This is a genomic window from Labrenzia sp. PHM005 (genome assembly GCF_006517275.1).
Classification (GTDB): Bacteria; Pseudomonadota; Alphaproteobacteria; order Rhizobiales; family Stappiaceae; genus Roseibium.
The window spans coordinates 1,315,604-1,428,304 of sequence record NZ_CP041191.1; the positions used below are offsets into that span (position 1 = coordinate 1,315,604).

At 55.6% G+C, this 112,701-nt stretch carries 114 protein-coding genes (2 of these 114 only partly in view); 67 read left to right on the top strand and 47 right to left on the bottom strand.

The genetic code is table 11. The features are described from left to right. A protein-coding gene (gene ppa / locus FJ695_RS05930; RefSeq protein ID WP_141184582.1) for an inorganic diphosphatase crosses the window boundary here: on the bottom strand, positions 1-92 show its 5' portion. The gene continues 448 nt to the left of window position 1, outside the view; only the first 92 of its 540 coding nucleotides appear in the window; it begins with the start codon at positions 90-92; its stop codon lies beyond the left edge, outside the window. A gap of 145 nt (positions 93-237) precedes the next feature. Here ppa and FJ695_RS05935 point away from each other — a divergent pair, with 145 nt between their 5' ends. Beyond that, positions 238-807, top strand: coding sequence for a hypothetical protein (locus tag FJ695_RS05935; protein ID WP_141184583.1), 570 nt, complete (start codon positions 238-240; stop codon positions 805-807). 16 nt (positions 808-823) lie between these two features. Here FJ695_RS05935 and FJ695_RS05940 read toward each other — a convergent pair whose 3' ends face one another. Then, positions 824-1,342, bottom strand: coding sequence for a GNAT family N-acetyltransferase (locus FJ695_RS05940; protein WP_141184584.1), 519 nt, complete (start codon positions 1,340-1,342; stop codon positions 824-826). 495 nt (positions 1,343-1,837) lie between these two features. Here FJ695_RS05940 and FJ695_RS05945 point away from each other — a divergent pair, with 495 nt between their 5' ends. Then, positions 1,838-2,227 (top strand): DUF2794 domain-containing protein, encoded by a 390-nt coding sequence (locus tag FJ695_RS05945; protein ID WP_141184585.1) that lies wholly within the window; start codon positions 1,838-1,840, stop codon positions 2,225-2,227. Between the two features lie 337 nt (positions 2,228-2,564). Here the strand turns inward: FJ695_RS05945 and FJ695_RS05950 are convergent, their stop codons facing one another. Then, positions 2,565-3,755 carry an MFS transporter gene (locus FJ695_RS05950; RefSeq protein ID WP_168206274.1) on the bottom strand — a complete coding sequence of 397 codons (1,191 nt, stop codon included), beginning with the start codon at positions 3,753-3,755 and terminating at the stop codon, positions 2,565-2,567. Beyond that, on the bottom strand, positions 3,715-4,458 hold the full coding sequence (locus tag FJ695_RS05955) for an L-histidine N(alpha)-methyltransferase (protein ID WP_141184587.1): 744 nt from the start codon (positions 4,456-4,458) through the stop codon (positions 3,715-3,717). Before FJ695_RS05955 ends, FJ695_RS05950 begins: the two co-directional genes overlap by 41 nt. Positions 4,459-4,910: 452 nt before the next feature. On the opposite strand from FJ695_RS05955, the gene FJ695_RS05960 reads away from it, so the two are divergent. After that, complete coding sequence (locus FJ695_RS05960; RefSeq protein WP_141184588.1) at positions 4,911-5,825, top strand: LysR family transcriptional regulator; 915 nt, start codon at positions 4,911-4,913, stop codon at positions 5,823-5,825. A gap of 72 nt (positions 5,826-5,897) precedes the next feature. Here FJ695_RS05960 and FJ695_RS05965 read toward each other — a convergent pair whose 3' ends face one another. The 4 genes from FJ695_RS05965 to FJ695_RS05980 all read right to left on the bottom strand — a co-directional run bounded on the left by FJ695_RS05965 (position 5,898) and on the right by FJ695_RS05980 (position 11,045). After that, positions 5,898-6,662: a Bax inhibitor-1/YccA family protein gene (locus FJ695_RS05965; RefSeq protein WP_141184589.1), complete on the bottom strand. Its 765-nt coding sequence runs from the start codon at positions 6,660-6,662 to the stop codon at positions 5,898-5,900. A 169-nt stretch (positions 6,663-6,831) separates the two neighbouring features. Beyond that, positions 6,832-7,605, bottom strand: a complete 774-nt coding sequence (locus tag FJ695_RS05970) for a hypothetical protein (protein WP_141184590.1) — start codon at positions 7,603-7,605, stop codon at positions 6,832-6,834. Positions 7,606-7,749: 144 nt separating this feature from the next. Continuing rightward, the gene (locus tag FJ695_RS05975; RefSeq protein WP_141184591.1) at positions 7,750-10,332 is read right to left on the bottom strand and encodes an ABC transporter permease; all 2,583 of its coding nucleotides are present in this window, start codon (positions 10,330-10,332) and stop codon (positions 7,750-7,752) included. Beyond that, positions 10,329-11,045: an ABC transporter ATP-binding protein gene (locus FJ695_RS05980; protein WP_141184592.1), complete on the bottom strand. Its 717-nt coding sequence runs from the start codon at positions 11,043-11,045 to the stop codon at positions 10,329-10,331. Before FJ695_RS05980 ends, FJ695_RS05975 begins: the two co-directional genes overlap by 4 nt. Positions 11,046-11,192: 147 nt before the next feature. Here FJ695_RS05980 and FJ695_RS05985 point away from each other — a divergent pair, with 147 nt between their 5' ends. The 4 genes from FJ695_RS05985 to FJ695_RS06000 all read left to right on the top strand — a co-directional run bounded on the left by FJ695_RS05985 (position 11,193) and on the right by FJ695_RS06000 (position 15,990). Continuing rightward, positions 11,193-11,798 (top strand): arylesterase, encoded by a 606-nt coding sequence (locus FJ695_RS05985; protein ID WP_247653847.1) that lies wholly within the window; start codon positions 11,193-11,195, stop codon positions 11,796-11,798. Between the two features lie 50 nt (positions 11,799-11,848). Then, entirely contained in the window at positions 11,849-12,901 is a 1,053-nt protein-coding gene (locus FJ695_RS05990) for an aldo/keto reductase (protein ID WP_141184594.1), read from the top strand. A gap of 186 nt (positions 12,902-13,087) precedes the next feature. Beyond that, a complete protein-coding gene (gene thpR / locus FJ695_RS05995) occupies positions 13,088-13,624 on the top strand; it encodes an RNA 2',3'-cyclic phosphodiesterase (protein WP_141184595.1) in 537 nt (178 codons plus the stop codon). Between the two features lie 401 nt (positions 13,625-14,025). Continuing rightward, complete coding sequence (locus FJ695_RS06000) at positions 14,026-15,990, top strand: methyl-accepting chemotaxis protein (RefSeq protein ID WP_141184596.1); 1,965 nt, start codon at positions 14,026-14,028, stop codon at positions 15,988-15,990. Between the two features lie 149 nt (positions 15,991-16,139). Here the strand turns inward: FJ695_RS06000 and FJ695_RS06005 are convergent, their stop codons facing one another. Continuing rightward, a complete protein-coding gene (locus tag FJ695_RS06005) occupies positions 16,140-16,601 on the bottom strand; it encodes an Lrp/AsnC family transcriptional regulator (RefSeq protein ID WP_141184597.1) in 462 nt (153 codons plus the stop codon). Positions 16,602-16,711: 110 nt separating this feature from the next. Between FJ695_RS06005 and FJ695_RS06010 the strand changes: the two genes are divergently transcribed. Next, positions 16,712-17,854, top strand: coding sequence for an amidohydrolase (locus FJ695_RS06010; protein ID WP_141184598.1), 1,143 nt, complete (start codon positions 16,712-16,714; stop codon positions 17,852-17,854). A gap of 13 nt (positions 17,855-17,867) precedes the next feature. Beyond that, entirely contained in the window at positions 17,868-19,037 is a 1,170-nt protein-coding gene (locus FJ695_RS06015; protein WP_141184599.1) for a diaminopropionate ammonia-lyase, read from the top strand. A gap of 86 nt (positions 19,038-19,123) precedes the next feature. Here FJ695_RS06015 and FJ695_RS06020 read toward each other — a convergent pair whose 3' ends face one another. After that, entirely contained in the window at positions 19,124-20,296 is a 1,173-nt protein-coding gene (locus FJ695_RS06020; protein ID WP_209010937.1) for a glycosyltransferase family 4 protein, read from the bottom strand. Positions 20,297-20,380: 84 nt separating this feature from the next. Between FJ695_RS06020 and FJ695_RS06025 the strand changes: the two genes are divergently transcribed. Continuing rightward, on the top strand, positions 20,381-21,154 hold the full coding sequence (locus FJ695_RS06025) for a carboxylesterase (protein WP_141184600.1): 774 nt from the start codon (positions 20,381-20,383) through the stop codon (positions 21,152-21,154). Between the two features lie 5 nt (positions 21,155-21,159). Here FJ695_RS06025 and FJ695_RS06030 read toward each other — a convergent pair whose 3' ends face one another. After that, the gene (locus FJ695_RS06030) at positions 21,160-21,801 is read right to left on the bottom strand and encodes a DNA-3-methyladenine glycosylase (RefSeq protein WP_141184601.1); all 642 of its coding nucleotides are present in this window, start codon (positions 21,799-21,801) and stop codon (positions 21,160-21,162) included. Between the two features lie 104 nt (positions 21,802-21,905). Between FJ695_RS06030 and gluQRS the strand changes: the two genes are divergently transcribed. Continuing rightward, positions 21,906-22,790, top strand: coding sequence for a tRNA glutamyl-Q(34) synthetase GluQRS (gene gluQRS, locus FJ695_RS06035; protein WP_141184602.1), 885 nt, complete (start codon positions 21,906-21,908; stop codon positions 22,788-22,790). A 33-nt stretch (positions 22,791-22,823) separates the two neighbouring features. Here the strand turns inward: gluQRS and FJ695_RS06040 are convergent, their stop codons facing one another. After that, positions 22,824-23,783, bottom strand: coding sequence for an AEC family transporter (locus FJ695_RS06040; RefSeq protein WP_141184603.1), 960 nt, complete (start codon positions 23,781-23,783; stop codon positions 22,824-22,826). Between the two features lie 133 nt (positions 23,784-23,916). On the opposite strand from FJ695_RS06040, the gene FJ695_RS06045 reads away from it, so the two are divergent. After that, a complete protein-coding gene (locus FJ695_RS06045) occupies positions 23,917-25,098 on the top strand; it encodes a hybrid sensor histidine kinase/response regulator (protein ID WP_141184604.1) in 1,182 nt (393 codons plus the stop codon). Between the two features lie 191 nt (positions 25,099-25,289). Here the strand turns inward: FJ695_RS06045 and FJ695_RS06050 are convergent, their stop codons facing one another. Next, entirely contained in the window at positions 25,290-25,949 is a 660-nt protein-coding gene (locus FJ695_RS06050; protein ID WP_141184605.1) for a 2-hydroxychromene-2-carboxylate isomerase, read from the bottom strand. 88 nt (positions 25,950-26,037) lie between these two features. Here FJ695_RS06050 and FJ695_RS06055 point away from each other — a divergent pair, with 88 nt between their 5' ends. After that, positions 26,038-26,895: a phosphatase PAP2 family protein gene (locus FJ695_RS06055; RefSeq protein ID WP_141184606.1), complete on the top strand. Its 858-nt coding sequence runs from the start codon at positions 26,038-26,040 to the stop codon at positions 26,893-26,895. A 16-nt stretch (positions 26,896-26,911) separates the two neighbouring features. Here FJ695_RS06055 and FJ695_RS06060 read toward each other — a convergent pair whose 3' ends face one another. Together FJ695_RS06060 and FJ695_RS06065 are read right to left on the bottom strand one after the other, a co-directional pair. Then, positions 26,912-27,172, bottom strand: a complete 261-nt coding sequence (locus FJ695_RS06060) for a hypothetical protein (protein WP_141184607.1) — start codon at positions 27,170-27,172, stop codon at positions 26,912-26,914. Between the two features lie 81 nt (positions 27,173-27,253). After that, on the bottom strand, positions 27,254-27,709 hold the full coding sequence (locus tag FJ695_RS06065) for a low molecular weight protein-tyrosine-phosphatase (protein ID WP_141184608.1): 456 nt from the start codon (positions 27,707-27,709) through the stop codon (positions 27,254-27,256). Between the two features lie 261 nt (positions 27,710-27,970). Between FJ695_RS06065 and FJ695_RS06070 the strand changes: the two genes are divergently transcribed. Further along, entirely contained in the window at positions 27,971-28,270 is a 300-nt protein-coding gene (locus FJ695_RS06070; protein ID WP_141184609.1) for a 4a-hydroxytetrahydrobiopterin dehydratase, read from the top strand. A gap of 140 nt (positions 28,271-28,410) precedes the next feature. Here the strand turns inward: FJ695_RS06070 and FJ695_RS06075 are convergent, their stop codons facing one another. Next, complete coding sequence (locus tag FJ695_RS06075) at positions 28,411-28,656, bottom strand: sulfurtransferase TusA family protein (protein WP_141184610.1); 246 nt, start codon at positions 28,654-28,656, stop codon at positions 28,411-28,413. A 188-nt stretch (positions 28,657-28,844) separates the two neighbouring features. Here FJ695_RS06075 and FJ695_RS06080 point away from each other — a divergent pair, with 188 nt between their 5' ends. The 4 genes from FJ695_RS06080 to FJ695_RS06095 all read left to right on the top strand — a co-directional run bounded on the left by FJ695_RS06080 (position 28,845) and on the right by FJ695_RS06095 (position 32,412). After that, the gene (locus tag FJ695_RS06080) at positions 28,845-29,687 is read left to right on the top strand and encodes an ABC transporter substrate-binding protein (protein WP_168206275.1); all 843 of its coding nucleotides are present in this window, start codon (positions 28,845-28,847) and stop codon (positions 29,685-29,687) included. Between the two features lie 81 nt (positions 29,688-29,768). Further along, a complete protein-coding gene (locus FJ695_RS06085) occupies positions 29,769-30,320 on the top strand; it encodes a DUF924 family protein (RefSeq protein WP_141184612.1) in 552 nt (183 codons plus the stop codon). 403 nt (positions 30,321-30,723) lie between these two features. After that, positions 30,724-31,062 carry a P-II family nitrogen regulator gene (locus FJ695_RS06090; protein ID WP_168206276.1) on the top strand — a complete coding sequence of 113 codons (339 nt, stop codon included), beginning with the start codon at positions 30,724-30,726 and terminating at the stop codon, positions 31,060-31,062. Between the two features lie 21 nt (positions 31,063-31,083). Continuing rightward, a complete protein-coding gene (locus FJ695_RS06095; RefSeq protein ID WP_141184613.1) occupies positions 31,084-32,412 on the top strand; it encodes an ammonium transporter in 1,329 nt (442 codons plus the stop codon). Positions 32,413-32,568: 156 nt separating this feature from the next. Here FJ695_RS06095 and FJ695_RS06100 read toward each other — a convergent pair whose 3' ends face one another. Beyond that, positions 32,569-33,429, bottom strand: a complete 861-nt coding sequence (locus tag FJ695_RS06100; protein ID WP_141184614.1) for a DMT family transporter — start codon at positions 33,427-33,429, stop codon at positions 32,569-32,571. A 120-nt stretch (positions 33,430-33,549) separates the two neighbouring features. Between FJ695_RS06100 and FJ695_RS06105 the strand changes: the two genes are divergently transcribed. Beyond that, the gene (locus FJ695_RS06105) at positions 33,550-34,935 is read left to right on the top strand and encodes a PLP-dependent aminotransferase family protein (protein ID WP_168206277.1); all 1,386 of its coding nucleotides are present in this window, start codon (positions 33,550-33,552) and stop codon (positions 34,933-34,935) included. 206 nt (positions 34,936-35,141) lie between these two features. Then, entirely contained in the window at positions 35,142-36,362 is a 1,221-nt protein-coding gene (locus tag FJ695_RS06110; RefSeq protein ID WP_141184615.1) for an ammonium transporter, read from the top strand. A gap of 69 nt (positions 36,363-36,431) precedes the next feature. On the opposite strand, the gene FJ695_RS06115 is transcribed toward FJ695_RS06110, so the two are convergent. Together FJ695_RS06115 and FJ695_RS06120 are read right to left on the bottom strand one after the other, a co-directional pair. Continuing rightward, positions 36,432-37,559 (bottom strand): GNAT family N-acetyltransferase, encoded by a 1,128-nt coding sequence (locus FJ695_RS06115; RefSeq protein ID WP_141184616.1) that lies wholly within the window; start codon positions 37,557-37,559, stop codon positions 36,432-36,434. Next, positions 37,556-38,974 (bottom strand): lipopolysaccharide biosynthesis protein, encoded by a 1,419-nt coding sequence (locus FJ695_RS06120; RefSeq protein WP_141184617.1) that lies wholly within the window; start codon positions 38,972-38,974, stop codon positions 37,556-37,558. The genes FJ695_RS06115 and FJ695_RS06120 overlap by 4 nt, the downstream gene beginning before the upstream one ends. A gap of 198 nt (positions 38,975-39,172) precedes the next feature. On the opposite strand from FJ695_RS06120, the gene ccmA reads away from it, so the two are divergent. The 9 genes from ccmA (at position 39,173) to FJ695_RS06165 (ending at position 45,729) form a co-directional block, all read left to right on the top strand. Next, entirely contained in the window at positions 39,173-39,835 is a 663-nt protein-coding gene (ccmA, locus tag FJ695_RS06125) for a heme ABC exporter ATP-binding protein CcmA (protein WP_141184618.1), read from the top strand. Next, positions 39,832-40,503, top strand: coding sequence for a heme exporter protein CcmB (ccmB, locus tag FJ695_RS06130; RefSeq protein ID WP_141184619.1), 672 nt, complete (start codon positions 39,832-39,834; stop codon positions 40,501-40,503). The genes ccmA and ccmB overlap by 4 nt, the downstream gene beginning before the upstream one ends. Positions 40,504-40,640: 137 nt before the next feature. Further along, complete coding sequence (locus FJ695_RS06135) at positions 40,641-41,405, top strand: heme ABC transporter permease (RefSeq protein ID WP_141184620.1); 765 nt, start codon at positions 40,641-40,643, stop codon at positions 41,403-41,405. Next, complete coding sequence (ccmD, locus tag FJ695_RS06140; protein WP_247653797.1) at positions 41,402-41,593, top strand: heme exporter protein CcmD; 192 nt, start codon at positions 41,402-41,404, stop codon at positions 41,591-41,593. The genes FJ695_RS06135 and ccmD overlap by 4 nt, the downstream gene beginning before the upstream one ends. Further along, entirely contained in the window at positions 41,590-42,195 is a 606-nt protein-coding gene (locus FJ695_RS06145; RefSeq protein ID WP_141184622.1) for a DsbE family thiol:disulfide interchange protein, read from the top strand. Before ccmD ends, FJ695_RS06145 begins: the two co-directional genes overlap by 4 nt. Before the next feature lie 144 nt (positions 42,196-42,339). Further along, on the top strand, positions 42,340-43,113 hold the full coding sequence (locus FJ695_RS06150; RefSeq protein WP_141184623.1) for a thioredoxin family protein: 774 nt from the start codon (positions 42,340-42,342) through the stop codon (positions 43,111-43,113). A 130-nt stretch (positions 43,114-43,243) separates the two neighbouring features. Beyond that, positions 43,244-44,137 (top strand): cation diffusion facilitator family transporter, encoded by an 894-nt coding sequence (locus FJ695_RS06155; protein WP_141184624.1) that lies wholly within the window; start codon positions 43,244-43,246, stop codon positions 44,135-44,137. 81 nt (positions 44,138-44,218) lie between these two features. After that, complete coding sequence (locus FJ695_RS06160; protein ID WP_141184625.1) at positions 44,219-45,046, top strand: ABC transporter permease subunit; 828 nt, start codon at positions 44,219-44,221, stop codon at positions 45,044-45,046. A 14-nt stretch (positions 45,047-45,060) separates the two neighbouring features. Continuing rightward, positions 45,061-45,729, top strand: coding sequence for an HAD family phosphatase (locus FJ695_RS06165; RefSeq protein ID WP_141184626.1), 669 nt, complete (start codon positions 45,061-45,063; stop codon positions 45,727-45,729). A 15-nt stretch (positions 45,730-45,744) separates the two neighbouring features. Here FJ695_RS06165 and FJ695_RS06170 read toward each other — a convergent pair whose 3' ends face one another. The 3 genes from FJ695_RS06170 to FJ695_RS27960 form a co-directional block, all read right to left on the bottom strand. Next, a complete protein-coding gene (locus FJ695_RS06170) occupies positions 45,745-47,376 on the bottom strand; it encodes an AMP-binding protein (protein ID WP_141184627.1) in 1,632 nt (543 codons plus the stop codon). A gap of 84 nt (positions 47,377-47,460) precedes the next feature. Further along, the gene (gene xerD / locus FJ695_RS06175; RefSeq protein ID WP_141184628.1) at positions 47,461-48,381 is read right to left on the bottom strand and encodes a site-specific tyrosine recombinase XerD; all 921 of its coding nucleotides are present in this window, start codon (positions 48,379-48,381) and stop codon (positions 47,461-47,463) included. Continuing rightward, entirely contained in the window at positions 48,381-48,524 is a 144-nt protein-coding gene (locus FJ695_RS27960) for a hypothetical protein (protein ID WP_168206278.1), read from the bottom strand. The genes xerD and FJ695_RS27960 overlap by 1 nt, the downstream gene beginning before the upstream one ends. A gap of 159 nt (positions 48,525-48,683) precedes the next feature. Here FJ695_RS27960 and FJ695_RS06180 point away from each other — a divergent pair, with 159 nt between their 5' ends. From FJ695_RS06180 to FJ695_RS06190, 3 genes are read left to right on the top strand one after another with little or no spacing between them, the layout of a single operon-like run. Then, on the top strand, positions 48,684-49,298 hold the full coding sequence (locus tag FJ695_RS06180) for a shikimate kinase (RefSeq protein ID WP_247653848.1): 615 nt from the start codon (positions 48,684-48,686) through the stop codon (positions 49,296-49,298). Between the two features lie 31 nt (positions 49,299-49,329). Beyond that, on the top strand, positions 49,330-50,475 hold the full coding sequence (gene aroB / locus FJ695_RS06185) for a 3-dehydroquinate synthase (RefSeq protein ID WP_141184630.1): 1,146 nt from the start codon (positions 49,330-49,332) through the stop codon (positions 50,473-50,475). After that, on the top strand, positions 50,475-51,767 hold the full coding sequence (locus tag FJ695_RS06190) for an HlyC/CorC family transporter (RefSeq protein WP_141184631.1): 1,293 nt from the start codon (positions 50,475-50,477) through the stop codon (positions 51,765-51,767). Before aroB ends, FJ695_RS06190 begins: the two co-directional genes overlap by 1 nt. Positions 51,768-51,824: 57 nt before the next feature. On the opposite strand, the gene FJ695_RS06195 is transcribed toward FJ695_RS06190, so the two are convergent. Next, positions 51,825-52,619 (bottom strand): ABC transporter substrate-binding protein, encoded by a 795-nt coding sequence (locus tag FJ695_RS06195; protein WP_168206279.1) that lies wholly within the window; start codon positions 52,617-52,619, stop codon positions 51,825-51,827. Between the two features lie 118 nt (positions 52,620-52,737). Beyond that, positions 52,738-52,998 (bottom strand): BolA family transcriptional regulator, encoded by a 261-nt coding sequence (locus FJ695_RS06200; protein WP_168206280.1) that lies wholly within the window; start codon positions 52,996-52,998, stop codon positions 52,738-52,740. Between the two features lie 180 nt (positions 52,999-53,178). Here FJ695_RS06200 and FJ695_RS06205 point away from each other — a divergent pair, with 180 nt between their 5' ends. The 5 genes from FJ695_RS06205 to FJ695_RS06225 all read left to right on the top strand — a co-directional run bounded on the left by FJ695_RS06205 (position 53,179) and on the right by FJ695_RS06225 (position 58,343). Further along, positions 53,179-53,778, top strand: coding sequence for a J domain-containing protein (locus tag FJ695_RS06205; RefSeq protein WP_141184634.1), 600 nt, complete (start codon positions 53,179-53,181; stop codon positions 53,776-53,778). A 65-nt stretch (positions 53,779-53,843) separates the two neighbouring features. After that, on the top strand, positions 53,844-54,830 hold the full coding sequence (cobS, locus tag FJ695_RS06210; protein WP_141184635.1) for a cobaltochelatase subunit CobS: 987 nt from the start codon (positions 53,844-53,846) through the stop codon (positions 54,828-54,830). A gap of 7 nt (positions 54,831-54,837) precedes the next feature. After that, entirely contained in the window at positions 54,838-56,754 is a 1,917-nt protein-coding gene (gene cobT / locus FJ695_RS06215) for a cobaltochelatase subunit CobT (protein WP_141184636.1), read from the top strand. Between the two features lie 17 nt (positions 56,755-56,771). Next, complete coding sequence (locus tag FJ695_RS06220; protein ID WP_141184637.1) at positions 56,772-57,800, top strand: esterase-like activity of phytase family protein; 1,029 nt, start codon at positions 56,772-56,774, stop codon at positions 57,798-57,800. A 72-nt stretch (positions 57,801-57,872) separates the two neighbouring features. Then, positions 57,873-58,343 (top strand): GNAT family N-acetyltransferase, encoded by a 471-nt coding sequence (locus tag FJ695_RS06225; RefSeq protein ID WP_141184638.1) that lies wholly within the window; start codon positions 57,873-57,875, stop codon positions 58,341-58,343. Between the two features lie 54 nt (positions 58,344-58,397). Here FJ695_RS06225 and FJ695_RS06230 read toward each other — a convergent pair whose 3' ends face one another. After that, the gene (locus tag FJ695_RS06230; protein ID WP_141184639.1) at positions 58,398-59,084 is read right to left on the bottom strand and encodes a queuosine precursor transporter; all 687 of its coding nucleotides are present in this window, start codon (positions 59,082-59,084) and stop codon (positions 58,398-58,400) included. 17 nt (positions 59,085-59,101) lie between these two features. Next, positions 59,102-59,398 carry a 50S ribosomal protein L28 gene (gene rpmB, locus FJ695_RS06235; protein WP_141188596.1) on the bottom strand — a complete coding sequence of 99 codons (297 nt, stop codon included), beginning with the start codon at positions 59,396-59,398 and terminating at the stop codon, positions 59,102-59,104. Between the two features lie 341 nt (positions 59,399-59,739). Between rpmB and FJ695_RS06240 the strand changes: the two genes are divergently transcribed. The 3 genes from FJ695_RS06240 to FJ695_RS06250 all read left to right on the top strand — a co-directional run bounded on the left by FJ695_RS06240 (position 59,740) and on the right by FJ695_RS06250 (position 63,266). Beyond that, entirely contained in the window at positions 59,740-60,570 is an 831-nt protein-coding gene (locus tag FJ695_RS06240; protein WP_209010938.1) for a DUF3108 domain-containing protein, read from the top strand. A gap of 240 nt (positions 60,571-60,810) precedes the next feature. Next, positions 60,811-61,770: an acetyl-CoA carboxylase carboxyltransferase subunit alpha gene (locus FJ695_RS06245; protein WP_141188597.1), complete on the top strand. Its 960-nt coding sequence runs from the start codon at positions 60,811-60,813 to the stop codon at positions 61,768-61,770. 272 nt (positions 61,771-62,042) lie between these two features. Continuing rightward, complete coding sequence (locus FJ695_RS06250; RefSeq protein ID WP_141184641.1) at positions 62,043-63,266, top strand: murein L,D-transpeptidase family protein; 1,224 nt, start codon at positions 62,043-62,045, stop codon at positions 63,264-63,266. Positions 63,267-63,379: 113 nt separating this feature from the next. Here FJ695_RS06250 and FJ695_RS06255 read toward each other — a convergent pair whose 3' ends face one another. From FJ695_RS06255 to FJ695_RS06275, 5 genes are all read right to left on the bottom strand, one after another. Further along, positions 63,380-63,985, bottom strand: coding sequence for an HD domain-containing protein (locus FJ695_RS06255; protein ID WP_209010939.1), 606 nt, complete (start codon positions 63,983-63,985; stop codon positions 63,380-63,382). Positions 63,986-64,111: 126 nt separating this feature from the next. Then, positions 64,112-65,590 carry an indoleacetamide hydrolase gene (gene iaaH, locus FJ695_RS06260; RefSeq protein ID WP_141184642.1) on the bottom strand — a complete coding sequence of 493 codons (1,479 nt, stop codon included), beginning with the start codon at positions 65,588-65,590 and terminating at the stop codon, positions 64,112-64,114. Positions 65,591-65,696: 106 nt separating this feature from the next. Continuing rightward, positions 65,697-66,470: a LuxR family transcriptional regulator gene (locus tag FJ695_RS06265; RefSeq protein ID WP_209010940.1), complete on the bottom strand. Its 774-nt coding sequence runs from the start codon at positions 66,468-66,470 to the stop codon at positions 65,697-65,699. Between the two features lie 76 nt (positions 66,471-66,546). Then, a complete protein-coding gene (locus FJ695_RS06270) occupies positions 66,547-67,599 on the bottom strand; it encodes a MaoC family dehydratase (RefSeq protein ID WP_141184643.1) in 1,053 nt (350 codons plus the stop codon). Between the two features lie 104 nt (positions 67,600-67,703). Next, a complete protein-coding gene (locus FJ695_RS06275) occupies positions 67,704-68,807 on the bottom strand; it encodes an AraC family transcriptional regulator (protein WP_247653798.1) in 1,104 nt (367 codons plus the stop codon). Positions 68,808-68,833: 26 nt separating this feature from the next. On the opposite strand from FJ695_RS06275, the gene FJ695_RS06280 reads away from it, so the two are divergent. Both FJ695_RS06280 and FJ695_RS06285 read left to right on the top strand, forming a co-directional pair. Continuing rightward, the gene (locus tag FJ695_RS06280; RefSeq protein ID WP_141184644.1) at positions 68,834-69,661 is read left to right on the top strand and encodes an NAD(P)H-binding protein; all 828 of its coding nucleotides are present in this window, start codon (positions 68,834-68,836) and stop codon (positions 69,659-69,661) included. A gap of 24 nt (positions 69,662-69,685) precedes the next feature. Continuing rightward, positions 69,686-70,111 carry a DUF4345 domain-containing protein gene (locus FJ695_RS06285; RefSeq protein WP_141184645.1) on the top strand — a complete coding sequence of 142 codons (426 nt, stop codon included), beginning with the start codon at positions 69,686-69,688 and terminating at the stop codon, positions 70,109-70,111. A 454-nt stretch (positions 70,112-70,565) separates the two neighbouring features. Here the strand turns inward: FJ695_RS06285 and FJ695_RS06290 are convergent, their stop codons facing one another. The 4 genes from FJ695_RS06290 to typA form a co-directional block, all read right to left on the bottom strand. Further along, on the bottom strand, positions 70,566-72,572 hold the full coding sequence (locus tag FJ695_RS06290; protein ID WP_141184646.1) for a hydantoinase/oxoprolinase N-terminal domain-containing protein: 2,007 nt from the start codon (positions 72,570-72,572) through the stop codon (positions 70,566-70,568). Positions 72,573-73,862: 1,290 nt separating this feature from the next. Next, positions 73,863-74,150, bottom strand: a complete 288-nt coding sequence (locus FJ695_RS06295; RefSeq protein WP_141184647.1) for a GIY-YIG nuclease family protein — start codon at positions 74,148-74,150, stop codon at positions 73,863-73,865. A gap of 211 nt (positions 74,151-74,361) precedes the next feature. Further along, positions 74,362-74,922, bottom strand: a complete 561-nt coding sequence (locus tag FJ695_RS06300; protein ID WP_141184648.1) for a hypothetical protein — start codon at positions 74,920-74,922, stop codon at positions 74,362-74,364. Positions 74,923-75,083: 161 nt separating this feature from the next. Next, complete coding sequence (gene typA, locus FJ695_RS06305; protein WP_141184649.1) at positions 75,084-76,907, bottom strand: translational GTPase TypA; 1,824 nt, start codon at positions 76,905-76,907, stop codon at positions 75,084-75,086. Positions 76,908-77,123: 216 nt separating this feature from the next. On the opposite strand from typA, the gene FJ695_RS06310 reads away from it, so the two are divergent. From FJ695_RS06310 to FJ695_RS06330, 5 genes are all read left to right on the top strand, one after another. Continuing rightward, complete coding sequence (locus FJ695_RS06310; RefSeq protein ID WP_141184650.1) at positions 77,124-77,585, top strand: MarR family winged helix-turn-helix transcriptional regulator; 462 nt, start codon at positions 77,124-77,126, stop codon at positions 77,583-77,585. Next, a complete protein-coding gene (locus FJ695_RS06315) occupies positions 77,582-78,793 on the top strand; it encodes a multidrug effflux MFS transporter (protein ID WP_141184651.1) in 1,212 nt (403 codons plus the stop codon). Before FJ695_RS06310 ends, FJ695_RS06315 begins: the two co-directional genes overlap by 4 nt. Positions 78,794-78,892: 99 nt before the next feature. Continuing rightward, a complete protein-coding gene (folP, locus tag FJ695_RS06320) occupies positions 78,893-79,711 on the top strand; it encodes a dihydropteroate synthase (protein WP_141184652.1) in 819 nt (272 codons plus the stop codon). Between the two features lies 1 nt (position 79,712). Next, positions 79,713-80,237, top strand: coding sequence for a 2-amino-4-hydroxy-6-hydroxymethyldihydropteridine diphosphokinase (gene folK, locus FJ695_RS06325; RefSeq protein WP_141184653.1), 525 nt, complete (start codon positions 79,713-79,715; stop codon positions 80,235-80,237). Positions 80,238-80,435: 198 nt separating this feature from the next. Continuing rightward, on the top strand, positions 80,436-80,996 hold the full coding sequence (locus tag FJ695_RS06330; RefSeq protein WP_247653799.1) for an acyloxyacyl hydrolase: 561 nt from the start codon (positions 80,436-80,438) through the stop codon (positions 80,994-80,996). A gap of 36 nt (positions 80,997-81,032) precedes the next feature. On the opposite strand, the gene FJ695_RS06335 is transcribed toward FJ695_RS06330, so the two are convergent. After that, complete coding sequence (locus FJ695_RS06335) at positions 81,033-81,719, bottom strand: hypothetical protein (protein ID WP_141184654.1); 687 nt, start codon at positions 81,717-81,719, stop codon at positions 81,033-81,035. 3 nt (positions 81,720-81,722) lie between these two features. Continuing rightward, a complete protein-coding gene (locus tag FJ695_RS06340; protein WP_141184655.1) occupies positions 81,723-82,943 on the bottom strand; it encodes an argininosuccinate synthase in 1,221 nt (406 codons plus the stop codon). Positions 82,944-83,189: 246 nt separating this feature from the next. Here FJ695_RS06340 and FJ695_RS06345 point away from each other — a divergent pair, with 246 nt between their 5' ends. Genes FJ695_RS06345 through FJ695_RS06355 form a run of 3 tightly spaced genes read left to right on the top strand, consistent with a single transcriptional unit; the run spans position 83,190 to position 86,296 of the window. Beyond that, the gene (locus tag FJ695_RS06345; protein ID WP_141184656.1) at positions 83,190-83,579 is read left to right on the top strand and encodes a DUF3302 domain-containing protein; all 390 of its coding nucleotides are present in this window, start codon (positions 83,190-83,192) and stop codon (positions 83,577-83,579) included. Beyond that, positions 83,576-84,727: an HlyD family secretion protein gene (locus FJ695_RS06350; RefSeq protein ID WP_141184657.1), complete on the top strand. Its 1,152-nt coding sequence runs from the start codon at positions 83,576-83,578 to the stop codon at positions 84,725-84,727. The genes FJ695_RS06345 and FJ695_RS06350 overlap by 4 nt, the downstream gene beginning before the upstream one ends. A 9-nt stretch (positions 84,728-84,736) precedes the next feature. Then, positions 84,737-86,296 carry an efflux transporter outer membrane subunit gene (locus FJ695_RS06355; RefSeq protein WP_168206281.1) on the top strand — a complete coding sequence of 520 codons (1,560 nt, stop codon included), beginning with the start codon at positions 84,737-84,739 and terminating at the stop codon, positions 86,294-86,296. Here FJ695_RS06355 and FJ695_RS06360 read toward each other — a convergent pair. After that, entirely contained in the window at positions 86,293-86,913 is a 621-nt protein-coding gene (locus FJ695_RS06360; RefSeq protein WP_141184659.1) for a TetR/AcrR family transcriptional regulator, read from the bottom strand. The genes FJ695_RS06355 and FJ695_RS06360 overlap by 4 nt on opposite strands. Positions 86,914-87,064: 151 nt before the next feature. Here FJ695_RS06360 and FJ695_RS06365 point away from each other — a divergent pair, with 151 nt between their 5' ends. From FJ695_RS06365 to FJ695_RS06380, 4 genes are all read left to right on the top strand, one after another. Beyond that, a complete protein-coding gene (locus FJ695_RS06365; protein WP_040451073.1) occupies positions 87,065-87,526 on the top strand; it encodes a (2Fe-2S)-binding protein in 462 nt (153 codons plus the stop codon). Between the two features lie 3 nt (positions 87,527-87,529). After that, positions 87,530-89,719 (top strand): xanthine dehydrogenase family protein molybdopterin-binding subunit, encoded by a 2,190-nt coding sequence (locus FJ695_RS06370; RefSeq protein ID WP_141184660.1) that lies wholly within the window; start codon positions 87,530-87,532, stop codon positions 89,717-89,719. Positions 89,720-89,833: 114 nt separating this feature from the next. Then, a complete protein-coding gene (locus tag FJ695_RS06375) occupies positions 89,834-90,322 on the top strand; it encodes a cupin domain-containing protein (RefSeq protein ID WP_141184661.1) in 489 nt (162 codons plus the stop codon). Between the two features lie 379 nt (positions 90,323-90,701). Then, positions 90,702-92,837: a methyl-accepting chemotaxis protein gene (locus tag FJ695_RS06380; protein ID WP_168206282.1), complete on the top strand. Its 2,136-nt coding sequence runs from the start codon at positions 90,702-90,704 to the stop codon at positions 92,835-92,837. An 88-nt stretch (positions 92,838-92,925) separates the two neighbouring features. On the opposite strand, the gene FJ695_RS06385 is transcribed toward FJ695_RS06380, so the two are convergent. Further along, a complete protein-coding gene (locus FJ695_RS06385) occupies positions 92,926-93,912 on the bottom strand; it encodes a GlxA family transcriptional regulator (protein ID WP_247653800.1) in 987 nt (328 codons plus the stop codon). 324 nt (positions 93,913-94,236) lie between these two features. Between FJ695_RS06385 and FJ695_RS06390 the strand changes: the two genes are divergently transcribed. After that, positions 94,237-95,199 (top strand): alpha/beta fold hydrolase, encoded by a 963-nt coding sequence (locus tag FJ695_RS06390; protein WP_247653801.1) that lies wholly within the window; start codon positions 94,237-94,239, stop codon positions 95,197-95,199. 111 nt (positions 95,200-95,310) lie between these two features. Here FJ695_RS06390 and rlmN read toward each other — a convergent pair whose 3' ends face one another. Continuing rightward, entirely contained in the window at positions 95,311-96,549 is a 1,239-nt protein-coding gene (gene rlmN / locus FJ695_RS06395; protein ID WP_141184663.1) for a 23S rRNA (adenine(2503)-C(2))-methyltransferase RlmN, read from the bottom strand. A gap of 187 nt (positions 96,550-96,736) precedes the next feature. Next, positions 96,737-97,252 carry an invasion associated locus B family protein gene (locus FJ695_RS06400; protein WP_141184664.1) on the bottom strand — a complete coding sequence of 172 codons (516 nt, stop codon included), beginning with the start codon at positions 97,250-97,252 and terminating at the stop codon, positions 96,737-96,739. Between the two features lie 244 nt (positions 97,253-97,496). Here FJ695_RS06400 and FJ695_RS06405 point away from each other — a divergent pair, with 244 nt between their 5' ends. Then, positions 97,497-98,063: a sigma-70 family RNA polymerase sigma factor gene (locus tag FJ695_RS06405; protein ID WP_141188604.1), complete on the top strand. Its 567-nt coding sequence runs from the start codon at positions 97,497-97,499 to the stop codon at positions 98,061-98,063. A 9-nt stretch (positions 98,064-98,072) separates the two neighbouring features. Here the strand turns inward: FJ695_RS06405 and FJ695_RS06410 are convergent, their stop codons facing one another. After that, on the bottom strand, positions 98,073-98,624 hold the full coding sequence (locus tag FJ695_RS06410; protein ID WP_141184665.1) for an RNA methyltransferase: 552 nt from the start codon (positions 98,622-98,624) through the stop codon (positions 98,073-98,075). Positions 98,625-98,818: 194 nt separating this feature from the next. Between FJ695_RS06410 and FJ695_RS06415 the strand changes: the two genes are divergently transcribed. The 3 genes from FJ695_RS06415 to FJ695_RS06425 all read left to right on the top strand — a co-directional run bounded on the left by FJ695_RS06415 (position 98,819) and on the right by FJ695_RS06425 (position 101,304). Further along, positions 98,819-99,793 (top strand): NADPH:quinone oxidoreductase family protein, encoded by a 975-nt coding sequence (locus tag FJ695_RS06415; protein WP_141184666.1) that lies wholly within the window; start codon positions 98,819-98,821, stop codon positions 99,791-99,793. 64 nt (positions 99,794-99,857) lie between these two features. Then, the gene (locus FJ695_RS06420) at positions 99,858-100,208 is read left to right on the top strand and encodes a 4-fold beta flower protein (protein WP_141184667.1); all 351 of its coding nucleotides are present in this window, start codon (positions 99,858-99,860) and stop codon (positions 100,206-100,208) included. Positions 100,209-100,353: 145 nt separating this feature from the next. Beyond that, positions 100,354-101,304, top strand: coding sequence for an aminotransferase class IV (locus tag FJ695_RS06425; protein WP_141184668.1), 951 nt, complete (start codon positions 100,354-100,356; stop codon positions 101,302-101,304). Between the two features lie 7 nt (positions 101,305-101,311). On the opposite strand, the gene FJ695_RS06430 is transcribed toward FJ695_RS06425, so the two are convergent. Further along, positions 101,312-102,124 carry an alpha/beta fold hydrolase gene (locus tag FJ695_RS06430; protein WP_141184669.1) on the bottom strand — a complete coding sequence of 271 codons (813 nt, stop codon included), beginning with the start codon at positions 102,122-102,124 and terminating at the stop codon, positions 101,312-101,314. 90 nt (positions 102,125-102,214) lie between these two features. On the opposite strand from FJ695_RS06430, the gene FJ695_RS06435 reads away from it, so the two are divergent. Continuing rightward, on the top strand, positions 102,215-102,793 hold the full coding sequence (locus FJ695_RS06435; RefSeq protein ID WP_141184670.1) for a CGNR zinc finger domain-containing protein: 579 nt from the start codon (positions 102,215-102,217) through the stop codon (positions 102,791-102,793). A gap of 14 nt (positions 102,794-102,807) precedes the next feature. Here the strand turns inward: FJ695_RS06435 and xth are convergent, their stop codons facing one another. Further along, positions 102,808-103,617 carry an exodeoxyribonuclease III gene (gene xth / locus FJ695_RS06440; protein ID WP_141184671.1) on the bottom strand — a complete coding sequence of 270 codons (810 nt, stop codon included), beginning with the start codon at positions 103,615-103,617 and terminating at the stop codon, positions 102,808-102,810. Between the two features lie 398 nt (positions 103,618-104,015). Here xth and FJ695_RS06445 point away from each other — a divergent pair, with 398 nt between their 5' ends. Beyond that, positions 104,016-104,705 (top strand): GH25 family lysozyme, encoded by a 690-nt coding sequence (locus FJ695_RS06445; protein ID WP_141188605.1) that lies wholly within the window; start codon positions 104,016-104,018, stop codon positions 104,703-104,705. A 61-nt stretch (positions 104,706-104,766) separates the two neighbouring features. On the opposite strand, the gene FJ695_RS06450 is transcribed toward FJ695_RS06445, so the two are convergent. Further along, a complete protein-coding gene (locus FJ695_RS06450; protein ID WP_209010943.1) occupies positions 104,767-105,285 on the bottom strand; it encodes a hypothetical protein in 519 nt (172 codons plus the stop codon). Between the two features lie 172 nt (positions 105,286-105,457). On the opposite strand from FJ695_RS06450, the gene FJ695_RS06455 reads away from it, so the two are divergent. Together FJ695_RS06455 and FJ695_RS06460 are read left to right on the top strand one after the other, a co-directional pair. Further along, on the top strand, positions 105,458-105,850 hold the full coding sequence (locus tag FJ695_RS06455) for an SH3 domain-containing protein (RefSeq protein ID WP_141184672.1): 393 nt from the start codon (positions 105,458-105,460) through the stop codon (positions 105,848-105,850). A gap of 86 nt (positions 105,851-105,936) precedes the next feature. After that, positions 105,937-106,353, top strand: a complete 417-nt coding sequence (locus tag FJ695_RS06460) for a nuclear transport factor 2 family protein (protein ID WP_141184673.1) — start codon at positions 105,937-105,939, stop codon at positions 106,351-106,353. Between the two features lie 79 nt (positions 106,354-106,432). Here FJ695_RS06460 and FJ695_RS06465 read toward each other — a convergent pair whose 3' ends face one another. Then, positions 106,433-106,891, bottom strand: coding sequence for a CAP domain-containing protein (locus tag FJ695_RS06465; protein ID WP_141188607.1), 459 nt, complete (start codon positions 106,889-106,891; stop codon positions 106,433-106,435). A gap of 315 nt (positions 106,892-107,206) precedes the next feature. Between FJ695_RS06465 and FJ695_RS06470 the strand changes: the two genes are divergently transcribed. Further along, positions 107,207-107,992, top strand: a complete 786-nt coding sequence (locus FJ695_RS06470) for a response regulator (RefSeq protein ID WP_141184674.1) — start codon at positions 107,207-107,209, stop codon at positions 107,990-107,992. A gap of 90 nt (positions 107,993-108,082) precedes the next feature. Here the strand turns inward: FJ695_RS06470 and ccrA are convergent, their stop codons facing one another. After that, entirely contained in the window at positions 108,083-109,378 is a 1,296-nt protein-coding gene (gene ccrA / locus FJ695_RS06475; RefSeq protein ID WP_141184675.1) for a crotonyl-CoA carboxylase/reductase, read from the bottom strand. Positions 109,379-109,660: 282 nt separating this feature from the next. On the opposite strand from ccrA, the gene FJ695_RS06480 reads away from it, so the two are divergent. The 3 genes from FJ695_RS06480 to FJ695_RS06490 form a co-directional block, all read left to right on the top strand. Then, a complete protein-coding gene (locus tag FJ695_RS06480; protein ID WP_141184676.1) occupies positions 109,661-111,658 on the top strand; it encodes a protein meaA in 1,998 nt (665 codons plus the stop codon). A gap of 140 nt (positions 111,659-111,798) precedes the next feature. Continuing rightward, positions 111,799-112,179, top strand: coding sequence for a hypothetical protein (locus FJ695_RS06485; protein WP_141184677.1), 381 nt, complete (start codon positions 111,799-111,801; stop codon positions 112,177-112,179). 142 nt (positions 112,180-112,321) lie between these two features. Continuing rightward, positions 112,322-112,701, top strand: the beginning of a protein-coding gene (locus FJ695_RS06490; RefSeq protein ID WP_141184678.1) for a sodium-dependent bicarbonate transport family permease. 616 nt of this gene lie beyond the right edge of the window; only the first 380 of its 996 coding nucleotides appear in the window; it begins with the start codon at positions 112,322-112,324; its stop codon lies off the right edge, out of view.

Here is a 112,701-nt window from a genome sequence, read left to right on the forward strand (position 1 = left end):
TATTTGATCGGTTCGCCACCGACCGGGACCTCAACGATAACGTTGATATCTTCCGGCGGGTTGTTGCCAATCGGCACGGCGTCTATACGCATCTCTCTACTCCTAAAGGATCGTCGCGCCGTCTATCGCAATCCGCTGGCAGAAGTTCAAGTCTTTAGTTTTGCATTGCACCTAATTGATGACCGTGGCTGAATGGCTCCAGTTTCAGGTTAATCGATTGCGATTGGGACTAAGTCTATGAAGCGTTCAGTTCTTTTACTTCTGGCATTGGGCCTAATCATAACCGCAGGCAGCAAGTCGGCGCACACGGCAGAAATCACCAGCGTCTACACCAAGATTGATCTTGAGGCTTGTCAGCTCCTCAGTGCGCCTTCTGATGAAGATGCTACGATCGGCGGCACCTGGATGTGTGCTGGTTATCAAGGCCAGCCGGTTATGGTTGCCGAAGGTGACTTGCGGATGTTTGTGTCATTTGGACCCGATGCGGGCAACGAGCCGGCTGCAGTCCAAACTTTGCCGCGGTTCAATACCATTAATGAGACATTGGAGTGGCGGCTGCGCGGCGGTGTGCCCTTTGCAACGATCTTGCGCTGGTTTCCGAGCAAGGACGATGGAAGCCAAGGCAGTGTCTTGATCGTCACGCAGTTACTGCCGGGGGGCGGCACATGTCAGATCGCTCGTATTGATGCCCAGGCCAACAAAAACGCCAATGTGATGGCCCGGCAAGCGGCCGACACTCTCGCTGGTCAGTTCAATTGCAGCGCCCCGCCAACCGTCTTGGGAAATCCTGGAAGCCTGGCGCAATAATCTCTGATGGATGACGTCAGGTGTTGCGGTTCGGCCAGACATAAATCGACAGCTCCAATCGCCGGCCTCCAACCCGGTGCCAAGATTTGCCAGACAACTGGCCGCCGATCGCTTGGTAAAACGCTTTTGCTGGATCATTGTCGCTTAGGACCTGAACAGCAATGCCGGAGGCTCTCCGGTCTGCGAAGATCTTCTGAACATGCTCAAAAAGCCGACGGCCAAAGCCGAGACCTTGATATTCCGGCTTTAGGTAAAGCTCGTAGATTTCACCGTCCATTTTGGTGTTACGCAACCGGCAAGGCCCATAGGTCGCATAGCCAGCTGGCACATCGGCAATCGCCAGGATTTTGACATTGACGCCCCGGGCAAGCGCACCGCGCCACCAACTTTCTCCGCGTCGTGAAATCATTCGTTGGAGTTCGAGGCCATGCAACACACCGCGATAGGCTCCGAGCCAGGCTTCATTGTGAATACCGGCCAGGGCTTTGCAATCCGCGGTTCTCGCCGCGCGCAGATCGATCAAATCGGTGGTCATCGTAGGAAAAAGGATACAACAAGCCATCCTAATAGGAAGGAAAAACCGAAGTTCAAAAGAACCAAGAATGGACTGAGCTGCTGATATGAAAAGGGCCGGCGTTTGGCCGGCCCTTCAGTTGCCTTGATGTTTGACTCAAAAAATCCGGCAGATCTGAGTTCGCCACGGGGGGCTGGGGGGCTATTGCATACCGCGGCGCCCGCAGATCGTACCCATCAAGGTATGATCTTAATATGGGTATGTATTTTGGCTGGCCAAGGGCTGGAATGCGGCGAAATCATGAAATTTTCTGTATTCTTTTTGGAAAAGTTACGCTACGGCAGAAATTGATTGATCTGACCTGAATTAAACTGAAATTCCGCTGAATTTGATCTTTCTGCAGCCTCGGACTTGCAAATCGGGGCAGACAGGCAGCATCATAACACTGAGATGACACACCCGCCGGGATCTTATCGGCCTTTTTACAGGGTGTCGTCCGGAGCAAAAGGAGGCGGAATGAGCGAAGCCGACGAAAGCGCGTCCCAGCGCAGCGGGAGCTTGAGCCCTCTGGTACATGGGCACAAAGCTCCTCCACCCAAACCGGTGGTGTCCTTCAACCGGCGCGAACTTGACACGATCTTGCGGCTCTACGGCCGGATGGTTGCTGATGGAGAATGGCGGGACTACGCCATCGACATATTGAAAGACCGGGCCGTATTTTCAGTTTTCCGGCGCTCGTCCGAGATGCCACTTTACCGCATCGAAAAAGATCCGAAACTGGCGCGCCGCCAAGGGGCTTACTCGATCATTGCAGCGGGCGGTATGATTTTAAAACGCGGGCATGACCTTGCTCAGGTGCTCCGCGTTCTGGAAAAGAAAAAACACCTGCGGGTCGTCGACGCCTGATCTGGCTAATCGTCAAGCCTGAGCTCTAATTAAGCCTTTGGCGCTCGGCTGGATAAAGTGCGTTCTGCAAATAGTGAGGAACGCAGAATTGGCGGTCGAGTGTTAACTGATTTGCCTCCAGCCATTTCGACACGAGTTCGATGAGCCGTTCCGGATCCTTTTGATAAAGGGCGCGGCAAAGTTCCATATCGAGCTGACTTTTGGGGCTGTTCTGCGGGACTTCATTCATCGGTCATTTCACCGTTACAGTTTGACAACAGCTAGTGCCCCATTTTTTCATGTGCGGTGCAGTGCTGACAGGAAATAATCAGTATAGAGCTGGCCCGGTTCATAATTCTCAGTTATGGCCATGAAATTTGCCCGCAGGACGGAAAAGTGCCAACACAAAACACAAAAGGCCTGCACTGACAAAGACGGCAGGCAAACCAAATTGCGGTGCCAGATAACCGCCTGCAACCGGGCCGATGCCTTGACCAAGCGAGATTAGAAAAAACGTCAGCCCAAATCCGATGGAAGGCGTGTTGCGGAAGATCCGCATGCTCCACATTCCAAATAATGCTGTCGTGATGATGAAGCCGGCCCCGAAACTGGCAGCAGAATAGTAGATTCCAGACGGAATACTCGCAGCTACAGGCAGGGTTGCGATCGCTCCGCCAATCAGGATCAGCAAAAGGCCGTAACTGGAACGCAAGCCCCACCGGTTAACCAGACCTCCGGCAAAACAACCGGTGATCCCTGCGGTGCCCAATACAATCCAAAATACCACAGCCGCCGCTGGGTTATCGGTTATCGCTAATAAGAGATCTACTGCGTAGGTCCAATAAATAGCTGTGACGACGCCGAACAACAAAGCGGCGGCAAAAAGAGGCCTCGCGGCGGGATTGAGCAGTTCTGATATCGGGACGCCTGACATTTTTCCGTGTTTAGGGCTGTTTCGCGGCAGGATCATCATGTTCCAGATCGTGAAAAGGCCGGCGAGACCAGCAAAAATCAACCAGGCCAGCCGCCAGTCTTCACTCGCAAGAAGTGCCAGGGGTCCGGCCAAAGCGACCCCAAACCCGGTTCCTGAATTTATCCAGGCGTAAATCGCGTTTTGCCGCCTGGTTTCGATGTGATGGACGATAACATCTGAAAAAGGCGGATAAGCAAGACCGGGACTCATACCGGCAACAAAAACTCCGATTGCTAGGATTTCAGGACTTTGTGAGAGCCCGATCAGGGTCATTCCCGCGGTTGCCGAAAGCCCGCCGAGAAAAATTGGCAGGCGCGGCCCAACCATTGTTGAAAGCCAGGACCCGGCAAAAGTGGCAATCAGATATCCTGCATAGGATAATCCGGCGATAAGGCCGATGGTTTCCGTTGAAAGCGCAAATTCTTGCCGGATTTCCGGCAAGAAAAGGCCGAAGCAATAGCGGGCGAGCCCGTAAGTGGCAGCGACGATTGCCAAACCAGCAGCAGTCAGACCCAGGAGATTCGGTGGCTGGGTTTTAGTTTCGGCGGGAAAGTTGGAAGTGAAGTGTTTCGTCACCGCTTGTCGCCTCGCAAAGGATTTTAAAATGGCCGTTTAGCGCCCGGTAGTGACGGTACTGTTCAGGTGTCAGCTTCAGGCAAAAGTTGGAAACGTGCAAGTTTCTTTGTCTGGTTGTGGTTGCGTATTCTTCCGCCAAAATAGCGGCTTGGGCTATTTGGCCATCATGAAATTGGACAGGCAATAAAAAGAAACGATTCAGACTTGGGGTTTTTGTGCAGATCGCTTTTTCAAATGCGATTCGGGAAAACCTCAACATGGCGGGATGACTGTAAAAACAGCTTATCCGGTCTTGATGTGACTGTATGAGTAGTTGGCTTTCGGCCAAGAGATAATCACCTGGCCGTGCGATTGTCCGGAGCCATTCATTCACGACTGATGGATCATCATTGCCTTCCTGAAATCCAAGCATGGTAATCAGCGCTGGGGTTTCAGACCCAACTTGAAGTTCTGGCATCTGGAACTCTTCAAAGGCACTGGTAACAAATGTCAGAGGCGTTCCATTAAGAACCTGCTCTAAGACCGGCCTCATATGCTCAGCGGATTTTGGATTGATATCGACCGCAATATACTGATCGATCTTAACGTTCATTTCTTGTAGCGTTTTCAGTATGTAAGCGGTCTTGATTGGTTCAGGTCCAAGTTCAACATAGGTGAATGGCCGGGCGCTTGCCGTTTGGGCGATTTGGGAACAAATCTCCAAAAGAGCCTGCCGGAATGAATTGCCGCTGTTCGTGGCCTTTCCAAGCGAGTTGGAGGCCAGACCTTGTTCATTCAGTTGCCGCATAAGATCGAACACTTCGAACAAGTGATCCGAAGATTCACTGCCGGAGGCTTTTTCAGCATATTTTTCCCGATTTTCCTGAGTGAGGATCCGATCCGTACTGAACTCTGTATGCAGGGAAATTGCGGCTCGAACTCTTTCGCAAAGCGGTGGCAAAACAATTGCCGGAGTTTCCAGATCGGACTGTGGCGCAGAATAAGCTAACGACATTTGGAACCTTTTGGGCTTTGGATTACATCCTCCCGTAATAGGGGATTATGCCCATGCAGCTAAATTTATAATTGCAACTTCGTATAATATAATTTTATATTCAACCATAGATAGTGTTGTTGATTTTTGTTTCCCTTTTGTAGGTGGGGTTGGTGGGGTAAATGACTGCCGGACGATTTGACATCGAGCTTCTAGAGGCTTTTGTGGCCGTCGCCGATACTGGGAGTGTTACGCGTGCAGGGGCGCTCATCAACCGAACACAGCCTTGCGTGAGTTCTCAGCTGCGCCGGCTGGAAGACCGAATAGGGCGCCAACTCATAGAGCGGACGTCGCGCATCATGGTTCTGACGCCACATGGCCGCATATTGTATGATCACGCCGCTCAAATTCTGAAATCCCACGAAGAAGCCCGCATGCGTCTGTCTGCGCCAGAGCTTACCGGAAAAGTGCATGTCGGTTTGCCTGAGTGGTTTGCAACAAGCAGATTGCAATCGTTGTTCTGCAGCTTCGTGAGGGTTCATTCAAACGTAAAGCTGGAATTGACGGTGGCAGACAGCGCGACGCTGCATGAGCGGCTGGCGGCCAATGAAATCAATTTGGCGATTGCCCTTGTGCAATCAGGTTCCGCGGAAGCAAATGCTTGTGTCGAGGAGCTGCTTTACTGGGTGGCCAGTGAGGATTGCGTTTTGTCCGACCCGTTGCCGTTGATCTTGTTTCCTGAGCCGTGCCCCTTCCGCCAATTCGTTTTTACATCATTGGAAGCCGCTGGGCGGCGCTGGTATGAGCAAATTACCACGACCAGCGTTGCGGCTGCACAAATGGCAATCCTCTCGGGAACCGGAGTTGGCTGTTTGCCGGCGGGAGCGGTTCTTGACAGTTTCAAAGTCTTAAAGGAGCAAGCAGGGTTTCCGCCATTGCCGGCGACCCGCTTGGCGATTTACACGCAAGCTCAGAATTCCTCACCCATTGTACATCACCTGAAGACTTATCTTGAGCAGTTTTTGGAGAGTTCTGTTTCCGGCCAGTCGGTCTTGAACTCCAGCACCCACCCCGATTTGCGGGTCGTGCAAGCTTAGCAACCGCCAAATGCAGAAAACAAAAAAGCCCGGCGCAGTGGCCGGGCTTTCGTGTTTCTCTATGCAGAGCGCTTATTCGCGGTTGCCGAACAGCTGCAGCAGCATTAGGAACAGGTTGATGAAGTCCAGGTAGAGGCGCAGGGCGCCCATGACAGACTTCTTGGTGGCAACTTCACCAGAGTCACCTTCGTAGTACATTTCCTTGATCTGCTGGGTGTCGTACGCCGTCAGGCCAGCAAACACCAGAACACCGATCACGGAGATGGCGAACTGCATCGCGGAGGAGGCCAGGAAGATGTTCACCAGGGACGCGATCACGATGCCGATCAGGCCCATGAATAGGAAAGAACCCCAAGCCGACAGGTCCTTTTTTGTGGTGTAGCCGAAGAGGCTCAGCGCACCGAAGGCAGCTGCGGAAATGAAGAACACGCGCGCGATCGAACCACCGGTGTAAATCATGAAGATCGAAGACAGCGAGATACCCATCATCGCGGAGTAGACCAGGAACATGGTCCGCGCGGCAGAGGCGCTCATGGACTGAATGCGGAAGGACAGCCACATCACCATTCCGAGCGGGGCCAGCATGACAACCCATTTCAACGGGCTGCCGAACAGGGCAGCGCCAAGCGGGGTCAGGCCGACAATGGCGCCAGCGTCGTTGGTGACAACTGACATCATGTAGGTGCCGATAGCAAAGAAGCCGGTCAGCGCTACGCCGAAGGTCATGTAGTTGTAAACGCCCAGCATATAGGCGCGCAGGCCCTGGTCTATGCCGGCCTCGGCACGTGCGCCGGCAACCGAGTAGGCGCCTTGAGATTGACGGTCAAAGGTCGACATGGTCGTGAGTTTCCCCTTTATTCATATTATGCGCATGATATTCCGCATGCAGCACAGCTCCCTCAACATATGGGAGAATACGGATCTTAGCACAAGATTGATTTCGTGAAAAAATCGTAATCTTTCTACGCCAGTCCGTATTTCCGCACCGTATGATTAAGAGAGTGCCTTATTTCATTTCTTTTAGGCGGGATTCGATCTGACGGTCACAAGTGCCCTGTTGCCAGCGGAAGATCTCTTCTGCCTTGAAATCCATCACTTCTTTTGTTGTGTCGCGCATGACTTCCGGTGTTACACCGTCCTGAAACCATTGCAGGACACCATAATCCCCACCAGCATCGGTGAAGAAGGCCAGTGGTTTGCCATTTTCCATAATGCCAACCCGGCCAACACGAACGTCCTCGACGGTCACGTCACGGGACTTGCCGTCGATTGTGAGTTTGGATTTCGAAACGCGCAGTTTTTTGCCAGCTGACTGCGGTGTGCCAACCCAGCCGCCGCCTTTCAAGCGGTTGCCCTTGTTTTCCACGGACAGACAGGAGTTTTTATAGTTCGGGATAGACAAGCGTTTTGCTGAGACTTCAATCGCGTCTTTGCCCTTTTCCGAGATGGTATATTTCATCTCGTGTTCGCCGGTCCGGTAGACACGGATTCCAACGGGTGTGAAACCGTTATCACCAATGCTACGGGTGAAAAAATCGAACTGGTTGGCATCATTGGTGCCAGCCCGGCGGTAAAGCCAGCGCTTTGGCAGACCATTTTCGAACACCAGCCAATCACTGACGACCAGGCCGCGGGCGCCCTCAGGCGTATTCAGCTGCCAGACACCGGTGTGAAACGGGCTCTCAGCCTGGGCAGCAGGTGCAGCCATTAGCAGAGATGCGGCAGCAAGCGCAGCGGCGGCAGTGGTCTTGAACAACGAACTCAAATGATTGACCGGCATATTGGTAAGCCCTCCCAGAAAAAAGACAGCTAATCGGATAGCCAAGATAGGCCGGACGCGCAAGGCTCATCGATCGTGAGCAAGCGCCTCCGTCTAGAGAATTTCATGAATTTTTTCTGACGGTTAACAATTATACCGCCAGTTCTAAAGATTCCTAAGGACAGGAGCTGGTTTCTCGCCAAGAACGCGCCATGTGCCGATCAGGCCAAATCCGACGGTCAAAACCAGCGCGATCAGGGCTGCGCTGAAGGCTGTGACCGGCAGCAGTGTGAACGAGCCGCCCATGATCCCGGTAATCACATACCAAGCAGCGACCCCGCCCGCCAGAACCGCAAAGACAGCCGTTACAAAGCCCAAAATTGCATATTCCAGTCCGTAAGCAACGATCAGCCGTGTCCGGGTCGCACCGATGGTTTTGAGGATCACAGCATCATAGATGCGGCTGCGGTGACCAGCTGCCAATGCGCCAGCAAGTACCAGGATGCTCGAGATCAATGTGATCGAAGAGGCACCGCGTATGGCCCAGGCGAGCTGCGCGACCAGATTGTTCACCTGAGTGATGGCATCCTTCACCCGGACGGTCGTGACAGTCGGGTAGGCATTGGACACGGTTTTCAAGAGCGCCAGCTCTGTTTCGGCCGGTACAGCGTCTTCCCAGCCCAGCGTCATCAGGTGAGAATGCGGCGCGCCGGCAAACGTATTCGGCGAGAACACCATGACGAAGTTGATGCCAAGCGATTGCCATTCGACATCCCGGAGATTGGCGATCGTGGCCGAGATCTCCCGTCCCAGAACGTTGACGGTAATGGTGTCTCCGATTTTCAGGCCGAGTTCCATGGCCGCTTCCGCATCAAAGGACAAGAGCGGCGGGCCTGCATAATCCTGTGGCCACCACTCGCCTTCGGCCAGCTTGGAATTGGCCGGCAGTTGGGCCTCGTACGTGATGCCGCGGTCGCCACGCAAAACCCAATCTGAGCCTTCTTGTGCGGGAACAAATTCACTGCTGGCAATGCCGTTCAAAGTGGTGATGCGGCCTCGCAGCATCGGAACACTTTGGATTTCAGCGCCTGTTGTTTCGGTTTGTAAAAGAGTGTCAAACGCGTCCCGTTCGTGGCTCTGAATGTCGACAAAAAAGAAGCTGGGTGCCTGACCGGCGATGGTTGCCGTGAGTTCCCGGCGCAGATTGCCGTCAATCAACGTTAGGGCGACGAGCAATGACAAGCCGAGGCCGAGAGACAGCACAACTGACGGCGTCAGGGCTCCGGGCCGGTGAATATTGGCAATCGCTAGGCGTAACTCTGTCGAGCGAACCTGTGGCAGCCGTTTGGCCAGCGCCATGATCGCTCGCGCAACGGCGACCAGCAGGATAAACGCACCGGCAGACGCGGCGATGTAGATCGTTGCAATCCGCTGGTCATGAGCCAGGAAAATGGCAATGGCGGCAAGCGTGAGCACGGTTACAGCGGTGGCCGACAAATAGCGTTTGCGCGGCCACTTGTTTCCGCCGGTGACAATGTCCCGGAAGAGGGCTGTCGGCGGGACATCATGTGCGCGTCCGAGCGGCCAGAGGGCAAAGGCCAGAGCTGTCAGAAGGCCGTAGATCAGCCCAAGCGCGAGTTCGCCGGGATAGATCGACACCGCCAATTTGACAGGCAGCACGTTCGCAAGAGCAGCCCCTGCTGCAAACGGGATGATGGCACCGACCACAAGGCCAATCCCAATTCCGATCAGGGCCAGGATCAGCATTTGGACCAGATAGACCTGGAAGACAAACCCGCCGGTGGCGCCAAGGCATTTGAAGCTGGCTATGACCTCCCGTTTGGTTTCCAGAAACGCCCGGACGGCATTTGCAACACCAACACCGCCGACGACAAGGGCGGTCAAGCCGACCAAGGTCAGAAATTGAGCGAACCGGTCGATGCTACGCTGAAGCCCGGGCGAGGCATTGGCCCGCGAGCGAACCCGCCAGCCGGCATCGGATTGAGTTTGTTCGGCGTCTTCGACAATCTGCCGAAGGGCATTGATGCTCGGGGCCGGATCCATGCGCACGCGGTAATGCCAGCGCACAAGGCTGCCGGGCTGGACCAGATCCGTCGCTTCAATTGCTGCGGTAGAGATCATCAGGCGTGGACCGAAGTCCATGCCGCCGGCAAGTTTGTCCGGTTCACTGTCGATGACATCGGTGATTGTGACCGTGGAACGGCCGAGTTCGAGTGTATCGCCAACCTCTAGGTCGAGCCGGGCCAGAAGCGCCAATTCCGCAACGGCGCCCCAAGTCCCACCCTTTTGCGACAAGGCATCTTGTAAGGATTGTCCGGATTGCAATTCGAGGGCGCCATAGAGCGGATAAACGTCATCAACTGCCTTTAACTCGACCAGAGTTTGATCGGCGTTATCCGGGCGCCGGGCCATGGCCCGTAAAGTTGCCACTTCCGAGATGGAGCCAAGGCTGTTGATGTAGGCGCGTTCGTCGTCATTTACTTGACGGTGCACCAGCCGGAAAGAGAGATCGCCACCGAGAATAGCCTGGCCTTCCTGGGAAATCCCTTCTGTCAAGGCCCGGGAGACGGAGGTAACGCCGGAAATTGCCGCAACACCAAGCGCTATACAGGCGATGAAGATGTAAAAGCCTTTTAGTCCGCCGCGCAATTCACGCAGGGCGAAACGAAGGGCCAGTGAAAAGGTCTGATTGCCGCGGCTGGCCGGTCCGGAAACAAACCCGCTCATGCGGACACCTGTTCTTGTGTGTGCGGAAGATCGGCTGAGTGTTCTTCGATTTCGCCGGACCGGACGCGGATCACCCGGTCGCACTTTTCAGCCAGCGCTTGATCGTGGGTCACCAGAACAAGGGTGGTATTGCGCTTGCGCTGGGCTTCAAACATCAATTCCACGATTTGGGTGCCCGTGGATTCATCCAGGTTGCCGGTCGGTTCGTCCGCGATCAAAATCTGCGGTTCGACGACAAGTGCCCTGGCAACAGCAACCCTCTGCTGTTCGCCACCGGACATTTGTGCCGGATAGTGATGCAGCCGATGGCCAAGTCCGACAGCGTCGAGTTCGGCCTTTGCCTTGGCGAATGCTTCTGAGTCTCCCGCCAGCTCTAATGGAACGGCAACATTTTCAAGTGCCGTCATGTTGGGAACCAAATGGAAAGACTGGAAAATAATGCCGACATTGCGGCCGCGGAACCTTGCCAGCTGGTCTTCCGACAATCCGCCCAGTTCCGAATTGGCGACTTGAACAGAGCCTTCGTCCGCACGCTCCAGCCCCGCCATTACCATCAACAGAGTTGATTTACCGGACCCGGATGGCCCCACCAGACCCACGGAGGTGCTTTGATCGATCTCCAGATCAATTCCTTTGAGAATATGGACCCGGCCAGCTCCTTCGCCGAGGGTCAGGTGGACATTTTTCAAAGCAATTGCTGGTGCAGTTGTCATGTTTGGGCCTTTATAACGGTCATATGCTGGCCGTTTTGGCCGTCACATGCCCTCGACAAGTGGTCACTTTGCGACCATATGGGCCTGATGTCGCACGTCTTCCAGTCAGGAAAGTGTAATAGAGTGTATCGATTCTTTCTGTATTTGATGATGCCCCTGGTTTTCGTTGCCGCAGGCCCGGCGAAAGCTGCTGATCTCAAGCTGGTGGTTCTGGGCGATAGCCTGTCGGCCGGATATCAACTCTCGGCAGGCGATGGCTTTCCGGAACAATTACAGCGTGCCCTTGATCAGCGCGGCCATTCCGTCGAAGTCGTCAATGCCGGCGTTTCTGGAGACACATCTTCCGGGGGACTTTCGCGCCTCGACTGGTCGGTCGGTAATGATACCGACGCGGTGATCGTTGAATTGGGCGCCAATGACGCGCTTCGGGGTATCCAGCCCGAGGTTACCCGAAAAAACATTCAAGACATCGTCACGCGTCTCAAAGACAAAAAGATTGCTGTGCTTCTGGCCGGAATGCTGGCGCCACGAAATCTTGGTGATGCTTATGCGCAAGCCTTTGATTCCATCTATCCAGATGTGTCAAAAGAGCAGGGAGCTCTGCTTTATCCCTTTTTTCTAGATGGGGTCGCGCTCAATCCAGACCTCAATTTAGCGGACGGTATGCACCCGAATGCAAAGGGTGTTGCGGTCATCGTTGAAAACATCTTGCCTATGGTCGAAGAGCTGCTCTTGGAGGCAGGAAAGTCCTAAAGCGCCTGCCGCTTTTCGCCCAACAGACGAAATACAAAAGGAAAACCTGCATGGAAATGCGCACGCTCGGCCGCACGGATATCAAAGTCAGTGCTTTGTGCCTTGGTACAATGACGTTCGGTGAACAAAACACCGAGGCCGAAGGGCACGCCCAAATGGATTATGCGCTGGAAAAGGGCGTCAACTTCTTTGATACGGCAGAGCTCTATGCGATCCCGCCGAAAAAGGAAACGCGCGGGCGAACTGAACGCATCATCGGAACCTGGTTCAAAAAGACCGGCAACCGCGACAAGGTTGTCCTGGCGACCAAAGTGGTTGGCCGGACTGGTATGGATTGGTTCCGGGGGCACGGCAAGGGCGCCAGTCTCATCCGCGAAGAAATCGAATTTGCCGTCGACCGCAGCCTCAAAAGCCTTCAGACCGACTACATCGATCTCTATCAGATCCACTGGCCGGACCGGAACATGAGCAATTTCGGCGCAAATCCGACCCGCTGGGCCGCTCCGGATCGGGTGGAAGGTGAAAACAGTATTGAAAGCACGCTGGAAGTCATGGCGGATCTGGTGAAGAGCGGCAAGGTGCGCCAGATCGGTATTTCCAATGAGAGTTCCTGGGGCACGATGCGTTATGTCGCGGCATCCGAACATCTCGGCCTGCCACGGGTCGCTTCCATCCAGAACACCTACAACCTGGTGAACCGGACGTTTGAGACCGGACTGGCGGAGATTGCAGACCGCGAGGACGTCGGCCTTCTGGGCTATTCTGCGTTGGCGCAAGGGTATCTGAGCGGAAAATACAGAGGGGGTGCGTTGCCGGCTGGCTCTCGCAAATGCCTGTTCGACCGCTTGCAGCGTTATGAGCATCCAAGGGCGCTGGCAGCTTATGATGCTTATTTCGACTTGGCCAAGGAGGCGGGTCTTGATCCGGCTCAGATGGCGATTGCATTTGCCAAGTCGCGGGACTTCATGACCTCGGTCATTCTGGGCGCAACCCGGATGGAGCAGCTGGAAACGGACATTGGTGCGGCCGATGTGACACTTAGCAGCGATGTTTTGGAAAAGATCGACGCCATTCACCAGGAATTTGGCAATCCGGCGCCATAGACGCGGCGGTTCTGATCCAGAGAATCAAAACGAAACCAGTTCAGGCCGGACAGACATCTCTGTCCGGCCTTTTTTGTCTCTCCACATAAATACCGGTTAAAATCCAATATCTTGGTTTTTTGTCTTGCGAATTTCATGAAGTTGATTCCTCATGGGAGACATCAGCGTTTGGCGGAGGGACCACCTATGCCGCGGCTTTTTACAGGCCTTGAGATTCCGTCTGAGACGGCCCTCATGTTGTCCATGCTCCGGGGAGGCCTTCGGGGCGCCCGCTGGATCGATCCGGAAAATTATCACATCACCTTGCGCTTTATTGGCGACATTGATGACCGCACGGCCGATGAGGTGGTGGACGCCCTTGACCGGATCCATCGGGAGCCCGTGGAAATCCGGCTTGATAGCCTTGGATCTTTCGGCAATGGCAAACCGCACGCGGTCTGGGCCGGGGTTCAATTGACCTCGGCACTGGCAGAACTGCAGGCGGAGCAGGAGAGGATCCTGCAACGGCTGAATTTGCCAGCTGAACGGCGCAAGTATGTGCCGCACGTCACCCTTGCCCGGTGCAAATCATCGACCAACGAGGATGTCGCAAAGTGGCTGTGTGAGCGTGGCAGTTTTCAGGCACCGCCATTTGTTGCCGGCCGGTTTGTCCTTTTTTCTGCCAAATCCAGCGTTGGTGGCGGGCCATATCTTGTCGAAGAAGCCTATCCACTGGCGGCGTGAGTTGGGAAGGCCCGGATTGAATTTCGTTCGCAGTGTCGCGAGTGAAGTCTATTTGGTGTTGATGTTGTGGATTGCAATCTGAAGTATTTATATTGGTACTTTGGCGAATTCCTTTCAGTCAATTTGAAAATTTAGTATCTGTGTTTATGCAGATGCGTCTATCTGTAACTTCGGATCAAATGTATGACGTCAATAACAATTCTGAGGGGGTTATAACATTATTTAGCCAGCTAAGGTTGTTGTTATTTTCTTTTTCAATTCTTGTTTCAGTCTTTGGAATATTGAAAATTGTTTCTTTTTTATTTTGGTGTCGTAAAGGAATATTAATTCAAATCAGGTGACCTGTGCCAACTGTGCGTGGATTGAATCCTTCAGTCTGCAATTTAAAAAATGGTGCACCTATGAAGTTCATCGCTAATCTGTCAATCGCGGCACGCGTAGGCAGCCTGTCGGTCATCACAATCATTGCTATTGTCGCGTTGTTCTTTATCGCCCGGCACAGCCATGTTTTGGTTGGGGCGGAAAACGACAAGCTCGCCGAATACTCCCAAATGGATTTCTACGTATCGCAAGTTCTGGCGAGAGCTCAGGATATGCGGCGTGCCGAGAAGGATTTTCTACTCAAAAAAGATCCGGCGCTTCAGGAAACTTACAACAAGAGTTTTGATGAAGCTGTTGAGTTCCTGAAGTCTATTGCGGAAAAACCGGAAGCTTCTGGTCAGATGGCGGCGATTGAGAACCTCGAAAAAACTCTCACAATGCACAAGGAAGAGTTCGACGTCCTTGTTGTTGATTTGACCGAAATGGGTCTGAACGAGAAGGTGGGCCTTAAAGGGGAGTTGCGCTCCGCCGTTCACAATGTCGAAGAAAAACTCAAAGCGGCCAATCTTGACGCTCTGACGGTCAAGATGCTGATGATGCGCCGCCATGAAAAAGACTTCATGCTGCGCGGTGCCACCAAATACATCGATCGGATCGATAAGCGTCGTGCTGAATTTGCAAAAATGCTTCCCGAAAGCGGATTGTCTGATGCCGAGCAGAAGGAAATCAGCAGCCTTCTGGATACGTACCAAGCAGCCTTCAAAAAATTTGCTGAAAAATCAGTCCGCATCCAAGAGGAAATTGCTCACGCGGATGAGACGTTTGAAAAGCTTACTCCAGATTGGGCAGCTCTGTCTGAGACGGCCTATCTTGGAAAAAAAGCGGCGAGCGAAGGTGTTGTCACGGCGCGTGATCTTTCCCGAAACGTTTTCCTTGTCGTTGGTGCAGTCGGACTGCTGCTTGCGATTGCTCTTGGCTGGGTAATCGGCCGCAGCATCACAGGTCCGATCAACTCGCTTACGACCGTCATGAGCGAACTGGCGGAAGGCAATAACAAAGTCGAAGTTGGGTTTGCAGACCGCCAAAACGAAATCGGCAGCATTGCCCGCGCCGTTGAGGTGTTCCGCGCCAATGCGATCCGGACAGAACAGCTTGAGGCAGAACAGAAGGACCAGGAAGCCCGCGCTGAGGAAGAAAAACGGGCGATGATGCAAAATCTGGCCAGCCAGTTCGAAGCCTCTGTCGGCGCGATCGTCGAGCGGGTTTCCAATACAGCATCCAATCTGGATCAAAGCGCGCAGACAATGGCACGCGTATCGGAAAACACCAGCGAACGGGCTGAAAACGCCGCTCTTGCCTCTGCCCAAACAACCGAAAACGTTTCGGTCGTGGCCTCCGCTGCAGAAGAAATGACGGCTTCGATCAGCGAGATCAATGAACAGATTATCCGTGCGTCTCACGCATCAAAGAGCGCTGCACAAGATGTCTCCAGCACGGCGAGCCAAATGGAAGCTTTGGCAAATATGGCTGACCGGATTGGTGAAGTCGTTTCCATGATCTCTGACATTGCCGAGCAGACCAATTTACTGGCGCTGAACGCAACCATTGAATCCGCCCGCGCCGGCGAAGCCGGTAAGGGCTTCGCGGTTGTGGCCAGCGAGGTAAAGGCTCTGGCGAATGAAACTGCCAAGGCAACGGAAAACATCTCCGAGCTGGTGACGGAAATCCAGGCAGAAACCAAAACAGCTGTTGGATCGATTGCGAAGATCGGCGATGTGATGCGCGATCTTGATCAATCCTCGACCGCCATTGCCTCTGCCATGGAAGAGCAGGGCGCGACCACTCAGAGCGTTGCGGAGAATGTCGCACAGGCCGCCAATGGCACGCGGGATGTATCCGACAGCATTCAGGTTGTGAAAGATGCGTCGGTCGACTCAAGTGAAGCGACCCACGAAGTGCAATCGAGCATCGATGAACTGACCGAGCAGTCCAACCTGCTGCGTGATGAGGTCAACCGGTTCCTCGGACAGATCCGGGCAGCTTGATGTCTCAGACACGCCCGGCTCTTTTTTGCCGGGCGTGTCTTGTTTCCTCGAACGGCATTCATCAACAGCGATCTTGGACAACGCCGGCATGGCGGACCAGCTCTATACTGGGTCTGTAGATCTGGTGCCTGACAGTTATGGATGGCGTTTCATATATTGAGTGATGACCCGGTTTTAATTGCATCCATCGAGACGAAAGTTCTGAACTTTTTGATATTGCCGTTTTCAAAGAACATCCGGCGTGTGAAATCCTCGTAAGCTGGCATGCTTTCGACAATGACAACCAGAACAAAATCGACCTCACCGGTCACGTAAAAACACTGCTGTACTTCAGGTGCTTCCCGAAAGGCATGTTTTGCCGCATCAATTTCCTTTGGAATTTCGCTTGCAAGCTCAACTTCCACGAAAATTGTCAAAGGAAGGCCGACAGCTGCCGGTTTAACAACGGCAACGTTGGCTGCGATGACACCATCCGCCTCCATGCGGCGGATGCGCCGCTGCACGGATGGTGCCGAAAGATTTACCTGCTCACCAATTTTATGCTGGGGTGTTTTGTTGTCTTTCTGCAAAACACCCAATATGGCCCGGTCATGGCTGTCCAGATTGGTCATGTGAAATAATCTTGCATCTTAGCACCGTAAATCCAGCGCAAATTTCATCAGGTGCAAGCTATTCTCTCATTCAGGTTCTGTAAATCGGGATGAAGAAGAGAGATCAAACGATGGCCCAGTTTGAAAACCGCTTGCGCGCTCTTCGGCACGAGCTTCACCAAAACCCTGAACTGGGGTTTCAGGAAGACTGGACCAAAGCTCGTATTGCGCAACATTTGCGCGGTCTCGGTATTGAAACGCACGAAGGCGTCGGTGTTGTTGGGGTTCTGCGCGCAGGTAAGGGAAATAAGGCGATCGGCCTTCGGGCAGATTTTGATGCTCTGCCTATCACAGAGGCAAACACTTTTGCGCACCGGTCGCTGAATGACGGTGTGATGCACGCTTGCGGCCACGACGGTCATACAGCCATGCTCCTGGGAGCCGCGGAACTGCTTGCAAAAGCCCAAGATTTTGACGGTACGGTCGTACTCCTTTTTCAGCCGAATGAAGAACATGGCCTCGGGGCCAAGGCGATGATTGACGAAGGCGTCCTGACCCGGTTTCCGATAGAGGAAGTTTATGGGGCTCACAATCTGCCAGGAGAACCGGTGGGCCGTATTTCAACCCGGCCCGGTTTTATCTGTGCCAGCGAGAGCCTTTTTGAGATCGAAATCAGGGGAACAGGCGGACACGCTTCCATGCCTCAGGCCGGCCGGGAGACCTTGACGCCGGGTGCGGAGTTGGTTCTTGCACTGCAAACCATTGTTTCGCGCAAACTGCCGCCATCATCGGGCGCTGTCGTGTCGGTGACAGAGTTTATCAGCGATGGGCAGCGCAATGTCCTGCCTGGACATACACGGATCAAAGGTGAGGTACGGGCACGGTCATCGGATGACCGCAGCCAGGCAGAATATCACCTGCGCCAGATAGCCGCCGGCATTGGGACAAGCCACGAAGTCGACATCTCTGTTGAATTTCGAACGGAGTTCATTGAAGCAGTCAATGACGATGATGTGGCCACCAGGGTTGCTGAAGTGGCCCGGTCATTGGGATTGGAAACGGACGGCAACCGGCCGCCAATGAGCTTTTCTGAGGACTTTGCTTATTTCGCTGATGCCGTGCCGGGATGTTTTCTTTTGATGGGCAACGGCACAGAAGGGGCGCATGGACGGCCGCTTCACTCAGCGGATTATGACTTTAATGATGACCTGCTCCCCATCGGAGCAAGTTTTTGGGCAGAACTGGTGCGCCGGCGCCTGCCACTCAACGGTTGACCGGAGATTATGGATGACCAACGTGATCTTACACCGTTCCGGAAAACCGTCCTTCGGTCCAGCTGCTGAAACCGTGCTCACCAGAGATGCCTATTCAGTCGCTTCTGAAGAAATTATTCGGTGGCAGGGATATCAGCCGACACCCCTCCATTCCTTGCCAGCATTGGCAAACGATCTTGGCCTGGAAGCCGTCTACTACAAGGACGAAGGACCCAGGTTCGGTTTGGGCAGTTTCAAGGCTCTTGGCGGTGCCTATGCTGCACTTCGGGTTTTGCAGCGGGAAGTGGCGCGCCGGACAGGAAAGGATGTTTCCCTGGTGGACATCCGGGAAGGACGCTGGTCAGAAGAAGTCGCTCACATCACATTGGCTTCCGCGACGGATGGGAACCATGGCCGATCACTCGCTTGGGGGTGCCAGAGGTTTGGCGCGCCTTGCCGTATCTATATCCACGCCGAGGTCAGCGAAGGCCGGGCTCAATCCATGCGTGAGTTGGGCGCCGAAGTGATCCGGATTGAAGGCGATTATGATGAGTCCGTGGAATTGTGCCGCAAAGAAGCTGACGAAAACGGCTGGTTCGTTGTCTCAGATACATCTTGGCCTGGCTATACGGATCCGCCAAACGATGTAATGTCCGGCTATGGTGTGATGGTCAATGAGATCGTCGAGGCGCTGAAAGACCCCCCAACCCATGTATTTTTGCAGGGCGGCGTTGGCGGTCTTGCGGGCTCGGTCGCCGCAAGATTGCGCCAGCACTATGGGTCAGAAACACCTCGTGTTTGTGTTGTCGAGCCTAATCTGGCGGCCTGCTTGTATGAAAGTGCCGGTCAAGGAAAGCCGACCTCGGTAGACCTTCATGAGGAGACTGTTATGGCCGGCCTGTCATGCGGTGTTCCATCGCCCATGGCGTGGGAAATTCTTTGGAGCGAAGCCTCCGATTTTGTGGTGATCGATGATGCCCTTGTGGCTCCGGCAATGCGCCGGTTGGCACGTCCGGCATCGGGAGACCCGGTCATTGAGGCAGGTGAGAGCGGTGTTGCCGGCCTGGCTGCGATACTGGCTGCGCGCGACGAAGTTGATGTCTGGCAGCGCCTTGGGTTGAATGCCCGGTCACGAGTGCTTCTCATTGGTTCAGAAGGTGTGACGGACGAGGAGATCTACACGAAGATCATGGCAGGCGCGTGATTGGTTGCAGCTAATGGCGCAAGAGGCTCTGGATGACGCCTTGTGAGCTACCCAAAACGCAGCGCTCCATCTCGGGGGGCATGACCTTAAGTTTTAAGAACCTCACGATAGACATCCAATGTCTTGGCGCACATGGTTTCGACCGTGAAGTTCTCACTGGCGTGGACAAGTCCCCGGCCGGTCAGCGCCAATCGGTCTTCCGGCGTTTGATCAAGGGTGGTTTGGATGGCAGCAGCCAGCGCGTCGCTATCCCCCGGCGGAACCCGCCAGCCGGTCCGTTCTTTTTCTGTGACATCTGGTGGTGCCAGAACCGTTTCCGGGACAGCGCCGAGGTCTGAGACGATCACCGGAACGCGTGCGGCTTGCGCTTCCACGGCCGCGCGGCCAAAAGCCTCCGGTTCTATCGAGGCAACCACAGATACATCAGCCAGCGCCATGGCAGCTGGCACATCGGCGCAATGCCCGACCAGCCGGACTTGATCCTGCAGGTTCCAATCGGCAATCAGCTTTTTGAGCTCTGCCACATAACTCTCCCGGCCCTGAGCATCGCCCGCCAAAATCGCAATTGGCGCGGAGTTGCCGCTCGCCTTAAGCGCGCCCATCGCTTCGATCAGCACCTTTTGGCCTTTCCAATAAGTCAATCGAGCCATGTTCAGGACAATTGGCCGTCCGGTCGGCACGCCCCAACTGTCTTTCAAGGCTTGGCGGCGCAGGGCGCTGACGTTTTCTGGCGCAAGGCCTTTCAAGTCAGAGCCCCTGTGGATCACCGTGATCCGGTCGCGGGCGAATGGGTGGCGTTCCGTGATCAGATTGGCGATGTAGTTGGAATTGGCAATCACCGCATCGCCACGGGCCATGATCGAATTGTAGAGACCCTTGACGATGTTCGTTTGATTGTAACTGCCGTGATACGTGGTCACAAAGGGGATGTGGGTGCGCCGCGCGGCAAACAGTGAAGACCAGGCTGGGGCCCGGCTGCGGGCATGAATGATGTCGACATTCTGCTCTTTGATCAGACCAGCGAGCAGCCCGGCGTTTTTCCAGAGGGTCACCGGGTTTTTCGATTTCACCGGAAGCGTGAAATGAACGGCGCCAACATCTTCCAGATCCCGCACCATTTGTCCGCCTTGACTGGCAACGAGAGCTTTGCCTCCAGCGTCCACAAGCGCGCGGGCAATGTCGACGGTTGTGCGTTCTGCGCCGCCCGAGTTGAGGTCAGGGATCACTTGCAGGACGGTTGGGGCGGCAGACGAGGACACCAGAGGGACTCCGGACAGGCTTTCAAATGACGGGAAGCTGTGTCAAAGGACAGCAGCAAGAGAAATCAGAACAAGAGCCATAATATGGGGACGCAGGAACCGCAATTCATTGAAGCGGGAAAAAAGGGCTGCACGCGGAAAATCGCCGTTTTGAAAGATGCTGGCCATCAGCCGGGCCTGATGTGGCTCTCTGGTTTCAAATCGGACATGACTGGGACCAAGGCCGAGGAGCTTTCGAAGTTTGCCAGAACCCGCGGGCAGGAAGCGGTGCGGTTCGATTACTCCGGGCATGGGCGATCAGACGGCCGTTTTGAAGACGTCTGTGTCTCTGACTGGTTGGAAGAAGCCGAAGCGGTCTTCGACACCTGCCTGGATGGAGACACAATACTGGTCGGCTCATCGATGGGCGGTTGGATCGCTCTATTGTTGGCGCTCGCCCGCAAAGACACAAACCGGATCAAGGGCCTGGTGCTGATCGCGCCAGCTGTCGATTTCACCGAAGAGCTGATGTGGAAACAAAGGTTCTCCGATGAGGTCCGGGATACGATCTTGAAAGAGGGGCGCTGGGAGCAACCGTCAGAGTACAGCGACGATCCCTATGTCATCACTGCCAAACTGATCGAAGATGGCCGAGAGCATTTGCTCTTTGGCCAATCTCTTCATATCGGTGCGCCCATCACGATCCTGCAAGGGGTGCTGGACCCGGATGTCCCGCTGTCCCATGCCGAACGGCTGGTCGAAGCTCTGCCGCAGGACGATGTCACATTTTCTGTTGTGCCAGATGGCGATCATCGCCTCTCCCGGCCACAGGATATCGATCTGCTGCTTCGATCCGTTGCCAATATGTTGGATCAATAGGGCTCTTAGACTGGCAGTGTTTCCTTGCCTTGTTTTTGAATCCGGTACCAAGCCCAAAAGAGGCGTGCGGCAACGGCCCGGTTTGGCGCCCAGTTTGAGGCGATCTTGTCGAGTGTTTTTGGATCCGGTTTTTCGCCCAACTCCAACGCACCGCTAACTGCGATTTGAAGGGCCAGGTCACCGCTCGGGAAAATGTCGGGGTGACCGGCGCAAAACAGCAAAAAGATATCGGCTGTCCAGCGCCCGATCCCTTTGATTTCGCAAAGTCTGCTGTGGGCCTCCTCGGGAGGTGCTGTGGCAAGGTTTTTTAAATCCAATCCGCTGGCACACGCGCTGCTGACAGCCCTCAAAGTCCGGATTTTGGGCCGTGACAGGCCTACGCCGGCAAGGTCTTCGTCCGAAAACTCAGACAGCTGATCAGCAGTCAGCGGGCTTACCAGGCTTTGGAGCCGGGCAAAGATTGCGCTGGCGCTGGCAACAGAGACCTGTTGCCCGGTGATGATCTGCGCCAGACCTTCAAAATCGGCGGCGCGGCGCCGGAGCGGCAACGGCCCCGCCAATTCCGCGATCGGTTGCAAGCGCGGATCGGTATCCAGAAGCTGTGCAAGTCCGCGGTTCAGGTCATCTTCTGTGTGAATTGGCATCATGTCGGAAAATCGTGACCGTCCAGTCTTGCGCGCAGATGCGGGAGTGATAGGAACGATTAGCCGTAAAAGACTAGCAGCCCCTAATCAACCGTCCTCAATCCTTCATGACCGAGCCCGTTTTCCGTTTCGCCCCCTCACCGAATGGGCATTTGCATCTCGGCCATGCTCTGTCGGCGCTGCTCAATGCCCGGGCTGCAGTGGCACTTCAAGGACGGTTTTTGGTGCGGGTAGAGGATATCGACCAGACCCGCTGCACGCCCGACCTTGAGCGCGACATGTTTGAGGATCTGGAATGGCTGGGTGTCCCGCTCGATGAGCCGGTTTTGCGGCAGTCCGGGTCCTTCCCATTGTACCGGAACGCTCTGGAGCGGCTTCAGGATCTAGGAGTTGTTTATCCCGCATATTTAACCCGCGCTGAGATCAAACGATTTGTCGCTGACTATGAGAAGGACGGCGCTGTCTGGCCGCGGGATCCGGATGGGGCTCCGCTGTATCCAGGAGAGGATGCGGTTCTAAGCCCCAAAGAGCAGCAGGATCGGGCGCAAAGCGATGGCGCCTTTGCCTTGCGGCTGAATATGAAAGCGGCCCTTGCGCGGATTGAAGTCCCTCTCACGTGGCAGGAGTACGGCGCAGAAGGGTCAGCGCTTTTTCGTTCGCCGAAGACGGTTCCAGTCGATGCACTTGCCTGGGGAGATGTTGTTCTCGCCCGCAAAGATACACCGACCAGTTATCACTTATCCGTTGTTGTCGACGATGCGCGGCAGGGAATTACTGATGTGCTTCGAGGCCAGGATCTATACGCGGCAACCAGCGTGCACCGGGTCCTGCAAAGCCTTTTGGGGCTGCCGGAGCCGCGTTACCGCCATCACAGGCTGATCCTTGGTGAGGATGGCCGAAAGCTCTCCAAATCCAATCAAGACACCAGCCTGCGCTCCTTGCGGGAAGCAGGTATCTCCCATGCAGAATTACGCCGCCGGATCGGGCTTTAGGGCTGCCGGACCTAATTCGATTCATGTGATGCTCTAAAGCATATACTCCAGGAACCAGATCCACAGACTGGTTGTCAGCACCGCCAGACCAGTTGTGACCGTAATTGCGTTGGCGGACATGGCATGACCTGTGCCGTATTTATTGGCAAAGACGTACGCGTTGATTCCGGTCGGGCAGGCTGCCGTCAATGTTGCGACCGCGACCCAGAGCGGCGGTAAGGCAAACACATATTGAGCCAATGTGAAAACAATGGCCGGCATGATGAAGATCTTGATCGCTGACAGCATCAATCCTGGCAGAATATTGCCGCGCATACCGTATTGAACCAGGCTCATGCCCAACGAGATCAGTGCTAGAGGCAGTGCCGTTGCGCCGATCCGGTTCAAAAGGTCGCTTGCAAGCCCCGGCAGCTCCAGGCCTGTCATCCGCCATAAGAACGCTGCGATAATTGTGATGACCAGCGGATTACGGATCAGACTTGCCGCCGCGCGCTTGATCAAGGTGCTGACGGGTGGGCTGTCACCGCCGCTGTCATGAGCTGCTGCCCGTTCCATGACGATCGCCATGGCGACCGTCATGACAGCCAGGTGAATGGAGACAATCAGAAGGAGCGGTACGAGGCCCTCATCGCCATAAACAGCGGCAATCAAGGGCATGCCAACCAGAATTGTGTTTGCAAAGGCTGACGAAATCGCGCCAATCGCTCCAGCCCGTGCGTCGCGGCCGAATCCCCTGCGGATCACCAGCGTTCCCAGGATCCAGACACCGGCCACACCCAAAAAATAACTCGCCCACAGGTCCAGTGGCAAACCGTCCGATAGATCCGCGGTTGTTAAGGTGCGGAATATCAATAATGGAATTGCAACAACATAAATAAATTCCCCCAGAGCAGTGCCAACGGTTTGGTTTAGAATCTTGGCTTTGGCCAAAACATATCCAAAACCAATCAGTAAGAAGACAGGGGCAACGATGGTCAGAGTCTGGAAAAACATGTCATTGTGAAGGCTGGAGGGCGTCAGGATGGACACCAGGTGGCGGGCAAGGTAAGCACACTTGTCATACTGGTGTGCTGAGGCTGGTCACGCAAGCCTCGAAAGCTGCCGTCTCAACATAAGGTCACGCAGAATGGCAGAGCACGATGAGGACAATGTCAATCTTGCCCTCTTGGCGCATGACTTGCGAACCCCACTCGGTGCGATGCGCTTGGCTGCAGAACTCATTGGGAATGGTCCCTTAAATGAGACGCAAAAGGACCAGCTCAATACTTTGCTGAAGGCGGTCGACGCTCTTGACCAAATGACCGGTGAGTTGATCGTTCAGGCAGAGCCTGATCAACACACCAAAGACAAAGCTGTCCCAATTTCATCTGTTGTCTGTGAATGCGCCGATCTTTTCCGAATGGCGGCGGCAAGCAAAGGTTTGAAACTAAAAATCAGGCTTCAGGAGCCAGCCGCGAACGCTTTGACTTTGCATAGCGGGCCACTGCGCCGCGCAATCTCTGCACTGTTGGACAATGCAATCAAGTATACGGACGCAGGCCGGGTGACTGTCGAACTGGTTTCGTGTCCGGAACCTGCAAACACAAAAAAGATCTCCGCAAAAAAGCAGAATGGGGGAGCGAGTTCCTTTTGGGTCAGTATTGCAATTGCCGATACCGGACCGGGAATTGATCCAAAGGAACGGGCGAACGTGTTTCAGCCCTTCGTTCGCGGAAAAGAAGTGTCCGGTCAAGCGTCTGGGTCGGGTCTAGGGCTTTGGGGAACAATGCAAACGGTCCGGGAAATGAACGGAGCACTTTCCTTGAGCACCCCGGCAAACGGCGGTTGCCGGTTCGATATTCAAATCCCTGTTGATTACCCGCCAGCTGCGATGGTTGACGGCGAAGACCTGGTTTCTTCTGCCGGGGACGAAGAAATTGTTTTGCCGGAACACGTCCTTATTGTGGACGATAATGACACGAATTGCCGTCTCTTGGCGGCGCTTTTGGAGTGTTATGGAGTGTCTTCTGACATTGCGAACTCAGGTGAGCAAGCAATCAGTTGCGTCGATGACACGGACTATGATGCGGTGCTGCTGGATCTTAACATGCCCGGCATGAGCGGTGTTGAAACGGCTCAAGCACTGCAGGCCATGCGGCCGGCGCAGGAATTACCTCTCATTGCGGTAACCGCAGCCATGGAAGCCTTTGGGGACAAGCGTTTGCGCGAGGCCGGTTTTCTAGAAGTTTTGGCCAAACCACTTTCTCCATCAGCCCTTCATGAAGCTTTGGTTCAGGCTCGGCGGAGCAAAAACGTCTTTTGGATCTGAGGCCTAACCTTTGGGGCACTAGTAGATCGAATTCGACATTTGAATCCCGTTTGCGGATGGGCTCTTTTTCAAATGTCAAATTCAAAAGATCCTCTAGAAACAAAGGCTTGGATAGTGGTTTTAAGACTCCGACATTTGCAAAATGAGTGTGCGTCACGGGGTGCAAATGTTGGAGCAAAACCACGAACGCATCAGTCTTCGGCAAAACTGGCCGCCAGCTCGAGTGCATCTTCCAAACGGTCATTGCCCCAAAAGAGTTCTCCATTTGGCAGAAAAAAACTTGGCGCGCCAAAAATACCTTTGTCTTCTGCTTCGCTGACGGCTGCCCGTAACTTGTCTTTGATCTCGGCCGAGTGCGCTGCTTCAAGGATCTGTTTTGCCGGTGCGCCGGCTTCCAGAAGGAGCCCGGCGAGAAATGCTACATCGGAAATGTCTTCGCCGGTTCCAAAACCGGCAATGAAAACGGCGCGGGTAAAATCCCCGATCCATGGCTGTGTCCGGCCTGCAAGGGCGATGCGGGCGGCTAGAAGTCCTGACTGCGGAAACGGTTCGGGCCTCACAAGGGGCAGGTGGTATCGCTCGCATTGGCGTTCCATATCCCGCCACATATAGCGGCCCTTGGCCGGGTTGAGGTTAAACGGCGAAGTGTCCCAACCCTGCTTCTTGAAGATCGGACCAAGCAGGAATGGTCGCCAGGACACGGTCACACCGCAGTCGCGTGCGAGTGTTTCGATCCGCATGGCCGAAAGATAGCTATAGGTGGATCCAAACTCGAACCAGAACTCCAGGACAGGCTGTTTGGCCGCTGGCAGTGGAATAACATTGGAGGGGGCGTCAGGTGTCTCTTGCATTGTGGCTGATCGGTTTCGATAGATGTGCCGGTTAAGAATCCGGCAGGAAGGGATTGGACGGGCAGCAGGGATGCGCTAAAGAGCGGCCATGAGCGATTTTTCTCCGCCAAACCATACTGTGAAGTCTGCCACACGCAAAGCGGCTGTCTGGTGCATTGCGCATCCGTTTGTTGCTGTTCTGGCGTACATCCTGATTGTCTCCCTGTTCTTTTTGACCTTTCCTAAAACCGATCTTTGGATCAGCGGTTTGTTTTTTAGCCAAACAGACGGGTTTTGGGCGCAGCACGATCCTTTCTTGCAAAAAGTCAGGCATCTGGGACCGTTTTTGGTTCGGGTAATCGCTATTTGCGCGGTTGCCGTTCTGGTCATCAAGTTGCTGCTTCCAGGTAGGGCACCGATTTTGCCGTTGCGCCAGCCGTTGTTCTTGATTTCAACGCTAATCCTCGGGCCGGGAATTCTGGTCAATTCTATCCTGAAGAACAATTGGGGGCGGCCACGGCCACGCTCGATTGAGGAGTTCGGCGGCGAATTGCCCTTTCAACCAGTCTGGAAAATTACTGACTACTGCGAGCGGAATTGCTCATTTGTATCCGGCGAAGGGTCTGCGGGCATCTGGCTCGTATCGATAGCGTTTCTTGTGCCCGCAAGCTGGCGAAAGGCCGTTTTGGCGTTTGTACTACCGCTGTGCTTGGTCCTATCCATCAATCGTGTGGCCTTTGGCGGGCACTTCTTTTCAGACACAATGCTGTCCTGGGGGCTGACGTTTTTGGTTGTGCTCAGCGTTTATTGGCTGCTTTACCTGAAAAAAACACCTCTGGTGTCTGACCGGGGGCTCGATGAGTGGTTTACGTTGACCGGCCGGCGGTTACACCGGATTTTCAGACGGCTTTTTGTACGCGCGCGTTTAAAAGTGCGATCTGCTATCCAGACTGCATCTGAGAAATAGGCGAAGCCTGCACCGCTTATTTATTCCGGGGCCGAGTGCGTTTGAGAATGCGCGCAAAGCGCAAAGGTGACCGGTCTTCGATCCACGTGAAGACCCCGTTTAAATGCGGCGTTGATTTTCTCCGCTTCCGCAACAGGCGGGCGGCAGTCCGGCTGCTGCCGATGATGACGACACCTCCAAGCGCCAAAAGCGGCACGCCGGTTGGAATCGGCAACCAGACGGTCGCCAACCCAAGCAAGATTAGAAGTGCGGCCAGAGACCACCACAAGAGTTTCATGAATGCGCCAAGTCCTGAAGCTATAGGCTCCTGATTAGCGCAGATAATGAGACGGATTTATGAAGCCGTCAGTGGCATGTTTCACATGTGTTTTGTAATCGTTGTGAGCAAGGCGTGGCTGCCCTGATCAATCAGCTGGTAAACCTGCTCAAACCCGTCCTCGCCGCCATAATAAGGATCGGGTACATTCTTCGCTGGATCATTCAAGAACAATCGAAGGCCCGGGTGGTCAAGTTGAGATCGGGAATAGAGGGTTTCCAGATTCTCTGTGTCCATCGCGAGGATCAGGTCAAACCTATTAAAGTCCTCTGCAATCACTTGGCGTGCTCTTTGGCGGGAGATGTCGATCCCGTATTTGGCGGCAACTTCAATTGATCTTGGGTCTGGCGGGTTGCCAGCGTGCCAAGCGCCGGTACCGGCAGAATCAATATGAATATGGTCTGTAAGGCCAGCTTTATGAACAGCATCCCGAAACACCCCTTCGGCGAGCGGGGAGCGGCAGATGTTACCAAGGCATACGAATAGCACTGAAGTCATGGGCTAGGGTTCGGACTCATAAATGAGATGGTATTGGCGATGTCATTGGCGATAGTTCGCGAGGAAGTGGCCGCTGGCCGAGTCTATGCCCTAGACAAAGCTGCCCCACGCCGCACTGTCAAGACGTTGTGAGCTTTGCGGAACTGGGTGCCGCGAGTGTTTCGGGATATAGTCTGTTTCGCATTCAGATTTTGCGAGTACCGTGAGATCGGTATCAAAGATGCCGGCAAACAGCGAGTAGGACTTTTGCGGGAGAGTGAGATGGCGGAGCGGTTGAAGCCGGAAGATCGTGCTGCAGGATTGCAGGAACTTCCAAATTGGCACTTAGTGCCGGGGCGGGAGGCGATCTCCCGATCTTTCAAGTTTAAGGACTTTCAGGAAGCCTTCGCTTTCATGACTCATGTGGCCTTTGCGGCGGAGAAAATGAACCATCATCCTGAGTGGTCAAACGTCTATCGGACAGTTGACATCGTGCTGGCGACCCATGACGTAGGCGGCCTCAGTCAGCTGGATATGGAATTGGCCCGAAAAATCGATGTCATCTCTGGCGGGTTCAATTGAAGTAATCCAGCGTCATAGTTTGCGAATGCTTTTTCGAGCGACCTCAATAGGCCTGTTTGATCTGATTGGTTCGTAAGCCGGTTGATACGAAAAGCTACCTCAGGAACATTGGGATGTTGTTCAATCGGTGCCAGTCGAATCTATTTCTCCGAAACTTTTTGCAAGTGGAACCGGTGACCGGTTTCTGTGCGGGCCGCTTCGATCAAAGTGTGCCCATGTTCCTGGCAGAAATGGGGGATGTCGATTTCGGCCATCGGATCTGTGGTCAAAATCGTCAGTTCTTCACCGGGGCTGAGTTTTGAGAGCGCTTTTTTGGTCTTGAGGACCGGAAGCGGGCATTTGAGGCCCATCAGATCGAGCAGATTACGTGTCACCTTAGTGTCCATTTTTCAAACAGGCATTTCTCTCAAACATAAACAGTCAACGACGACTGGAAAAATTGCAGGGATTCCTGAATTTCTAGTGTGCATGTTCCGTTTTCTAGACGCTCAGCGTTCGGGCGTTTCTCCACTTAAGCCTTCTTAAAGGCTTGGGCAATTTACTTATGGGCAAAATTACCAAAGGGAAGGCTCTCATGAGGAACCTTTGCATTGCTCTTTGTCTTTTGTGTGCTTTAGCGGTTCTGCCGGGCAAGGCTCATTCTGACCCCGTTGGTCTTACGCTCGTTACGCAGAGTTTCGCGCCACTGCAGTTTGCCAAGGATAATGAGCCGGCAGGCTATGTCGCCGATTTTTTGCTTGAGGCTCTTAAGCGGGTCAATAATGACGGCCGTCCTGTACACGTTGAGGCTTTTGAATTCCTGCCGTGGAAGCGGGCCATGCTCATGGCTGAAACGCAGCCCAATACCCTGTTTTTCTCCTTGTCCCGAACACCCGAGCGGGAAGACAAATTCATTTGGTTGGGTGAAGTCTCTCCCTACGGCCAGTATCTCTATCAATTGAAGAGGCAGCCACCCATTCAAACCGCAGGTTTGAAGGATCTTTTGAAACAAGACTACCGCATCGGGGTGCAAAGGGGCAGCAGCCAGCACAGCTATTTTCAGGAGTTGGGCGTGCGGGATGCCTCGACGCTGGTACATATGACCAGCTACCAGCAGGGCATTGATATGTTGTACCTCGGCCGGATTGATCTTTTGCCGTTGACCGGCTTCCTGTCAAAGGGAACGGTTTGCGCGCGCGGGCATGACGGCACTCAGTTGCAGCCGGTCGTTTACATCAAAGAGCTCGCCAAGCCGCTCTGGGCCGTATTCAGCAAAGGGACTGATCCAGAACTTGTTGCTGCAGTCCAAGAGGAAATGAAGAACCTGCGCGAGGAGGGGTTTTGGGAACAGCGCTTCAATCACCATGTTGGGCTTTGGCAAGAGATTGCCTGCGATGCAGTTGCAATCACTGAGCCGGAAATGGTTTCTGCTGACTAACAGGTTTTTCGATTGTAGGTTCTGCATCAAAGGCGCGTTTCCGCGTTGTCACTCCCTAATATGGTTTTGGAATGTTTGATCATGACTACTGAGCTGCCGTCTTCAATAGATGTTCTCGACTTCTGGTGGGAGGCGGGGGCGTCCAAATGGTTCGCCAAGGACGATAAATTCGATGCGCACTGCCGGGACATGTTTCTGCCGGCAATCGAGGCCGCACAGCGCGGCGACCTCGACAGCTGGACGGAAACGCCCGACGGTGCCCTTGCCGTAATCCTGCTGCTCGATCAGTGCACTCGCAATGTTTTCAGAGGGTCTGGACGGGCTTTCGAGGCTGATTCAAAAGCTGTCGAAATCGCCAGGGCTGCGGTTGAGAGAGGATTTGACCGGGCATTTCCCAAAGAAGCCAGGGTGTTTTTCTATCTGCCGTTTGAGCATTCGGAGGATATGGCAGACCAGGAGCTGTCCGTCGACCTTTGTAAAGCGCTGGGCGATATGAGCTATTATCATTATGCGCTCATTCATATGGATGTGATCCGCCGATTCGGTCGGTTTCCGCACCGCAACAAGGTTCTGGGCCGTCAATCGACCGAGGCGGAAATTGCGTTTCTGGAAAATGGCGGTTTTTCAGCCTAACAGGCAGCCCATCGGTCAGGTTTAGAGCGGCAGCACTTAGTGTGCTGCCGTTTTTTTATGCGTGTTTGCGGCGCACAAAATATTTGCATACTTTTTAATCACCTTAATGTTGGCTGGCTATTTTTTGGGCGAATTCCATGCCTGGAAATCGATCAGTCCAATTGTTCAGGCTGGACCAATAAACGGCGTTTCAGGTTTCGAACGCGCAGAATTCTGCCATTCCTCAGTAAAGAATCCGAAGTTGGCACGGTCCTTGAAAAGAAAGGGGCGACACTGGTTCGTGCGCCGGTCGCCTGGCGCAAGAAAGATCCGAACCCTTCCAGAGGGGATCAAGGACACGAACGAACCGGTAGCTGAGCTTCTTCGCCGGGAAGGGGCGCTACAGAGGGGAATGGAACGAGCAATGAAAATAGTGATGGCCATCATCAAGCCGTTCAAGCTCGACGAAGTGCGCGATGCCTTGACCGGCATCGGCATCCAGGGGCTGACGGTCACGGAAGTCAAAGGCTATGGCCGCCAAAAGGGCCACACCGAGATCTACCGCGGCACTGAATACGCGGTCAGCTTTTTGCCGAAACTGAAAATCGAAGTCGCTGTTGATGCCGGATCTGTCGACAAGGTTGTCGAAATGATCTCCGGGGCAGCCAAAACCGGTCAGATCGGCGACGGCAAGATCTTCGTCTATTCGATCGACCAGGTCGTTCGCATCCGCACCGGCGAAACCGACGCCGAAGCTCTGTGATTTAGGTAAGGAAACGTAACCATGAAAAAACTAGTCGCTAAGGGCGCGGCGTCCCTGGCTCTTCTGAGCCTCAGCGCTTTGCCGGTACTGGCCCAGGATGCAGAAGCTGCGCCGGCCGTCTCTCCGGAAGTCGCTTATATCTTCAACACTCTCCTGTTCCTGATGGGCGGGTTCCTGGTCATGTGGATGGCTGCCGGCTTTGCAATGCTGGAAGCAGGCCTTGTCCGCTCCAAGAACGTCTCCATGCAGTGTCTGAAGAACATCACTCTCTACTCCATCGCGGGTCTGATGTTCTGGATCACCGGATACAACCTGATGTACACCGGCGTTGACGGCGGTTTCATGGGGTCCTTCGGCCCGTATTCCTTCGACCCGGTCGGTGGCGATGCACTCGATACCGGGTACTCAACCGCGTCTGACTGGTTCTTCCAGATGGTGTTTGTGGCAACTGCGGCGTCGATCGTCTCCGGAACTCTCGCTGAGCGGATCAAGCTGTGGCCGTTCCTTGGCTTTACCGTTGTTCTGACAGGCTTCATTTACCCGATCGCAGGTTCCTGGCAGTGGGGTGCTGGCTGGCTCTCCGAAATGGGCTTCTCCGATTTCGCTGGCTCTACGCTCGTTCACTCCGTTGGCGGCTGGGCAGCTCTTGCTGGTGCGCTGATCCTGGGTGCCCGTAAAGGCAAATACGGTTCTGACGGTGTTGTGCACCCGATGCCGGGCTCTTCCATGCCGCTGGCAACGCTCGGTACCTTCATCCTGTGGCTCGGCTGGTTCGGCTTCAATGGTGCATCCCAGCTCGCAATGGGCACCATCAGCGACGTGACAGACATCTCCCGCATCTTCGCAAACACCAACATGGCAGCAGCTGCCGGTGTGGTCGCGGTCGTTGTCCTGACCCAGGTTCTCTACAAGAAGGTCGACGTGACCATGGCGCTCAACGGTGCGCTCGCAGGTCTTGTCTCCATCACTGCTGAGCCGCTGGCTCCAAGCATCTGGCAGGCCGTCTTCATCGGTGCCATCGGTGGCGTAATTGTGGTCTTCACAGTTCCGCTGCTCGACAAGCTGAAAATCGACGACGTTGTTGGCGCCATCCCGGTTCACCTGATTGCAGGTATCTGGGGCACGCTGATCGTACCGCTGTCCAACGGTGACACCTCTTACGTCACGCAGATCATCGGTATCGTCGCATACGGTGTCTTCACCTTCGTGATCTCCGGCATCGTCTGGTACGCCCTGAAAGCCGCTGTCGGCATCCGGGTATCCGACGAAGAAGAAGCTCTGGGTCTCGACAAGGTCGAAGTTGGCGTCGAAGCCTACCCGGAATTCGGAACCGGTTCCCAGCGCCTCTAAGGCAGGCGCCGGCCAAAGATATCTCCCAGGCGGTCTATTGGCTCGGACCGCAAACTTGGAACCCCGGGGTTTATTCCCCGGGGCTTTTTTATCCCCATTCCATCTGTGACGTACAATGTGCGGAGCCGCATTTGGTCGATGCCTGCGCCACGCGGCCTAGGCAAAACGCTTTGCCCCGGCAACGCAGAAGATAACGAGCGTTGTTACACCTATCATGGTGAGAGCCACCGGCTCATGCAGCAGCAGACTGGCCAGCAGCAATCCAAAAAACGGCTGTAAAAGTTGCAGCTGGCTAACGCCCGCAATTCCGCCGATTGCCAGTCCGCGGTACCAGAATACAAAACCTATCAGCATCGAAAATACAGTAACATAACCCAGGCTGGCCCATGCAGCCGCCGGAATGCCAACCCAGCTTTCCGGCAAAGACATGAGTGTGAGCGGGACCGTGACGGGCATTGAGAGAATGAGCGCCCAGGAAATGACTTGCCAGCCGCCAAGGTGCCGCGACAGGGTTGCGCCTTCTGCATACCCAAGACCGCACAAAACAATCGCGGCAACCATATATAAATCTCCCTTCAGCGAGATCCCGGTACTAAGTGATAGTGAATATGCCGCGACAGCCAGGCTGCCGGTGAACGAAAATAGCCAAAACAGAGACTTCGGCCGTTCGCCAGCCCGAACGGCTCCAAAAATGGCCGTCACAAACGGCAGTAAACCAATAAATACAATCGAATGGGCCGACGTAATATGTTGCAGGGCCATCGCTGTAAGTAACGGAAAGCCAACGACAACTCCCAACGCGACAAGGAACAGGGATTTGAGGTCCCGGCGTCCTGGAAGGGGCTGTTTTAAGATCAGCAACAGGCATAATCCGAGCAATGCTGCGCCTGCTGCACGTGCCGAAGTCAGAAACAGCGGATCAAAACTGGAGACGGCAACCCGTGTTGCTGGCAAAGATCCACTGAAGATGATGACGCCAAGCAGTCCGCTGCCCCACCCTGCCGCTGTCCGGTTCATGAAACATCCTTTCTTTAAACCATGTTTTCTAGATGGCGGACTTCGAAGGAACCAGATACAAATCAATACAGTTGTCGAGAACTGTATTGTTCATTGAAGCCGTACAATTGGGAGAGCAAAATGAGCGTTGGGGCGCGAACCGGCTCGGTAATGGAGGCAATTCGCAGTCAAATCGCGAGCCGGGCATTGGTTGCCGGAGAAAAATTGCCTTCGATCCGGGCGTTTGCGGGATCGATGCAGGTCTCGCCATCAACCGTTGTTGAGGCTTATGACCGGCTGGCGGCGGAAGGCGTGATTTTTGCCCGCCGGGGGGCCGGGTTCTATGTATCGGACGTTGCGCAGCCATTTTCGGTTTCAAAGGTAGAGCCGAAGTTGGATCGTAACGTCGACCCTTTTTGGGTTTCCCGCCAGTCACTCGATGCTGATTCAGCGTTTGCCAAGCCAGGTTGTGGTTGGTTGCCGGCCGATTGGATGCCGGTCGCACCGCTGCGCCGCGCTCTGCGCGGTCTGGCACGTGGCGATGATGCGCTATTGTCCGACTACGGTGACACGCGCGGGTTCTCAGATTTACGCAGGCTCTTGGCGCGGCAATTTGCAGACGAAGGTCTTCCTGCTGACACTGATCAGATACTGCTGACCTCTTGTGGCACACAGGCAATTGATCTCATTTGCCGTTTGTTGTTGAAGCCTGGGGATGCCGTTCTGGTTGACGATCCCTGTTATTTCAATTTTCAAGCTATTTTGCGGGCTCACCAGGTTGCAGCGGTTGGTGTGCCAATGACCCATTCAGGGCCGGACATGCCGCAATTTGAGCGAACCGTTGCTCAGGTGAAACCACGCCTCTATCTGACCAACTCCGCCCTGCACAATCCGACAGGTGCGGCCTTAACTCCGCAAATCGCACATAGAATTCTGAAAGTCGCGGCAACGCATGGGTTGATCATCGTTGAAGACGATATCTTCAGTGCGTTTGAGCCGGATCCGTCACCCCGGCTTGCAAGCCTGGATGGATTGAACCAGGTTATCCGGATTGGCAGTTTTTCCAAGACGCTTTCAGCGTCAGTCCGCTGCGGTTACATTGCTGCCCGCCCGGATTGGGTTGAGGTCCTGATTGATCTCCAGATCGCAACCAACTTTGGCGGACCCAGTCCCTTGGCCGCGCATATTGTGTTCGCGGCGCTCAGTGATGGCAGTTACCGCAAGCACTTGGAGGCCTTGCGCATCCGCCTGGCCCGAAGCCGTCTTCAGGTCTCGGAAAAGCTGGGTCTGCTCGGTATCGCACCTTGGCTGATGCCGCGCGGCGGTTTTTACCTCTGGTGTCTATTGCCAGAAGGGGTCAGCGCCGCTGGTTTCGCGCAAAGGGCGCTAACAAACAAAATCGTACTTGCGCCGGGAAATGTATTCAGCGTGTCTCAAGGGATGGACAGGTTTATGCGGTTCAACGTCAGTCAAATGAGTGACGACGCGATCTATGAGACTTTAAGAAGAACGATGCTCGAAGTCTAATGGCACTGATTGCATAAAAAACGTGCAAGTGCCTATGATTTTCGCTCGTAAAACAACGTTTAGAAAGTCCTGTTGACGCTAATTGCCCTGAAAAATGGCGAGAAGCTGATGTTTTTCTTGGCAATTGCTCAATTGGCATCCATTTTGAATGCAGTGGATCCCGAAAAGCACAAACAAAGGGCTGTTTGCCTAATTGGGGGTCATATATGGATACGCCATCCGTTGGCGGGGACGTCTTTTTTGTTCTCGTCGGAGCCATTCTCGTTTTCGCCATGCATGGCGGGTTTGCCTTCCTCGAAGTCGGAACTGTCCGGCACAAAAACCAGGTCAATGCCCTGGTGAAAATCCTGGTCGACTTTGCAATCTCGACCGTTACCTATTTCTTCGTCGGCTTCACCTTTGCCTATGGAACGAGCTTCTTTGTCGATGCTGCGACCTTGTCCGGCGGTGGCGAAGGTTTTGAGCTTCAGGGCCTTACACTGGTGAAGTTCTTCTTCCTGACCACATTTGCGGCGGCCATCCCGGCGATTATTTCCGGCGGCATTGCTGAGCGCATGAAGTTTCTGCCGCAATGTCTGGCAACGGCTGCTCTGGTCGGCATCGCCTATCCGCTGTTCGAAGGCATGATCTGGAACGGAAATTTCGGTTTCCAGGGGTGGCTTGAAGCGTCTTTCGGGGCCGGTTTCCACGACTTTGCCGGATCCGTGGTTGTTCACGGCGTTGGCGGCTGGGTCGCGCTTGCAGCCGTGCTTTTGCTCGGTGCGCGCCGGGGCCGGTATGACAAAAACGGTCGCCCAATTGGCATTCCGCCGTCGTCCATTCCCTGGCTCGCCATGGGCTCCTGGATGTTGTGTGTCGGCTGGTTCGGTTTCAACGTTATGACGGCCGCATCGCTTGAATCTGCTTCCGGTCTTGTGGCGATCAACTCGCTGATGGCCATGGTCGGCGGTATCTTGACGGCGCTGATTGCCGGGCGGAATGACCCTGGTTTTGTTCACAACGGAGCTTTGGCGGGGCTGGTCGCAGTCTGCGCTGGCTCTGACGTCATGCACCCGGTTGGCAGTTTGATCGTCGGCGGCGTGGCCGGTGTCATCTTCGTCCAGGGCTTCGAGTTCTGCCAGAACAAACTGAAGATTGATGACGTGCTCGGCGTCTGGCCGTTGCATGGCATCTGTGGTGCCTGGGGTGGGATCGCTGCCGGTATCTTCGGCTTGGAAGCCCTTGGCGGTATGGGTGGTGTCGCTCTGCCATCTCAGATCATTGGTACGATTGTCGGTCTGGCCTATGCGTTCGCAGTTGGTTTCGTTGTCTACGGGATCTTGAAGGCCGCGACCGGACTGCGCCTGTCTGCAGAAGAAGAACACATGGGGGCTGACCTTGCGATTCATCGCATCAGCGCCAACCCGGAGAGCGACCTCGGCCGCTGATTTCCGGTTTGAAAACAAGAACAGCCACCCTCAGTTACGTTGAGGGTGGCAAATGCTTTCTAAGCGAATTCAGTCGATCAATGCCTTCAGGGCTCTCGCTTTTTTCCGTAAGGATTGTTCAACCTTGAGGTCTGTCGCTGCGAGCCCTGCCAAAGCCGAGCCAACCGCGCCTTTGGCCAGCAAAAGCGTTCCCACTTGAACCCGGCCCCGCCACAAGGCGCCGATCATCGGATGTCCAGGAATTGCAAGGGAATCCGCTTTGATGAAGCCGGGTGTCTCTAGGTTTTTTCTGAGGGCAATGATTGCGATCTGAGATCCTGGAGAGGACCGGGCAAAGGTCTCGTCAAAAGCGATCTTCCAGGAAAATATCCGGCCGTTTTCCAAAAACAGAACAAGTGCCGCTACCAGTGTGTCACCTGCCCACAATTGATCGATGCGCACTCTGTTCCAGGCTGACAGGTTTTGGATAGCTTCCCGGGAAAACATAGCAGTTTCCGGAGTGTTGGCGAGCGCCGTGCCCGCCCGGCCTTTCCATCCTTTGGCTTCCAGCTCCAGAAATGCTTCAAAACCGGCAATCGTTTCCTTGCCCAAAAGATGCCGGACGCTAATCGAACCATGATCTTCCAAGCGGCGTAACTGACGCTGCATTTCCTTGCGCCGTTTGCCATGAAACGCAGCTTCATACTGAGTTGCCCCAAGGTCCCCGGAGCCATGTCCGGCCCTTTCCACCAATTGGCTCCATCCAGCGGTCCAGCCATCGGCCTTTAAGGCGAGTTGGGCAATTCGGCTTGTCTTAGGCAGAAACGGTAAGGCAAGTGTGTTTGAAGAGCCGGCCGCTGATTTCAGGAAGAGGGCGATTGCATCTGCTTGAGCGTCCGGATGGAGGAGCGGTGTCCCGAGCGGGGCATAATGTGATGTCCAGGCTGTATTGACCGGCATAGCCAAACCGGCTGGCCGCCGTCCGATCGGTGCTGTTAGCAGCCAATCTCCGCTTGACCTGTCCCGTACCACCATGAGTTGGACGCTTTTAGCGGGAAAAGCACGAAGATATGGCTGCAGAAAACTCGGTGTGAAAAAAGGATTGGGATCGCATGCCGTCCCGGCAAGATCCTGCCATTGGTCAAGCGGTAAGTTCGCCGCCAATGGATCCATCCAGACAGCTTCAAGCTGTTCCTGTTTTTCGGAAAGACCGGTCAAACGGCAGGGTTCCTAGGGTGAAACAACAAGGGGATAATAAAGGTCGTGATATTGAGCTTGTATTTTGCAGCCAATGCAAGCGCTGTGGTTTCAAATAAAATTGCGCAACTCGTTGCGATTGCAGCTCCAGCCAGGCCGAGCCACGGGATCATGATCAGATTGAGCACAACATTCAGGACAAATGTCGCTCCATAAATGCCGGCGCAGGTTTTTTGTAAGCCGGTCATGGTCAGCAGGGCATCGGCGGGGCCAATTGAGGCCCGGGCCAGAACACCAATCATCAGAAGGGCAATCAGCCAAAACCCGTCTTCAAAGCCGGCACCAAACAAACGCAGCAGCAAGGGGGCAATTAGAAGCAAGCCGGCGCCAGCAGCCAAAGAGGGCCAGAACGTCCAACCGACCGCTTGGCGGACATAAGTGGCAAGGCCGTCCATATCACCACTGTGCAGATAACGCGAAAAGCGGTGCGCAGAGGCCGCGCGCACAGCAAAATAGACAAAATGCACCAGCGCTAGGGTTTTGGAGGCTGCGAAATAAACTGCAACCTGATCCGGGTCCTCAAAGAAGCTGACCATAATCACATCTGCGCTTGTGATCAGCTGCAAAAAGCCATCAACCGCCAGCATCGGCAACGAGACCAGGAACCAGAGTTTCAGATCCGTGGTCTTGGCTTTGTCCGGCAAGGAAGGCTTCAAGCGGACATTAAGGTGCATATGCTGATAAAGCGCTACCAGAAGAGCGGATAAAACCGCAGCATAGGCGGCCGTCAACGCGGTCGCACCCAAGCCGAAGGCGATCACAATCACCAGAATGATCAAGAGTGCCGCTGGCCGCCAGATATAGGTCGGCAGCATGGCGAGGAATGGCCAATCGTGACTGCGTGCGATGCCATCCTGGGCCATGGCATATGCAAAAAAGGGCAGGGCGAGCAGCGTCACTGACAGCGGCGCGACATAGGACGCATCAATCATCGGACGCAATAGCGCGATCGCGGCGATCCCGATCGCGGCTATTCCTGTGCCGGTAATGAGAGCAGATAACCGGCTGGTGCGAATGAACCCGCGTAAGCTGGCAGGATCCTCGGCTTGCCGGTATTTGGGGATGAACTTGCTTGCAGAAGCCGAAAAACCGCCACAGGCCATCACGCCAAGGATTATGACGACGGTCCAGGCCACGGCAAATATTCCGTAATCATGCGCGCCAAGCAATCGGGCAAGAACAACCTGAGACAGATAGGCGAGCGCAGCTCCACCCACGCGGATAGCGAAGGTAAACAAGGCCATCAATTGGGCGGCCTGATTGTCCGATCCATTGGCGCCAAGAAGACCGGCAATCCGTTTTGCCACGTCTTCGAGGCGCGCTGCCAAGGGGAAATTTAGCAGGCGAGTAGGTGTCGGATTGTCCGGAGACTGCACGAAAAGTTCCTTTATGCGTATTCTTCCGTATTTATGACATGGGGACATTAACATTCCGTGGCTTCCTGCCGCTCTTGAGAGATCAAGCCGAGAGCAAATTTTGCCCGAAATGGCCCATGCGCGTCGTGCTGGCTTGCCATATCCCACAAGAAGGCACTAACAAGGCGGACAAACTGGACAAGCCGCCGGAGCCGTGCCCTGACCTTAATTGCTGAAAACCTGACCATCGACCGCGGCGGGCGCCGGGTGTTTGAAAATCTTTCATTTTCGCTAGATCAAGGAACCGCCCTTGTGGTGACCGGCGCCAACGGCATCGGCAAATCGTCTCTGCTGCGCACGCTTGCCGGGCTTGTTCCGTTGGCTAGTGGGGCGATCCGGTTGACTGGAGGCGACGATGACAAGCCCGCACACGAACACGCACATTATTTCGGCCACCAGGATGCAGTGAAACCCGCTCTGTCTGTTCTGGAGAACCTGGAATTCTGGCGGAGTTATACCGCGCCTGCGTTTGTCAGCGGGTTTGACGCAGATCTGAAAAAGCCCATTCAGGCGCTGGAGTTCCTTGGAATTGGTCACACGGCCCATCTGCCTGCTGCTTATTTGTCTGCCGGTCAAAAGCGGCGTTTGTCTCTGTCCCGGCTGTTGGTCACCCCCCGGCCGATCTGGTTGATGGATGAACCCACATCCGCACTCGACAACAAGTCGGAACAACAGCTTCTGGATCTTATGAACGGGCATCTGGCCTCAGGCGGACAGATCGTGACTGCTACTCATACCAAATTGGCCCTTGCCAAAACTCAGGTGCTGCATCTGGAAGCCGCCAAGCTGACCGAGCAGACCTTTGAGGAGACCCTGACATGAGCGGATGGGCAACGGAACTGTTTCAGCGGGACTTGCGTCTTTCCGTCCGGGTTGGCGGCAGCGCCCTTGTCGGGGTTTTGTTTTTCCTCGCAGTAGTGACCGTGATTCCCTTTGGTGTTGGCCCAGATCTCAACCTGCTGGCCAGGATCGGGCCGGCCATTCTCTGGATCGGTGCTCTTTTGGCGACGCTACTCGGGCTGGACCGGCTGTTTCAGGCGGATCGGGATGACGGTACCCTTGATCTGATGCTAATGGCCGGGCGCCCTCTCGAGATGGTTGTCCTGATCAAATGTCTGGCCCACTGGGTGGCCACTGGCCTGCCGCTGGTTGTTGCAGCGCCTTTACTCGGCATCTTTTTGAACCTGGATCCGGTTTCCATGGCGGCGGTGACCGCAACGCTTCTGGTCGGAACGCCGGCCTTGACGCTGATCGGTGCTATTGGGGCTTCGCTGACGGTCTCGATGCGCCGCGGCGGATTGCTTCTGGCTGTGCTGGTGGTGCCGCTCGCCATTCCGGTGCTCATCTTTGGGGTCAGCTCCGCTGATGCAGCGATTCACGACCCGGTGCCGTTTTTGACACCGTTCTTGATTCTGTGCGCCCTATCTCTGATCGCGGCAGTGATTGGGCCGATTGCATCGGCGACGGCTCTGCGATTCGCTTCCGATTGAGGGCCGCCTCATAGAAACGAAACCAGCGTCTCCCATATTTGTGATGGCGTGGTCTTTCTGCGACTTGACCAAACGCAATGCGTTTTGTGACGCGCTTGTGCATTGAAGCAGGCACGTCACTAGATTAGAACGGTTCCATGGCTTTCTGGGATTACGCAAACCCGACGCGCTTTTTGAGACTGGTGCAGATCGTACTGCCCTGGCTCATCGGTCTGTGCGTCCTGTTCTTCGCCGCTGGGCTCTACATGAGTTTCTACATGGCGCCCGAGGACTATCAGCAAGGTGACACCGTACGGATCATGTACATTCATGTTCCGGCCGCTTGGCTGTGCATGATGTGTTATACGGTGATGTCGATTTCATCGATTGGCACTTTGGTCTGGAAACATCCGCTGGCCGATGTGTCGGCCAAAAGCGCTGCTCCGATCGGTGCGGCTTTCACCTTCATGGCTCTGGTGACAGGGTCTCTTTGGGGCAAACCCATGTGGGGGACCTATTGGGTCTGGGACGCCCGGCTGACGTCGGTGCTGGTTCTGCTCATCATGTATCTGGGTCTGATGACCCTTTGGCGGACCATGGATGACCCGATCAAGGCCGGAAAGGCAGCTGCGGTTCTCACCCTGGTGGGCGCGTTGAACCTGCCGGTGATCAAATTCTCCGTTGATTGGTGGAACACACTTCATCAGCCGGCGAGTGTCGTTCGCATGGATGGTCCGACCATTCACCCTGACATTCTATGGCCTCTTTTGGTCATGGCCACCGCATTCACCCTGCTGTTCTTCGTCATTCACTTCATGGCGATGCGCAACGAAATCCTGCGCCGGCGTGTGCGTGCCATGCGCATGCGCGCGGCGAGTGCCACACATCAGGGCCCTGCCGGGGCCGCCCAACCTGCGGAGTGACGATTTTGGATCTTGGACCACACGCCGGATTTATCATCGCCTCCTACGGTCTATGTCTGTTGACGGTAGTGGCACTGATTGCTTGGGTGCGTATCGATAAAACCGCCCAGGAAAAGGCGCTCAAGGATCTTGCAGATCAAGGCATTACCCGGGCACGTCCGGAACACGGGAGCACCCTGTCCTCATGAGTTCCATGGAAAATGAAACAAGCACGACTCCGAAAAAACGCGGATTTCCGGTTCTTGTGCTCTTGCCGCTGATCGTTTTTGTCAGCCTGGCATTCCTGTTTCTGTTTCAGCTTCTGATGGGCGGGGACCCGAGCAAGATCCCGTCTGCCTTGATCAACAAACCGGCGCCGGAATTCGCGCTGCCGCACTTGGAAGACCTGTCAAAGGACGGTGTTCAGATGCCGGGGTTCTCCCGGGGTGATCTGATCGGCCAGGTGTCTGTGGTCAATATCTTTTCCTCCTGGTGCGGTCCGTGCCGCCAGGAACATCCGCTGCTTGAAGATCTGGCCAAATTGGACGGCTTTCAGATGATCGGCATCAATTATAAGGACAAGCCGGAAAATGCCCGCCGGTTCCTCGGCAGCCTAGGCAATCCGTATGACCGGATCGGTGTCGACAACACCGGACGTGCGGCCATTGACTGGGGCGTTTACGGCGTGCCGGAAACCTTCATCGTCGATAAGACCGGCACCATCCGTTACAAGTTCATCGGTCCGCTGGATCCGACAAACTACGAGACAGGATTTTTGCCTGAGCTTCGGAAGATTATCGCTGAGGGCTAATCTTCTGAAGAATAATCACCGGAATACGGGCTTTATTCACAAACACGCGAAAACAGCGGAAATCTGCCAGTATCACTGGCACGTGACTCGCGATTTACAAGGCTCCCGACTATTTTGATTGAAACAGTTACGGGACATCAGTCAATGGCGGGCAGCTACACCCGGGTGGCAACACAGGCTATCCGAGCGGGTTTTTTTGTAATCTGCGGGATAATTTCTACTGGCGCATTTGTTGATGATGCGATTGCAGAGCCGCGGAAGGTGATTGAACTCTTTACCAGTCAGGGCTGCTCCTCCTGCCCACCTGCAGATCGGCTCGCTGAACAGCTCGTTAAAGAAGACGACAGCGTGCTCACATTGTTGATGCCGGTGGACTACTGGGACTATCTCGGCTGGAAGGATACACTTGCAAGTCCGGTTCATTCCCAGCGGCAGCGGGCCTATGCGCAAAGGCGCGGAGACCGGTCTGTTTATACGCCGCAGATGGTCATCAACGGTGAAGAGCATGTGGTTGGCAGCCGGGAAAATCATGTGCGCGCAGCACTTGACCGGGCCTCCCCGCTGTCCACAAACGTTTCTCTAAAAATATCCGATATGGCCGTGGAAGCGCAGGTTGGTGGCGCGCTGCCTAAAGGGGCCAAAATGGCAACGGTCTATTTCTTGCGGGTTCAGGATGAAGCGACGGTCGAGATTGGCCGCGGTGAAAACGCTGGCCGTGAGATCAAATACGTCAACGTGGTTCGCGACCTCGTCCCGATGGGCATGTGGTCCGGTGGAGACGAAACCTTCCGCATGGCAAAGTCGAAACTGAACCTGTCAGGCGATGCCAGGTGCATCATTCTTGTTCAAGTGGAAGACAATGATGGTCCAGGCCGGATCATCGGTGCGGCTGCCATGGATTGGAAAAAGGGTTTTTAGAACCTTTTGCCGTTTCTCGGCGATGCTTTTCCTTTGAAATCCCGGTTTGCCGGTTGCCTTGGCAGTAAAACCTGATACCCCTTGCAGCGCTCTGCACACCATCAGGCCGCCATGGCCTTAGGGGGTCTTTATGGCGGATGGTTTCCGGCTCCGGATTGCCTTTTTCAGCATTGTTGTCGGCATAATTGTTCTTGCCCTGAAGTTCGGCGCCTATTGGCTGACCGGGTCGGTTGCGCTCTATTCCGACGCTCTTGAAACCATCGTCAACATAGCGTCTTCGGTCGCGGCCCTTGCAGCCATCTGGTTTGCCTCAAAACCTGCAGACAGCAACCATCCTTATGGCCACGACAAGGCAGAGTATTTTGCCGCCGTTTTGGTGGGGGTGATGATTGTTCTGGCCGCGCTTTCGATTTTCCGAGCCGCTTGGCTGGGGTTTGTTCAAGGCGACAGCCCCGATTTTTCCTTGCCCGGCATCGGCATGAACGTTCTGGCCGCTGCCATCAATGGCTTGTGGGCCGCCTATCTTGTCCGATTTGGCCGCAAGGCTCGCTCACCAGCACTTGTTGCTGATGGCAAACACCTCTTCACCGATGTCATCAGTTCGCTGGGTGTGCTGGTTGGTGTCGTTCTGGTTCTCTTGACCGGCTGGAATGTCCTCGACTCGGTGCTCGCGGTTTTGGTTGGCTTGACTGTGTTGTGGTCCGGCTGGGGCTTGGTCAAGGAATCGGTCGGTGGATTGATGGATGAAGCCGCGTCTGCCGATGTTCTTGATAAAATCCGCGCTCAGATCTCGGAGCAGGGCGAAGGCGCGCTGGAAGCGCATGACCTTCGAACCCGCATTGCCGGACGAACGACTTTCATCGATTTTCATCTTGTCGTGCCGGGAACGATGACGGTTGAGTCGGCCCATTCCATTTGTGATCGGATCGAAGAAGCGATCAGCGAAGATGTGCCTGGCGCCCGTATCACCATTCATGTGGAGCCGGAGCACAAAGCCAAACATTCCGGCATTGTTGTGCTTTAGAGCATGTTGGACCAAATTGCTTTCAATTGAACCGCGAATAGGTCTAGGTTCGGCGCTTCGGAAAATTTGGATGTCCCATTGATGCTTTCCTGGCAGCGTTTGCGCGCTCAATTCGTTGATCATTTTGTTCTGATGAGTGGCGCGCTTTTCATGAGCCTGCCCGTCTATGCGCTTTTTGCTGCAACGACACATGCGCCAGGAACGCGGGTGATGCCACGTCTGGACCTTGGAACGCATGTTTTGGACAACTACGGCGCATTTTTAACCGCGAGCTCCGGATTTTCAGGCGATATCACAGCCATTGGCATGTTGTGGAATTCCTTTGTGTTCGGGGCCGGTTTTGCCGCCTTGAAAACACTTGTTTCGCTTCTAGCGGCCTTTGCGCTTTTGTATTTTCGTGTCCGGTTTGCGTCCGTCATTTTCTGGCTGTTGTTGTTGACTTTGATGCTGCCATTGGAATCCCGCTTTCTGGCCACTTATTCCGTAGCAGCGGAGCTTGGTCTGGTGAATACGCGTGCGGGCCTGATCCTGCCGTTGGCAGCCTCTGGTCTCGGAACGTTGTTCTTCCGCCAGTTTTTGATGACTGTGCCGGATACGCTTCAAGAATCGGCCCGGATGGACGGTGCAGGTCCCTTGAAATTCCTGGCTGATATTCTCCTGCCCCTCTGTCTGCCGACAGCATCTGCCCTATTTCTGGTTTTGTTCGTGACTGGATGGAACCAATATCTGTGGCCCGTCATGATCACCTCCGAAGAGGCGTCTTATACTGTCGTGCGGGGCATGCAGTTCTTCGGCAGCACAAGCCTTTATGGCGTGACGTTGGCGGTTGTTGCGGTTCTGCCGCCGGCTGCTCTTGTCATCTTGTTTCAAAGACAAGTGGTTAAAGGTCTCTTTGACGGCTCACACTGACAAAATGGAAACCCATGACATTTGAGGCAATTCTGTTCGACTGCGACGGCGTTCTGGTCGATTCTGAAAAAATCTATGTTGAGGTGGAACGGGAACATCTCGCGCGTATCGGCCTGAGCTACAGTCTCGATGAGTATATGGGCCGGTTTCAAGGATTGGCTGGAGCCGATTTCTTCGCAACTTTGGACGCCGACCACCGGGCGCTTGGCAAGGGCCCCCTGCCGGAGACGTTTGGTCCTGAGCTGGACGCGGCAACCATGGAACGGATCGACAGGGAACTGGACGAAATTGCGGGTATCAAATCCCTGCTTGATGCCCACAACGGTCCGCGCGCAGTGGCGTCTTCGTCACGCCTTCAGCGGCTGATCCACAAATTGAAGCACACAGGGCTCCATGACTATTTTACGCCGCATATCTATTCCGGCGAGCAGGTCGCCAATGGCAAACCCGCGCCGGATCTGTTTCTGTTTGCGGCCAGCAAACTGGCTGTTACCCCAGAACGGTGCCTGGTGATTGAAGACAGTGCCAATGGCATTAAGGCAGGCCTGGCTGCGGGCATGACGGTATGGGGGTTTGTCGGGGGAGGCCATTCCCACGATGGCCATGCCGACAGTCTGCATCAAGCCGGAGCTCACCGTGTCGTCGACAGCCACGATAGCCTTTCCACGCTTTTGGCGGCCTAAAAAGAGGCGCCTGTTTTAGGCGCTCTCGTCCCGTGCCTGATTGCGCAGAATGCGGCGGATAATCTTGCCGGTGGTAGTCATCGGCAGGGCATCGACAAACGCGATCTCACGAGGATATTCGTGGGCGGACAAGCGCTGACGCACAAAGGTGCGGATGTTGTCTTCAAGTTCGGCGTCTGCCGTTTCTTCTGGTTTCAGAACCACATAGGCCTTGACGATTTCAGTGCGCAGCGGATCCGGTTTGCCGACCACAGCTGCCAAAGCGACAGCGGGATGTTTGATCAGGCAATCTTCGATTTCTCCTGGACCGATCCGGTAACTGGCCGAAGTAATGATGTCGTCATCCCGGCCGACAAAATGCACATAACCGTCCTCGTCCATCACGCCTTGGTCGCCAGTGATCATCCAGTCGCCGATGAATTTTTCTTTGGTGGCGTCCGGCTTATTCCAATACTCCAGAAACATTACCGGATCCGGCCGTTTGATCGCAATCTGGCCGAGGGTTTCGGCCGGAACGGGCTCTCCGGCTTCATCGATAATCGCAACTTCGTGACCGGGTGTCGCCTTGCCGATGGCGCCGGAGCGGGACACATCAAGCGCGGCGCAGGATCCAAGCACAGCGTTGCATTCCGTCTGGCCATAGAATTCGTTGACCTGGAAGCCGAACTCTTCTGAAAACCAGTCGTAGGTTTCCTTGCCAAGGGATTCTCCGGCGGAGCCGACACTGCGCCATTTCAGGTCAAACCGGCTGGCCGGCCGATCGACGGCACGCAGCATTCTGAGCGCTGTAGGCGGAATGAATGCATTGCGGATCTGTTGTTTTTCAAGCAGATGAAACGCAAATTCGGGATCGAATTTCCGCGTAGCGTGACAAATGACCGGGACACCAAGTTTAAGCGCTGGGAATAGGGCGTTCAGAAGACCTCCCGCCCAGGCCCAATCGGCGGGCGTCCACAGAAGGTCACCCGGCTGGCCGAGAAAATTCTGCGAGAGCTCAATGCCTGGCATGTGACCGAGAAGAACCCGGTGGCCGTGCAACACGCCCTTAGGTTGGCCTGTGGTGCCGGACGTATAAATCATCAGCGCCGGATCATCCGGGGTGGTTGCCAGAGTCTGGAATTGATCGGATGCCTGTTCCAGGAGGTTATGAAAACCTTCAACGCCCGACGCTGGGCCGTCGACGGAGACGACCAGGTCAAGGTTCGGAACGTTGTCCCGGATTTCGCTGAGTTTGGTGAGACCTGCGGTATCGGTCACCAAAGCCTTGGCGCCGGAATCCGACAGCCGGTAGCTCAGCGCTTCCAATCCGAAAAGCGCGGCGAGCGGCACTGCAATAGCGCCGATCTTGTAGGCAGCCAGATGGGCGATCGCCGTTTGTGGAACTTGAGGCAGCAAGAGCGCGACCCGGTCACCACGTTTGATGCCTTTGGCCAAAAGCGCGTTTGCAAAACGGTTGGCAGCGCGGTTCAGCTCCTGGTGGCTCCAGTCTTCCGTGATTCCGTTTTCGAGAACGTGCCGGATAGCCAATTGGTCTGGAGATACCGCCGCCCAATGATCGCTGGCAACTGCCGCCATATTGTAGGTGGCGGGTCGTGGCCACTTAAACTCGGTTTTCAGCGATGCGTAGGTGCTTGCGGGTTGCAGCATGATGGTCCGGTCCGGTGCGAAAAATTTAGGCAGCGGAGTTTAGAAGCAGCATTGCTGCGGCGCAACAGAGGAATAGTGGTCTTATTAACGGGCCAGAGGATGGGCGTTTTCGACCAATTCCCGCAAGCGTTCATCGAGTACATGGGTGTAGATTTGTGTCGTGGAAATGTCTGCATGGCCAAGCAGTTGCTGTACGACCCTGAGATCGGCACCGTTCTGCAGAAGGTGCGAGGCGAAGGCGTGACGCAACACGTGCGGTGAGACTTTTGCTGCGTCCAATCCCGCCGCAATCGCCAGATCCTTGAGTTCCCGGGCAAAATGCTGACGGGTCAAATGCCCGCTGCCGCCATGGGAGGGAAACAGCCAAGGGCTGGTCTCATAGGCGCCTTCTGCCGCGCGCAGGCCGACGTAGTCTTTCATGGCCGCTTGGGCGGCATGCGATAGAGGTACCAGCCGCTCCTTGCCGCCCTTCCCCTTGATTTCAATCAGGCGGGCATCCCGCAATGCGGCGGTGACAGGCAGGGCCACCAGTTCGGATACCCGCAAGCCCGTGGCGTAGAGCACTTCGATGAGTGTGTACATCCGCTGCGCGCGCAAGCGTGCGGCGGTTGATGTGTGCGCAACTCCGGTTTGCTGGCGCGCGGTTTCGATCAGCCGGTCGACATCTTCCATCGACAAGACTTTAGGCAAGCTGCCGCGCTTTTTTGGGGCTGACAGGGTCCGTGTTGGATCGTCCTCCCGGCTGCCTTCGGAATATAGAAACTTATAGAACTGTTTTAGAGCCGACAGCCGCCGCGCTTGGGAGCTTTCTGCAAAACCGCGCCGGTTCAAATCGCTCATGTAGCCGGAGATGTGATCCGAATTGGCATCTGCCAGTTTCGTCCGGCCGAGAAAACCCGAAAAATCTTCAAGGTCGCGCCGGTATCCGGCGAGCGTGTTTTCAGCGGCTCCGCGTTCGGCGGCCAGCATCTCCAGAAAATTTTCCAGATCGAACCCGGTAGCCATCAGCGGCCGAACCCATCTTTTTTCACGCGCACCGTGATTTCCCGCTCCCTCGGCTCCACAAAGGTCGCAAGCGCATAGAGCGTGCCATAGCCGATCGCACCCAAAACTATCAGCGCAAGCAAGAGGCGGGTAATCGTCGGCACAAGGGTCTCCAAATGGGCGAATCACACGCCTGGAATGGTTCCCCAAGCGCGGACGTGTTGCAAGTAATGAGCTTGCGGTAAATTCTGATGTTTCCGCTCCGTCCCTCGTGCCTTTTTTTACGAATATGCTAAAACGCGGCCATGAAGAAACATGACAACATGCAGATGCCGGAAAAAGGCGCTGATGCGGGGAGTGCGGACGCGGTCGATCTGGAGCATTTGGTCTCGGCCCTCGGGGCACGCTCGATCGTTCTTGTCGGCATTATGGGATGCGGTAAATCGACCGTAGGCAAGCGTCTTGCTTCCAGGCTCGGCCTGGAGTTCGTCGATGCGGACAGCGAGATCGAACGGGCGGCCAATATGACGGTGTCCGAGATTTTCGCTGAACATGGCGAGCCCTATTTCCGCAGCGGCGAGGAGCGGGTGATCGCCCGGCTTCTTCAGGAAGGGCCGCAGGTTCTGGCAACCGGTGGCGGTGCCTTCATGAGCGAAACGACCCGGGATGAGATCAACGCGAATGGCTTGTCGATCTGGCTGAAGGTGGATTTCGACACGGTGATGGCGCGGGTGCGCCGGCGCTCAACCCGGCCGCTGTTACGCAATCCGGATCCGGAAGGCACCATGCGCAAGCTGATGGCCGACCGGGAGCCGGTTTATGCCAAGGCCAAGCTCACCGTGACTTCCAAGGATGTGCCGCATGAGGCCGTCGTGGATGAAATTGTTTTGACCCTTGCGGATCATCTGTTTGGACCCGGTCAATCCAACGTGTCCTGAAGACAGCCCAAAGAAAGTGGAAGTGAGATTTATGGCAAGCTTGGATGCTGCGGAAAACACCGAAAAACCAGCTTCAGAAACCGTTCGGGTCGATCTTGGAACGCGCAGTTATGACATCCGCATCGGCCGGAACGTGCTGGAAAAGGCTGGTGAAGAGATTGCCGCTGTTCTGCCGGGCGCGCGTGTCGCTGTTGTCGCGGATGAAAATGTCGCCAAGCTGCACCTTGGGACTTTTGAGGACAGTCTGGACCGGGCTGGAGTTCACTGCACAGCGATCACAGTTCCGCCGGGAGAGGCGACCAAGTGTTTCAGCGAATTCGAACGCTTGTGCGATGAGATTCTCAATGCACGGCTAGAGCGCAACGACGTGGTGGTGGCGCTTGGCGGCGGTGTGGTTGGGGACCTAACCGGTTTTGCAGCGTCCGCCGTGCGCCGGGGCATGGCCTTTGTTCAAGTGCCGACCTCCTTGTTGGCCCAGGTGGATAGTTCGGTTGGTGGGAAAACCGGGATCAATTCGCGTCATGGCAAGAACCTGATTGGCGCGTTCTATCAGCCAGCGCTTGTTCTGGCCGATACTGCGATCTTGGATACGCTGCCACCGCGTGATTTCCGTGCAGGCTATGCAGAGGTCGCCAAATACGGCTTGCTCGGCGATGCAGATTTTTTCACGTGGCTGGAGGACAACTGGCAGGGCATCTTTGATGGCGGGCCGGAGCGGGATGAAGCGGTTGCCCGATCCTGTGAGGCGAAAGCTGATGTTGTGGCGGCTGACGAATTGGAAGGTGGCCGCCGGGCCCTTCTCAATCTCGGACATACCTTCGGACATGCGCTTGAAGGAGCTGTGTCCTATGAAACCGAACGCCTGGTTCATGGCGAAGGGGTTTCCATTGGCATGATGCTCGCTCACGAGTTTTCCGAAAAACTCGGCCTGATAGGTTCGGAAACGGTCGCGCGTGTCGAAAAGCACCTCACCGATGTGGGTTTGCCGATCCGGATCTCCGATATTCCGGGGCAATTGCCGAATGTCGATGTGTTTATGGATCTGATCGCCCAGGACAAGAAGGTGAGCCGGGGGGCTTTGACCTTTATTTTGACCAAAGGCATCGGTGAAGCCTTTGTCGAAAAGGGTGTTGATCCCTATCTGGTGTCAGAGTTCTTGAAGGACAAATTGGACTGATGACCGAAACTGCGCTCTGGCTGGCAATTGCCGCGATCTTTCTACTTCTGTTTTTGTCGGGTTTTTTTTCCGGATCGGAAACGGCTCTGACCGCAGCTTCGCGTGCCCGGGTGCACCAGCTTGAAAAAAGCGGCGATTGGCGTGCGCGCCTTGCGAGCCGGTTGATTGCCTCGCGTGAACGGCTGATTGGTGCGCTTCTGCTGGGCAATAATCTGGTCAATATCTTGGCCTCCGCCTTGGCAACCAGTGTGTTTTTAAGCCTATTTGGGGAAGCTGGTGTTGCCATCGCCACCTTGGTCATGACGGCACTTGTGCTTATCTTTGCGGAGGTACTGCCGAAAACCTGGGCGATCTCCAATCCGGAGCGCTTTGCGCTGGCTGTTTCCCCGATCGTGCGGTTTGTCGTTGCCATTTTCAGCCCGGTTGTCGCCGGTGTTGAATGGATTGTCCGGCACTTGCTGAAGTTGGTCGGCGTTAACATCGGCGAAGGTGCCCTGATTCTGTCAGCGCATGATGAGCTGCGTGGAGCCGTTGATCTTCAGCACATGGAAGGCGGCCTTGAAAAAGGTGAGCGCGACCGCCTCGGCGGTCTGCTTGATCTTGCCGATCTGGAAGTCTCCGACGTCATGGTTCACCGCACCAATATGGTGGCCCTCAACGCAGACGAAGAGCCGGAGAAACTGGTGGAAGCCGCGCTTGCTTCGCCCTACACCCGCTTGCCCTTGTGGCGCGGAGAAAGCGACAACTTTGTTGGTGTTCTTCACGCCAAGGATTTGCTTCGCGCGCTTAATTCTGCGCGCGGCGATTCCTCTAAGATCAATATCCTGGATATTGCGGCGCCGGCCTGGTTCGTACCTGACACAACCAGCCTTCAAGATCAGCTCAACGCATTCTTGCGCCATAAATCCCACTTTGCACTGGTCGTGGATGAGTATGGCGAAGTGATGGGGCTGGTGACCCTGGAAGATATCTTGGAAGAAATCGTTGGTGAGATCGCCGATGAACACGATGTCGAACTGGAAGGCTTGCGCCCACAGGCCGACGGCTCAGTGATCGTCGATGGTTCTGTGCCGATCCGCGACCTTAACCGGGCGGCTGACTGGAGCTTGCCGGATGATGAGGCAACGACGATTGCGGGCCTTGTGATTCACGAAGCGCGGATGATCCCGGAGGAGCGCCAGATCTTTACCTTCCACGGCTTCCGCTTCACGGTGCTGCGCCGGGAGAAAAACCGGATCACCCGGCTGCGCATCATGCCTTTGGGGCAGATGCGGGCGGCAGCCCAAGCATAGAAAAATTGAGAACAATCTGCGCAGTTCTGGCGAAGGTTTGAGCTCCAGTATCCAATATTATTGTTGTTGCGTGGGGGCGGTTTCGCCGTCCTGTTTGCGGCTGTTTTGAGTGACTTTGAGGTTGGTGTAGCTGGCGATGATCACATCAATCGCACCTTCGTCCAGCTTGCGGTTCAAAACCTTCTGAAACGCCAGGGCTTGTTCGGCCCTTTGTTTGGGAAACGCGATGTAACGTGGGACAACGGCGAGCGGGGTATCTGCAAAGCGGAAGCGGCCGACTAAGTCCAGGCGTCCTGCAACAAAGGCCAATGTATCCCGGTCTCCCACAACAGCGTGCAGCCGGCCTGCCGCGAGTTTGCGGACATTTGTTTCGTTGTCGGTTGCTTCTTCTTTGGTCAGGAAGGCCGCATTATCGAACTCCGGCGAGTAAGCGTATCCGCGGACAGTTCCAATGACGTAATCCTTCAAATCATTCAGCGCCTCAAACGTGATGACTTTGTCGACTGGAAACATCAGGGTCGTTATGCCGTTTCGAAAGGGGCCGACCATGTGGAATTTTTCGAACCGTTCTTTGGTTCCGACAAATTGAAACCCAAGGTCAACATCATTGCTTTCGACGCTTTTAACAACACGTTTCCAGGGGAGCTGTGCGAACGAGGGTTTGTGGCCGAGTTCGGTGACAATCAGCCGAACAATCTCAGTGTCGATGCCTTTGTATTTGGTGTCTTCGTAATAATTGTAAGGCGGAAAGTCATATTCGGATGCAATGATCCAGGCATCTGCACTAACAGGGCCTGCGAGCGCGGTTATGATGGCAAACCATGTTGCCAAGAGCAATTTGTAGGTCCGCATGTAGGTCACCAGTGGCTGACACGGTCTGGAGACCATATCAGCCTAAGGTGAAGGAAGATTTGCGGTAATCAGAGAATGTCGAGCGGCAATGCAGTCAATCTCTGAAAAAACAGCTGGGTCAGGTATTTTTGACTTCAATCGCCAACGCGTGAACGGTGCTGGCAAGTTCATCCGCCAGAACTTCGTTGATCGCCCGGTGCTGATTAACCCGGCTCATATCCTGCAGTTTATCGGCGGTGATTTGCACACGGAAATGGGTTTCGCCGCCTTCGCGCCAGCCACCATGGCCACGGTGGTTTTCTGATTCGTCGATGACATTCAGAAAACTTGGGGCAAATGCGGCGGTAAGCTTGTTTGTAATGGTCTGTTGCATAGTCATTCCGGGACTGTGGAGATGCGCAATTCAAAGTTCAAGTCTATGCGTGCCCCGTTCGGGCTGATATTGTGTCTGGCTGTTTGATCTCCGGAGCCTAGATTCGCTTCACAAAGGTTCTGGACTTCTCCAAATTACAACCGCCTAAGGCTTGTCCGCAGGCTTCAAGATCTCATAATCGGCCGCATGAAACTGGATTCAAAAATTTTCGACAGTATCCGCGTCAAACCTGGCAAGGAGAAAAAGGAGCGGATGCAGGAAGACCGCCACCCGGTGTGTGAACATCCGGGCTGTAACCGGCCAGGTGTGCACAAGGCACCAAAAGGGCGGGATCGCGAGGGGCAGTATTTCCGGTTCTGCGTCGATCATGTGCGCGAATACAATAAGACATACAATTACTTCACGGGTATGCAGGATGATGACGTCCGCAGTTACCAGAAGGACAGTCTGACAGGCCACCGACCGACCTGGAAAATGGGGGTCAACAAGCAGGCCGCTGAGGGGCCGGACGGGTTTGACGCTAGGGCATCGATGCGCGGCAATGCGCAACGCCGGAACGAACAAGTGCGCCGGCCGCGGCAAAGAAAGCTTTTGACGCTTGAAAAACGGTCGCTTGATGTGCTCAATCTGCCGTATACAGCGGGTGGCGATGAGATCAAAGCGCGCTATAAAGAGCTCGTGAAATTGAACCACCCGGATGCCAATGGCGGAGACCGCTCTTCTGAGGACCGTCTACGGGAAATCATTCAGGCCTATAATGTCCTGAAGAAGGCCGGATTTCTTTAAGCTTACAGGGCCCTGCAAGCTTTTTCCAAACGACCCATCCCGGACAACGGGATTGCGGAGGACTGATGACTGAGACGACGACTGCGGCAATGGCAATGCCGGACACTGAGATTTCCGTTGAAGAAGTATTTGGCTTCAAGTCGGACCTGAAAGTACCGGCCTTTTCTACACCGTCAGAGCATGTGCCTGAGCCGGATCCTGATTATTTGTTCGACCGGGCGACGACACTGGCGATCCTGGCTGGCTTTGCTCACAACCGCCGTGTGATGGTCACCGGCTATCACGGCACGGGCAAGTCGACCCACATTGAGCAGGTCGCATCCCGCCTAAATTGGCCTTGTATCCGCGTCAACCTCGACAGCCACATCTCCCGGATCGACCTTGTCGGTAAAGACGCCATCGTTTTGAAGGATGGTCAGCAGGTCACCGAGTTCAAAGACGGCATTCTGCCTTGGGCGTACCAGCACAATGTCGCGTTAGTGTTCGACGAATATGATGCCGGCCGTCCGGATGTAATGTTCGTGATCCAGCGGATCCTGGAATCTTCCGGCCGCCTGACGCTGCTCGATCAGAGCCGGGTTATCCGCCCGCACGCCGCCTTCCGCCTGTTTGCGACGGCCAACACCGTTGGTCTCGGCGATACGTCTGGCCTTTACCACGGCACACAGCAGATCAACCAGGCACAGATGGACCGCTGGTCGATCGTCACTACGCTGAACTATCTGCCGCATGACAATGAAGTCGATATTGTTCTGTCGAAGGCCAAACACTTCCAGACGGACGAAGGCCGGAACACCGTTTCCAAGATGGTCCGCCTGGCCGACATGACCCGGAATGCGTTCATCAACGGTGACTTATCGACCGTGATGAGCCCGCGGACCGTGATCACCTGGGCTGAAAACTCGGAAATCTTCGGCGACGTCGGCTTTGCCTTCCGCCTGACCTTCCTGAACAAATGTGATGATATGGAACAGTCCCTGGTGGCTGAGTTCTATCAGCGCTGCTTCGGTGAAGATTTGCCGGAATCCGCTGTCAACGTCGTAATGAGCTGAGGACCCTATGGCGCCACGGCCAGGTAGCAATTCTCTTCCGGGCAATAAGCCCGCCCCGACCACGGAGCCGCTGAAGCAATCCGTTGCCGGAACCATGCGGGCAATTTCCGGAGAAGCGGAGCTGGAAGTCATTTTCTCCGGCGACCGGCCAGGCCTGTCCGGTCTTTCTGCCCGCTTGCCTGAACCGTCCCGTAAACTGAGTGCCCATGAAGTCGCGGTCACGCGCGGTTTGTCGGATGCCATGGCGCTGAAAATCGCCTGTCACGACAAGGCTGTTCACGCCAAAAACATGCCGCAGGGTCCGGACGCCCGGGCCATTTTTGAGACTGTAGAGCAGGCGCGCTGTGAGGCGGTTGGGGCCCGTCGCATGCAAGGGGTTGCCGACAATCTGGCTGTCATGCTGGACGATAAGTTCCGCAAGGCCGGTGCACCGGATATTGCCAGCCGGGAAGAGGCGCCGCTTCAAGACGCGCTGTCGCTGATTGTCCGCGAACGCCTGACCGGTGCAAAACCACCGGCTAGCGCGACCAAGCTTGTCGATCAATGGCGCGACTGGGTGGAAGAAAAGGCTGGTGCCGAACTGGACAGCCTCGAAGCTGAGGTGGAAGATCAGAACAGCTTTGCCTCCCGCTTACGCGATGTGTTGAAGTCGCTCGATATGGCCGATGAACTCGGCGATCACGACGATGACATGGATCCCGAGCAGAACGAGGATCAGGGCAACAACGACGAAGCTGAAACCGGCGAAGACACCGAAGACGACAGCGGTGAGCAGGAAGCGGCTCCCCAGGAAATGGAACTGTCTGGCGAAGAGCAGGACAGTGGCGAGACCGAAGCCTCTGAAGCTGATTTCGACGAGCTTGTCGATCAGGACATGGCCGAGGATTCCGAAGAAGCTGGCGAAAGTGAGCGGCAGGACCATCCGTTTTCCAACAGACCGCCGGAATCCGATTACCGGGTGTTCACGACCCAGTTCGATGAGACGATTACCGCCGAAGAGCTGTGCGATACGGCTGAGCTCGATCGTCTGCGTGGTTTCCTCGACAAGCAGCTGACCCATTTGCAGGGTGCCGTTGCCCGGCTTGCCAACCGTCTACAACGCAAACTGATGGCGCAGCAAAACCGGGCTTGGGACTTCGATCTGGAAGAAGGTCTTTTGGATACGGCGCGTCTCACACGCGCAGTTACTGATCCGATGGCGCCTCTGGCCTTCAAACAAGAGCGGGACACAAACTTCCGCGATACCGTGGTGACGCTGCTTCTGGACAATTCCGGTTCCATGCGTGGCCGTCCGATTACCGTTGCTGCCACTTGTGCCGATATTCTGGCCCGCACGCTGGAACGCTGCGGCGTTAAAGTCGAGATTCTCGGCTTTACCACAAAAGCCTGGAAAGGCGGTCAATCGCGGGAAAGCTGGATCGGGGCCGGTAAGCCGCCAACACCGGGCCGTTTGAACGATCTGCGCCACATCATCTACAAGTCTGCAGATGCCCCCTGGCGCCGTGCCCGGCGCAATCTCGGTTTGATGATGCGTGAGGGCCTCTTGAAGGAAAACATCGACGGCGAAGCCTTGTTGTGGGCGCACGATCGCTTGATGGCCCGGCCGGAGCAACGCCGTATCCTGATGATGATTTCCGATGGGGCACCGGTTGATGACACGACCTTATCTGTCAATCCGGGCAACTATCTGGAACGGCATCTGCGCTACGTGATCGAAGATATCGAGACCCGGTCACCGGTCGAACTGATTGCGATCGGCATCGGCCATGATGTCACCCGCTATTATCGGCGGGCTGTGACCATCGTCGATGCGGAAGAGCTGGCTGGTGCGATGACCGATCAGCTCGCCGATCTTTTTGATGATGAGGTTCAACTGGCCGCTCAACATGGTCGGGGCCGCCGGCGCCGGGCCGGTCAACGGTAGGCCGCTGCGGGAGCGTGATGGCTGGTTTGCCTAATCTAGTAAGAACCGTTGCAGCTTTATTGGCTGCTGCGGTTCTTTTTATATCTACACCGGTTTGGGCTCTCGTATTCTTGGCGGATGGAGAGCCGGTCAAGGTTAGAACACGGCCGATTGAGACGTTTCATATCGGTCATCCGGACCGGGAGTTTGGCGAACTTACATTTCTCGGCGGGTTTGAAATTCTGGCGTCTGACCGCAAGACCGGCGGACTGTCCGGTGTCATCAGTTTGAATGGCGGCAATGAGCTGCTGGCGGTCACCGACAATGGCCATTGGGTTGCGGCCACTGTTGAGCAGACGGACACCGGAGCGCCGAAAGGACTATCCGATCTTCGCTTTGCCCCGCTTCTGGGGGCAGATGGCAAGACACTTCGGGCGCGCTGGGGGCATGATACTGAGGCGCTGACCTTGGCACCATCAGGACTCTATGTGTCTGCAGAGCGCAATCATGCCATCTATCATTACGCCTGGCCGTTGCTGTCGGGTAAGGCGAAAATGCTGGGACAGGTGGCGATGCCGCGCGATCTGGCATCTTTGCCGCGCAACACCGGGATCGAAGCCTTGGCGGCGGGCCCGGAGGGCAGTGCTCTCGAGGGAAAACTGATTGCCATCAGCGAGACTTCGCCCAGCGATGCCCATGATCTGTCCGGTTTTATTTTGAGTCCTGAAAAGACAGCTCGTTTTTCCGTAAAGCGGCATGACCGGTTCGACGTTACCGATGCTGCTTTTTTGCCAAATGGCAACCTGCTCTTGATGGAGCGCCGGTTCAACATGAAGGATCTGATCGGCCTGCGCCTGCGCCGCATTGAAGGTCAGGCCATAAAACCGGGCGCGGTTCTTGACGGTGAGTATCTTCTGGACGCTGATTTCAATTACCAGATCGACAACATGGAAGCTCTCGCCGTCCATCAGAATGCGGCTGGAGACACAATTCTGACCTTGCTATCGGACGACAACAGATCGCTGTTGCAGAGGACCTTGCTTCTGCGTTTTCGCTTGAACAGGTAAAATATCCAACGAAGTGGCGTTGGTGGGCTCGAAATACTATCTTAGGTTTAATCGGCCTAGGGTAACACTATCATGCAGCCAAGCATCATCAGAACCAAAGACAGGCCAGAACTGGCGCAGATCACCGCCGAATGGCGATGGAATGCGTTTATGCAAGATAGCATCTACACACGCGCTGACGCTGTGGACTTTGATGTTCAAAGTGCAAGCAGTGAAGATCTCATACCGACAGTTTTGGTGCTGCTGGAAGAGCAAACGCCTGCTGGGATGGTCACCCTTTGCTTGAACGACGTTGAACACAGGCCGGACCTTAATCCTTGGCTGGCCGGATTGTATGTGGAGCCGGAATTCCGCGGAAAAGGATATGGATCCCGTCTCGTTGATGAACTGGAGGCGCTGGCCCGAAGCGCGGGAGAAAACCGGCTCTACCTTTATACGCCAAACGCTGAAGGGTTTTACATGAAGGCCGGGTGGGAAACGTTTGAGACCTTTGAAGAACAGAAACGGTTGAATTCCATAATGCGGAAGGATCTAGATCCTTGAACAAAAAAGGCGCCGGAGCGGCGCCTTGATTATATTTCTCAGAGATTTGAGCCTTTACGCAGCCGAGCCGTTTGGCTGCGGCTGGAACAGGCTCAGAATGATCCTGTACGGCGCCAGCAGGGCAACAGCGACCAGCATTTTCACCAGGAAATCACCAACTGCGAGTGAGATCCACAGAGGAACCTGAATAGCGTCTGCGACACCAAGGAACGGCACTGGGAACGCCAGCGAGCCGTCGTCCATACCGAAACTGAAATCGACGAAGGCAAAGGCCGCCGCAAAGGCGATGCCGAAGAACAGCAACGTGTCGATCATGGAGCCGATCAGCGAAGACGCGATCGGTGCTTTCCACCAGGTCAATTGGCGCAGGCGGTCAAAGATCGTCACATCCAGAAGTTGAGCCACCAGAAAGGCCGTGCCGGAGGCAACCAGAATCCGCGGCGTCGTAAAGGCTTCGTCCAGCGTCCAGAACACCATCGGTACAGCAATAGCAAGCACAAAGCCGGTCAAAACGACTTTGCGCGCCGCCGACGGTCCGAAGCGCCGGTTGGTCAGATCGGTCACCAGGAAGGCGATCGGATAGGTGAACGCGCCCCAGGTTAAAAGATCGGCCAGATTAACCCCGCCGAGCACATACTCGACCGGGAATTGGACAAGAAAATTCGAGGCCACAACGACAATCGCCATCGCGAAAACCGCGATGGCGAGATCGGCCACGGAGAAACTCCGGGTATTTTCCATGTTTGACCCCTTAAGGGTTAAGCTGCAGCGGCTTCTGCCTGCTTGCGCTTGATGCTGACTTTGATCTTGCGTGCGCTGTCAGACAGTTCAGCGTCGGATGCTTTCAGCAGGTATGCGTCCAGGCCGCCGCGGTGCTCAACAGAGCGCAGTGCGTGTGCGGAGACTTTCAGCTTGAAAGTTTCGCCCAGTGTGTCGCTCATCAAAGAGACGTTGCACAGGTTCGGCAGGAACCGGCGGCGAGATCTGTTGTTTGCGTGTGAGACATTGTTGCCGGTCATCACGTCTTTACCGGAGAGTTCGCAACGGCGAGCCATCATATCACCTTTTGTTTTTGTGGCTGGGCCGTTACAAGAACCCAGCAAGACCAACCGGAAGCGGCGCGGACCTGAGGCCCGGCGACATCGTCTCCGGCAATTCTCGGAAAAAGTTGCCCCGCTATAAAGGCAGTGCGCGTCAACGTCAAGACATCTACATGCCTTTGGCACGATTCAGTGCTTTTATTCCGATTTTGCGCTGGCGTTAACCAGTGAGTTACCAAGATTTAGAAGAATTGTCCCGGTTCGTGGGGCTGATTTTCATGTTACTATTAACCCTGCGTAACATCCTTGGCGCGGGGGCGCGAACGCCGCCGGTGAGTGCGGCGCGGAGGTTTAAAGTGTTTGGTATAAAGTCAATTGGACGGATTGCAGTACTGCCATTTCTGGCTGGCGCGCTGTTAATTTCGCCCGCTCACGCAAAAAAGAACCATGTGGGCGGTGTCTATTCCATTTCGATCGCCGGATTTAAGGTCGCCAAGGGGACGCTCTCTTTGGTGATGCAAGGCAATGCCTATTCCGCCAAGGTCAGCATGGCACCTGCCGGGATCGGAACACTTTTTTCGACCGGCAAGGGCGGGGCAGAAGCGTCCGGCTGGCTTGTGGGTTCTAAGGTGGTGCCGTCTAGGTACCGCATGGCGTCTCACGCCGCGAACCTCGATTTTTACGTCAATCTAAAACAGGGATCCGGCAACATCCGCCGTATGGAAGTTGCGCCGAAATTCAAGCCGAATGCGGAACGGATCAAGGTCACCAAACGCCACCGCCGCAATGCGATGGACCCGCTCAGCGCCGCGTTGATGCCGGTGCGCAGAGCCAAAGACAGCCTCGGGCCAAAGGCGTGTTCGCGCAAATTGCCGATTTTTGATGGCTGGACGCGGTTTGATATCAAACTGTCTTATCAGGGCATCAAAGAAGTTTCCGGCCGTGGCTATGACGGTCCGGTGGTTGTCTGTAAGGCCCGCTGGGTTCCTGTCGCTGGACACCGGCCGTCGAAAGCGTCGGTAAAATATATGGCGAAGGCGCCCATGGAAGTCTGGATCGCGCCGATGGGCCGCAACAATGTGTTGATCCCCTACCGGATTTCGATTGCGACCAAAAGCGGACGCCTGCTGGTTGAAGCTTCCAAACTGAATATCGATGGCAGCGGCAGCGACCAGGCAGCCCGATAACGCTCGAGGCGGCTAAAAGAACTCGTTTACGCGTGGCCATCGGAATTGGCGTTTAGTATGCCGGTTTCCGTTGCCAATTTCGTCTAAAAGTCACGATAGGTCAGCAGAGCAACACTTGCGCCCCTTCGCGTCTCTTGATACAGCCCTTCCCGATATGCCTCCGGGACGCTCCTGTTCCAGGTACTTCTTTCCGGATCCGATGACATGCTCGGGTCCGTCATGTTTCAGGTTAGCGAGTACATGCACAGCTATTTGGAATTCGAAAAGCCCGTCGCCGATATTGAAGGCAAGATCCAGGAGCTGCGTGCTTTGGCCGCAGAAGATGGGGAAGTCGTCCATGTCGAAAGTGAAATTGACCGGCTGAAAGCGAAATCCGCCCAGACGCTGCAGGATATTTACGGCAAGCTGACGCCCTGGCAGAAGACGCTGGTGGCGCGCCATCCGGACCGGCCGCATGCGATCGAATATATCACCGGTCTTGTTGAAGATTTTACGCCGCTCGCTGGTGACCGGAATTTCGCCGAAGACCATGCGCTCATCGCCGGTATCGGCCGGTTCCGTGGTCAATCTGTTGCGGTGCTCGGTCAGGAAAAGGGCCACGACACCGAAACGCGGTTGAAGCATAATTTCGGCATGGTGCGTCCGGAAGGCTACCGCAAGGCTGTTCGTGTCATGGAAATGGCTGAACGCTTTGGTTTGCCGTTGATCAGTTTTGTCGACACGTCTGGCGCATATCCGGGACGGGGCGCAGAAGAGCGCGGTCAGTCCGAGGCGATTGCCCGCTCCACGGATGCCGGTCTTGGCCTTGGAACTCCTTCGGTTGCGGTTGTGATCGGTGAAGGCGGCTCCGGCGGCGCGATTGCGATCGCCACGGCCAACAAGGTTCTGATGATGGAACACGCGATTTATTCGGTGATTTCACCGGAAGGAGCGGCATCCATCTTGTGGCGCGACAGCGCGAAAGCTCAGGACGCGGCCACAGCCCTCAAAATCACGGCGCAGGATCTGAAACAGCTCGGCGTGATCGATGGGATCGTCGATGAGCCGGTTGGCGGTGCGCACCGCGCTCGCGAAATCGTCATCGACACTGCAGGGGCCGCGATTGAAGCAGAGTTGAAACAACTGTCCGGCCTCAGCTCAGATCAGTTGCGCAAGCAGCGTCGCGAAAAATTCATCGCGATCGGCCGCACGCTCTCTTAAAGCGGGAAAACCGCAAACTATTCACGAAAGGCCGCCGGTAGGCGGCTTTTTGCCATTGTGTGGCCAGAATTTGCCGTCAATCAGGCATTGCTGCGATGGGATTACGATTTGCTGTGCTTATCACCGGAATGTGGTTCGCTGCGGTTCAGACAATACAGTAACTTATCGTCAACCATCCTTGCCTAGCTTTGGCGTGGGGGCGAGATGGGCGTTTTTGAGCCGATGGCTGTGAAGCCGTTGGATCAGAGATCCGATCAGTTTGGGACAGTCATATGATTTTCGGGCGTTTCCCGTCTTCGGCGGACAGCCAGCGTATTGCAGACACCACCGGCTCCAAACGCACACCCTTGCGTATTGCTGCAGCTGTCATGACGGCTGGTTTTCTGGCGGGGTGTCAGGCCGATGAATTTGCCTCCGGTCCAAACCGGCACAAGGCTCCGGTCAACGCTTCGATCAAGCGCAAGATGACCGATCTCAACATGTCCTCGACATCGCCGATCATGATCCGGATCTTCAAGGAAGAATCAGAACTGGAAGTTTGGAAAAAGACCCGCACTGGCAAGTTCAAGCTCTTGGAAGAATTCGAGATCTGCAAATGGTCTGGCAAGCTTGGACCGAAGTTCAAGGAAGGCGACCGGCAGGCACCGGAAGGGTTTTATGAGATCACCCCGTCCCTGATGAACCCAAAATCCAGCTATCACCTTGCTTTTAATCTCGGGTATCCGAACAAGTACGACCGCTCACACAATCGCACCGGGTCGCACCTGATGGTCCATGGCGCGTGTTCCTCGCGCGGCTGTTACGCCATGACCGATGCGCAGGTGACGGACATCTATGCGCTCGCCCGCGACAGTTTCAAAGGCGGTCAGCGAACATTTCAGGTTCAGGCCTTTCCGTTCCGCATGACGGCGGAAAACATGGCGCGTCACCGGAACAATGAGCACATAGACTTCTGGCGGATGCTGAAGACCGGTTACGACCACTTTGAGGTGACCAATACGCCGCCGAAGATTTCGGTCTGCGAGAAAAAGTATGTTTTTGATGCGACCACACTGGTCGATGGCGTTCCGTTCCGCGCCAGCTCAAAATGTCCGGCCTATGAAGTGAACCCGCGGATTGCCATGGCCGTTCAAGCTAAGCAGAACCGGGATGACGAAAAGTTTCAAAAGCTGGCCGCACGAATGGATGCCAAGGAAGAGCTCAAAAAACGCTGGGAAACGCGCCAGAAGACATTTGCTAATGCCATTTCCGCCGGCGAGGCTGATGCTCCGCAAACTGCCGCAACAGAAACTGCTGCAGCCCCCGCCACACCAGCTCCTATAACGGCAAGTCCAGCAGAAAAGCAGCCGGTTGAAACGGCCTATGCAGCTAAGGAAAGTGCACCGGGCCGGTCAGCAACCGGGTTCTTCAAACGCTGGATACCGTTTGGCTCAAAAGCTGCGGAAGCTGGTGTTGGGCCAATCGCGACCGAAGTGGTTCCCGCGGCCAAGCCGTGATCGCATAAGGCTAGAGCATCCTGCGTTCCGGTGAACGCAGACAAGATGCTCTACCACTTTAAAATCGATCAGCTTTTGGCTGTTCAAGCGATTCCACCTGAACAGCCGCTGATCTAAGCGGTCAATTCGGGTAGTCCCATAGAAATACCTTCCCGGAGAACCTCCGGGTCATAGGCTTTACGGGCAAAGACCTCGCGCACCATCGGCTCAAAGGTTTCGATCGGTTCGCTTTGATAGCCGGGGTCGAAGGATGCCTGGTCCCAGCGCTCACAGAAGTCGGCACATGCCTGATAGTGGATGTGATCCTTGAACTGGTCGCGCGCGTTTTCATCCCAATTGTAGTGTTTTGCGTAGTAGAGCATCTGGAAGATGCCATGGTGCTCGACCACCCAGGCAACTTCATCTCGGACAAAGGGCCGGAGAACCTCGGCAGAGAATCTGTCATGGTTCTGCGGTGCCAATCCGTCGCCAATGTCGTGTAGCAGTGCACCAACCACCCAGTCGATATCCGCACCTTCCCGGAGTGCCCGGGTTGCGGACTGCAGGCCATGCTCCATGCGGGTGATTTTATAGCCCGTCATAGTGTCTTCGCCCTGACGTTTGAGTTCCGCCAGGATCCGGTCCGCAGTCAGTGCATGAAATGGTTTTTCGGCTTCAGCCAAAAGGTCATAGTCTGCCTTGGTGCCATCTTTCATTTGAGTGAAGGATACGGTTTTCATGGCCTCATCTCTCCGCTGTTCAGATAGTATATTGAGCTGGAGATGCTGAGTCTGTCTATATCGATTGCGACATCGGTAAGTGTGTTCCGCGCCACGGTCGAGGTGGCGCGAAACAGTTTGCGACTGTTATTGGCGTTGAGGTCTTGGCGTTTCAGGCAATACAGACTCAAGCGCCAATCCAATCGCGAGCAAGTGCCGGTCTGTATACGCAGGACCATCCAGTTCTAGTCCCACCGGCAAGCCGTCTTTTGTCAGTCCGATTGGCAGCGACAGGCCCGGAATTCCCGCATTCGAACCAGGGTCGGTATTGCGAATGAATGTTTGAAAAGTCGGAACTTCCTTGCCGTTCAACGTCACATTCATGTCGGAGCCTTGGATGGGCTGTGCTGGCAGTGGTGTTGTCGGGAAGGCAATGGCGTCCAACTTGTTGGCAGCGAAGAGATCCGCATAGGCGGCCTGTAGCTGCGGGCGCAGGTCGTTGATTGATGTTTCATAAATCTCGTCTGGAATGGCCTGGTCTCCAAGGATGAGATTGTCGAACACAAATTTAACATCCGGACTTGCGACTTGGGTGGCAACGTCTTCAAGGGACTTACCGGTGTTGTTGTCTTTTAGAAACTCTGCAAGGTCACGCTTCACCTCCCAAAGGGCGATTGGAAACCCGATCTTGCTAGCAAGATCGACGATTGTGGTCGTGTCGACCGGAACCAGCGCTACACCTTCCGCCTCCATCGCAGCGAATGCCGCCTTCATCAAACGATCTGTTTCTGGGTCGATGTTCTCATTGAAGGTTGCGGGAACGCCTATACGAATGGTTTTCAGATCAGCCGCAGTTAGCGCTGCGCCGGTTCCGGTAATGATACCGTCAATCAAGACCAAGTCTTCGACAGACCGTGCCAATGGGCCGGCTGTGTCGCGGGTCTTCGAAATCGGGATGATGCCGCCTTGCGGATACCGCCCACTGCTGGGACGTAGGCCAGCCACGCCGTTGAGAGCCGCCGGAATGCGCACCGATCCACCAGTGTCAGTTCCAAGTCCTGCTGGTGCTAGGTGCCCGCCGACAGCGGCTCCTGTGCCACCGCTGGAGCCGCCGGCAAAGCGGCTCGAATCGTACGCATTGGCGACCGCCCCAAACGCGGCATTGTTGGAGGTGATGCCGAAGGCCAGTTCATGCAGATTTGTTTTGCCAAGAAGGATCGCGCCGGCCTCTTTCAATTTTGCGAGAACTTGGGCGTCTGAGGATGGAACCCAGTCTTTTAACGCAGGTGTGCCGCCGGTCGCGGGCAGTCCTTCAGCTATTATGTTGTCCTTCACCACAATCGGGACACCATGCAGCGGACCGAGCTCCGCACCGTCCTTTTGGAAGGAGTCTGCGGCTTTTGCTGCTGCACGTGCGCCGTCTGGATCGAAGGTAATGTAGGCCTTGCCGGCGTCATTGCCGGTGCGGTCTATCAGAGCTTCAACCAGTTCCAGGGATGTCATATTGCCGTCAGCGATGGCTTTTGCGGCCTCAGACGCCGTGAGCTCGGTTAGATCCGATGCGGACAGCGCTGGACCGGCGGAGAGTAGAAAAGCGAGTAGGCTCGCCTGAAAGTACCGTTTCATGGAAGGTCCCTTTGGTCATTGTTTTTGGGAGTTTCATGAAACAGCAGCGATTGTGCGGCCACATCCTCAGGATTGAGGAGGCGCTGCGGTTAATTCGCCGTGCGGGTCAATTCAGCCGAATGCCGTTGATCTCGGCAGCAAGTGTTGCCCGGCCAACTATGCCGGATTTTTGGAACACATTTCCGAGATGCGTTCGGACTGTTGTTACCGATATCCCGAGGCTTTCGGCGATCTCGGCATCCCGGTGACCGCAAACAGCCAGCCGGACAACATCGGTCTCCCGCGCTGTCAGACCGAACCGAGCAGCCCAATCCTCAATCCGCCGGTTGGGATCGGCGGCGTTCAACTGCCGTTCGAAAGCGCGGATCGAGCGTAGCGCATTGGCATAGGCTTGGCCGATTGCCTCCAGGATTTCGATGTCCCGCCGGTCAAAAGTATCCCGGTTCCGGCTGCGCCAGATGCGGATGTCGCCGATATGTGCGGCCCCCTCATGGGCATGGAAATTCATGCCGTGACAGAGCCCGTCGCGGGCGAGAAAGTCATTAAAGAACTCGGTTTTGGCGAGATCTTTCTGGGAGAGGATCTCATTTACATGAGTTGCACGGCGGCGGCGGCGCAGATTTTGGGTAATCGGGTCGCGGTACTGGTAGTAACTCTCGTATGCGGCGAGATTGGCCGAGTTCATGTTGATCGAAACACGCCCAGTGTCAGAAGCCGTCTCCGCACTCCAGACATAGGAGGCGAAATAGTCGGCCTTTAACAGATCCAAAAGCCGTTCGCCGACCCTGCTCCGCAGCTCCGGACCGTCGCCAATCCGGGTCAGATCCTGCATGATCTGAACCAGCACAGCAGTTTCGCGGGACGAAAGGGTCGTCAGCATGGCTCCTCCAACAGGGAGACTATAACCCGGCGCAGCGCGGCGGGCCAACCCTCTCCGGCTGACGGAGTAACCTGGCTTACTTCGGCATCAAGGCCCAATAGTCAAAGTCGAGAATGACACCGTCTTCGTAATTGCCCTCAGCATCTTTGAGCGGGAAATCGGCGCAAGCCCGGTTTTTGGTCGCGACGAGTCGCAGGCGGAGGGCCGCGACATCAGAGCGGCCGTCAATCTCGGCTTTGTCCAACACTTCAGACCAGGCATAAACAGTGTCACCGGCAAAGAGCGGCGCAACATGCCGTCCGCCGTTGATCCCGGCGACATGGAAAGCATTGGCGAGGCCATTGAAGGACAGCGCCCGGGCGAGCGAAATCACATGGCCGCCGTAAATCAAGCGCTTGCCGAAGCGGCTGGCCGATTCCGTATGCAGGTTAAAATGCACCTTCGCCGTGTTTTGATAAAGCCGGGTCGCCATCTGATGTTCGGCCTCTTCCACGGTCATGCCATCGACGTGGTCGATCTTTTCGCCGATCTCATAATCGTCAAAACGGAACGGCGAGCCGGACAGATCATTGTCCCAGTGGGCTGTATCGAGCAGCGGTACCGCATTGCCAAGCGCTTGTGGATCAATCGCCGCCGGCAGATCCGGGACCAGAGCATCCGGCGGCGGGCTGGCGATATCGCGTTTCTTCACCATCACCCAGCGGACATAATCAAGCACTTCGGTGCCATCGTCCGAATAACCGGTGGAGCGCACATAGACGACGCCGGTCTTGCCGTTGGAGTTTTCCTTCTTGCCTATGACTTCAGAGACGGTCGACAGCGTGTCGCCTGGATAAACGGGGGCCAGGAACCGGCCGCCGGCATATCCGAGATTGGCGACAGCGTTCAGAGAAATGTCCGGCACGGTCTTGCCGAACACCACATGGAACGTCAGCAGATCATCGGCCGGGGCATGGGCATACCCAAGAGACTTGGCAAAGGCATCAGAAGACTGAACGGCAAAGCGGGAGCCGTAAAGGGCGGTATAAAGCGCCTGGTCGCCGGCTGTGACCGTGCGCGGTGTCGGGTGTTTGATCACCTGGCCGATCTGAAAATCTTCGAAAAAATTGCCCGCGTTCGTCTTGCTCACCGATGCCTCCCAATTCATTTGTGTTGGTTGGATTAAACCTGTTTGCGCCGCACAAGAAAAGGCCCCCAAAAGGCGAAAGGAGGCCGCGTGTCAGTGACTCTGCGTTAGGCGTTGGCAACATGGGTTTTCCGGACCTGTCCAGGCGGAACGTGGAACACGCGTTTGAAGGCGCGGTTAAAGGCTGGTTCGGACCGGTAGCCGAGACTTGCCGAAATGGCAGCGATGGATTGGCTACTCTGCAAGAGCCGTGCACGGGCGAGATGCATCCGCCAAACCGTCAGATATTCGATTGCCGGCATCCCAACGAGTTCGGTGAAGCGGGCGGAGAAGGCCGAACGCGACATGCCGGCAACGTCGGCCAGCGTTTCCAGCGTCCAGCTCTCGGCCGGAGCCCGGTGGATTGCCAGCACCGCCCGGCCGATCTGCGGATCGCGGGTGGCTTTCAGCCAGCCCCTGTTGGCCTCTGGCGCGGTGTTGATCCAGCGGCGGATCGCCTCGATCACCACAACATCGGCAAGCCGGGTAATGACGGTTTCTCCGCCCGGTCTGAGCTCCCGCGCTTCTCGGGCTATGAATTGAAGCGTTCCCTGCAACCAGCTGCCGGCATCTTCGGTCCAGGTGTCGATCTTCAAGATTTCAGGCAGGAGCTGCATCAACAGTCCGCTGGCGGCATGATCAAGGCGGACGATGCCATACATGATACTGGTTTCCTCACCGCCGCCGCCAAACTCTAGCGTTTCATAAAGCTCGGTGACCTTTCGGATCGGCAACTCATCGAGCGTTAAGAGCGGGGTATTTAGATCACTTCGGAAATTGAGCTCCTGACCCTTGGTCATCAGCACCAGGTTGCCCTTTTCCACTAGAAACGGGTCACCGCCGCCGACCGTCATCCAGCAGCGCCCACCGATGATCACGGCGAAGCTCATCACATTGTCGAAGCCCGGGATCGCAACGCCCCAAGGGGCGGTAAGCCGGGACTGGCAATAAAACGTGCCGGTGAGTTTTAGAAGGTGCAGGATTTCACCAAGAGGGTCGCCAAGCGGCTGGGCAATGGCATCCGGGTTCGGCACATGTGGGGTAGCGGTCATCATCATGGGCAGGACTGTGCCACGAAGTTTCCTGTTCGTCCACATGATCTGGACGATCGGGTAAGAAGTGAAGACGTTCGAGAATTGTTCGTCTCTTTGAAATCCATATCTTCGGGTCATCGCAACAGTTAATCCGGAGAGGACCCATGCAAGACAAGACCATTCTCGTAATCGGCGCGACCGGCAAGACCGGCTCCCGCATCGCCAAATCGCTTGAAGACAAAGGTATTTCCGTTCGCCGCGGATCTCGCAGCGCGCCGGTGCCGTTTGATTGGGAGCAGCCGCAAACCTGGGGTCCGGCGCTTCAGGGCGTCTCGGCTGCTTATGTGTCTTACTTTCCAGACATTGCGGTGCCCGGCGCTGTGGAGCAGGTCGAGGCGTTCACTAAAACTGCGAAGGATGCCGGTGTTGAAAAACTGGTGCTTTTGACCGGCCGCGGCGAACATCACGCGGAACGTGCCGAAGAAGTTGTCCGCAGGTCCGGACTTGCCTTCACCATCGTCCGTGCCGCCTGGTTTGCGCAGAATTACTCGGAAGGCGCATTGTTTGAGCCTGTCATGGCCGGTGTGCTGCCGATGCCGGGCGGTGATATCCGCGAACCGATCGTTGATGTCGATGACATTGCGGCGGTGGCGGTCGCCGCGCTGACCGAGGACGGGCATGACGGCGAACTCTACGAAGTCACCGGTCCGCGTCTGATGAGCTTTGCCGATATGGCGCAGGAACTTTCTAGTGCGATCGGACGCACCGTTCAGCATTTGCCGATCTCCTTCGAAAAATTTCATGCAGAAGTTGCCCGCTCCAGCGGCGAGATGATCGCCGGTGTCATTACCGAGATCGCCCGCGAAACACTGGATGGCCGCAACGCCCATCTTACCGATGGGGTACAGCGCGCCCTTGGCCGCCCGCCGAAAGATTTCACGGACTATGCCCGGGATGCTGCGCGCTCCGGTGCTTGGTCGGCAGCTGCCTGACGTGTGTGAAGAAGGAGATCCATCATGCATATCCCGTGGTTTGACAGAGCAATCCTTGGCGTCGCAGGTGTGTCGGCGCTCGGCATCGGCCTTGCTATCACCGTCGTCCCGGCAGGCTTTTACGCCGCCTATGACATCGTCCTTGGCAGCAATCCGAGCCTTTTGAATGAGCTGCGCGCACCGGGCGCGAACCTCGCAGCGCTTGGGGCTCTCATTCTGGCCGGAGCCTTCCTGTCCGGTGCGAGCCGACTTTCCGCAGCGCTTGGTGCCACCGTATTTCTCGCCTATGCCTTCGGCCGGTTTGTTAGCATGGGTCTGGATGGCGCACCGCACAGTGGACTGGTGACAGCGCTGGTGGTTGAGCTGGTGATTGGCGGGCTGTGCCTCTTGAGTGTGGTCCGGCAGATTAATGCGGTGCGTTTTTCTCCATTCAAGCAAAGGACCACCTGACCGGGACCTACTCCCGCGGTTTGGTCCCGGCTCGGAGACCTGGACTGCACAATCAGACTGCGCCAGAACCAAAAGCGCCGCGAGGATCTCCTCCGGCGTTTTGCGGTGTCGCTTCCCGTTTTGGCGCAGGAGTGGCAGGGCGCGCCAGGCTTTGCTTTGCGCTACTTGTTCAAAGTTTTTCTTCGGCAACAGCGCGTTGCGCTCCGCCCAGGCTGTTTCTCATGGCAATGGTGGATCCGGCTGTCGAACAGGCGCTTGAATGTTGCCACCCCCGCAACGCGTCCTCCAGAGCTGCACCGCTCCAACTGGAATTACGGTCCTCAGGATCATCGACGTCGATGATGATCTGCCGAAGAAAGATTGAAGCGGGAGGTCTTCCAATCGGCACGTACAGATTGGGGTCGGGTGAGGAGAGGTGCCCCTATCGATGGACAATGAGGCCGCCTAACAAACTCTAGACCGCGACTCTCGGTCTGCCGCTTGCCTCGACCGCGATCTCGGCTTCGATGAACATGCTGCGCCCTTCAACTTCCGCGGTACGAACATCGCGGTGAGCCGAAACCTGGATGCCAACCGCCCCGGCTTCTCTGACAGCGTTGAAAGCGTCTTCCCGAAGCGCTGTTTCAAGCCGGTCCAAAGCCGCTTCCGCAGTTTCGAAATCTTCCGGGCCTGCTTCCAGATGCGCCCGGTAATATCCGTCAGATGGCGAGGTGATTGTTCCGCTGCGGCGTAAAGTGATGCGGCCAACCACGGCGCCGATGGCATTTGCAACACCGGCATGCTCCGGGAGCAGCATTCGGCATCCCAGGCGTTCACCGACGGCCGGGTAGTAAGTCGGTGCGGAGGCCCCCAATCCGACAACATCGACGTTGAGGCGCGCCTGCAGTGCGATGAAACCGGAGTGGCCGGACAGTCCGGCCCGCAACAGTTCGTGACGCGCCAGCACATTTGGGCTTTCTTCGAATCGCTCGCCTTCTTCTGTAAAGGCTGCTTCGAGCAACGTGTCCACGGTTTGCCGGGTGAGTTGGTCAATGATGATCTGCGCCATGGCTTCTGCGCTGGGCGCTAGAACTTCGCCATCTCGGCGCCTGCGCCGGGCCAGGTTTATTAGGGCAAGTCGCGCTGCCGCGCCATCCCAAGCATCGAGCAGCCCGAGAACATGGGCTGCATCAGAGGGAGACACGCCGGACACTTGCACCAATCCGCGATCGATCAGGCGGGTCAGCGCACTGCTTTCCATCCGTTTTTGGACAACCGTCGAAACCGGGCGGACACCGCTGCCAATCCGCTCCATCAGTTGCGCTTCTCGGGCCTCAAGACCATGCCCGGCCATCGCACCGCCAACGCAGCGGACAAACCGACCATCATGATCACCCGGCGTCCCGGACTGGGCCTGCTGTTCCAGAACCGGCAGGACACTGTCAGGAGCAAGGCTTGCCATCAGCGAGACGGGTAGTACCCGTTTGGGTCCTAAGCGCACACCGCCGCTCAACCCTTTGTCCAGAAGGTGAACCTGACTGTCGCCGCCGAGACCGCTGGTGCGCATGGCAACGGCCTCGACCATTGTCCGGAACGATCCGACCTGTGCGCCATCCGGGTCGATTGCCGGGCGCCCGTTGCGAACAAGGGCAATATCCGTGGTGGTGCCGCCAATGTCGGAGACCAGGGCTGTGTCCACTCCTGTCAACCAATGCGCCCCGACCACGGAGGCGGCAGGTCCGCTCAGGATGGTCTCAATCGGGCGCTGCTGCGCCTCGCTCGCGGTCATCAGCGCTCCATCGCCGCGTACGACCATCAGAGGGGCCGTTACGCTCAAGTCCAGAAGAGCGTCCTGTGCACGGCCGATCAGACAGTCGATCATGCCGACAAGTCGGGCGTTGAGCACAGCGGTCAGTGCCCGTTTCGGGCCATTCAGCTTGGCCGAGAGCGTATGTGACGTGGTGACCGGCAGGCCCGCAATCTCCGCCACCTTTTCTGCCGCAGAGATTTCGTGCGCCGGGTTTCTTGTTGCAAAACGGGCGGCAACGGCAATGGCTGTCACTCCGGGGTCCAGGGTGTTCAGAAAAGCCTCCAGCGCGTCTTCATCAAGGGGCGCGGCCTCTGTGCCGGCGTGGTTGTGACCGCCACGCAGCAGCAGCACCGGATCATCCTTCACCGCCTTGCTCAATCCGGCCCGTTCAAGATCGTTTTCCGCAAAGCCAATGGCAATCAGCGCCACCCGCGCGCCCTGATCTTCAACCAGCGCATTGGTTGCCAGCGTCGTCGACAGGGACGCCAATCCGACCGAGGCGGGATCGATTTCCGCTTGCGCCAAGGCCGACTGGACGGCCTCCTTGATGCCCTCTGCCAGGTCGTGCCGGGTGGTGAGGGCCTTGGCCGAGGCGACAACCTCGTCTTCGCCGCGCAGGATGACCGCGTCCGTATAGGTGCCCCCTGTGTCGACCCCGAGGTTGAATGTCATGTCCCGTCCTTTTGCTTTGACCGGCCGCTCTTCTGATCAGCGTTCCGATGGATACTTTTTTGCCAAGACTGTCAAACAGTTTCAGCAGTGCTTCATGAGGAGCGGAGCTCGCGGTTGGGGCATTTTAAGAGTTGCGCAGCGGACGGATTTGTACGCGGATGCCAGTCTTTTTTTGCCGGTTCGGACGACTGGATCCCCGCATAAAGCGGGGATGACCGCCGAGAGGACTTTCCGGCGGTGTCACCCCAACCCTGTCCGGATAAGTCGGGTAGATCTTGTATTTCTTGACGAATTTCTATGCTTTTCCCGGATATCTGGTTCTTCAGACATCAAACTCCGGCCACCGGTTGTTCCCGTCTCCGTCTTTGAGGTGGAGAGAGGCGCAAGATGCAGGTCCGTTCGAGTAAAGGCTCTCCAGGCTAAACCGGACAGCAATGAGCTTGATCCGGTGATCCAAATCAGGAATGAGGGCCGGTATCACTGCGATGAACGGGCGATCGGCAACGGACTGCGGTCCAGCGCCAAGTGCGCCGCGAGGTATTCCTCCGGCGTTCGGTCAAAAACTCTCCTGAAAGTCACAGGAGTGGCGGAGCGCGGAAGGCTTTCGCCTTGCGCTACTTGTTCAAAGTGTTTCTTCGGCAAAAGCGCACCGCGCTCCGCCCGGGCTGTTTCTCATGGCAATGGTGGATCCGGCTGTCGAACAGGCGCTTGAATGTCACCATCCCCGCAACGCGCCCACCAGAGCCGCACCGCTCCACCCGGGATTACGGTTCCCAGGATCATTACCACCGGACCTGCCAGGAAAGACCGTTACCTCTTTCCCCCAGCCCCCAGAAACATCAATGTGGCGGCCTGTTCCCTTCCGAAGGGCGGTCCCCCGGAAAGCCCGGTTAACAGGCACGGGAGAAGTATACGGGCAGTGGGGAGGGGCGTGGATAAGATTTATTGTGGTGTCAGAAGGGGCAACTAACTTCGGTTGTCATCCCCGCCTGCGTGCGGGGATCTATTGGTTCCTGAAATGTTTGGGATTGGATGGAGAGTGGCAGTCCGGGTTTGAACAGCAAATCACCTACGGCGGATGGTGAGCTGTGGATTGGATCCCCGCACAAGGCGGGGATGACCAAAGTGGGAAAGGCGGGGCCTTGACTACAACCGCGGTCGTCACCTTGGACTTGTCCCGGCGGTCTCCCATTTCCAGTGCAAAAAGGAAAAGGCGCAGCCTGACTGCTCCGACTGACGTCATCCCCGCCTCCGTGCGGGAATCCATTGCGCATCCAGTTCGGCGTCGGTCTACCGATTCAATTCTTCATACAAATCTCGCCACCCCGGATTGTCTGCTTCAATTGTCCGGATTTTCCATGCCCACGGCCATCGTTTCAGCCGTTTTTCCCGGCGGATGGCGTCTTCCGTTGTTTCAAAGACTTCGTAGTAGAAAAGCCTGGTCACGTCATAGCGGCGTGTGACGCTATCCGCCTGTTTTTCGCGATGTTCATGGATGCGGCGCGCGAGGTTGTTGGTAACCCCGGTGTAAAACGTCCCGTTCTTGCGGCTCACCAACAGGTAGACATAAAACGCCATCCGCCATAGTGAGCGCGATTGGATCCCCGCACAAGGCGGGGATGACCGCTGCGGGGAAGGTGATGGCCTTATCACAGCCACAGTCATCAGCCCCTGAATTTGTCCTGACGACAACCATTTTCCAGAACCAAAGGGAAAGGCACAGTCTCACCGGTCTGACCGGTGTCATCCCCGCCTTGTGCGGGGATCCATTGGTGCCGTTTGCACTCGATCAGCAGGTTTTAGGTGGTTGCGTGGGGTCTGAACAAAAACATGCTCGCAAAGTGGTAACCGTTGCAGCCAGATTATCGTAATCGACCCACTCGAAATATCGCTGAAGAACGTTGAATGAGACTGTTTTTTGGTCACCAAATTTTTCATTCAGCGCATTAGTTGGAACTGCACAAAAAACCCACTGGCTTGCATCCCAATGATTGGCATCGATTTCAGGATTGTTGTGCATCGCAAATATGTAAACGTTGCACAGCCGCTCTGGGGTATCCAAGACGACGGTTAGGTTGTCTTCCTCAAAATACTGTTTTTGTTTTTTTATGTTGTAACTCAAAGTTTTGGATTGTCCCCAAACTTGTCTTTTGGCTGCTTGTTTTACTTGTATCGTGACTGGTCCCGAGACTATATCCGCATAACCCCAACCACCAGCGTGTTCGTACCGATTACCTAACGCCTCTAGAACAATTAGTTCGGCGACTTCGCCTCTGTGGGTATTGTCAATTAAGTCGCCGTTGCGCATCAGTGCGAAGAGTTTGTCTTTTAAATCTTCAGGAGTAATCATTAGTTGACCTTTTCTGAAGTCGATAGATCGAAATTGTATGTCGCCCGGTCACCAGGATAGGGTGATTTCCTGCGTTTCGGGAAAGGGTAAACAGCATGAGCAATAAAACAAAAAACCCGGATCTTTCGACCCGGGCTTTTTAATCACAAACTCAAAAACGCTTAGGCGCTTTCTTTGTTGGCGGCGCGTTCGGCGCGTTTGCGCTCGTGCGGGTCCAGAAGTGCCTTGCGCAGGCGGATGCTATCCGGGGTCACTTCCACCAGCTCATCGTCGGCGATGTAGGAAAGCGCGGCTTCCAGGGTCAGCTTGATCGGTGTGGTCAGCTTGACCGCATCGTCCTTACCGGCAGAGCGGATGTTGGTCAGCTGCTTGCCTTTCAGAACGTTGACTTCCAGATCGTTGCCGCGGGTGTGTTCGCCGACAATCATGCCCGGATACACCTTGGTGCCTGGATCGATCATCATCGGGCCGCGGTCTTCCAGGTTGAAGAGGGCGTAGGCGACCGCTTCGCCGGTGCCGTTGGACAAAAGCACGCCGGTGTGGCGGCCCTGGATCGGACCCTTGTAGCCTTCATAACCGTGGAACAGGCGGTTGAAGATGGCAGAGCCGCGGGTGTCGGACATCAGTTCGGCCTGGTAGCCGATGAGACCGCGGGTCGGGGCGTTGAACACCAAACGGGTGCGGCCGCCGCCGGACGGCTTCATTTCCAGAAGGTCCGCTTTCCGTTCCTGCAGCTTCTGAACAACGGCGCCGGAGAATTCTTCATCCACGTCGATGATGACTTCTTCGATCGGCTCAAGACGGTTGCCGTTTTCGTCCTGCTGGAAAACAACCTGCGGACGGCCGACGCCAAGCTCGAAACCTTCGCGGCGCATGTTTTCAATCAGGATGGCCAGCAGAAGTTCGCCGCGGCCAGAGACGGTGAAGGCGTCCGGCTCGTCGGTTTCTTCGACTTTCAGCGCAACGTTGCCTTCGGCTTCCTTCATCAGGCGCTCACGAATGACGCGCGACTGAACTTTGGAGCCTTCGGTGCCGGCGAGCGGGCTGTCGTTGACGCGGAAGGTCATGGAGAGCGTCGGCGGATCGATCGGCTGGGCCTGCAGGGCGTCGTCGACATCCGGCGAACAAATTGTGTCGGCAACGGTCGCCTTGGTCAGGCCTGCGATGGAGACGATGTCACCGGCTTCGCCCTCATCGATCGGCTGGCGCTCAAGGCCGCGGAAAGCGAGAACCTTGGAAATCCGGCCTGCTTCGATCTGCTTGCCGTCGCGAGACAGCGCCTTTACGGCCATATTCGGGGTCGCGGTGCCGGACACAATGCGGCCTGTTAGAATGCGGCCGAGGAACGGGTCGGACTGAATGGTGGTTGCCAGCAGCTTGAAGGAACCCGGCTCAGACTTCGGTGTTTCGACCTTGTCGAGAACCATCTCAAAGAGCGGCTCCATGTTGTCCTGAGGACCTTCCGGCTCGAGAGCCATCCATCCCTGTTTGGCGGACCCATAAAGAACCGGGAAGTCGAGCTGATCTTCGTTGGCATCCAAAGACGCAAAGAGGTCGAAGACTTCATCAAGCACTTCGTCGGCGCGTTGTTCCGGCTTGTCGATCTTGTTGATCGCAACAATCGGCTTCAGGCCAAGTTTCAGCGCCTTGCCAAGCACGAATTTGGTCTGCGGCATCGGGCCTTCGGCAGCATCGACCAGGAGGATCACACCATCCACCATGTGCAGGATACGCTCGACCTCACCGCCGAAATCGGCGTGACCCGGAGTGTCCACAATATTGATACGGGTGTCTTTCCACTCCAGCGAGGTGACCTTGGCAAGAATGGTAATGCCGCGCTCACGCTCGATGTCGTTGCTGTCCATCATCCGTTCTTCGGTGCGCTGGTTGTCGCGGAACGCACCGGATTGCTTCAATAGAACGTCAATGAGTGAGGTTTTGCCGTGGTCAACGTGTGCGATGATGGCAATATTTCGCAAGTTCATGAGTTGGGCTCCAAAAGACATGAAGCGGGCCCGTTAAGAGCCCGCAGCACGTCTGGATAATAATTTCCGGGATCGGCTCATTTGCCGAATTTGGCGCCTTATATACGCGCAGTGCGACAATTGTGCAATGCAGTGGCAGTTCTGCTCATTGACAGAAGTGCGGCTGCACCCTAGATAGTAAGGTATCCTTATTAAATTGCTGTTATCTGGTGGGTTATGACCTTACCTCCCCCCAATGTGGGCGTGACAATGCTGATCGTTGATTTGGCGCGGATGCTCCGCCGCCGGTTTGAGGCTGCCTTGTCGGATGTCGAGACGGGATTGACCGTTGGAGAAGCGCGGACGCTGTTTTATGTCTGGCGAATGCCGGGCCAGCGGCAAGCTGTGCTGGCTGATGCCATGTATGTCGAGCCGATGACCCTGGTCGGTTATCTGGACTCGCTGGAAAAGGCGGGGTTGATCAAACGCTGCCCGGACCCATCAGACAAACGCGCGAAGTTGATTGAATTGATGCCGGAAGCTGACCCGCTTCTGGAGAGTATAAGTGTCGCCCTGGAAGGTGTGCGCACCAAGGCGCTGGAAGGTGTAACCGGTGAAGACCGGGCAACTCTGGAACACCTTCTTCAGAACATGAAAGACAGCCTGTTCCTGCAATCGGCCAACGGGAAGGGCAAATGACGGAACAAGCGTCCATGATGAGTGCGCGCAGGACCGCGCTTTTGGGCGCCGGCCTGGTGGCTGTCGGGCCGATATCGATGGCGCTTTACACGCCAGCGATGCCAACGCTCGTAGAGGTGTTCGGCACGTCCGATTCTGCCGTCAAACTCACGCTGACGTCCTATTTTGCGGGCTTTGCGGCCACACAGCTGATTTGTGGCCCACTCACCGATGCTTTTGGCCGCAAGCCTGTGACCATCCTGTTCCTCGGCATCTATCTGGTGTCGAGTGTGCTTGCGACTTTCAGCCCAACAGTGGAATTCATGGTTTTTGCCCGCGCGCTTCAGGGTGTCGGGGCGGCGATCGGCATTTCCGTGTCGCGGGCGCTTGTACGCGATCAGTTCACGGGGCAGGATTCGGCGCGGATCATGAACACGATTGCCATGATGCTGGCGCTTGGGCCGGCGCTGTCGCCGACCATCGGTGGTTTTGTGCTGGAGCTCTTCGGTTGGCGCGAAGTTTTCTGGTGCATGGTGATCTATGGCCTGGCTTTGATGGCAGCCGTTACGGTTTTTCAGGTGGAAACCAACCCTAATCCGGGCAAACACCACCTCAATCCGCGGCAGCTCGGGATCAATTACCTGGCTCTCATAAAAGATCCTCGGTTTTTGGCGCCGGCACTTTTGATTGGCTGCGGCCTTGGCAATATTTATGCATTGGCAACGGTGTTACCGTTTGTCCTGATTTATAAAGTTGGTTTGACGCCGTCCGAGTTTGGCCTGACCATGATTTTGCAGTCCGGGTCGTTCATTTTGGGGACGGTGATTACCGGCCGTTTGTTGAAAGTAACTGAAGCGCATCGGCTTGTGCCCTTCGGCTTGGTGATGCTGATTGTCGCGTCCTGCGTCATGTGTTTTCTGACACTCACACAGCCGCTCTCCATCACCACCGTGATGGCCCCGGTAGGGCTGTTTGTGTTTTCGCTCGCCTTTGTGCTGCCAGCCAGTTTCACCGAATCCATGGCGCCCTTTCCGCATATTGCCGGCGCTGCAGCCTCCATGCTTGGGTTCCTGCAATTTGGCGGCGGGGTGGCTGCGAGCTTGATTATCGCTCTGGTAGGCGACCCGGTCTTGGGGCTTGCCCTGGTGCTTCCTGCAATGCCGGTTCTCGGTGTCGTGAGTTATCTGGTGCTCAAAAGCCAGAGTTCTCAGCATGCGGCTGCTGAATAGCGGCTCAAATTGTTCCAGTTCCGGCCTGGTGCTGCCGCTGCTTGACCTTGGCTATTGAAGCGGGCATTCAGTCAGTCCTGAGTTATCAAGGAACTGAGAATGGCCAAGGCCGCCAGCTACGCTCTGCCAACACGCCGCGCCCATGTCATGGGTATTTTGAACGTCACGCCGGATTCTTTTTCTGATGGTGGCCGCTTCAGCGCGGCCGATGTTGCGCTTGAGCATGCCAAATCCATGATCGCAGAAGGCGCGGATCTTCTGGATGTCGGGGCAGAGAGCACGCGTCCCGGGTCGACACCGGTTGAGCTGGATGAAGAATGGGCGCGCCTTGCGCCAATCCTCGAGCCCGTAATCGATTTGGGCATTCCCGTATCCATCGACACGTATAAAGCGGAAATCGCCCGGCGGGCCGGATCCGCCGGGGCTGCATTGGTCAACGACGTTTGGGGCTTGCAAAAAGATCCGGCGATGGCTGATACGGTTGCAGAGCTGGGTCTTCCTGTGGTGATGATGCACAACCGGGATGAGGCGGACGCCGGAATAGACATCCTTGCCGACATCGACCGGTTTTTTGAAATCTCAATGTCTTTGGCCGATCGCGCCGGTATTCCGCGGGACAAACAAATCCTGGATCCAGGTTTTGGATTCGGCAAAACCATTGATCAGAATTTCATCATCCTGAACCGGCTGGAAACCTTGAAGAAACACGGGCTTCCGATCTTGGCTGGTGCCTCGCGGAAACGGATGATTGGGGCGGTTCTTGGTGTCGAAACGGATGAGAGGCTGTTTGGCTCGATGGCCGTGCATATAACAGCGATCCAGAATGGTGCCAGCATCATTCGGGTTCACGATGTACGTCCACACGCCGATTGTGTGCGTATGCTGGAAGCAACACGTTTGGAACGGAATCCAGCCTAGTATGACATCTGAAAACATAATTTCAGCTTCCGCCAATGCCCCGACACGATGTGCCTTGGGGCTTGGATCCAACATTGGCGACACGCTTGCGCATCTCGAGAAAGCACTGGAACTTTTAGATGCAAGCGATGGGATCAATGTTGTCGCGCGCTCGTCTGACTACAAGACGCCGCCATGGGGACCAGTTCCGCAAGATGATTTCAGGAATATCTGTGTTTTGGTCGATACGGTTTTATCGCCGCATGCGCTGCTGAAACGGTGTTTGTCGATTGAAACCGAACTGGGGCGGGTTCGGGAGATCCGCTGGGGTCCGCGTACCATCGATGTTGATGTGCTGATTTACGGGTCGGAAACGGTTAGCGATCCGGATTTGGAGCTGCCGCACCCGCGAATGAGTGAACGGGCCTTTGTATTGATTCCGCTTGCCGAGATCTGGCCGGATGCGCCGCTTGGAGCTGGAGTGACAGCAGCAGAGGCTCTGAAAACCTGTCCTGATCAAGACGGTGTTGTAAAAATTGTTGGCTAAACGCATCTGCAAGTTGGCTCAAATCCACCTTGTTTTTCGCACCGGAGCATTAGATGCGACAGGCTCTAATTGTGTCTCAGCGGTCACAGCTGTAAATAATTATTAAGAATTTGGAACAGATGCCTTTTGGAGGCTTGCTTAGCGCGGTTGGTTGATTAGTGTGGCATGGAAACCACGTGGATCGAACAGGGGGCACTGATGATCCGTGTAATAAATGCAGTTGGATCAACGTGTCTGGGCCTTTTGATGGCATCCGCCGTACAAGCGGCTGATCTGTCCGGAAACACTGGTCCGCGCCATGAAGTCCGTGGCGGGGTCATGTATCACGACACGATGAACCGGGAATCCGGGGTTGATCTCAACGTCGAGTATTTGAGCCGGTTTGCCGCTTTCGATCTTTTTGTCCCTGTTGTTCAGTGGCGGGCCACGTTTCGTCCGCATGTCGGCGGCAGCCTGAATACAGCGGGCCATACCAGCTTTGTTTACGGCGGCTACAGCCTGACTTTAGATCTAACGGACCGCATATTCGTCGAAGGCAGCTTCGGCGGCATGGTCCATAATGGTGTGCATGTCAGTGCGGACAGAAGCCGCCTGAGCCTTGGCTGTAATGTCATGTTCCGCGAGAGTGCGTCTGTCGGTTTTCGGATCAACGACCAAATCAACGTGTCTGCCATGGTTGAGCACGGCTCCAACGCCGGATTGTGCGAGGCCAACAACGGCATCACCAACGCTGGTGTGCGGGTCGGTTATACGTTCTGATTCGGTAGGGCCAAAACTCAAGAAACAGTTTTCTAGTCAGACAAGCTTTACAAAGCTTTCCATGTGAAATCGTGCCTGATCGGGAGTTTGGGCGACGTCTTCGCCGATTGGACAAGCGTGACGGGCCAGGCAACCGGCCCAGCAGGTGGCGTCCGGAGTATCTCTTAGATAGGCCAGGCAGCGCGGGACGTCGTAGCCGCCTTTCAATGAAATGGCATTCACGGGACATGCACTGAGGCAAGGTTTTTCCTGGCAGGCGCCGCAAGGTCCTGGCGATCCCAATTTTTTAGAAGTTTCGAAGTGGTTTGGCGAAACAAACGCAGCCCGCAGTCCCACCCAGGGACCGTATTTAGCGTGTGCCAAAAGACCAAACGGGCTTTGTGTGAACCCGCCGCACTTCAGGGCCCAGCGTTGAATGGGATAATAAGGCGGCCCGTCGAAAACAAAGAGTGGCGTTAAGCCAAATTCGCTTGCAAGGCTGGTGAGAACCCGCCGGGTAAACCGGTCCATCGGATCGGATTTTCCGTCGTTGGCTTCAGGAGTTTTGCGGTAGCTTTGCCAGAAGGGCCGGCCGGCGCTGCCGATCATGAGGACCGTGCGGGCCAGTTTTCCTTTTTTTGGTGCCGGCACCTGGTCGTCTTCATCCGGGTGGAAGCCGCCAAGGGACAAAAAACCCGCTGCGCCCAGCTTTTTGGAAAAGCGGGTTGCAGCGGGAAGATCCATGATTTAGCCGAGCCGGTTGCGCTTGGCGAGCGTGCGCAGGCGCAGCGCGTTCAGCTTGATGAAGCCGGCAGCATCTTTCTGGTCGTAGGCGCCCTGGTCGTCTTCGAAGGTGACCAGCTCTTCGGAGTAGAGCGAATACGGTGAAGCGCGGCCAACAACGATAACGTTGCCTTTATAGAGCTTCAGCGTGACGGTGCCGGTGACATGCTCCTGGCTCTTGTCGATCAGGGCCTGCAGCATCTCGCGCTCCGGAGAGAACCAGAAGCCGTTGTAGATCAGCTCTGCATAGCGCGGCATCAGCTCATCTTTCAGGTGGCCAGCGCCACGGTCGAGCGTGATCGATTCCATTGCCCGGTGGGCCTGAAGGAGGATGGTGCCGCCGGGCGTTTCATAGATGCCGCGGCTCTTCATACCGACAAAACGGTTTTCGACCATGTCGAGGCGGCCAATGCCATTGTCGCGGCCATAGTCATTGAGCTTGGCAAACAAGGTTGCCGGAGACATTTTTTCGCCGTTCAGGGAAACCGCATCGCCCTTTTCAAAGCCGATTTCGATTTCGGTGACCACATCCGGGGCTTTGGTCGGGTCGACGGTGCGCTGGAAGACGTATTCCGGTGCTTCTTCGTTCGGGTCTTCCAGGACTTTGCCTTCAGATGATGAGTGCAGCATGTTGGCGTCGACCGAGAACGGGGCTTCGCCAAGCTTGTCTTTTGGAACCGGGATCTGGTTCTTTTCTGCGAAATCCAGAAGGTCGGTCCGCGACTTGAACGACCAGTCACGCCAAGGTGCGATCACCTTGATGTCCGGGTTCAGCGCATAGGCCGACAGTTCGAAGCGAACCTGGTCGTTGCCTTTGCCAGTGGCGCCATGGGCAATGGCGTCGGCGCCTGTTTCTTCGGCAATCTCGATGAGACGCTTGGAAATCAGCGGTCGGGCGATAGACGTGCCGAGCAGGTAAACCCCTTCATAAACCGCATTGGCGCGGAACATCGGGAACACGAAATCCTTGATGAACTCTTCGCGCAGGTCATCAATATAGATTTCCTTGATGCCGAGCATTTCGGCCTTTTTGCGCGCCGGTTCCAGTTCCTCGCCCTGGCCGAGATCGGCCGTGAATGTCACCACTTCGCAGCCGAATTCGGTCTGCAGCCATTTCAGGATGATGGACGTGTCGAGGCCGCCGGAATAGGCCAGCACGACTTTCTTGATATCACCATGCGCCATTTAGGGAAGGTCCAGTTCGTGTGTTTTTGCGGAAGAGCCGCATTGTTGAAAATTTGCGGCAATTTAGCCGGTTCTTTGGGCCGCGCAAGCCCCCGAAACGGTCAATCATGCGGCTTTTTGGCATGAGACGAGGATCGGGCAACAGATTGTCCAAAATTGATAAAGAGACTTGCTTTTGGATCTTTGGCGTCTGAGGGTGTTCTGAAACGTTAATTCATCGGTTTCGGGTGCCGACGCGGAGGGGCAATGGGCCTGATTGATTTCAAACTGGACAGCTATGATTACCTGACTTTTTTTATCGGGGTTCTGGCGGTCATCGCGTTTTTCTATGTGATGATCACGCTCGGCGGTCTTCCGGGAAAACTCGCGGAAAAGCGCAAGCACCCACATGCGGATTCCGTCAAGTTGGGTGGCTGGATCGGGCTGTTCACCGTGTTTCCTTGGATCCATGCGCTGATGTGGGCCTATCACGACAGTCTGACCATCGATATACGGAAACTGCCGAAGGGGGCCGAAATCACGCCGGAACCTGAGGGTGACACAGGGCTGGCGGCCAGTGCATCTGTTCAAGCCGAAGGGGTGTCTGAAGCGACAGAAACTCAAAAAAATGCTGGTGAACCAGGAGGCGCTGCATGACCATCGCGCTTCTTATTGTCGCCGTTTATGCGATCGTCTGCTGGGTCGTCTTTTACAAATACAAACTTTTGAAATTTAACATTGTCTGGGGCGTGGTGACGTTCTGGGTCGGTTTCCATGTCTTGTTTTTGCTGGTGGTTTTCCTGCGCTTTTTTGCCCCTTACACCATCGATGGCCATGTGATCCGCCAAACGGTTCAGATTGCGCCGCGCTTGCCGCATCCAACAATGCTCCAGGAAGTTTATGTTGCCCAGAACCAGGCGGTGAAAAAGGGCGACAAGCTCTATCAGTTCGAGACGACGCTTTATGCAGCGCAGCTTGCCGAGGCCGAGGCCAATCTCGTCGGGGCGCAGCAAAATGCGCAGATCCTTCAAGAGGATATTGCGCAAGCCCAGGATGCTCAGGCAGAGGCGGAAGCCAATGAGAGTTATGCGGCGGAGCAAGTCGCCCGGTATACGAACCTCGTGCCACGTGGCGGTGCCAAACAGGAAACATTGGACAAGTGGACTGCGCAGTTGGCGGCCGCAAAGGCCCAGGTCGCGGAGGCGGCCGCCAATGTGACAAAGGCGCAACTGGCGGCGGATGCTCAAGTGGACGGGGTGAATGCCCAAGTCGCTGCCGCGCAAGCCCAGGTGGATCAGGCGCAGTATTATCTGGACCAGACGACCATTTATGCGCCTGAAGATGGCAAGATTATCAGCCAGCAAGCGCGGCCGGGTCTTGTGGTCGGTGGGTTCCGGATCGGTTCCATTGCGGCGTTTGTCGCCGATGCCGATCCCTATTTCTTGGCGACCTTCTATCAAGAGCATTTGAAATTCGTTGAGCCGGACCAGCCGGTCGAGGTCGCGCTGGATATTTATCCCGGTCAGGTGTTCACCGGTAAAGTGAAAGCCATCTGGGAAGGCACAGGGCAAGGGCAGATTAAACCGAGCGGAAATGTGCCGAATTTCCTATTCATGAGCCCGCAAGGCCGGTTCGCGGTGGAAATTGTCTTGGATGAGGATCCTGCCTTGAAGCGGTTCCCAGGAGGAGCGCATGGCGCAGCCGCGATTTATACGGGCGGCGGCGGCGAATGGGTGTCGGTGTTGCGGCGGGTAAATATGCGCCTTTACGCTTGGGTCAATTTCATCATTCCGTTTGATGTGTAGGTAATGCCGGTGAACCTGTTTCCATTATTTCGTAGATTTGCCGGATTGGCGGGCGCACTGATCCTGTCCGGCTGCATGGTCGGTCCGGATTTCGAGCGTCCGGAAGCGCCGGTTCTCGACAGCTGGAGTAAGGGTGCCAACCTGCCGGTCGATCATCGGACCGGTTTCACCAGCCGGAGTGCCGTCTCCGTGCCTTGGTGGCATGTATTTAAGGATGAAACGCTGAATGGCCTGATTTCAAAAGCCTATCAGCAGAATGTGGAACTGCAGGCAGCGGGCGTTCGGGTCTATCAGGCCCGCGCGCAGCTCGGCATTGCCCGGGGGGAGCTCTTCCCGCAGGTTCAGGAGATCAAGGGAAATTCGGAAAACATCCGCTTCAGCACTCGCGATCCGTTCATTCGGGATCTGGAGCGCGTTGGGCTGGTCGACAGTCATATTTCCCGGGTGTCGGTCGGTTTCGATGCCGTTTGGGAGATCGATGTCTGGGGCAAGATCCGGCGAGATGTTCAATCGGCAAATGCGAGCTTGGGGGCCAATCTGGCTTCTTACGACGATGCCCTGGTGACGCTGACCGGGGACATTGCAGCCACCTATGTCACAATTCGCGAATTGCAGCAGCTGATCGCCTCGAGCCGGAAAAATGCGGCCTTGCAAAAGAAATCCCTGAACCTGACCCGTCTACGGTTGGAAAACGGTGCCGCGACCAAGCTCGACGTGGATGAAGCCACAGTTCTTTACAACAACACATTGGCGGCAATCCCAGGCTATGAGGCTGAGCTTGCGCAAGCTTTTAATGCGATGAGCGTTCTCTTGAGCGAACCACCCGGCAAAATGAAGACACGCCTGTCCAACAGGTCCGGGTTCCCGCGCGTGCCGGCGGAAGTTGCGGTTGGAGTTCCGGCGGACATGCTGCGCCGGCGGCCGGACATCCGGCAGGCGGAATACATCGCAGCGGCTCAATCGGCCCAGATCGGCGTTGCCAAGGCGGATCTTTTTCCCGCCTTCACAATCGCCGGGGCGATTGGTGTTCGGGCCGACGACTTTTCAAATCTGTTTTCCGGCGGGTCGACAACCGGCTTCATCAATCCCGGGTTTTCCTGGAATTTTTTGAACTATGGCCGGATCAAAAACAATGTCCGGGTGCAGGATGCCAAGTTTCAGGAAGCCTTGCTGAACTACGAAAACACGGTCCTATCCGCCTATGCGGAAGTGGAAAATGCGCTGATAGCGTTTTTGCGGTCCAAACAGCAGGCGGTTTATTTGCGCAGAAGCCTTCGCGCGGCGCGCAGTTCCGTGGGCGAAGTTGATGCGCAATATGAAGACGGCACGGCGTCCTACAATCGTGTGGTTGATGCGCAGAAGAATTTGCTGGTTGCTGAAGAGCGGCTGATCGCGGCAGAAGCCAATGTGCTGACCAATTTGATCGCGGTCTATAAGGGGCTTGGCGGTGGCTGGGTGCCGGAAAATGTCGATGGGCTGATTTCCGACAAGACCCGCCAACAAATGGCGGACCGCACCCGCTGGGGACAGCTTTTGCATAAGCCTGTGGAAGACAAGGGGAAAAGTTAGGCGACTTTGTTGCCGGTTGCCTGTTCGGTTTTTCCGTACTGCGCCAGAAATAGATCCACGCTCTCGTTGATGATCTTGTCCATCTCATCACGTTCTGCGACGCGGTTTGCATAAATATTGGGAAAGAAACTGCGGGACTTGATCAGACCAAGAAACTGTTCAGCCGCGACATTTGGATCGTTTACGGCAAGGCGGCCTTCCGATGTTGCCCGTTCCATGAACTCGGCAAAAACGGTCAACTTGGTCATGCGGGCGTTCATATCGGCAGCCAGCTCTGGATCGCGGATGGTTTCGCTCATGATCATGCGGGCAAGGCTCATGAAACAGGGATTGACCATCAATTCACCTTCGGCCCAGCCGAGCTCTATGAGCGCATCGCGAATTGGCTTGTCCGGATCATACGGCACTTCAAGCGCGGAATTGATTTGATCCGCGAGGCACTGGTTGATCGCTTTGAACAGTGTTTCCTTGCTTTCAAAGTGATTGTAGACGGTGCGTTTGGAAACCTGGGCGCGCTCGGAAATGCGGTCCATGCTGGCGCCCGCAAATCCCTTTTCCTGAAACTCGGCGATGGCCGCTTCGACGATTTGTTTCTTTTTCTGGTCGGATACCGACATTGTTTACCCAGCGCTTCTTATCGCTCTTTAATCCCAAAATTTGGGCCCTATGTAAACTAGGGCGTTTACAGATGCAGATCTAAAGTCTACACTACACAGTGTAGTTTACATCCTTCAGCCAGTCCAGGCCAGCCAAGGGAGACGCCTCCTCATGTCTGTAACTTTGAAAATTAACGGGGAAACGCGCACGCTCGACGCGGATCCCGAGAGCCCTTTGCTGTGGGCTCTGCGCGACGAGCTCGGAATGACCGGCACCAAATTCGGGTGTGGCATTGCATCCTGCGGTGCTTGCACGGTCCACTGGGACGGTATGCCGATCCGCTCCTGCCAAACCATGGTCGGGGATCTTGAGGGCGCCGAAATCACCACAATCGAAGGCGTGAACGGAAAGGCCGCCAAAGCCGTTCAGGAAGCCTGGAACGAGCTGGACGTGCCGCAATGCGGGTACTGCCAGTCCGGTCAGATCATGGCAGCCACTGCGCTTCTGACCGACACTCCAAAACCGACCGACGAAGACATCGATGCAGCCATGGACGGAAACGTCTGCCGTTGTGCGACATACGCCCGGATCCGTAAGGCGATCCATGCCGCAGCCGACAAGATGGAGGCCTAAGTCATGTTGCATTTCCTCCAAAAACCTCTTGAAGCTCAAAAACCAAGCCGCCGGACATTCCTGAAAATGTCAGCGGGTGCTGTCGGTGGTCTGATCATCGCAGCCAAGATGCCAAACGCAGCGAAAGCCGCTGCCGATGCGGGTGAATTCGTTCAGCCGTTTGTGCACATCCGGCCGGACAACACGGTTGTTGTCTTGTCCAAGCACCTCGACAAGGGCCAAGGCACGGCAAACGGTCTGGCAACACTGGTTGCCGATGAACTCGACGCGTCTCATGAGCAAATTGTGCTGGAGCTGGCCCCGTCCAACCCGCAGCTTTATGCCAACAGCCTGTTCGGCGTTCAGGGCACAGGTGGCTCCACCGCCATGCCGAACGCCTTCATGCAGTACCGCCAGGCGGGTGCCGCTGCCAAGGCAATGGTTGTCTCCGCAGCTGCCAAGGAATGGGGCGTGCCGGCCGGTGAAATCACCGTTTCCGGCGGAGTTGTTTCCCACGCTTCCGGCAAATCGGCAACGCTCGGTGAGCTTGCAGGTTTGGCAGCAAACGAAGATGTTCCGGCTGAACCGGCCCTGAAAACACCGGACCAGTGGGTCTATATCGGCAAGTCTTTCCCGCGCAAGGACGTCAAGAACAAAACGGTTGGTGCGCCGAACACCTACACCATCGACTTCAATCGCGAGGGCATGCTCACGGCAACCGTTGCGCGTTCGCCGCGGTTTGGCGGCACGGTCAAGTCCTTCGATGCGACTGAAGCCAAGAAGGTCGCAGGTGTCGTCGATATCATCCAGATCCCGAATGGCGTTGCCGTGGTTGCAGAAAGCACCTGGCCGGCCATCAAGGCACGCGATCTTCTGGAGATCGAGTGGGACGACAGTGCGGCTGAAACCCGCTCCACTGACGCAATGATGACCGAACTCAAGGACATGACCACCAAGCCGGGCCTCTCGGTGCGCGAAGACGGCGACGTCGACGCTGCTTTGGACGCGTCGGCGAAGGTCATGGAAATCGACTACGATTTCCCGTTCCTTGCCCATGGTGCCATGGAGCCGCTGGATATTGTCGGCGAGTTCGATGGTGAAACGGCTCAGTTCTGGTTTGGCTCGCAAATCCCGACCATCGACCACAACGTTGCCTCCACCATCCTCGGCATTCCGTTCGAGAAGGTCAGCATCAACACGTTGTGGGCTGGCGGATCCTTTGGACGCCGTGCGCAAGGGGATGCGCATCCTGTCTCGGAGATTTCCTTCCTATTGAAGGCTATGCGGGAAACCGGCATGGACACTCGGCCGGTGAAGATCGTCTGGACCCGTGAGGACGATATGGGGGGTGGTTACTACCGCCCAATGTCGGCGCACAAAGTCAAAGTTGGCCTCGATGGCGATGGCAATGTCACGGCGGTGAAATACAATATTGCAGCCAAGTCCATCATCAAAGGCACTGCTTTTGAGCCGATGCTGATGCCGAATGGTGTGGATCACAACATGACCGAAGGGGCATCCGACACCACCTATTCGTTCCCGATGATGAACATGGATCAGGCATTCCAGGAAACACCGGTGCCGGTTCTGTGGTGGCGGTCCGTAGGGCACACCCACACGGCCTATGTCATGGAAACGGTTGTCGACCGGATCGCCATGGAAACCGGCAAGGATCCTGTGGCGCTGCGTCTTGAACTTCTGAAGGACGATCCGCGCAAGACGAACGTGTTGAAGCTGGCTGCTGAGAAGGCTGGTTGGGACACGCCGTTGCCGGAAGGCCGTCATCGTGGTGTCGCCGTTCACAAGTCTTTCGGGTCTTATGTGGCGGAAGTCGTCGAGATCTCCTTCCGCGAGGATGGAACAGTCAAGGTGGAAAAGGTCACGGCGGTCGTCGACTGCGGTGTGCCGGTCAACCCGGACAACATCCGTGCACAGGTTGAAGGCGGCATTGGCTATGGTCTCGGTGCGATCCTGCGCAACCAGGTGACGCTCTCGGACGGGTATGTCGAAGAGACAAACTTCGACACCTACGAGTCCCTGCGCATTTCCGACATGCCCGAAATCGAGGTGCATATCGTTGCCTCGACCGAATCCCCGACCGGCATCGGTGAACCGGGAACACCGCCAATCGGTCCGGCTGTTGCCAATGCAATTGCGGCGGCGAAAGGTGAATGGGTCACCAGTTTGCCGCTGACCAAGGCCGGTTTGGTTTGATTTAATCCAAACAGGTTCCAAGTAATGGAGGAGGCCGCTTTTGCGCGGCCTTTTTCGTTACGACCTTGCGGTGTGTTTGCGGGCCTTTGAATCGCAGAATCGGGAGATGGGACCATGTCAGAATCTGAAGAGCGCGAGGATGCGCCAAAGCCTTTGCATATTACTCCCTCGAGTATTCAAACTTTCGAGATACCAGATTTCATCACGTTTAGAATTTTGCTGTCTGGCAATCAGACGGATGGGACACTGGCGATTTTCGAAGATGATGTTCATCCTGGGCAAGGCCCTGCGCGCCATATCCATCGGGACCAGGACGAAACTTTCTTTTTTCTTGAGGGCGAGTTTGATGTCGAGATCGCGGGGGAGCGCCATCATATGAAACCGGGTGATGTCGGTTTTGTGCCTCGCGGGACTGTGCATGCTTTCAAAAATGTCGGATCCACCGTTGGAAAACTCAGATACATCTTGTCACCTGCCGGCACATTCGAAGAATTCATACCATCGATTCATGCGATCCTAACTGATGGTACGCAGAGCCAGGATGCAATCGCAGGCCTAGCCGGCAAACATGGGATGGAAATGGTCGGCCCACCACTTGAATGAGTTTGGCAGCTTTGCTCAGGGGTTTGTCAGTTGCCGCGCCTTGGTGACGCGGACGGCGTGTAGATGTTCGGTTGGCTTTAGAAAGGTTGCTCAGGGATAAGCCGCCTTAGGGCAGCTTTTCATTCCTAGGTAATATTGACAGTATGCTACGTTAGAATTTTATAGGTTGATGTAATAATTTCCATGCATCTTTAAATTGATTTAGCAGATATAGTAAAGAAATATATGATTATTTCGGTTGTTCTGCGAATTTTTTGGCATTCTAGGTTTTATTTACTGGTAAAAAAATCTCGAAAATTAATTGTATTCTACAAATTAACTTAGTTGTAGCTCTTGCCTGCCTAGCTTTAAGCAAAGTTTTTGGTCCAGGCGAATGATCATGAAAAATACCAAACTTAGTTTCCGGCTGCCGGCACTTATCGCGGGTTGTTCCGTTTTTGCGGCGATGGTCGTGGGGGCCTTGGCCTACTGGGTGAGCTCATCAAACATTGAGAATTTGGCAGAGACGCGTTTGACGGCGCTGGCAAAGGCGCGTTCTGGCGATTTGTCCCGATATCTCGATTCGATCGTGCAAGATCTCGAAGTGACCGCGGGGAGCCCGTTCGTTAAGTCAGCAGTTGTCGAATTTGAAGAAGCCTGGAAGGGAGTTGAAGGCAATCCGCGCTCGGTATTGCAAGCAGCCTATATTCACGACAACCCGCATCCGCTCGGCGAAAAAGACGCTTTGATGAGTGCTGGGGATACTGTCTACGATCAGGTTCACGAAAAGTATCATCCGTGGTTCCGCAAGATGCTGAAGACACGGGGCTACTACGATATTTTTCTTTTCTCTGAAGATGGCTCTTTGATCTACACCGTCTTCAAGGAGTTGGACTACGCCACAAATCTGGTCAGTGACGAATATAAATCGACTGACTTGGGTAACGCTTTCCGTGCTGCAAAAAACAGCGGCCCAGGTGAAATCCACTTCTTCGACTTCAAACCCTATGCCCCGAGTGCTGATGCACCGGCCAGTTTCATTTCTACGCCGCTGTATGAAGACGGCAAAAAACTGGGTGTGCTGGTCTTTCAAATGCCAATCGACAACATCAACGCCATCATGAGTGATGTTGCCGGATTGGGCGAAACGGGAGAAGCCATCCTCGTTGGTGCCGACAAGATGTTCCGCAATGATTCGGCGAAGACGCCGGACGAAAACGACATTCTGAATGCAAGACTTGATGGCGCTGTGGTGGAAGCTGCGTTGAACGGACAGGAAACCGTCGGCGTGTTGAAAGAGTACCGCGGGATGGATTTTGTTGCAGCGGCTGTGCCTCTTCAGTTTCACGGCGCAAATCTTGCCGTCATTGCCGCCGAAGGCCATGACGAGATATTGCAGCCGGTCGCCAACTTGCGGAATCAAATCGCAATCATTTGCTTCGGTATCTTTTTGGTCATGACTGGGGCCGGCTGGTGGGCAGCCCGCTCCGTCGTCAAGCCGATCAAAAACCTGGTCTCCAGTGCGGTCAAACTGGCGGGTGGTGATGTCAGCGTGAATTTCGCTGAAGCAAGCCGGTCGGATGAAATTGGAGAAATCGCAACCGCGATTGCCGGGTTCCGTGACGGGGTGGCGGAACAAGCGAGGCTAGCGGAGCTGCAAAAAGAAGAAGAGCGGTCGCGGATCGAACGCCAGCAACGGGTTGACGAATTGATTGCAGGATTCCGGTCGCAATCGACTGAAATGTTGGATGATGTCGGCCATGCCATGGAAGGTATGAAGGAAAATGCAGCGTCCATGATGGCAACTGCGACAGAGGCTGCCGGCGAAGTAAACAGCGCGGCCGCCGGTACAACGCAAGCGTCGGGCAATGTGCAGCTTGTTGCGGCAGCCACGGAAGAGTTGTCATCGTCGATCTCTGAAATTGGGGAGCGGGTCGAAGAAACCTCTAAGGTGATCGAAACGGCCACACGGCAAACCCACGAAAGCACCGATAAGATGGAGAAACTTTCCACTGGGTCAGCGCGCATTGGTGAGGTGATTGTTTTGATCCAAGCAATCGCAGAACAAACAAACCTGCTCGCGCTAAATGCGACGATTGAGGCCGCCCGAGCTGGTGAAGCCGGCAAGGGATTTGCGGTTGTTGCCGCTGAGGTCAAGGAACTGGCGACACAAACATCCAAGGCAACCGAGGAAATCTCTACACAGATCGCGGATATTCAGGCTGCGACCGAAGAAGCTGTGGCTTCGATCGAGGAAATCTCCAGCGTCATGGTGCAGGCAAACGAAAACACCACGTCAATTGCAGCTGCGGTCCAAGAGCAGGACGCTGCAACTGGCGAAATCAGCCGCAGTGCGGCTGAAGCCTCCACTGGGACATCGGCAGCCAGTGACAATATGGCCAATGTCAGCAACGCTGTTGAAACAACGTCTCAATCTGCTGGCGCTGTTGATCAGGCTGCGCTGGACGCAAGTGCCAAGTTGGCGGACTTAAACAAGGCTGTTGCGACTTTCCTTGAGGAAGTGATGGCCGCCTAAGGGCCTTGCTGCCTACGCAAAGGGCTGAACCTTTTGAACTTGAAGAAGCCGTCCTCGTGGCGGCTTTTTTGTTGGTTTAGGGGCCGCTTTAATCCATAGCGATCCCGAACCGCTGCCGGTAGGCGTTCGGTGCAAGCCCTGTCAGACGCTGAAAAACCTTCCGGAATGCGGCCGGATCGGAATAACCGACCTCCCAGGTGATCTGATCGACGGTTTTTCCGGTCAGTTCCAATATCTCGCGCGCCTTCGAAATCCGGACGTTTTGAACATATTCTGTTGGCTTGAGCCCAGTTGCTTTTGAAAACCGGCGCAGGAATGTCCGGCCTCCCATTCCGGCAAGGTTTGCGAGATCGGTAAGGTTGTGTGCTTCGGCGACGTGCGCATGAATGTGATGCTGAACCTGGAGCACCGATTCATCTCCATGATGGAACTTCGGGATGAATTGACGAAAGGGCCGCTGCAGCTGACGCGGTGGATCGATCAGGAGAAAGCGGGCCGTTGCCAGCATCGCGCTTGGGCCCATCAGGCGCTCAACCAGGGTCAGGCCAAGATCGGTCCATGCAAGAATACCACCCGCTGTGATTATATCGCCGTCATCTAAAACCATGTGCTGGTCCGCAACATCGATCTGCGGGAATTTTGAAGACAGCGCCTGCGCAAAAGCCCAATGGGTGGTGACCGTACGACCATCAATCAGGCCGCTTTCTGCCAGCACAAAGGCGCCCGCGCAAACCGAACAGATGCGGCTGCCCCTGCCGTGCTGGTCTTTCAGCCATTTTCCAGCCTCCGGCATTGACTGCATCTTATCCGGCATGGCGATGCTCGGCGGGACGATCACATAGTCCAATCGATGAGGGTTATCCGGGTGGCTGTCCCACATGCATGTCACGCCAGTTTCCGTCTCATCTTCTTGCGGAACCCAGTGCGTCACGCGGATCCAGGGTTTTGGATCGTCGCCGACCCATTCGCTGGCAATGCGAAACAAGTCTGTGAGACCGTGCACCGCGGCCAGCTGGCTTTCCGGATAAATCAGCAAGGCAATTTCCGCCAGACATCGATGCTGTTGTTTTGTCACTTATGCCTCGACTGATGTCATTTCCGCCAATTCTGATCGTATCGCTCAGCGTCTATCTCTGTCCATGTCGAAACAGTCACACGGTCAATTTGGGAGCAAGGCAATGCCCCGGACAGCAAGTTAAAGAGCTCTATTGAAAATACCAAAATAGAACCAGATATTCTCGATACGTAGAATATGTGAATACCAAAAAGCATAATTGGTCATATTTTCGTTAAGAAATCGGTCAATTTTGAAGAGAGTAGACAATTGGTATTTAATAGGTATTGTCGCGCTTCTCGTGACAAGGCCACGTACTCCAAGAAACGACAGAGGCCAATAACAATGAACAATCTCAAGGGACCAAATCCGAATAGGCGGCATGTGCTGCAAACCGGCGGTGCGCTTCTGGCAGTGGCTGTTGTGCCAGGCCTGACTGCAGCACACGCGCAATCGAATAAAACAGGAGACTTGAAAATGGCGACGTTCACGACAACCGATGGGACTGAAATCTTCTACAAGGATTGGGGACCCAAGGACGCTCAACCGATTGTTTTCCATCATGGCTGGCCGCTCAGTGGGGACGATTGGGACAATCAGATGCTGTTCTTTTTGAGTAAAGGCTACCGTGTGATTGCCCATGATCGCCGCGGCCATGGCCGCTCGGAGCAGACCGACAAAGGTCACGACATGGACACCTATGCCTCCGATGTCGCTGAGCTCGTTCGGGAACTGGATCTGAAAAACGCGGTCCACATCGGCCATTCGACCGGTGGTGGAGAAGCGGCCCGCTATGTGGCCCGAGCGGAACCAGGCCGCGTGGCCAAAGCCGCTCTTCTGGGTGCAATCCCGCCGCTGATGGTGAAAACGGAGAACAATCCGGATGGCATTCCGCTGGAAGTCTTCGACGGACTGCGGGCAGCGCTCGCAAATAACCGTGCGCAGTTCTTTTTAGATGTTCCGTCTGGCCCGTTTTATGGCTTCAACCGGGAAGGTGCTGAGATAAGCCAGGGCCTCATCCAGAATTGGTGGCGCCAGGGCATGATGGGCAGCGCGTCTGCGCATTACCAGTGCATCGCGGTGTTTTCTGAAACCGACCAGACGGAAGATCTGAAGGCCATTGATGTCCCGGTCTTGGTGCTGCACGGCGATGATGATCAAGTGGTTCCCATCGCCAATTCAGCGGATAAGGCGATCAAGCTTCTGAAAAACGGTACTCAGAAAACCTATGCGGGCCTGTCCCACGGGTTCTTTGCCACGCATCCGGACCTGGTGAATGCCGATTTGCTGGCTTTTGTCGAAAGCTAAATGTTGACCGTGGGGTTCCAATGGAGCCCCACGTCACTTTCATAGGCCTGTACTGAGGGCTTATCCTGGAGCAAAAACAGTTGCTGTTTTCAGTGCCCTTGCTCTGACCACTTAATAAACGGCAGCCTTTTTCGCCTGCAGAGCTTCCCGGTCCTTCTTGCGCATGCGTTCGGACGCTGATTTCAGCTGGCCGCAGGCGGCAAAAATATCGCGGCCGCGTGGGGTGCGGATCGGCGAGGCATAGCCGGCCCGGTTGACGATATCGGCAAACTCTTCAATCCGTTCCCAGTCTGAACACGCATACTGCGAGCCCGGCCAAGGATTGAACGGGATCAAATTGATTTTCGCCGGAATGCCTTTCAAGAGCCGCACCAGTTCGAGCGCATCCTGATTGCTGTCGTTGATATCCTTCAGCATCACATATTCAAATGTGATGCGTTTGGCGTTCGACAGGCCGGGATAGTTGCGGCAAGCATCGAGCAGGGCTTCGATGTTCCACTTCTTGTTGATCGGCACCAGGATATCCCGGTCGTCATCGCGCACCGCATGCAGCGAAATCGCCAGCATGCAGCCGATTTCATCGCCTGTGCGGAAGATTTCCGGCACAACGCCAGAGGTCGAAAGGGTGATCCGCCGTTTGGACAACGATAGCCCGTCGCCGTCCGAGGCAATCAAAAGCGCCTTTTTGACGTTCTCAAAGTTATAGAGCGGTTCGCCCATTCCCATCATGACGATGTTGGTGACCAAGCGGCCTTCCGACGGCACAATCGCGCCTTGCGGTGTTTGGGCGTCGGGGAAATCTCCGAGCCGGTCACGGGCGATCAGGATTTGCGACAGGATCTCTTCTGGTGTCAGGTTGCGCACCAGTTTTTGCGTGCCGGTGTGGCAGAAGGTGCAGGTGAGGGTACAGCCGACTTGCGAGGAAACGCAGAGTGTGCCCCGGCCTTCTTCCGGAATATAGACGGTTTCCACTTCCACCGGCCGGCCGGCGCCGCGCGGCGGGAACTGGAACAGCCACTTGCGGGTCCCGTCAACGGAAATCTGTTCGGAAACGATTTTCGGCCGGGCGATCGTGAAAGCGTCAGCAAGTTTGGCGCGCAGATCCTTTGCGATGTTGGTCATCTCGGAAAAATCCGAGACGCCGCGCACATAAAGCCAATGCCACAGCTGGGATGCGCGCATGCGCCACTGTTTTTGCGGCACACCAATGGTTCCGAGCGCTTCGCCGAGCTCGTCCCGGTTCAGACCGATCAAGGTCGATTTGCCGTCGTCCAATTGGGTGTCGTCCGCAATGCCTGCGATTGTCTGCGCGTTCGGATTGTCCCGCGCGATATCAAGCGTAACCGCCATGTTGTGATCCGTTTTTTATCCGGCCACTTCTTAACCACGCTCGCCTCAGCGGCTGGTTTGCCGGGTCGCCTGTACCTGTCAGGGAAACTTTAAGTCACACCCAAAACCACAAAGCGCCCGGAAAATCAAGTTTTCCAGGCGCAGCGCTGGTATGCGCTCGATTTCGGAGTTGGAACGGCGAGAGCCGTTACTGGCAGGCTTGCGCGGCTGTATTGATCGCGGCGGTGACGCCGGAGAGCGAAAACTTATAGGTCGTGCGCGTGCCGCGGCTGGATTCGCCATTTACAGACATTTCCCGGCCCGCCTTCATGGCAGCAACCAATTGAGCTTCGGTCGCCGCGTTCTCAACCCAGGCACCATCGTTGTTGGTGAACAACGTGAAGGCCTTGCCATCGACATCAACCGACACGGAAGACTTATCCTTGAACGGATAACCAACCAGCAAGCTCGGCTCTGAGCTCACACCTTCCGCCGGGCGGGAGGTGACGAAAAAGAAGACGTCACCATGGTTCCTGTCGCCAGGCAGCATAGTTGTCGGTTTTGTCAGCGCGTAACAGACTTTACCGCTGCCGCTGGTCAGCGCATAGGACGCCCAGTCCTTGTGCTGCTTCAAAAGCGTTGGGGTCTGTGCGAAAGCCGCTGCACTCGAAACGGCTAAACCTGCTAAGGCCAGTACCAGCGTTTTTGCTTTCATGATCTCCATACCGTTTGGTTTGGGGTTCCAGTTAAATTTAATTCAATTACCGACACACATATAAAGGTTGCTTTAATGATAACTTAAAGCGAGTTACGAAAGGGTTGAAGCCCTTCGGCCGGTTTTGAGTGCATAACATTGTTTCTTGGCTGTCGCGGGAAAACTAGGCGACAGTGTGGCGATCTTGTTGTTCCCTCTTCCGAATTACGCCGAACCTGCTAAACAAGAAGAGTGCAGTGGAGTTCATCAACCTTTGGCGCAGACGCAGTATTTTTCCGAATTGATTGTAAAAGTCGCGACAAGCCGGGACAAAACGGCTTTTGTTGAGCTTTTCGATCATTTCGCGCCGCGTCTTAAGGGCTATCTGATGAAGCAGGGGGCGGACGACGCGGTTGCCGAAGAAGTTACCCAAGACGTCATGGTGACACTTTGGCGCAAGGCGGAGCTGTTCGATCCGAAAAAATCGTCCGCAAGCACCTGGCTGTTTCGAATTGCCCGAAACCGGCGTATTGACCGGCTGCGCCGGCAAAAAACAGCCGAACTCAATCCGGATGAACCGGCCTTGCAGCCAACGCCACTGCCCGATGTTGCCGATGAGATGGATGCCCGCCTGCGCGAAGAACGGGTCCGGGCTGCCTTGAAGGAACTTCCCGACGAGCAGAAGGACGTGGTCCGTCTGGCCTTTTTCATCGGCCTGTCGCACAGCGAGATATCAGAACAGACTGGATTGCCGCTCGGAACCGTCAAGTCGCGCATCCGACTGGCCTTCGGACGTCTGCGTCAGTTGATCGAGGCTGACGCATCTGTCGATGTGAATTGACCTGAATCTTTAGCGCTCATTCCCAGGCACAATCCGGCCTTTCCGGCTGATCGGGCCGCCGCTGACATGTTTCGGGCGTTCTACGGTAGGAGCACCTGACGATACGGCTCTGTCGGCATAGCGGCCAAGCGCGCGGTGGCGGTCGTACATGACAATGGCGCCGGCCATGGCGATGTTGATGCAGAATTTCGTCGGGATTTTCACGACATGATCGCAGCGCTCCAGCATCTGCGGTGACAGTGATCCACGTTCTGGACCGAGGACATAGGCAGCCTGCAGTGGATGGCCGAAGCTCGGCAAGTCGATGGCATCGTCCGTGAGCTCGATGCCAACCAGCTGGCAACCGCGCGGCAAATCCATGGTGTCGACGCTGTCCCAGTCGAAAGTTGGCAAATGCCCAGGGCTTTTGGAGGTGTCAGACTTTGGTGCCCTGCGGATTTTTTGTTCGGCATCGACTGTGAAGAAAAAACTGGCGCCAAACGCATGGGCGGACCGCATGAGGGTTCCAAGATTCATCCGTTTCGAGAGGCCTTCGGCGCCAACCGCGAAGTATCCGCGCATTTTCATTCCGTTCTTAATTCATGTGTGTGTTGCGGCGTCTCATAGCCGAATGCAGCAGCGGAGTGAACCGTAAGATCCATTTGGGGGTGACGTTGCGTCGTCAAAAATTCAGACTTTTGCGCAGGTTTCGCCCGCCCCCAACCCCTGCTAAGCATACGTAACACTGCTTAAGTTCCAGCGATGAGAGAGCGCCCGTGAAAGCTTGTATCTGCCCGTCTTATGGTCCTCCGTCTAACCTTGTCATTGAAGACCTGCCCGATCCGGTTGCTGCGGCTGGTGAGGTTGTGGTTACGGTCAAAGCCTGCGCGCTCAACTTTTTCGATACGCTGATCATTCAGGGCAAATACCAGTTCAAGGCAGAACCACCGTTCTCGCCGAGCGCTGAATTTGCAGGGATTGTTGAATCGGTCGGAGACGGTGTCACGGATTTTGCCGTTGGCGACCGGGTGATGGGTTATATGGTTTATGGTGCGGCCCGGGAAAAGGTCGCGATTGACCAGGGATCACTGGTCAAAATGCCGGAAGGGATTTCCTTTGAGACTGCAGCGGGTCTGACCGTGACCTACGGCACGACCCTTCATGCTTTCCGTGACCGGGCGGACTTAAAGGCCGGCGAAACCGTTGCCGTGCTTGGTGCGTCCGGTGGGGTTGGTCAGGCGGCCGTTGAGATCGCCTCGATCATGGGCGCTAAAGTAATCGCCTGTGCATCGTCGGAAGACAAGCTGGCCTTTGCCAAATCCCTCGGTGCCGACGAGCTGATCGATTACTCCCAAACACCGCTTAAGGATGCGCTGAAGGAAAAAACCGGCGGGGCCGGCGTTGATGTTGTTTATGACCCGGTGGGCGGTGATCTCGCTGAGCAAGCAATCCGGGCGACTGCCTGGGAAGGCCGGTTTTTGGTAATTGGTTTTGCCTCAGGCGATATCCCGAAAATCCCGCTCAATCTGACCCTTTTGAAAGGCTGCGATATCCGGGGTGTTTTCTGGGGGGCGGCGATCAAAAAAGATCCCGCAGGCCACCAGAAAAACATGGAGCAGCTGCTGACCTGGGTGCAGGAAGGTAAGCTGAAGCCACACATTCATGCGGTTTATCCGCTGGAGGATATCGGCACTGCTCTGGATGAGATTGCTGCGCGCAAGGTCTTTGGTAAGGTGATCCTGACGCCATAAGCTTGGCAGCCTCGCATTAAGGCCTATGCTCTGGCAGTGTTGGAGGAGGCCTTGGCGAGGCGACATGGATCTATTCGATAAAAACGGCCAGCCGGTCGCATATATCCGGGACGGCTATCTGCATTATTGGGACGGCACACCAGCAGCCTATGTGCAGAACGATGCTGTTTATTCGTTGAAACGGGACCTTGTCAGTTACCTGGTCAATGGTTGGATCATCGATCGCTCAGGTCATGCGGTTGTGTTTTCAGAAGATGCTGCAGGCGGGCCGATGAAACCAGGGCGGGGCATGACACCGTTAAAGCCGTTCGCGCCGCTGCAGCCAATCGCCCCGCTGATGACACTGCCCGCCTTAAGGCCGCTGCAAACCATGAACTGGTCACGGTTTTCCCTTAAAGAGTTGCTAGACCACTGAATTTGCGTTTGAAATTTTGGGCAGACTGCGCTTGTTTCAATCTCTTGCCGTTTTTCTGGCGAACCTGCAAAGATGAGCCCGATCACCCTGCAGATGTCCAGGTGGTTTCATTTTCTGCCGCTGACACTTGAGAAAGCCACATAGAATGCTCTCCCAGAATGAAACTCCCCTGACAGCGGCCACCTCTGATCTTTCAACCGGCGCTGCCTGGATGAGTGGCAAACTTATGCCGGTATCCGAGGCGGCGCTGCCGGTCACCGATTGGGGGCTGATTCATTCCGACATCACCTATGATGTGGTGCCGGTGTTGGATGGCGCGTTCTTCCGATTACCGCTGTATTTGGCCCGGTTCCGCCGGTCGATGGCCGAACTGCGGCTTGATCCGGGCTTGAGCGATCAGGACATCGAAGCGGTGCTTCATGAACTGGTTGCCGCAACGGGTTTGAAAAAAGCCTATGTCGCTATGGTGACGTCCAGAGGTGTCAATACGGTGCCGGGCTCCCGTGATCCGAGGGATTGCCGCAATCACTTTTTTGCCTGGTGTGTGCCTTATATCCACGTCATCCGGCCGGAAATTGCCGAAAAAGGCGCGCACCTGCACGTTGCCAATACGGTGTGCCGGATACCGCCGGAAAGCGTCAATCCGAAGGTCAAAAACTACCATTGGGGCGATTTCACCAAGGGTTTGTTCGAGGCCAAAGATGTCGGGGCGGAGAGCGTGATCCTGCTGGATGCCTCCGGCAATGTTACCGAAGGGCCTGGTTTCAATGTCTTTGCGGTTAAGGACAACACACTGGTGACGGCCGATGCGGGCGTTCTGGAAGGCATCAGCCGTCAGACTGTTTTGGACATCGCCCGAGAAATGGGATTGGCCGTGGAGATCCGGCCCTTGCCGTTTAGTGAGTTTTTGGAAAGTGATGAAGTCTTCATCACCACCTCCGGCGGCGGCGTGGCCCCGGTCAGCCGCGTGGATGACCGGATCTTTTCAAACGATGCGCCCGGCCCTGTAACCACCGCGCTCCACAAAGCCTATTTTGACTGGGCCGCGCAGCCGGAAAACCGCACGGAAATCCGGTATCCCGACCAATCGCTCTAAACGTTGATCAACGCTCTTGCTGGAACATGGCCGCAACGATGGCTTCGGGGGCATCTTCCTGAACAAGGTGGCCTGCGTCCGGGATGACCTTGATTTTCCCGCCTGTCATCAGCCCGGCGAGTTTTTGTCCCCGGTCCAAAGGAATCCATTCGTCCTTTTCGCCCCAAAGCAGATTCACCGGGCAATCGAGGGCGGCATAGAGGCCTTCGACTTCGTCCGTGTATTTCTGGTCCATCTGCGCGATCTGCCGGTAAAATGCCGGTTGTCCCACATCGCCAAGCCAGGGCGCCATATAAGTCTGCAGGGCGTCTTCAGTCAGTTGGTGATGGGCGGCGCTTTGCAGGTAGGCGCGCAAGAGCGCCACATGGGCATAGCCTGGCAGGCCGGCAAACGCCGCCTCGTACTGACGGACGTGGGCCACAAACGGGGATCCCCAGGGCGCGACGGCGACTGGATCGAAAATCGTCACCCGTTTGTATCTGAGATCATTGAGATAATAGGCGCGCAACACCGTTGCGCCGCCAAAGTCGTGACACAGCACCTCCGGTCGCTCTAGTCCCCAATGCTTGAACAGGGCGGTAAGCAGACCGTTCTGGACAGCCAGCGACACGTCCTGCCCCTCTCGCTGCTCCGACTGGCCGTATCCGATCAGGTCGAAAAAGTAGACGGTCCAGCGCTCGGCCAGGAGTGGGGCGATCTTGCGCCAGACCTGGGAGGAAAACGGGGTGCCATGCACAAGCACCAGAGGTGGCCCGCTGCCAAGGCGGCCCCAGGCAACGGCATTTCCATTATGCGTATAACGGTCGGACAAAGTCAGCATGGCTTTTCTCGATGTAATGGAATATCTCAGAATAACGGTTACAGTATCGTCTGCTTTTTGTAACCTTAAAAAATAAAATAGAGGTTACACATGTGGGCTGAGGAGAATTTTATTGCAGGGCATCCCGCCCTTGATTTTCTCAACACAGTCAGTGATGTGGGTAAATCACGCGCAGAAAACCGGCTGCAGTCACCGGCCGATCTTGCCGCGTGGATTGCGGCATGTGGTGCGGCAAACCGGTTTCCGGTGGATCGGTCACCCACCGGGAAAGATGTCCAAGACGTGGTTCGATTTCGGGAGGCTACTTACGAGGCCTTGTGCGCCCGGCTGGGCAGCACCGAAAAATCCGTGTCGGCCTACAAGGCGCTGGAGGCGTATTTAAGAACCGCTTTGCTGCGGGCCTCTCTCGATCTGGCAGAAACTCCGGCCGTATGGACGGTGTCGCAGGATGCAAGGTTCTGCTTCACCGACAGTTTTGTCTTGTTGGTCCACGACTTGCTGCAGTCACCGGAGCTGCACCGCCTGCGTCAATGCGAGCGGTGCACTTGGTTCTTCTTGAACACGGGGCGTGGACGGGGGCGGCGCTGGTGCAATATGGCAACCTGCGGCAACCGGGCCAAGGTCGAAGCTCATCGCCAGCGGAGCCGGCAATCGCTAAATGATCAGTAGACTGTTGGGCCTTCTTACGCCTCGAACACGGCAATCACCGGGGCATGGTCAGAAGGTTTTTCCCAGCCGCGGGCGTCGCGCAGAACTTCTGTGCTTTTGATATGCGGAGCCGCGGGTTGCGACACCCAGATATGGTCCAGACGGCGGCCCTTGTCGGCACCAGACCAGTCTTTCGCCCGGTAGCTCCACCATGTGTAGAGCTTTTCTTCCAGCGGCGTGAACTGGCGCATGGCGTCCAGCCAGCCGCCGGTTTCGCGGACATCTTCGAAGAGTTCGGTTTCCACCGGCGTGTGCGATACCACTTTCAAGAGCTTCTTGTGTGACCAGACGTCGTGCTCATAGGGTGCGACATTGAGATCGCCGACCAAGACGGCCGGTTTGGCGGTCTCAGCGCCCTGCAGCCACTCCTTCATCTCGGCCATAAAATCCAGCTTATGGCCAAACTTGTCGTTCTTCTCCCGATCCGGCTCGTCACCGCCAGCTGGAACATAGAAATTGTGCACACGCAGACTGGAGCCGTTGAAGGCCACGTCGACGGCCACGTGCCGGCTGTCGCCGACATTGCAGAAATCGCGTTTTTCGATGTTGCTCAAGGGTTGTTTCGAGAGGGTCGCAACGCCGTGGTACCCCTTCTGGCCATTAATCGCCATGTGCTCAAAGCCAGCGGCCCGGAAGGCCTTTTCCGGAAAATTGGCGTCCGGACATTTGGTTTCCTGCAGGCAGATGACGTCCGGTGCAATTTCCTCGATCAGCTGTTCGACGATCGGCATGCGCAGGCGCACGGAGTTGATGTTCCAGGTGACGAGTTTCAGCCGGTCTGTCATGAGGTTCCTTGAAGGTTTAGGCAAGGTCGAGATGAAATTCTACAAGCGGGTTAGCCTGCAGACGCCGGATCGTCAATAATTGCGGGGGTGCGGTCAACCCGATTTCATCACTGTCTGAAATCTCCTCCAAAGAGGACAGGTTTCGCCGGCACCAATCTCAGAAAAATCATCCACATGAGAATGCCACAATTCCAGCCTTCTCGTCTTTGAACCGCCGTATTCCGCAGTTACCGGAGTGCCCAGCCGGTGGATTACGTGTTTTTGCGGAGAAATTCTGAATTTGTCCATCTTCCGTTAGGAACTTCTTCGCATTTTAACGGCTAGAGAAAGCTTTTCTTTACCTTGTCGAGGTGGCTGTGCTGGAACTGGTCAAAACGTTTTGTTCGCTGATTGGTTTTATGGTTTTAAGCGGCTGTTCCGCTTACGATTTCCCCGATCCGACACCTGAGGACTTTGCCGTCCACGGTATTGATATCTCCCGATGGCAAGGTGATATCGATTGGCACCAGGCCCGCAAATCTGGTGTGGCCTTTGCCTGGATCAAGGCGACAGAAGGCGGCGATCACGTCGATCCGCGTTTTGTCGACAACTGGATTGGCGCTCGAAAAGCCGGGGTCCCGCGCGGTGCTTATCACTTCTATTACTTCTGCCGGCCGGTGGAAGAGCAGATTTCCTGGGTTAAGGAAATCGTTCCTCAGGACCCGCAGGCTTTGCCACTGGTTCTGGATATGGAGTGGAATGCGCACTCCAAGACCTGTCAAAAGCGGCCTGGCCGGACCAAGATCCTTCGGGATATGAAGGTCTTCCTGGATGAAATGGAACGGTATTACGGCAAACGGCCGGTGATCTATTCTTCCGTTGATTTTCACCGGGACCGCCTCGTCGGCGCATTAAAAGGCGAACACTTTTGGCTGCGGTCGGTCGCAAGCTATCCCAACAACATCTATGACCAGCGTGATGACTGGGTGTTCTGGCAGTATACGGCCGAAGGCCGGATCCCAGGCATCAAAGGGGACGTTGACCGCAACGCCTTCTTCGGCACCAAGTCGCAGTTCCGCGATTGGCTGAACGGTGATTTGAAGCGGTAGGCTTCGGATCATCAACGGTTTTTGCAGAACTGCCCGGGATCTCTCCCGGGCGTGAAGCTGACTACTGCACTTTGATTTGGTGCGTAACGTCCTTGCCGTTGCTGACTGTAACTTGCTTGAAGCCGATCAGTTTACAGAAATCCAAAAAGTTCAGATCCTGAGGAGCGTCTGTCCGGGCGAACAGCTCCGTCCCTCGCGCCATTGACGTCAGGGAGGCCAAAAGGGCTCTCATTCGGAAGAGCGTGTCGTATTGCCCATCGCCTGTTGCGACGATGATCAGTTTTTCCAATTCACCACCCTTGGCGAACAGGTGATAACCAGGGGCATAGGCTTGTTTGGCCTGTTGGGCGGCAAGTCCAATAACAAAAGCCGCCCGCGACCGTTTGCTTGCATCCGGGGCAACTTCAATTTCAGAAACATACGGTTCGCGCGTCTGCGCTTCAGGATAATAGTATCCGGCATGACTATCGAAGGCGCTGACTGGATGTGTCTGAATAGTAAGCGCCAGAACAGCTACGACCGCAGCGGCCAGAAGTGATCTCGATTTCTGGCCGAGCAGTTTGGAAATGTGGAAAGTCATGTTTTGAGTGCCCCTTGAACCTGATCTTCTATCAAGTCTGTTCAGGGGGGTAGAATCAAGGCCGAAATTATCGAGGCTGCCGGAGGGGCCACACGGAACAGCGCTATATTTTTGCCATGTTGTAGACCCACATGTACGCGGGTCTGGGTGCATATTTTTGGAGTTTTGAAAGATGTTGAACCGCTTGCCGCTTGCGCTTGCTGCTGCGATCGTAATGCTGTCGCCGGCATTGGCCCAGACCGGAGGGCCCGCCATTGCCTATACAACCGCAAACTTGAATATGCGCGCGGGGCCTGGAACCAACTATCCCGTGATCACCACCGTGCCGCAGGGCGGCGGGGTAACCGTTTTTGGCTGCACCGCGGATTTTAAGTGGTGCGATGCGGCGTTTTCGACGGTGAAAGGCTGGGTGTCCGGCAAATATCTGAGCTATGGCGCTCAGGGGCGTTATTATGGACAGCCCATTCCACGATCCGGTATTTACGTCGGAGTACCCCGCTATCGCGGAAATTATCCGGTCTACGGACGCGGTCCAGTGAGGGTGCAGCCTTACCCGTATCGGTAAGAAGTTTACTGCGGTTATAAACTTGCGGAATAGCCGCAAACACTCCAACATTCCGATCAACTAAGTCGTTTGACCTGGGGGCGGTGATGGTTGGAGAAATCCTGCAAACGCTGGAGCAATACGCACAAGCCTATTGTGCCAAGGATCTTGATGGCCTCATGGCCTTGTTTGATGACGGCGACGACATCACAGTCATTGGAACCGGCTCAGACGAGTTGTGCGCAGGCCCTCAGGCGATAAGGGATTTGTTTGCCCGGAATTTCGAGGAAGCCTCGGCCGAAAGGTTTGAGTGGCATTGGACGAAGACAACTGTCCGAGATACCGCTGCCGTGGTCGCAACCACTTTGACGATCCATCTTGATCTTGATGGTGAAAAGCTTTCTGTTCCCCTTCGTTGGACTGTCGTTCTCCGCAGAAGTGGTGATCGATGGTTATGGTTGCACCGGCATGCTTCCTCCGCTGCTGGCAACCAGGAAGAGGGGGCAGCCTATCCAACAAAGTGACCTTTGTTGCCGCGACGCTCAAAATGCTCCGCGGTTGATAGGCTGGTCGCTACTTGTGAAACTAGGGTTCAAACTCAAACTATTGGCCCGGTTTTGGATTCGCAAGAATAAGTGACCAGAAAACCTTGTGTTTGGCAGTGGAGGAATAAGCCGTTGCAATGCCAAGCCGTGTTGCGTTTTTTGCCAGCAGCACTTGATTGTGTTTGGGGGATTCCCGCCAACCGGAGAAAGCTTCGGCAAATGTTCGATAGCCGGCACTGACATTTTCAGACGCGGCTGTTTTGGGTTCCCCAATGGCGGCGAGACGGGTTTCCAGTTTTAGATTGTGCGCAAGCGACGCCCGGACTGAGCCGGCTGATGCCATGGCATTGGCCTGTGTCTGCGCTATGGAACTCAATTGCGGGTCCGGTGTCACGGCTGGAAGGCCATTGTTGATCCGGTATTGAGAAATCATCTGGGCCGCGGTCGCTGCATCAACCTGGCCATCTGTTTTTGCAAGATCTTGATAAAACGGCGGTGTTTGCAGTCTTTCGCTCATACAGGCGGAAAGCAATGCCGCTGCCAGCACCACAGGAAACAGAAGGAAACGAGCGGAATTTTTCCGGAGAGCTGCGTGCATGTTGAGACAACGGCCTGTTGCTGGAGCGATTTAGTGATTCGACACGGTGACTGTGTCGGCAAAAAAAAGCAGAAATGGGACTGGCAGGATAGGGTCGTAAAAAATAGCCACGTAGAAATGGATAAGATTTCGTGTGTCTAAGTGATTGTGTTTCTTTAGTAAAATCTAAGTATATTGTTGCTTTTATAGGTTTTGGGTGAAAAGTTTTTAGTTGTTATTGGGAAAAATGACAATATGGAGAAGGTTCGGGCGATCATCGCCGATGACTCTTCAACGGTTTGCAAGTTTATTGAGCGGGCTCTTTTGCAAACTGGCCGCGATATAGACATTTCAATGGTGCAAGATGGCCAGGAAGCTGTTCGAAAGCTCAGCGAACAAGCCTACGATTTGGCGTTTCTCGATATCAACATGCCGCAAATGAGCGGTGTCGAAGTGATGGCGGCCATCCATGTGATGGGCGGCAAAACCTTCGCAATTTCGATGTCGAACTCGCTGGATGCATCGGCCGAGGAAAAGCTGAAATCTTTCGGCGCCTACGACTTCCTGGAAAAACCCTTTACCAACAAACAAGTCCACCAGATCCTCAAGACATACGATACGATCCGCGCCCGCTACAATGCGTTGATCGTCGATGATTCAACCACCGTCCGCAAGATCGTGGGCAAGGTCTTGAAGAAGAGCATTTTTGACCTGGATATCGATGAGGCGGATGATGGCACGTCGGCGTTGGAGATGATCAAGGCAAAGCGGTACCAAATCATCTTCAGTGATTTTAACATGCCGAATATGAACGGAATTGAGCTGGCGCAGAAGATTGCGGCTCATGCGACGCGTTCTGAAGTGGTGCTGATGTCGACAGAAATGAGCGCCGATCTTGATACCGCGGCAGAGCATGTGGGGGCCAGGGCGTTTTTACGTAAACCCTTCTACCCGCAAGATGTCGATACGATCCTTCATCACATCTTTGGCCTGAAGCACTCCCGTTTTACCAAACAGGTCAGGATGCTGGCCGCCGTTTAGAATTGCTTCGTGCGAAAATAAAAAAACCGGCCCGAGTGATCGGGCCGGCAGGCTGCATCAGGCTCAGTCTAAGCCTTCGGGGAGTTGTGGTTACCGTTTACCGGCTTCAATGACGTCTTCCAGGGTTCTCAAACCCGTGGTCGGAGCGCAGACGAGAACGGACATGTTGCCCGGCGCGTGCTGGTTCTTCCACATTTTTGTGTGTGCCTGCGGGATTTGATCCCACGGGAACACTTCCGACATATACGGGTCGATCCGGCGTTCGATCATCAGCTTGTTGGCAGCCGATGCCTGCTTCAGGTGAGCAAAGTGTGACCCCTGCAAACGCTTCTGATGCATCCACATGTAGCGGACGTCGAAGGTGCAGTTGAAGCCGGAAGTGCCCGCGCAAATTACGACCATGCCGCCTTTTTTACAGACGAAGGTCGAGACCGGGAACGTAGCTTCGCCCGGGTGTTCAAAGACGATGTCGACGTTGTTGCCCTTGCCGGTGATGTCCCAGATGGCCTTGCCGAATTTGCGGACTTCCTTGAACCAGTCCGCATACTCCGGTGAGTTAACCGTCGGCAGCTGGCCCCAGCAATTGAAGTCCTTCCGGTTGAGCACACCCTTGGCGCCCAAGTCCATTACGAAGTCGCGTTTGTCTTCATCGGAAATCACACCGATTGCGTTGCCGCCGGCAGCAGTAATCAGCTGGATCGCATAAGACCCAAGACCGCCGGAAGCCCCCCAAACCAGAACATTTTGACCGGGCTTCAGCTCATGCGGGTGATGGCCGAACAGCATGCGGTAGGCTGTCGCGAGCGTCAGCGTGTAACACGCACTTTCTTCCCAGGTCAGGTGCTTCGGGCGCGGCATCAGCTGCTGTGCCTGAACACGGGTGAACTGTGAGAAGGAGCCGTCACCGGTCTCATAGCCCCAGATCCGCTGGGACGTTGAGTACATCGGGTCGCCGCCGTTACAATCTTCGTCGTCGCCATCATCTTGGTTACAGTGGATGACGACTTCATCGCCGACTTTCCAGCGTTTGACCTTGTCGCCAACCGCCCAGACGATGCCGGAGGCGTCAGAGCCGGCGATATGGAATGGGTCACCGTGCACATCGAACGGGCTGATCGGCTCACCGAGGCCGGCCCAGATGCCGTTGTAGTTGACGCCGGCGGCCATCACGAGAACCAGCACCTCGTGGCTGTCCAGTTCCCAAGTCGGCACGACTTCCAGTTTCATGGCATCTTCCGGAGCACCATGGCGCTCGCGGCGGATGGCCCAGGCATACATGTTTTTAGGCACATGGCCGAGCGGCGGGATTTCACCAATCTCGTACAGATCTTTCAACGGAGCATCTCCCCGTGTTTGATTATCGTTGGCTTGCGCTGCTGCTGTCACTCTCCCCTCCCAGGGCTCTTTGGCGCCAATTTCTTTCGCACTTGCAAAAGGCTCGGTCGGGGCAAAACCCCAATTCACGCAACTATTGTTCAAAAAAGCATACGTATCTATACGACTATTGCTTAACTTGCGTTTTTTTACCAGCCGTATTTTGCATTGCAAGAGAAAGGGTTTCGCGCGCGCGGAAACTCCGGCACACTGCGGTCTGGGGAGAATGGCCCGCAAACCGGTGCTACAGGATAAAGAGAACTGGCAAAATAAGGCCTTAGGAGGAGATGCGGCATGAGTGCAGCAGGCGATAGTAGGACAGAGCGGGACCGTCCGTGGATTTTCCGCACCTATGCGGGGCATTCCACAGCCGCCGAATCCAACAAACTCTACCGGGGTAATCTGGCCAAGGGCCAAACCGGCCTGTCGGTGGCGTTCGACTTGCCGACACAAACTGGCTACGACCCTGACGATCTTTTGGCCAAAGGCGAAGTTGGCAAGGTCGGCGTACCGGTCGCGCATTTGGGCGACATGCGGACATTGTTCAATGACATTCCGCTGGAGCGCATGAACACGTCGATGACGATCAATGCGACCGCGCCGTGGCTGCTGTCTCTTTATATTGCGGCGGCCGATGAACAAGGTGCGGACCGCAAGCTTCTTTCCGGCACCACGCAAAACGACATCATCAAAGAGTACTTGTCACGCGGCACGTATGTGTTCCCGCCGGCACCATCGCTCAACCTGACGACAGATGTCATCGCGTGGACCTATTCCAATATGCCGAAATGGAACCCGATGAACGTCTGCTCCTATCATTTGCAGGAAGCAGGCGCGACGCCGGTCCAGGAGCTGTCCTTTGCCTTGGCAACCGCCGTTGCGATCCTTGACAGCATGAAGGCCAGCGGTGCGATCCCAGAAGAAGATTTCCCGAAAGCCGTCGGCCGTATCTCTTTCTTTGTGAACGCGGGCATGCGTTTTGTCACTGAGATGTGCAAGATGCGCGCCTTCACAGAACTTTGGGACGAGATCTGCCGTGAGCGCTATGGCGTTGAAGACGAGCGCTACCGCCGTTTCCGTTATGGCGTTCAGGTCAACTCCTTGGGGCTTACCGAGCCGCAGCCGGAAAACAACGTCTACCGGATCCTGGTGGAAATGCTCGCCGTGGTTCTGTCTAAGAACGCGCGGGCTCGGGCTGTTCAGCTGCCGGCCTGGAACGAGGCGCTGGGCCTGCCGCGCCCGTTTGACCAGCAATGGTCGCTCCGGATGCAGCAGATCCTGGCCTATGAGACCGATCTTCTGGAATATGCCGACATCTTCGATGGGTCTGAGGAAATTACCCGGAAGGTGGAAGCGCTCAAAGAAGAAGCGCGTGACGAGCTTGCCCGGATTGACGCCATGGGCGGCGCGGTTGCAGCCGTTGAATCCAGCTACATGAAACGCAAGCTGGTGGAATCAAACTCTTTGCGCCTGTCTGGCATTGAGAGCGGTGATCAGGTTGTTGTTGGTGTCAACAAGTGGACCGAAAGCGAGCCGTCACCGCTGGCAGCGGGAGAAGACGGTGGCATCCTGACTGTTCCGGAACATGTCGAAGACGAGGCAATTGAAAAGGTCAAGGCCTGGCGCGACGCTCGGGATCAAGGTGCTGTCGATGCCGCGCTTGCGGAATTGCGGTCTGCGGCAAATGAAGGCCGCAACATCATGGAACCGTCCATTGCAGCGGCAAAAGCCGGTGTCACCACCGGCGAATGGGGCCGGACCTTGCGGGAAGTTTTTGGCGAGTACCGGGCTCCAACGGGCGTCGGTCAGTCCGTCAGCGATGATGCTGGTGATCTGGCTGCAGTCCGGGCGGATGTGGAAGCTGCGTCGGAAAAACTCGGCCGGCGGCTCAAGTTCCTGGTTGGTAAACCGGGTCTTGATGGTCACTCCAATGGTGCTGAACAGATTGCCGTGCGGGCCCGCGACTGCGGCATGGAAGTTGTCTATGAAGGCATCCGCCTGACACCGGCGCAGATTGTCAATGCGGCGGTGGAAGAAGATGTTCATGTGATTGGTCTGTCCATCCTGTCCGGATCTCATTTGGCGCTGGTGCGCGATGTGATAGAGCGTTTGAGATCTGCCGGTGCTGATGACATTCCTGTTGTCGTCGGTGGCATTATCCCGGATGAAGATGCCGCACAGCTGAAGGCTATGGGCGTCGCGGCGGTTTATACGCCAAAAGACTTCCAACTGACCGATATTATGGCCGATGTCGTTAAGATCGTCGGCAGCCGCGCAGAACAGGCTGCGTGAGCCGTATCAACGGGCATTGGTAGAATTGCGTCTATCGAAACAAGCAGTTAACCTAACGTAAAGATTCGTTAACTGTTTGTTGAGAAACTCGGAGGAGGTCCGCCAGAAGGCGGTCCTTCTCTGATGGCCAGGAGGCCCAAATGGCGACGACGATTGAACGGCCGGTTCCGGCCCAGGTCGTGGCGCATGCGACAGAGTATCCAGCCGACCGGGACGGTGATGGCACCGGCTACGGCCGCAGACAAAAGAGTACCGCAGAGCGCCAAGATCAAGACACCGGCAGCCCAGATGAGGCGCCGGCCGTACTCATTGACGATCATCACATTGAAAGTCACGTTCTAGATGGTATGGCGGCCTATCAGGCTGCTGCTCTGGAAGTACTAGAGCCCGGCATTGACCACGGGCCGGTGCATCCTTTGCCGGGACCCGTTGATAGAGTGCCGCCGCAAAACGTGCGGCATGCCTATCAGGATCATCCCGAAGCGGATGACCCGCCGCATAAAGTGAATGTGGCGACCTGAGCTTTTCCAGGCCGATAGATCTGATTTTCGGCACCTTTCTTCTTGACCTGAGCCAGACAATGCCCACATGCGTCCGAATACGTATTGTTACGTATAAACTCGGATAATGCCGAAGAGGCATACCGCATAGGGGCAGAATAACGTGGTTGAGACGGTGCTTGGGTTGGCGGCACAAAATCTTGTGTCGCCCATCATCTTGTTTTTTGCGCTTGGACTGGTAGCGGCGCTTGTCCGCTCGGATTTGTCGGTCCCCGAAGCAGCGGCCAAAACACTGTCGATCTATCTGTTGTTTGCGATCGGATTTAAGGGCGGCGTCAGCGTCAGTGCTCACGGAATAGATGGAACTTTAATCCTCTCATTGATCGCCGGTACCATTCTGTCTTTTGCATTGCCGTTTCTGGCGTTTGCGCTCTTGCGCGTCATGACGCGATTGAGCGTTGTCGACGCCGCGGCGGTTGCCGGCCACTATGGATCCATATCTATCGTCACGTTTGTTGCCGCAACGTCCGTGCTGGAAAGCCA

Coding starts and splice junctions, on each gene's coding strand:
- FJ695_RS06335 (WP_141184654.1), bottom strand. CDS start 81,719: ATGGATCTTCCCGCTGCAACCCGCTTTTCCAAAAAGCTGGGCGCAGCG.
- cobT (WP_141184636.1), top strand. CDS start 54,838: ATGGCGCCACGGCCAGGTAGCAATTCTCTTCCGGGCAATAAGCCCGCC.
- FJ695_RS06220 (WP_141184637.1), top strand. CDS start 56,772: ATGGCTGGTTTGCCTAATCTAGTAAGAACCGTTGCAGCTTTATTGGCT.
- FJ695_RS06315 (WP_141184651.1), top strand. CDS start 77,582: ATGACGGAACAAGCGTCCATGATGAGTGCGCGCAGGACCGCGCTTTTG.
- thpR (WP_141184595.1), top strand. CDS start 13,088: ATGCCGCGGCTTTTTACAGGCCTTGAGATTCCGTCTGAGACGGCCCTC.
- aroB (WP_141184630.1), top strand. CDS start 49,330: ATGGCAAGCTTGGATGCTGCGGAAAACACCGAAAAACCAGCTTCAGAA.
- FJ695_RS06040 (WP_141184603.1), bottom strand. CDS start 23,783: ATGTTTTTCCAGACTCTGACCATCGTTGCCCCTGTCTTCTTACTGATT.
- FJ695_RS06455 (WP_141184672.1), top strand. CDS start 105,458: ATGTTGAACCGCTTGCCGCTTGCGCTTGCTGCTGCGATCGTAATGCTG.
- FJ695_RS05965 (WP_141184589.1), bottom strand. CDS start 6,662: ATGTCGACCTTTGACCGTCAATCTCAAGGCGCCTACTCGGTTGCCGGC.
- FJ695_RS06365 (WP_040451073.1), top strand. CDS start 87,065: ATGTCTGTAACTTTGAAAATTAACGGGGAAACGCGCACGCTCGACGCG.
- FJ695_RS06345 (WP_141184656.1), top strand. CDS start 83,190: ATGGGCCTGATTGATTTCAAACTGGACAGCTATGATTACCTGACTTTT.
- FJ695_RS06005 (WP_141184597.1), bottom strand. CDS start 16,601: ATGACCAATCTGGACAGCCATGACCGGGCCATATTGGGTGTTTTGCAG.
- rlmN (WP_141184663.1), bottom strand. CDS start 96,549: ATGGCGGTTACGCTTGATATCGCGCGGGACAATCCGAACGCGCAGACA.
- FJ695_RS06435 (WP_141184670.1), top strand. CDS start 102,215: ATGTGGGCTGAGGAGAATTTTATTGCAGGGCATCCCGCCCTTGATTTT.
- FJ695_RS06480 (WP_141184676.1), top strand. CDS start 109,661: ATGAGTGCAGCAGGCGATAGTAGGACAGAGCGGGACCGTCCGTGGATT.
- FJ695_RS06190 (WP_141184631.1), top strand. CDS start 50,475: ATGACCGAAACTGCGCTCTGGCTGGCAATTGCCGCGATCTTTCTACTT.
- FJ695_RS06300 (WP_141184648.1), bottom strand. CDS start 74,922: ATGATTACTCCTGAAGATTTAAAAGACAAACTCTTCGCACTGATGCGC.
- FJ695_RS06420 (WP_141184667.1), top strand. CDS start 99,858: ATGGATCTATTCGATAAAAACGGCCAGCCGGTCGCATATATCCGGGAC.
- FJ695_RS06000 (WP_141184596.1), top strand. CDS start 14,026: ATGAAGTTCATCGCTAATCTGTCAATCGCGGCACGCGTAGGCAGCCTG.
- FJ695_RS05945 (WP_141184585.1), top strand. CDS start 1,838: ATGAGCGAAGCCGACGAAAGCGCGTCCCAGCGCAGCGGGAGCTTGAGC.
- FJ695_RS06330 (WP_247653799.1), top strand. CDS start 80,436: ATGATCCGTGTAATAAATGCAGTTGGATCAACGTGTCTGGGCCTTTTG.
- FJ695_RS06390 (WP_247653801.1), top strand. CDS start 94,237: ATGAACAATCTCAAGGGACCAAATCCGAATAGGCGGCATGTGCTGCAA.
- FJ695_RS06045 (WP_141184604.1), top strand. CDS start 23,917: ATGGCAGAGCACGATGAGGACAATGTCAATCTTGCCCTCTTGGCGCAT.
- FJ695_RS06340 (WP_141184655.1), bottom strand. CDS start 82,943: ATGGCGCATGGTGATATCAAGAAAGTCGTGCTGGCCTATTCCGGCGGC.
- FJ695_RS06375 (WP_141184661.1), top strand. CDS start 89,834: ATGTCAGAATCTGAAGAGCGCGAGGATGCGCCAAAGCCTTTGCATATT.
- FJ695_RS06230 (WP_141184639.1), bottom strand. CDS start 59,084: ATGGAAAATACCCGGAGTTTCTCCGTGGCCGATCTCGCCATCGCGGTT.
- FJ695_RS06245 (WP_141188597.1), top strand. CDS start 60,811: ATGCACAGCTATTTGGAATTCGAAAAGCCCGTCGCCGATATTGAAGGC.
- FJ695_RS06050 (WP_141184605.1), bottom strand. CDS start 25,949: ATGCAAGAGACACCTGACGCCCCCTCCAATGTTATTCCACTGCCAGCG.
- FJ695_RS06275 (WP_247653798.1), bottom strand. CDS start 68,807: ATGACCCGAAGATATGGATTTCAAAGAGACGAACAATTCTCGAACGTC.
- FJ695_RS06380 (WP_168206282.1), top strand. CDS start 90,702: ATGAAAAATACCAAACTTAGTTTCCGGCTGCCGGCACTTATCGCGGGT.
- FJ695_RS05975 (WP_141184591.1), bottom strand. CDS start 10,332: ATGAGCGGGTTTGTTTCCGGACCGGCCAGCCGCGGCAATCAGACCTTT.
- FJ695_RS06360 (WP_141184659.1), bottom strand. CDS start 86,913: ATGTCGGTATCCGACCAGAAAAAGAAACAAATCGTCGAAGCGGCCATC.
- FJ695_RS06085 (WP_141184612.1), top strand. CDS start 29,769: ATGACTACTGAGCTGCCGTCTTCAATAGATGTTCTCGACTTCTGGTGG.
- FJ695_RS06200 (WP_168206280.1), bottom strand. CDS start 52,998: ATGACTATGCAACAGACCATTACAAACAAGCTTACCGCCGCATTTGCC.
- FJ695_RS05970 (WP_141184590.1), bottom strand. CDS start 7,605: ATGCCGGTCAATCATTTGAGTTCGTTGTTCAAGACCACTGCCGCCGCT.
- FJ695_RS06025 (WP_141184600.1), top strand. CDS start 20,381: ATGGGGACGCAGGAACCGCAATTCATTGAAGCGGGAAAAAAGGGCTGC.
- FJ695_RS06450 (WP_209010943.1), bottom strand. CDS start 105,285: ATGACTTTCCACATTTCCAAACTGCTCGGCCAGAAATCGAGATCACTT.
- FJ695_RS06090 (WP_168206276.1), top strand. CDS start 30,724: ATGAAAATAGTGATGGCCATCATCAAGCCGTTCAAGCTCGACGAAGTG.
- FJ695_RS06010 (WP_141184598.1), top strand. CDS start 16,712: ATGGCCCAGTTTGAAAACCGCTTGCGCGCTCTTCGGCACGAGCTTCAC.
- FJ695_RS06095 (WP_141184613.1), top strand. CDS start 31,084: ATGAAAAAACTAGTCGCTAAGGGCGCGGCGTCCCTGGCTCTTCTGAGC.
- FJ695_RS06160 (WP_141184625.1), top strand. CDS start 44,219: ATGCTTTCCTGGCAGCGTTTGCGCGCTCAATTCGTTGATCATTTTGTT.
- FJ695_RS06015 (WP_141184599.1), top strand. CDS start 17,868: ATGACCAACGTGATCTTACACCGTTCCGGAAAACCGTCCTTCGGTCCA.
- FJ695_RS06150 (WP_141184623.1), top strand. CDS start 42,340: ATGGCGGGCAGCTACACCCGGGTGGCAACACAGGCTATCCGAGCGGGT.
- folP (WP_141184652.1), top strand. CDS start 78,893: ATGGCCAAGGCCGCCAGCTACGCTCTGCCAACACGCCGCGCCCATGTC.
- FJ695_RS06470 (WP_141184674.1), top strand. CDS start 107,207: ATGGAGAAGGTTCGGGCGATCATCGCCGATGACTCTTCAACGGTTTGC.
- FJ695_RS05935 (WP_141184583.1), top strand. CDS start 238: ATGAAGCGTTCAGTTCTTTTACTTCTGGCATTGGGCCTAATCATAACC.
- FJ695_RS06155 (WP_141184624.1), top strand. CDS start 43,244: ATGGCGGATGGTTTCCGGCTCCGGATTGCCTTTTTCAGCATTGTTGTC.
- cobS (WP_141184635.1), top strand. CDS start 53,844: ATGACTGAGACGACGACTGCGGCAATGGCAATGCCGGACACTGAGATT.
- FJ695_RS06295 (WP_141184647.1), bottom strand. CDS start 74,150: ATGGCGTTTTATGTCTACCTGTTGGTGAGCCGCAAGAACGGGACGTTT.
- FJ695_RS06075 (WP_141184610.1), bottom strand. CDS start 28,656: ATGGACACTAAGGTGACACGTAATCTGCTCGATCTGATGGGCCTCAAA.
- FJ695_RS06410 (WP_141184665.1), bottom strand. CDS start 98,624: ATGCGCGGATACTTCGCGGTTGGCGCCGAAGGCCTCTCGAAACGGATG.
- FJ695_RS06280 (WP_141184644.1), top strand. CDS start 68,834: ATGCAAGACAAGACCATTCTCGTAATCGGCGCGACCGGCAAGACCGGC.
- FJ695_RS06265 (WP_209010940.1), bottom strand. CDS start 66,470: ATGCTGACGACCCTTTCGTCCCGCGAAACTGCTGTGCTGGTTCAGATC.
- FJ695_RS06250 (WP_141184641.1), top strand. CDS start 62,043: ATGATTTTCGGGCGTTTCCCGTCTTCGGCGGACAGCCAGCGTATTGCA.
- FJ695_RS06400 (WP_141184664.1), bottom strand. CDS start 97,252: ATGGAGATCATGAAAGCAAAAACGCTGGTACTGGCCTTAGCAGGTTTA.
- FJ695_RS06460 (WP_141184673.1), top strand. CDS start 105,937: ATGGTTGGAGAAATCCTGCAAACGCTGGAGCAATACGCACAAGCCTAT.
- FJ695_RS06370 (WP_141184660.1), top strand. CDS start 87,530: ATGTTGCATTTCCTCCAAAAACCTCTTGAAGCTCAAAAACCAAGCCGC.
- FJ695_RS06350 (WP_141184657.1), top strand. CDS start 83,576: ATGACCATCGCGCTTCTTATTGTCGCCGTTTATGCGATCGTCTGCTGG.
- typA (WP_141184649.1), bottom strand. CDS start 76,907: ATGAACTTGCGAAATATTGCCATCATCGCACACGTTGACCACGGCAAA.
- FJ695_RS06255 (WP_209010939.1), bottom strand. CDS start 63,985: ATGAAAACCGTATCCTTCACTCAAATGAAAGATGGCACCAAGGCAGAC.
- FJ695_RS06225 (WP_141184638.1), top strand. CDS start 57,873: ATGCAGCCAAGCATCATCAGAACCAAAGACAGGCCAGAACTGGCGCAG.
- FJ695_RS06110 (WP_141184615.1), top strand. CDS start 35,142: ATGGATACGCCATCCGTTGGCGGGGACGTCTTTTTTGTTCTCGTCGGA.
- FJ695_RS06100 (WP_141184614.1), bottom strand. CDS start 33,429: ATGAACCGGACAGCGGCAGGGTGGGGCAGCGGACTGCTTGGCGTCATC.
- FJ695_RS06060 (WP_141184607.1), bottom strand. CDS start 27,172: ATGAAACTCTTGTGGTGGTCTCTGGCCGCACTTCTAATCTTGCTTGGG.
- FJ695_RS06205 (WP_141184634.1), top strand. CDS start 53,179: ATGAAACTGGATTCAAAAATTTTCGACAGTATCCGCGTCAAACCTGGC.
- FJ695_RS06425 (WP_141184668.1), top strand. CDS start 100,354: ATGCTCTCCCAGAATGAAACTCCCCTGACAGCGGCCACCTCTGATCTT.
- xerD (WP_141184628.1), bottom strand. CDS start 48,381: ATGGCTACCGGGTTCGATCTGGAAAATTTTCTGGAGATGCTGGCCGCC.
- FJ695_RS06195 (WP_168206279.1), bottom strand. CDS start 52,619: ATGCGGACCTACAAATTGCTCTTGGCAACATGGTTTGCCATCATAACC.
- FJ695_RS06145 (WP_141184622.1), top strand. CDS start 41,590: ATGAGTTCCATGGAAAATGAAACAAGCACGACTCCGAAAAAACGCGGA.
- FJ695_RS06310 (WP_141184650.1), top strand. CDS start 77,124: ATGACCTTACCTCCCCCCAATGTGGGCGTGACAATGCTGATCGTTGAT.
- FJ695_RS05980 (WP_141184592.1), bottom strand. CDS start 11,045: ATGACAACTGCACCAGCAATTGCTTTGAAAAATGTCCACCTGACCCTC.
- FJ695_RS06485 (WP_141184677.1), top strand. CDS start 111,799: ATGGCGACGACGATTGAACGGCCGGTTCCGGCCCAGGTCGTGGCGCAT.
- FJ695_RS06445 (WP_141188605.1), top strand. CDS start 104,016: ATGGTTTTAAGCGGCTGTTCCGCTTACGATTTCCCCGATCCGACACCT.
- folK (WP_141184653.1), top strand. CDS start 79,713: ATGACATCTGAAAACATAATTTCAGCTTCCGCCAATGCCCCGACACGA.
- FJ695_RS06080 (WP_168206275.1), top strand. CDS start 28,845: ATGAGGAACCTTTGCATTGCTCTTTGTCTTTTGTGTGCTTTAGCGGTT.
- FJ695_RS06180 (WP_247653848.1), top strand. CDS start 48,684: ATGCAGATGCCGGAAAAAGGCGCTGATGCGGGGAGTGCGGACGCGGTC.
- FJ695_RS06430 (WP_141184669.1), bottom strand. CDS start 102,124: ATGCTGACTTTGTCCGACCGTTATACGCATAATGGAAATGCCGTTGCC.
- iaaH (WP_141184642.1), bottom strand. CDS start 65,590: ATGAAACGGTACTTTCAGGCGAGCCTACTCGCTTTTCTACTCTCCGCC.
- FJ695_RS06135 (WP_141184620.1), top strand. CDS start 40,641: ATGGCTTTCTGGGATTACGCAAACCCGACGCGCTTTTTGAGACTGGTG.
- FJ695_RS06070 (WP_141184609.1), top strand. CDS start 27,971: ATGGCGGAGCGGTTGAAGCCGGAAGATCGTGCTGCAGGATTGCAGGAA.
- FJ695_RS06030 (WP_141184601.1), bottom strand. CDS start 21,801: ATGATGCCAATTCACACAGAAGATGACCTGAACCGCGGACTTGCACAG.
- FJ695_RS05960 (WP_141184588.1), top strand. CDS start 4,911: ATGACTGCCGGACGATTTGACATCGAGCTTCTAGAGGCTTTTGTGGCC.
- FJ695_RS06285 (WP_141184645.1), top strand. CDS start 69,686: ATGCATATCCCGTGGTTTGACAGAGCAATCCTTGGCGTCGCAGGTGTG.
- FJ695_RS06170 (WP_141184627.1), bottom strand. CDS start 47,376: ATGCTGCAACCCGCAAGCACCTACGCATCGCTGAAAACCGAGTTTAAG.
- rpmB (WP_141188596.1), bottom strand. CDS start 59,398: ATGGCTCGCCGTTGCGAACTCTCCGGTAAAGACGTGATGACCGGCAAC.
- FJ695_RS06105 (WP_168206277.1), top strand. CDS start 33,550: ATGAGCGTTGGGGCGCGAACCGGCTCGGTAATGGAGGCAATTCGCAGT.
- FJ695_RS05990 (WP_141184594.1), top strand. CDS start 11,849: ATGGAAATGCGCACGCTCGGCCGCACGGATATCAAAGTCAGTGCTTTG.
- FJ695_RS06165 (WP_141184626.1), top strand. CDS start 45,061: ATGACATTTGAGGCAATTCTGTTCGACTGCGACGGCGTTCTGGTCGAT.
- FJ695_RS05985 (WP_247653847.1), top strand. CDS start 11,193: ATGATGCCCCTGGTTTTCGTTGCCGCAGGCCCGGCGAAAGCTGCTGAT.
- FJ695_RS05940 (WP_141184584.1), bottom strand. CDS start 1,342: ATGACCACCGATTTGATCGATCTGCGCGCGGCGAGAACCGCGGATTGC.
- FJ695_RS06465 (WP_141188607.1), bottom strand. CDS start 106,891: ATGAGCGAAAGACTGCAAACACCGCCGTTTTATCAAGATCTTGCAAAA.
- FJ695_RS06290 (WP_141184646.1), bottom strand. CDS start 72,572: ATGACATTCAACCTCGGGGTCGACACAGGGGGCACCTATACGGACGCG.
- xth (WP_141184671.1), bottom strand. CDS start 103,617: ATGACAGACCGGCTGAAACTCGTCACCTGGAACATCAACTCCGTGCGC.
- ccmB (WP_141184619.1), top strand. CDS start 39,832: ATGAGCGGATGGGCAACGGAACTGTTTCAGCGGGACTTGCGTCTTTCC.
- FJ695_RS06065 (WP_141184608.1), bottom strand. CDS start 27,709: ATGACTTCAGTGCTATTCGTATGCCTTGGTAACATCTGCCGCTCCCCG.
- gluQRS (WP_141184602.1), top strand. CDS start 21,906: ATGACCGAGCCCGTTTTCCGTTTCGCCCCCTCACCGAATGGGCATTTG.
- FJ695_RS06055 (WP_141184606.1), top strand. CDS start 26,038: ATGAGCGATTTTTCTCCGCCAAACCATACTGTGAAGTCTGCCACACGC.